Origin of the sequence: Pseudomonas sp. LTR0 (genome assembly GCF_036630035.1) — a bacterium.
GTDB lineage: Bacteria > Pseudomonadota > Gammaproteobacteria > Pseudomonadales > Pseudomonadaceae > Aquipseudomonas > Aquipseudomonas putida_Y.
Genome location: NZ_CP123734.1, coordinates 5,418,332 through 5,509,927, shown reverse-complemented (window position 1 = coordinate 5,509,927; position 91,596 = coordinate 5,418,332). Strand labels below are relative to the sequence as shown.

Here is a 91,596-nt window from a genome sequence, read left to right as displayed (position 1 = left end):
ACAAAACAGCCATTTATCGACCAAAACGGCGCTCCAGCTCTGTGAATAAGGTCTGTGGATAACCATGCCTGAGGTCTATGCACAACCCCAGGCGCAAGCCTGTTGATAACTCGCCTGTAGATAACATGCCTTTTCATCCACAGCTTTCACTCACGATGGGAACAGCCGCAGCACCGGTTCAGAACAAAGTTGTAAAACTCTGTACAGCACGTATTTCATGGCCTAAGGATGGTTATCCACAGAAGGTTATCCACCTAAGATTTATAAGTTCTTCAGAAAAGCTTTTTATATGTCTCTTCTTTTTTTTCATGTTGTCCCCGATGCGGGTGTCCGATCAAGCACCCCTTTGGCACGATCCAGGAGGCACCGTCCATCACAAGCTCTATATGGAATGACTGGTTGGAAATTGACCTATGGGCTTGCTTTCTCTAGAATCGCCGGTCTCTTAAAAAGGGGGCCATCCCGGCCCGTCGTCGACAAACCAGGTAACACGCCATGAAACGTACTTTCCAACCAAGCACCATCAAGCGCGCCCGCACCCACGGTTTCCGTGCCCGTATGGCTACCAAGAACGGCCGTGCTGTTCTGTCGCGTCGTCGTGCCAAAGGCCGTAAGCGTCTGGCCATTTGATTTTTCGGCACAGGTGGTGAGTCAGGACTTCAGTCGGGAAAAGCGACTGCTTACACCCCGGCATTTCAAAGCGGTCTTCGACTCCCCAACCGGCAAGGTTCCAGGGAAAAACCTGCTGATCCTTGCTCGCGAGAACGGCCTCGATCACCCACGCCTTGGCTTGGTAATCGGCAAGAAGAGTGTCAAGCTCGCCGTTCAACGCAACCGCCTCAAGCGCTTGATGCGCGATTCCTTTCGTCTGAACCAGCAATTGCTTGCCGGCCTGGACATCGTGATCGTCGCGCGCAAGGGATTGGGTGAGATAGAAAACCCGGAATTGCACCAACACTTTGGCAAGCTCTGGAAACGCCTGGCGCGCAGCCGGCCGACACCAGCAGTAACCGCCAATTCCGCAGGGGTAGACAGCCAAGATGCGTAAACTGGCACTCGTTCCGATCCAGTTTTACCGTTATGCCATTAGTCCTCTGATGGCCAATCACTGTCGGTTTTTCCCCAGTTGCTCCTGTTACGCGTATGAAGCCATCGAAAACCATGGCATCTGGCGTGGTGGGTGGCTGGCCGTTCGTCGCCTGGGGCGTTGTCATCCGTGGAATGACGGCGGTTTCGACCCCGTTCCACCCGCTCCTTCCTCCCGAACTTCTTCGATAGCCGAGTAATCATGGATATTAAACGCACGATCCTGATCGCCGCGCTGGCAGTCGTGTCCTACGTCATGGTCCTGAAGTGGAACGATGACTACGGCCAGGCTGCCCTGCCGACTCAGAATACTGCTGCCAGCACTGTTGCTCCGGGCTTGCCCGATGGCGTGCCGGCCGGTAACAACGGTGCCAGCGCCGATGTACCGAGCGCCAACGCCGAATCGAGCCCTGCCGAACTGGCACCGGTCGCACTCAGCAAGGACCTGATCCGAGTCAAGACCGACGTTCTGGAACTGGCTATCGATCCGGTCGGTGGTGACATCGTTCAGCTGAACCTGCCGAAGTACCCGCGCCGTCAAGACCACCCGAACATTCCATTCCAGTTGTTCGACAACGGTGGTGAGCGTGTTTACCTGGCACAAAGCGGTCTGACCGGCACCGACGGTCCGGATGCCCGCGCCAGCGGCCGTCCCCTGTATGCCGCCGAACAGAAAAGCTACCAGCTGGCCGACGGCCAGGAACAACTGGTGGTAGACCTGAAGTTCAGTGACAACGGCGTCAACTACATCAAGCGTTTCAGCTTCAAGCGTGGTGAGTACGACCTGAATGTCAGCTATCTGATCGACAACCAGAGCAGCCAGGCGTGGAGCGGCAACATGTTTGCCCAGCTCAAGCGTGATGCCAGCGGCGATCCGTCCTCCAGCACTGCCACCGGTACCGCTACCTACCTGGGTGCCGCCCTGTGGACAGCTTCCGAGCCTTACAAAAAGGTCTCGATGAAGGACATGGACAAAGGTAGTTTGAAAGAAAATGTGTCCGGCGGCTGGGTTGCCTGGCTGCAGCACTACTTCGTGACCGCCTGGATTCCAGCCAAGTCGGACAACAACGTTGTCCAGACCCGCAAGGATAGCCAGGGCAACTACATCATCGGTTACACCGGCCCGGTTATCAGCGTACCGGCTGGCGGCAAGGTCGAAACCAGCGCCATGCTGTACGCCGGTCCGAAGATCCAGTCCAAGCTGAAAGAGTTGTCCCCAGGCCTGGAATTGACCGTCGACTACGGCTTCCTGTGGTTTATCGCCCAGCCGATCTTCTGGCTGCTGCAACATATCCACAGCCTGCTGGGTAACTGGGGCTGGTCGATCATCGTGCTGACCATGTTGATCAAAGGCCTGTTCTTCCCGCTGTCGGCTGCCAGCTACCGCTCCATGGCGCGTATGCGTGCCGTTGCACCTAAGCTCGCCGCACTCAAGGAACGCTTCGGTGACGATCGCCAGAAGATGTCCCAGGCGATGATGGAGCTTTACAAGAAAGAGAAGATCAACCCACTGGGCGGCTGCCTGCCGATCCTGGTGCAGATGCCGGTATTCCTGGCCCTGTACTGGGTATTGCTGGAAAGCGTGGAAATGCGCCAGGCCCCATGGATCCTGTGGATTACCGACCTGTCGATCAAGGATCCGTTCTTCATCCTGCCGATCATCATGGGCGCCACCATGTTCATCCAGCAGCGCCTGAACCCTACACCGCCGGATCCGATGCAGGCCAAGGTGATGAAAATGATGCCGATCATCTTCACCTTCTTCTTCCTGTGGTTCCCTGCCGGTCTGGTGCTGTACTGGGTTGTGAACAACTGCCTGTCGATTTCGCAGCAGTGGTACATCACTCGCCGTATCGAAGCAGCTACCAAAAAAGCTGCTGCTTGACGGGCTAATACGCTAGCCTGTGAATAAAAAACGCCCCCTAGTGGGGCGTTTTTGCTATCTGTCGTTTTGTCGTAGAGGCTTTCGAGCATGAACATTGTGCGTGAAACCATCGCCGCCATCGCCACGGCTCAGGGCCGTGGTGGTGTGGGTATTGTCAGGTTGTCCGGTCCTCTGGCTGCCAAGGCCGGCCAATTGATCACCGGCCGCACCCTGACCCCGCGGCATGCCCATTACGGTCCGTTCCGCGACGATGAGGGGCTGGTGCTGGACGAAGGGATTGCGCTGTTCTTTCCCGGGCCTAATTCATTCACTGGCGAGGACGTGCTGGAACTGCAGGGGCACGGTGGCCCGGTGGTTCTGGACATGCTGCTGCAGCGCTGTGTACAAGTCGGCTGTCGTCTGGCCCGTCCGGGCGAATTCAGCGAGCGCGCCTTCCTCAACGACAAGCTCGACCTGGCTCAGGCCGAAGCCATCGCCGATCTGATCGAGGCCAGTTCCAGCCAGGCAGCGCGAAACGCCTTGCGCTCGCTGCAAGGGGAATTCTCCAAGCGTGTGCACAGCCTTACCGAGGCGTTGATTGCCCTGCGTATTTACGTCGAGGCGGCGATCGATTTTCCTGAGGAAGAGATCGACTTCCTTGCCGATGGCCACGTGCTGTCGATGCTTGATGCTGTGCGCAGCGAGTTATCCACTGTGCAGCGCGAGGCCGGGCAGGGCGCCTTGCTGCGCGACGGCATGACGGTAGTCATTGCCGGTCGGCCGAATGCCGGTAAATCAAGTTTGCTGAACCAGCTGGCCGGACGGGAAGCAGCCATCGTCACGGACATCGCCGGCACCACGCGGGATATCTTGCGCGAACATATCCACATCGACGGCATGCCGCTGCACGTTGTCGATACTGCCGGTTTGCGCGATACCGATGACCATGTGGAAAAGATCGGTGTGGAACGCGCCCTGAAGGCCATTGGCGAGGCAGACCGTGTTCTGCTGGTGGTCGACTCCACTGCGCCCGAGGCCAGCGACCCGTTCGCTTTGTGGCCCGAGTTTCTTGACCAGCGACCCGACCCGGCAAAGGTCACTCTGATACGCAACAAGGCTGACCTGAGTGGGGAGCAGGTGGCGCTGGAGCAGTGCGATGACGGCCACGTGACGATCACCCTAAGCGCCAAGGGCGACGACACAGGGCTGCAACTGCTACGCGACCATCTGAAGGGCTGTATGGGTTACGAACAGACTGCAGAGAGTGGCTTCAGCGCCCGCCGGCGCCATCTGGATGCCTTGCGCCAGGCTAGCGAGCACCTGGAACACGGCCATGCACAATTGACCTTGGCGGGTGCAGGAGAGCTTCTGGCTGAGGACTTGCGTCAGGCACAGCATGCGCTGGGGGAAATCACAGGAGCATTCAGCTCGGATGACCTGCTTGGGCGGATTTTCTCCAGCTTCTGCATCGGCAAGTAATCCACAGCCAGGCAAGGTCAAGCGCCGCTCCTTAGGGAGCGGCTTTTTTTTGCCTGAAATTCATTGCAGAAGATGAGTGCAGGCCGATGACCCAAGCACCTGTGGGAGCGGGTGGGCCCCCGAACAGGCCCTTGCAAGCACTGATTCTCTGCGAATGTACCGGCCTTTTCACGGGCTCGCTCGCTCCCACATTGACCATGGCTGGTCGCCTGCGCGATGAATTTTTCTTACCCAGCGTGAAAACTGTGCTCAGGAGCCCTGTGGAAAACTCGCCTTCAGCTCAGTTGATAAGCAGGCTTTTTTTCTGAGGAAAAACCCCCTTGTGGGTAAATAGCTATTTAATCCACAGGCTAAAAGACGTTATCCATAGCCCTCATGGCACTCCAGCCACAGGGTTTAATTTCTCTCTACATTACGGAAATCGTGGGGTTCAAGACCTTATCCACAGAAAAGGCTGTGCATAAGAATAAACATAAAAACAAAGCTTTTTAAATTCTTCATCTTTGATTTCTGTTGTCTGCCACTCATCCACAGACTGGTCAAAATTTGCTCAGACGGTTTCTTTACTGGGGGTGAAGTCCCTATACTTGTCCGCTTACCTTCTCTATTCGCAAAAACAGGCACGAGGTGCGTGGTGGATTTCCCTTCCCGTTTTGACGTGATCGTCATCGGCGGCGGCCATGCCGGTACCGAGGCTGCGCTTGCGTCTGCACGCATGGGTGTAAAAACCCTGCTGCTGACCCATAACGTGGAAACCCTCGGTCACATGAGCTGCAACCCCGCCATCGGCGGTATTGGCAAAAGCCATCTGGTCAAAGAGATCGATGCGCTCGGCGGCGCCATGGCGCTGGCCACCGACAAGAGCGGCATCCAGTTCCGCGTTCTGAACAACCGCAAGGGCCCGGCCGTACGTGCCACCCGTGCACAAGCCGACCGCGCCATCTACAAGGCAGTGGTGCGTGAAATCCTGGAAAACCAGCCAAACCTGTGGATATTCCAGCAGTCCTGCGACGACCTGATCGTCGAGCAGGACCAGGTCAAAGGCGTGGTGACCCAGATGGGCCTGCGTTTCTTTGCCGAATCGGTGGTACTGACTACCGGTACCTTCCTCGGCGGCCTTATCCACATTGGTCTGCAAAACCATTCCGGTGGTCGCGCCGGTGATCCACCTTCGATTGCCCTGGCCCACCGCATGCGTGAACTTCCGCTGCGCGTCGGCCGCCTGAAAACCGGTACCCCGCCACGCATCGACGGCCGCTCTGTGGATTTCTCGGTAATGACCGAACAGCCAGGCGATACGCCGATCCCGGTGATGTCGTTCATGGGCAATGCCGAAATGCACCCGCGTCAGGTGAGCTGCTGGATTACCCACACCAATGCGCGCACCCACGAGATCATTGCCTCAAACCTCGACCGTTCACCGATGTACTCGGGCGTGATCGAAGGTGTCGGTCCGCGCTACTGTCCTTCGATCGAAGACAAGATCCACCGCTTCGCCGACAAGGAAAGCCACCAGGTGTTCATCGAGCCGGAAGGCTTGAACACCCATGAGTTGTATCCCAACGGTATTTCCACTTCGTTGCCGTTCGACGTGCAACTGGAGCTGGTCCGTTCGATCCGCGGCATGGAAAACGCCCACATCGTGCGCCCAGGCTATGCCATCGAATACGACTACTTCGATCCCCGTGACCTCAAGTACAGCCTCGAGACCAAAGTCATCGGCGGCCTGTTCTTCGCCGGGCAGATCAACGGCACCACCGGTTACGAAGAAGCCGGTGCCCAAGGTCTGTTGGCCGGGACCAACGCTGCACTGCGTGCGCAAGGTCGCGACAGCTGGTGCCCGCGCCGCGATGAAGCGTACATCGGTGTGCTGGTCGACGACCTGATCACCTTGGGTACTCAGGAGCCGTACCGCATGTTCACTTCGCGCGCCGAGTACCGCCTGATCCTGCGCGAAGACAACGCCGACCTTCGCCTGACCGAAAAGGGCCGTGAACTGGGCCTGATCGATGACCAGCGCTGGGCCGCGTTCTGCGCCAAGCGCGACGGTATCGAGCGTGAGGAACAGCGCCTGAAATCGACCTGGGTTCGGCCGAATACCGAGCAAGGCCAGGCCATTGTGGATAAGTTCGGCACTCCGCTGAGCCACGAGTACAGCTTGCTCAACCTGCTGGCGCGCCCCGAAATCGACTACGCCGGCCTGATCGAAGCGACTGGCGGTGACGTAATCGATCCACAGGTTGCCGAGCAGGTCGAGATCCGCACCAAGTACGCCGGCTACATCGACCGCCAGCAGGATGAAATTGCCCGACTGCGCGCCAGCGAAGACACACGCCTGCCTGTGGATATCGACTACACGACGATTTCCGGCCTGTCCAAGGAGATACAGGGCAAGCTGAGCCAGACCCGTCCGGAGACGCTGGGTCAGGCTTCGCGTATCCCGGGTGTGACCCCGGCGGCGATTTCCCTGTTGTTGATTCACTTGAAAAAACGCGGCGCTGGCCGCGAATTGGAGCAAAGCGCTTGAGTTCCCTGGTCACCCCTCAACACGCTGAAGAGTTGTCCACAGGTGCGCGCCAGCTTGGTGTCGAGCTGACTGCCGAGCAGCACGAGAAGCTGCTTGGCTACCTGGCTCTGTTGATCAAATGGAACAAAGCCTACAACCTGACTGCTGTGCGCGACCCGGACGAGATGGTTTCGCGTCATTTGCTCGACAGCCTTAGCGTCATGTCTTTTATCCACAACGACCGTGAAAACTGGCTGGATGTTGGCAGCGGCGGTGGCATGCCCGGCATTCCGCTGGCTATCCTGCATCCACACAAGCGCGTCACCGTGCTGGACGCCAATGGCAAGAAAACCCGTTTCCTGACACAGGTGAAAATGGAACTCAGGCTGGACAACCTCACGGTTATCCACAGCCGGGTCGAGGCCTTCCAGCCGGCACAACCGTTCGACGGAATCATCTCCCGCGCCTTCAGCAGCATGGAGAACTTCACCAACTGGACCCGCCACTTGGGCGACACCGGGACGCAATGGCTTGCAATGAAGGGGCTGCATCCTGCCGATGAACTGGTAGCATTGCCCGCAGACTTCACAGTGGAAAGCGAACAGGCCCTGACCGTTCCGGGTTGCCAGGGCCAGCGCCATCTGCTGATACTGCGCCGCAAGGCATGACTGGGAACACTCGCAACAATGGCTAAGGTATTCGCAATCGCGAACCAGAAAGGTGGTGTGGGCAAGACAACCACCTGTATCAATCTCGCCGCCTCGCTGGCTGCGACCAAGCGTCGTGTCCTGCTGATCGACCTCGATCCGCAGGGCAACGCCACCATGGGCAGCGGTGTGGACAAGCACGAGCTCGAGCATTCGGTCTACGACCTGCTGATCGGGGAGTGCGACTTGGCCCAGGCTATGCACTACTCCGAGCACGGAGGCTTCCAGTTGCTGCCGGCCAACCGCGACCTGACCGCCGCTGAGGTGGTGCTGCTGGAAATGCAGGTCAAGGAGAGCCGTCTGCGCAACGCGCTGGCGCCTATCCGCGATAACTACGACTACATCCTCATCGACTGCCCACCATCGCTGTCGATGCTTACGCTCAATGCGCTGGTCGCTTCCGATGGCGTAATTATCCCCATGCAGTGCGAGTATTACGCACTGGAAGGTCTCAGCGACCTTGTGGATAACATCAAGCGCATCGCCGCCCGGTTGAACCCGGAGTTGAAGATCGAGGGCCTGCTGCGGACCATGTACGATCCGCGCCTGAGCCTGAACAACGATGTTTCGGCGCAGTTGAAGGAGCACTTTGGCCCTCAGCTTTACGACACGGTCATTCCGCGCAACATTCGCTTGGCCGAGGCTCCCAGCTTCGGCATGCCAGCCCTTGCTTACGACAAGCAATCGCGGGGCGCGCTGGCTTACCTGGCCCTGGCTGGGGAACTGGTACGCCGTCAACGCCGTCCATCACGCACTGCACAAACAACTTAAGGAATCCGTATGGCCGTCAAGAAACGGGGTCTCGGACGTGGGTTGGATGCACTGCTCAGTGGTCCTTCCGTCAGCGCGCTCGAAGAGCAGGCTGTGAAGATCGACCAGAAAGAACTGCAACACCTGCCGGTCGAGCTGGTCCAGCGTGGCAAGTATCAACCTCGCCGTGACATGGACCCGGAGGCGCTGGAAGAGCTTGCGCACTCGATTCGCAACCATGGTGTGATGCAACCGATCGTGGTACGCCCGATTGGCGACAACCGATACGAGATCATCGCCGGTGAGCGCCGTTGGCGCGCCACCCAGCAGGCCGGCCTGGACACGATCCCGGCCATGGTCCGCGAAGTGCCCGACGAAGCCGCCATCGCCATGGCATTGATCGAGAACATCCAGCGCGAAGACCTCAACCCACTGGAAGAGGCCATGGCCCTGCAGCGCCTGCAACAGGAGTTCGAGCTCACCCAGCAGCAGGTGGCTGACGCTGTGGGCAAGTCGCGGGTGACCGTGGCCAACCTGCTGCGCCTCATTACCTTGCCCGATGCGATCAAGACCATGCTCGCCCACGGTGACCTGGAGATGGGGCACGCCCGTGCATTGCTCGGCCTGGATGAAAATCGTCAGGAGGAGGGGGCGCGTCATGTTGTCGCACGTGGCCTCACCGTGCGCCAAACCGAGGCACTGGTCCGTCAGTGGCTCAGCGACAAGCCTGATCCGGTCGAACCGAGCAAACCTGATCCGGATATCGCACGGCTTGAACAGCGGCTCGCAGAGCGCCTGGGCTCGGCCGTACAGATTCGTCATGGCAACAAGGGCAAAGGCCAGTTGGTTATTCGCTACAACTCGCTTGACGAGTTGCAAGGCGTGCTCGCTCACATCCGCTGAAACAATTCCTGTTGTAGCGCGAAGTCGGAAATCACTACCGAAGAGTTGAATAGGGGTTAATCCACCCCTATACTCTGCGCGCATTTTGTCGGCACAAATTATGCCAAGTCATAGCTGACTTGTTGGTCGACTTCCGAGGAGCAGTTGTGATGGAAATACGCACGCCAAACCGCCTGCCTTTCCATCGCTGGGCGGTTTTTCCGGTACTGCTGGCTCAATTTGTCGTACTGCTGCTGGCAACCTTGGTGTTGTGGCAGTGGAAAGGGGCGGTCAGTGGATATTCAGGCCTTTGCGGAGGTTTGATTGCCTGGCTGCCCAATGTGTATTTCGCCTGGAAGGCTTTTCGCTTCAGCGGGGCTCGGGCGGCACAAGCTATCGTCAAGTCGTTTTACGCGGGCGAGGCAGGCAAGATGATTTTGACGGCAGTGCTTTTTGCACTGACCTTTGCAGGAGTGAAGCCACTGGCGCCGCTAGCAGTATTCGGCGTCTTCGTGTTGACCCTTTTGGTCAGCTGGTTCGCGCCCCTGCTGATGAATAAAAGACTTTCGAGACCTTAGGGCGTTTGAGGCAACCATGGCAGCAGAAACCGCTTCGGGCTATATCCAGCACCACTTGCAGAACCTGACCTACGGTCAACTACCAGACGGCAGCTGGGGCTTCGCCCATTCGGCTGCAGAAGCCAAGGCAATGGGCTTCTGGGCGTTCCACCTGGACACCCTGGGTTGGTCCGTCGCGCTGGGTCTGATCTTCCTGTTGATCTTCCGCATGGCGGCCAAGAAGGCGACTTCCGGCCAACCTGGCGGTCTGCAGAACTTCGTTGAAGTGATGGTCGACTTCGTCAACGGCAGCGTGAAGGACTCCTTCCACGGCCGTAGCCCGGTAATCGCACCGCTGGCGCTGACCATTTTCGTCTGGGTATTCCTGATGAACGCCGTCGACCTGGTACCGGTCGACTGGATTCCTCAGCTGGCCATCCTGATTTCCGGTGACCCGCACATTCCGTTCCGCGCCGTGTCGACCACCGACCCGAACGCGACCCTGGCAATGGCCTTCTGCGTCTTCGCCCTGATCATCTTCTACAGCATCAAGGTCAAGGGACTGGGCGGCTTCATCGGTGAGCTGACCCTGCACCCGTTTGGCAGCAAGAATATCTTCGTGCAGATCCTGCTGATTCCTGTCAACTTCCTGCTGGAATTCGTCACCCTGATCGCCAAGCCGATCTCGTTGGCACTGCGTCTGTTCGGCAACATGTATGCTGGCGAGCTGGTGTTCATCCTGATCGCTGTAATGTTCGGCTCCGGCCTGCTGTGGCTCAGCGGCCTGGGTGTGGTGCTGCAATGGGCGTGGGCTGTGTTCCACATCCTGATCATCACCCTGCAAGCTTTCATCTTCATGATGCTGACCATCGTCTACCTGTCGATGGCTCACGAAGATAACCATTAAGACCGCCTGGCGTGTCTGATAGCCTTCCCTGCCTGTACGGGGGGAGGGCTTAAAAAGTCCGCAAGGGCATGCTGTACCAAACGATTTGTTTTACCGCTTCAAACTAAAAACCTAACCAATACGACGTAAAAGTCGGGAGGAAAGATGGAAACTGTAGTTGGTCTGACCGCTATCGCTGTTGCTCTGCTGATCGGCCTGGGTGCTCTGGGTACCGCCATTGGTTTCGGCCTGCTGGGTGGCAAGTTCCTGGAAGGCGCTGCTCGTCAGCCAGAAATGGTTCCGATGCTGCAGGTCAAAATGTTCATCGTTGCCGGTCTGCTCGACGCCGTAACCATGATCGGTGTTGGTATCGCTCTGTTCTTCACCTTCGCGAATCCGTTCGTTGGTCAGATCGCCGGCTAATCACTCGTCACCACGAGTTGATGGCTGTATGAATTAAGACCGAGCGAGGTGTTGGCGTGAACATTAATGCAACCCTGATTGGCCAATCCGTTGCTTTCCTGATTTTTGTACTCTTCTGCATGAAGTATGTATGGCCTCCGGTCATCACTGCCCTGCAAGAGCGCCAAAAGAAGATTGCCGACGGCTTGGACGCTGCCAACCGCGCAGCTCGCGACCTGGAGCTGGCCCAAGAGAAAGCGGGTCAGCAACTGCGTGAAGCTAAAGCACAGGCAGCCGAAATCATCGAGCAAAGCAAGAAACGCGCTGCTCAGCTTGTCGACGAAGCCCGTGAACAGGCTCGCGTCGAAGCTGACCGTGTGAAGGCTCAGGCTCTGGCCGAGATCGAACAGGAACTGAACAGCGCTAAAGACGCCCTGCGTGCCCAAGTGGGTGCTCTGGCCGTTGGTGGTGCTGAAAAGATCCTTGGCGCCACAATCGATCAAAACGCGCATGCGGAGCTGGTTAACAAACTGGCCGCTGAAATTTAAGCGAGGGCGATCATGGCAGAACTGACCACGTTGGCCCGACCTTACGCTAAGGCTGCCTTTGAGCATGCCCAGGCCCATCAGCAACTGGCCAATTGGTCAGCCATGCTCGGCCTGGCTGCTGCGGTGTCGCAAGACGACACCATGCAGCGCCTGCTCAAGGCCCCGCGACTGACGAGCGCAGAAAAGGCCGCCACGTTCATTGACGTGTGCGGTGACAAGTTCAATGCACAGGCACAGAATTTCATTCATGTTGCCGCGGAAAACGACCGTCTCCTGCTTCTGCCGGAGATTGCCGCCCTGTTCGACCTGTACAAGGCCGAGCAAGAGAAATCCGTGGACGTGGAAGTCACCAGTGCCTTCGCGTTGAACCAAGAACAGCAAGACAAACTCGCCAAGGTTCTCAGTGCACGGTTAGGCCAGGAAGTGCGCCTGCACGCGTCGGAGGATGCCAGCCTGATTGGCGGCGTCGTCATCCGCGCCGGTGACCTGGTAATCGATGGCTCTGTTCGCGGCAAAATCGCGAAACTGGCCGAAGCATTGAAATCTTGAGTTTGAAGGGGCAGCAGAGCAATGCAGCAACTCAATCCTTCCGAAATTAGTGAAATCATCAAGGGCCGCATCGATAACCTCGATGTGAGCTCCCAAGCCCGTAACGAAGGTACCGTTGTTTCGGTATCCGACGGTATCGTGCGGATCCACGGTCTGGCCGACGTCATGTACGGCGAAATGATCGAGTTCCCTGGTGGCGTCTACGGCATGGCCCTGAACCTGGAGCAAGACTCCGTAGGTGCAGTGATCCTGGGTGCATATGACACCCTCGCCGAAGGCATGAGCGCCAAGTGCACCGGCCGCATCCTGGAAGTTCCGGTTGGTAAGGAACTGCTGGGTCGCGTCGTCGACGCACTGGGCAACCCTATCGATGGCAAAGGTCCTCTGGGCAACACCGAGACCGACGCAGTCGAGAAAGTTGCTCCAGGCGTGATCTGGCGTAAGTCGGTAGACCAGCCTGTACAGACTGGTTACAAATCCGTCGACGCCATGATCCCTGTCGGCCGTGGCCAGCGTGAGCTGATCATTGGCGACCGTCAGATCGGCAAGACCGCCATGGCCATCGACGCCATCATCAACCAGAAAGACTCCGGTATTTTCTGTGTTTATGTTGCTGTCGGTCAGAAGCGTTCCACCGTTGCCAACATCGTTCGCAAGCTGGAAGAAAACGGCGCCCTGGCCAACACCATCGTGGTTGTTGCCAGTGCTTCGGAATCCGCCGCACTGCAATTCCTGGCGCCATACGCCGGTTGCACCATGGGCGAGTTCTTCCGCGACCGCGGTGAAGACGCACTGATCGTTTACGATGACCTGTCCAAGCAGGCCGTTGCCTACCGTCAGATCTCCCTGCTGCTGCGCCGTCCACCAGGACGCGAAGCATACCCAGGCGACGTGTTCTATCTCCACTCCCGTCTGCTGGAGCGTGCATCGCGCGTTTCGGAAGAGTACGTCGAGAAGTTCACCAACGGTGCTGTCACTGGCAAAACCGGTTCCCTGACCGCTCTGCCGATCATCGAAACCCAGGCTGGCGACGTTTCTGCGTTCGTTCCGACCAACGTGATTTCCATCACCGACGGTCAGATCTTCCTGGAATCGGCCATGTTCAACTCGGGCATCCGCCCTGCAGTGAACGCCGGTGTTTCGGTATCCCGTGTAGGTGGTGCCGCTCAGACCAAGATCATCAAGAAGCTGTCCGGTGGTATTCGTACCGCTCTGGCTCAGTACCGTGAACTGGCTGCATTCGCCCAGTTCGCGTCCGATCTGGACGAAGCGACCCGCAAGCAGCTGGAGCATGGTCAGCGCGTTACCGAGCTGATGAAGCAGAAGCAGTACGCGCCGATGTCCATTGCGGACATGGCTCTGTCGCTGTACGCCGCTGAGCGTGGCTTCCTGACCGACGTAGAGGTCTCCAAGATCGGCAGCTTCGAGCAAGCACTGATCGCCTTCTTCAACCGTGATCACGCTGAACTGATGGCGAAGATCAACGTGAAGGGTGACTTCAACGACGAAATCGACGCAGGCCTGAAAGCCGGTATCGAGAAGTTCAAGGCCACCCAGACCTGGTAAGCCGCAGCGGGGGCTCAGGCCCCCGCTTGCTAACCTGATAGGTGATACATGGCAGGCGCAAAAGAGATTCGCAGTAAGATTGCGAGCATCAAAAGCACGCAAAAAATTACCAGCGCCATGGAGAAAGTGGCGGTCAGCAAGATGCGCAAGGCACAAATGCGCATGGCTGCTAGCCGTCCTTACGCGGAACGTATCCGCCAGGTGATCGGTCATCTGGCCAACGCCAACCCGGAATACCGCCACCCGTTCATGATCGAGCGCCCTGTAAAGCGCGCCGGTTATATCGTGGTGAGTAGTGACCGTGGTCTGTGCGGTGGCTTGAACACCAACCTGTTCAAGGCCCTGGTCAAGGACATGAGCGCAAACCGCGAACAGGGCGTGGAAATCGACCTGTGCGTGATCGGCAGCAAGGGTGCGACTTTCTTCCGCATCTTTGGCGGCAACGTCGTAGCAGCGATCAGCCATTTGGGCGAAGAGCCATCGATCAACGATCTGATCGGCTCCGTCAAAGTGATGCTGGACGCCTACCTGGACGGCCGTATCGATCGCCTCTCGGTGGTTTCGAACAAGTTCATCAATACCATGACCCAGAAGCCGACGGTCGAGCAATTGGTACCGTTGGTGGCAACCCCGGATCAGGATCTCAAGCATCACTGGGACTACCTGTACGAACCCGACGCAAAAGAGCTGCTGGACGGCTTGATGGTGCGTTACGTGGAGTCGCAGGTATACCAGGCGGTGGTCGAGAACAACGCTGCTGAACAAGCGGCCCGGATGATCGCCATGAAGAACGCCACAGACAACGCCGGTGATTTGATCAAAGAGCTTCAGTTGATCTACAACAAGGCGCGTCAGGCTGCGATCACCCAGGAGATCTCGGAAATCGTCGGCGGCGCTGCCGCGGTTTAACGGTTCACATATTCAGAGGATCCAGCTATGAGTAGCGGACGTATCGTTCAAATCATCGGCGCCGTCATCGACGTGGAATTCCCACGCGACGTCGTGCCGAGTGTATACAACGCGCTTAAAGTACAAGGCGCGGAAACCACCCTGGAAGTTCAGCAGCAGCTGGGCGACGGCGTGGTTCGTACCATTGCGATGGGCTCGACCGAAGGCCTGAAGCGCGGTCTGGATGTCGTCGACACCGGCGCTGCCATTTCCGTTCCAGTTGGTAAGGCCACCCTGGGCCGTATCATGGACGTACTGGGCAACCCGATCGACGAAGCCGGCCCGATCGGCGAAGAAGAGCGTCGCGGTATCCACCAGCCAGCGCCTTCGTTCGCTGACCAGGCAGGCGGCAACGACCTGCTGGAAACCGGCATCAAGGTTATCGACCTGGTTTGCCCGTTCGCCAAGGGTGGTAAGGTTGGTCTGTTCGGTGGTGCCGGTGTCGGCAAGACCGTAAACATGATGGAACTGATCCGTAACATCGCCATGGAACACAGCGGTTACTCCGTGTTCGCTGGTGTGGGTGAGCGTACTCGTGAGGGTAACGACTTCTACCACGAGATGAAGGACTCCAACGTTCTCGACAAGGTAGCGCTGGTCTACGGTCAGATGAACGAGCCACCAGGAAACCGTCTGCGTGTAGCGCTGACCGGCCTGACCATGGCTGAGAAGTTCCGTGACGAAGGTAACGACGTTCTGCTGTTCGTCGACAACATCTATCGTTACACCCTGGCCGGTACCGAAGTATCCGCACTGCTGGGCCGTATGCCTTCGGCAGTAGGTTACCAGCCGACCCTGGCTGAAGAGATGGGCGTTCTGCAAGAACGCATCACCTCCACCAAGGAAGGTTCGATCACCTCGGTACAGGCCGTATATGTACCTGCGGACGACTTGACCGACCCGTCGCCAGCGACCACCTTCGCCCACTTGGACGCCACCGTCGTTCTGTCTCGTGACATCGCCTCCCTGGGTATCTACCCAGCGGTTGACCCACTGGACTCGACTTCGCGCCAGCTGGACCCGAACGTGATCGGCAACGAGCACTACGAGACCGCTCGTGGCGTTCAGTATGTTCTGCAGCGCTACAAAGAGCTGAAGGACATCATTGCGATCCTGGGTATGGACGAACTGTCCGAAGCCGACAAGCAACTGGTAGCCCGCGCTCGTAAGATCCAGCGCTTCCTGTCGCAGCCGTTCTTCGTAGCAGAAGTCTTCACCGGTTCGCCAGGCAAGTACGTTTCCCTGAAAGACACCATCGCTGGCTTCAGCGGCATCCTCAAAGGTGACTACGACCACCTGCCAGAACAAGCGTTCTACATGGTCGGCAGCATCGACGAAGCGATCGAGAAAGCCAAGAAACTGTAATTCCTGCGCCCCGCAAGGGGCGCTATCAGGTTGAGGCAAGCAGATGGCTATGACAGTCCATTGCGATATCGTCAGCGCGGAAGGAGAGATCTTCTCCGGCCTGGTCGAGATGGTGGTTGCGCACGGTAACCTGGGTGATCTTGGTATCGCTCCAGGCCATGCGCCGCTGATCACCAATCTCAAGCCTGGTCCGATCACGCTGACCAAGCAGGGTGGCGCACAAGAGGTGTTCTACATCTCTGGTGGTTTCCTCGAGGTTCAGCCGAACATGGTCAAGGTGCTTGCCGATACCGTGCAACGTGCTACAGACCTGGATGAAGCTCAGGCTCAGGAGGCCCTCAAGGCCGCCGAGAACGCCCTGAATCTGAAAGGCGCGGACTTCGACTACAGTGCCGCCGCCGCACGTCTGGCCGAGGCCGCAGCTCAGCTGCGTACCGTCCAGCAAATGCGCAGAGGCAAGTAATCGGCCAAGGCTGATAACTGCTGTTGCGATTGAGTAAAAGGGTAGCCTCGGCTACCCTTTTTCTTTTTCTGTTTTCTCCCCACGGTCTTTCACTGACCGCCCAGGATTGGTAGCCAGTAATGTCACTCGATATCGTTATTCTCGCCGCCGGCCAAGGCACCCGCATGCGCTCGGCGCTGCCCAAAGTGTTGCACCCGGTAGCTGGCAATTCCATGCTCGGCCATGTTATCCACAGCGCGCGCCAACTTCAGCCGCAAGGTATTCATGTGGTCATTGGCCATGGTGCCGAACTGGTTCGCGAGCGCCTGGCCGCTGACGACCTGAATTTCGTGATGCAGGATAAACAGCTGGGTACCGGTCATGCTGTTGCGCAGGCACTGCCGGCGCTGACCGCTGACACTGTGCTGGTGTTATACGGCGACGTGCCGTTGATCGAAGTGGAGACCCTGCAGCGTCTGTTGGCGAAGGCCAACGATCAGCAACTGGGACTGCTTACCGTCACCCTCGATGATCCGACCGGCTATGGCCGGATCGTGCGTGACGTGCAGGGCAAGGTAACTGCCATCGTTGAGCACAAGGACGCCAACGACGCGCAAAAAGCGATCAAGGAAGGCAACACCGGAATTCTGGCACTGCCAGCCGCGCGCCTTGCCGACTGGATGGGCCGCCTGTCGAACAACAACGCTCAGGGCGAGTATTACCTGACCGATGTAATTGCCATGGCAGTGGCCGATGGCTTGGTGGTGGCAACTGAACAGCCGCACGACCCTATGGAAGTGCAGGGCGCCAACGACCGCCGCCAGCTGTCCGAGCTGGAGCGTCACTACCAGTTGCGTGAAGGCCGCCGTCTGATGGCTCAGGGGGTTACCCTGCGTGACCCGGCACGCTTCGATGTTCGTGGTGAAGTAAGCGTTGGTCGTGACGTGCTGATCGACATCAACGTGATTCTCGAAGGCAAGGTGGTCATCGAAGACGATGTGCAGATCGGCCCTAACTGCGTGATCAAGAACACGACCCTGCGCAAAGGCGCGGTGGTCAAGGCCAATAGCCACCTCGAAGGCGCCGTGATGGGAGAAGGCAGCGATGCAGGCCCGTTTGCTCGCCTGCGCCCGGGCAGCGTACTGGACGCCAAGGCCCATGTGGGTAACTTCGTTGAACTGAAAAACGCCCACCTGGGTGAAGGGGCCAAGGCTGGTCACCTGACCTACCTGGGTGATGCCGAAATCGGTGCGCGCACCAATATCGGCGCCGGCACCATCACCTGCAACTACGATGGCGCCAACAAGTTCAAGACCGTGATGGGTGAAGACGTGTTCATCGGTTCGAACAACTCGCTGGTGGCGCCTGTGGAAATCAAAGCCGGCGCGACCACCGCAGCCGGCTCGACCATCACCCAGGTTGTAGAAGCCGGTGACCTGGCTGTAGCTCGTGCACGCCAGCGCAACATTTCGGGCTGGAAGCGCCCTGAGAAGATCAAGAAGAGCTGAGTTATTCACAGCCGTTTCGATCGAAAGCCGACTTATGTGAATAAGTCGGCTTTTTTATTGGCGCTGCCGCGCATAAAGGACCGCGTCAAAGCAGAGGCAAACTATCCACAGGTCAACGACAGCTTGACGGATCGCTCGTCTTAGGTTTTGATTGCAACCATTAACTTTCGAATCGAAACTTAAACGCACATGTCGAAACGAAACACACCACAACGGCGACACAATATTCTGGCTTTGCTCAGCGAGCAGGGCGAGGTAAGTGTGGACGCGTTGGCCAAGCGTTTCGCCACCTCGGAAGTGACTATTCGCAAAGACCTTGCCGCCTTGGAAACCAACGGCTTGTTGTTACGCCGCTACGGTGGTGCGGTGCCGGTGCCGCAAGAGTTGCTCGGTGAACCGGCACAACCCGTCTCTTCTTATAAAAAGGCCATTGCGCGTGCCGCCGTAGGGCGAATCCGTGAACATGCGCGCATTATCATCGACAGCGGCAGTACCACGGCGGCAATGATCCCCGAGCTGGGGCGCCAGCCAGGCCTGGTGGTGATGACCAATTCGCTCAATGTGGCCCGTGCAATCTGCGACCTCGAACACGAGCCGGTGCTGCTGATGACCGGTGGCACCTGGGACCCGCATTCTGAATCGTTCCAGGGCCAGGTCGCGGAGCAGGTACTGCGCTCCTACGATTTCGACCAATTATTCATCGGTGCCGACGGCATCGACCTCGGCCGGGGTACCACTACCTTCAACGAACTGCTTGGGCTGAGCCGGGTCATGGCCGAAGTTGCCCGTGAAGTGATCGTGATGGTCGAGTCGGACAAGGTGGGGCGCAAGATCCCTAACCTCGAGCTGCCCTGGGGCAGCGTACACACCCTTATTACAGATGAACGCCTGCCAGCAGCAGCGCGCGAACAAATTCAAGCCCGCGGCATCAACCTGATCTGCGCCGCGATCAGCCAGGAGCAATAAAACATGTGTGGAATCGTTGGTGCTGTCGCCGAGCGTAATATCACAGCCATCCTGATCGAAGGCCTCAAGCGTCTTGAATACCGCGGTTACGACAGCGCCGGTTTGGCTGTACTCACCCAGACCGGTGAACTGCAGCGCCGCCGCCGCATCGGCAAGGTCAGCGAGCTGGAGGTTGCTGTTGCTGATGAGCCGTTGGCAGGCCAGTTGGGTATTGCCCACACCCGTTGGGCTACCCACGGCGCGCCGACTGAAGGCAACGCCCACCCGCACTTCTCGGGCAATGACGTGGCCGTGGTGCACAACGGCATCATCGAAAACCACGAAGAGCTGCGCGAAGAGCTGAAGGGGCTGGGCTATGTCTTCACTTCGCAGACCGATACCGAAGTCATCGTCCACCTGATCCACCACACCTTGAAGAGCATTCCAGACCTGACCGACGCCCTGAAGGCGGCGGTGAAGCGCCTGCATGGTGCTTACGGCCTGGCGCTGATCAGTGCCAAGCAGCCGGACCGCCTGGTCGCCGCACGCAGTGGCAGCCCGCTGGTAATCGGCCTGGGCCTTGGCGAGAACTTCCTGGCGTCCGACCAGCTGGCGCTGCGTCAGGTTACTGACCGCTTCATGTACCTGGAAGAAGGCGACATCGCTGAAATCCGCCGTGATCAGGTCTCTATCTGGGACCAGCAGGGCAACAAGGTCCAGCGCGAAACCGTGCAGTATCACGAAGGTGCCGAGGCTGCTGACAAGGGCGCTTACCGCCACTTCATGCTCAAGGAAATTCACGAGCAGCCAAGCGTTGTTCAGCGCACGCTTGAAGGCCGCCTGGGCAAGGACAACGTGCTGGTCCAGGCCTTTGGCCCGCAAGCTGCCGACCTGTTTGCCAAGGTGCGCAACGTGCAGATCGTTGCCTGTGGCACCAGCTACCACGCCGGTATGGTTGCGCGTTACTGGCTGGAAAGCCTGGCCGGCATCCCTTGCCAGGTAGAAGTGGCCAGCGAGTTCCGTTACCGCAAGGTGGTGGTGCAGCCGGATACTCTGTTCGTCTCCATCTCGCAGTCCGGCGAAACCGCCGATACCTTGGCCGCACTGCGCAACGCCAAGGAGTTGGGTTTCCTGGGCAGCCTGGCGATCTGCAACGTGGGTATCAGCTCGCTGGTACGCGAGTCGGACTTGACCCTGCTGACCTTGGCCGGCCCTGAAATTGGCGTGGCTTCGACCAAAGCGTTCACCACCCAGCTGGTTTCGCTGATGCTGCTGACCCTGGCCCTTGGTCAGGTGCGCGGTACGCTGGAAGCCGGTGTCGAAGCTGAGCTGGTTGAAGAGCTGCGTCGACTGCCAACCCGCCTGGGCGAAGCCCTGGCCATGGATGCCACTGTCGAGAAAATTGCCGAGCTGTTCGCCGACAAGCACCATACCCTGTTCCTCGGCCGCGGCGCGCAGTACCCGGTGGCGATGGAAGGTGCTCTCAAGCTTAAAGAAATCTCCTACATCCACGCCGAAGCTTACCCAGCAGGCGAGTTGAAGCACGGCCCGCTGGCTCTGGTGGACAACGACATGCCGGTGGTTACCGTTGCACCGAACAACGAACTGCTGGAGAAGCTGAAGTCCAACCTGCAGGAAGTGCGTGCCCGTGGTGGCGAGCTGGTAGTGTTCGCCGACGAGCACGCTGGCATGACCAATGGCGAAGGCACCCACGTGATCAAGGTGCCGCACATTGCCGATGCCCTGGCGCCAATCCTGTACACCATTCCGCTGCAATTGCTGTCTTATTACGTGGCCGTGCTCAAGGGGACCGACGTTGACCAGCCTCGTAATCTGGCCAAGTCGGTGACTGTCGAGTAATGGGTAGTCAGGTGTTGATCAACTTGGTTTCGTTGAATTAAAACAGTCGTCGAACAATTAAAACTGTCGCCGGTAGAGGGGAAGCGCTCGTTTCCCTTCATCGGACGGTTTCAACCGTCTCCCTCGCGTCCCGTCTCCCCCTTGGTCTGGCGTTCGCCTATGCCCCTTCCAATTCAGACTGATGAACCTTTTCTGTCATTACATGAGAAGGAATTTGCTGCTCTCCTGGGCTGATCCCAAGGCAGCAACCTTCGAAATCCTGGCCCCAAGCCATGTGATCAAGAGCTCCGAGTTCCGCATGCTCGCTGCTGAACTCGGGTGACCAGGGTGCTATGGCTTCATCGGCTTGTTCACTGTCACACAATGCACGCCGCGTTCAATGTCATTAAAAGTGATTGGGATATTGCCTATTCAGGGAACGAATATCTTTCTGCAAATGTGCAGTATAGTGAACCGGTTGCTTCGTTCTGCCCTGAATGCGTTAGGGAGGAAACCGCCACTCCAGTGAGCGGATGATAATAAAAATGAGTGGAACCCCTGCCTGTGAAAATCCAGCCTCTTCCGCCGCTCAACAGTCTTCATGCGTTTGAGTCTGCGGCACGCCACTTGAGCTTTACCCTTGCCGCCAAGGAATTGAATGTTACCCAGGGTGCAATTAGCCGTCAGGTTCGCCTTCTTGAGGACTACCTGGGCAAGGCACTATTCACCCGTACCACCCGTAGCATGTCCCTGACCCCCACCGGCGCGCAGTATTACGAAACGGTGCGTGAATGCATGCTTCACCTGGCCCGCGCCACCGGCGATATACGCCAGTGGCAAGGCAACCAACAAGTCACCGTTGCCACCAGTACCGCCATGGCGTCGCTGTGGTTACTGCCCAAGGTGTCGGAATTCCAGAGTGCCCATGAAAACATCGACCTGCGGATCATCGCCCACGATCATGTGAAGGATTACGCCAGGCTCGACAGCGACCTGGCGCTTTACTACTGCAACCCACCGCCCAAGGACATGGCTGTCACGCCGCTGTTCTCGGAAGAAATCTTCCTGGTGTGCAGCCCGGCCTATCTGGCCAGGCATCCGCAACTGAGCAGCATCGAAGGGTTGTCGTCGTGTACCTGGCTCTGGCTTGAAGACTCCCAGCGCGACTGGGTAGGTTGGCCCGAATGGTTCAAGCGCCTGGGATACGAGCCCATGACCCCCAAGCATCGCGTCAATATCAACAGCTACGGTATGCTGATCCAGTCGGCGATCAGTGGCCAGGGCGTGGCCCTGGCCTGGGGCAACCTGGTGGACGATGCGTTGAGCACCGGTGCGCTGGTCAAGCCCAACGATGTGGTACTCCAGACCGACGCCAAGTTCTGCCTGCTGGAGTCGTCCACCGAGCGTGGTCCTCGTGAAAGCGTGCGGCTGTTCCGGGACTGGTTGATGGCCCTGCCTTCGGTGCAGAAATAGCCTGCCCAAAACACAAGACCGACAGCTGATGGCTGTCGGTCTTGTGTCTTCCAGGGTGGCTTTAGGTTAGCTGGCTTTCTTCGCTGTCAGCCCCATATCAAGCCCCTCGCAGGCCAAGGGCCCAGCCACCGGCGTGATGCCTTGCGGGTGAATCCCAGGTATAGGAAGGCGCCCACCCGGCGGCGTATCAAGCAGGCCGTCAGCCATCTCCTGGCGCAAGCTGCGCATCAGGGTGTAACTAATCAGCAGGATGAACCCCGCAATCGGCAATCCCGCCGCAATGCTCGCCATCTGGATCGCCTTGAGCCCCCCCGCCATCAGCAGAGCCATGGCTATAGCACCTTCCAGGATGCACCAGAGCAGGCGGATACTCTGCGGCGGGTTGGCGCTGCCCATGGAGTTCAACGTACACAGCACCTGGGTGCCGGAGTCGGCCGAGGTGATGAAGTACGTCGCCAGCAGGATACAGACCAGCACGCTCAGCACCTTGCCCAACGTACCGGCGTCGATCTTGTGCAGCAGGGTGAACATGGCAGCGGTGGTTTCCTGCTTGGTCGCCAGCAATACCGTGCCACCTTCGAACTTGGCCTTGTCGCCCTGCAGCTCACCACTGGCAACCAGTTCTGCGTGCTGCTGACGATCGAGCTGCTCAGCCTTGAGCGCGGTACCACCGAACACCGACATCCAGATGATCGTCACCAGGGTGGGTACCAACAGCGCGCCGGCGATCAGTTCACGGATGCTGCGGCCTTTGGAAATTCGCGCAATGAACAGACCGACAAACGGGCCCCAGGTCATCCACCACGGCCAGTAGAACGCCGTCCACCAGTTCTGCCAGCCGCTGTCCTTCTGGGTATCGCTCCAAAAGCTCAGACCCACTACATGGCTGGCGTAGTCGCCGGTGCTCTCCAACATCAGGTTGATGATGTAGCGGGTTGGCCCCAGCAGCAGGATCAACACCACCAGCACCACCGACAACAGCATATTCCATTCCGAAAGGCGCTTCATGCCACGCGACACGCCGGCCATCACCGATACGGTAGTAACCAGGGTAATGAGCACGATCAGGGTGATCTGCACCCCCAGGCTGATGGGCAGGTCAAACACCTGGCTCAGCCCGGTGTTCATTTGCACCACGCCCAGGCCCAGCGACTGGGATACACCGAACGCGGTAATCACCACGGCAAGGATGTCCACCACATGTCCGATGGGCCCATAGATGCGCTCACCAATCAGCGGGTAAAGGATCGAGCGCATGCTCAGCGGCAAGCCCTTGCGATAGGCAAAGTAGGCAAGGCCCAGGCCAACGATGGTAAAAATAGCCCAGGGATGCAGGCCCCAGTGGAATAGGGTAATTCGCATAGCTGTGGTGGCGGCTTCGTCGGTGAGGCCGGTGGCGAACGGGTTGCCCGCGTAATGCCACATGGGTTCGGCAACCGACCAGAAGATCAGTCCGATGCCCATGCCGCCACTGAACAACATGGCGATCCAGGAGCCGAAGCTGAACTCGGGTTTGTCGTCGTCTCGCCCAAGCTTCATAGACCCAAACTTGCTGCACATCAGATAGATCAGTAGCCCCAGCACACCCGTGACGGAAATCAGGTAGAACCATTTGAAATTCTGCAGGATGAAGTCGGATGCACGTTGAAAAACCGCTGCTGCATGTTCGGCAAACAGGGCGCAAAACAGCACAAAGGCTACTACGGCCAGTAACGACCAGATCGTCACGGTGGGATTGAGGCCTTTGAGCAGGCCAGATTCGGCACGCATTGGTTATCCCCTATTGTTTTTGTTCAAGGGTTTGATGTCACGGTTTGGGTAGAGCCGCTGCCACAGGCAGGTGCCGGATCCCTGGCGGCGGTCTTCCCGCAGGCCCAAGGCGCGGTACGCTCTCTCGGGCCCTATCAAAATGGGAGAATTACCCGCTCTTCGACAAACCATTTCTAGTCATTAATTGATTACCAAAAGTCATTAATCTGAAAATTCCAGAGCCTGGCAGTTCATCAACGATTATCTACCACTACCGTCATCGACGAATAAATCATTAATGATAAAAACTGATAAATAGCGTTGAAATAAATCGTTTGTCGCGCCCTTCTTCTCTTGCTGAAACTGGCACCAGGCATCAAGGCATTGCCTGCCGTGCATCTAACAAGAGAAAACAAAAAATGACCGTATCGACTGACTCCCGCCTTATTCCCGTCCACGTCTTGGAAACCGTTCTGGCGCCTATCCATGAAGCTCATGGCCTGACCAACGAGTTCTACACCGACCAGCGCTATTTCGAACTCGAGCGCGACGAAGTGCTGGGGCGTAACTGGGCGTGTATAGGTTTTGCAAGCGACTTGCCGACCAACAGCTACGTCAAGCCGGTCGATTTCATGGGCCTGCCGCTGCTGATGATGCGCAACCGTGAAGGCCTGGTGCAGGTGTTTCACAACGTCTGCAGCCACCGCGGCGTGAAACTGGTTCAACAGGCGGGTGAAGTGCAGGGTGTGATCCGCTGCCCCTACCACTCCTGGACTTACGACCTGAACGGAGGTCTCAAAGGCACTCCGCACATTGGCGGGATCAACCAGCACAAAGACGAACGTTTCGCATGCGAGAAACACGGCCTGAAGGCGCTGCGCACCACGATCTGGATGGACATGGTGTTCATCAACCTGTCTGGCGAGGCACCGGCGCTTGAAGAGCAACTGCAGCCGTTGACCGAACGCTGGACTCAGTTCCTGGGCAATGACGGCATGAGTCTGCTGCGTCGTGAAGCGAACGGTGGTGCCATGAGCATCGAGGTCAACTGCAACTGGAAGCTAGCAGTCGAGAACTACTGTGAGGCCTATCACCTGCCGTGGGTGCACCCGAGCCTGAACAGCTACTCGCGCCTGGAAGACCACTACAACATCATGTTCGAGGAATTCGCTGGCCAAGGCAGCCACGCCTACAACCTCTCGGCCGTTGCCGGTACCCATTTGCCGATCTTCCCATCCTGGCCACAGGACCGCCTGCGCACTGCTGAGTACGTGGCGTTCTTCCCCAATGTGCTGCTGGGCATCCAGGCCGACCATGCGTTCGCCATGATGCTCGAGCCTGTGGCGCCGGGTAAAACCATCGAGCACCTGCGCCTGTTCTACGTGGGTGACGAAGCGCTCGACAGCCGTTACGACGCCTCGCGCAAAGCGGTAATGGAATCCTGGCGCGTAGTGTTCGCCGAAGACATCGCCTCGGTCGAAGGCATGCAGAAGGGCCGCTCCTCGCCTGGTTACAGCGGCGGTGCGTTCTCGCCGGAAATGGATCTGCCGACTCACTACTTCCACAAGTGGGCTGCCCGCCAATTGCTTGACTGTGCTCAACGCGCCTGAGGTGATCATCATGCATCCGATAGCTCCGCACTGGCTGAACTTCATCGACGGCCAGTGGACCGACAGTGAGCAGCACCTGAGCATCCACAACCCTGGCACCACGGACCTTGTGGCGACCATCGCCCAAGCCAGTGTGGCCGACGCCGAATGCGCCCTGCAGGCGGCTCGGCGCTGTGCTGACAGCAACGCTCTGAACCGTGTGCGTCCTGCGCAGCGGGTGACCTGGTTGCTTGAGGTTGCCGCGCAGATTCGTGCGATCACCGACGAAGGGGCGTGGGTGCTTTGCCAGGAAAACGGCAAGAGCCTGCGTGATGCCCGTGACGAATTCATCGAGGCCGCGCGCTACTTCGAATACTACGCCGGCATGGCCGACAAGATCGAAGGGAAGTCGATTCCGCTGGGCGACGGCTACATAGATTTCACCGTCTACGACCCCTTGGGCGTGTCGCTGCAGATCGTGCCGTGGAATTTCCCGGTATCCATCTGCGCCCGCTCCCTGGCCCCTGCCTTGGCGGCCGGCAACGCGGTAGTGATCAAGTCGCCGGAACTGTCGCCACTTGGCCTGTGCGTGCTGATGAAGGCCATCGAGCGTGCCGGCCTGCCACAGGGGGCCGTCAATCTGATCTGCGGCCGTGGTCGTGAAGTGGGTGCCTACCTGGCCGGCCATCGCGATGTCGACCAGATCGTCTTCACAGGTTCCGTCGGCACCGGCCAGAGCATTCTGCGCAGTGCCGCCGAACACGCGATTCCCAGCGTCATGGAGCTGGGCGGGAAGTCGGCGGCCCTAGTGTTCCCGGATGCCGATCGTGAGCAACTGATCAGCAGCGTTAAAAGCGGCATCTTCTTCAATGCCGGCCAGGTGTGCTCTGCCATGTCGCGCTTGCTGGTACATCGCTCTATCTACGACGAGGTTGTAGCTGACGTGGTAGCGATGGCCGAGGGGCTGACCGTGGGCCTGGGCCAGGACAACCCTGACCACACACCCGTGATTTCTGCTGCTCAGCTCGAAGGCATCGAGGCCTTGTGCCGACGTGCCCAGCAGCAAGGCGCGGTGGTCGCAACCGGCGGCGAGGCCATCAGCGGCCTGAGCGGGCATTACATGGCGCCAACCGTATTGCGCGATGTGACTGCGCAGATGGAGATAGCCCAGACTGAAGTCTTCGGCCCTGTGCTGGCAGTAATTCCCTTCGACAGCGAAGAGGAGGCCCTCGCCATTGCCAACGGCACCGTGTTCGGTCTGGTGGCCGGCGTATTCACCCAGGACCTCAATCGCGCCCTGCGCTGTGCCCGGCGACTGTGCACCGGCCAGGTGTTCGTCAACGAATGGTATGCCGGTGGCATCGAAACGCCGTTCGGCGGCGTCGGGCTCTCGGGCTTCGGACGGGAAAAAGGCCAGGAGGCGCTCTACAGCTACGTCAGGACCAAGAACCTGGCCGTGCGTATCAAGGGCGAGTGAGGAGGCAGCATAATGAAAACCTGGCTCTGCATCATCTGTGGTCTGATCTACGACGAAGCCAAAGGTTGGCCCGACGACGGCATTGCCCCCGGTACCCGCTGGGAGGACGTGCCCGAAGACTGGCTATGCCCTGAGTGCAAGGTCGGCAAAGCCGACTTTGAAATGATCGAACTCAGCACCCCGATCGCAGCAGTGGCTACCGCGCCGGTTATCCAGGCGCAACCACTGGTTGCCGCTCGTCCCGCCCAACCGGTGGTCATCATCGGTAGCGGCCATGCCGGCTACGGCCTGGCACAGGCCCTGCGCAAGGCCGCCCCGCAGTTGGAGATTCGCGTACTGACCCAGGAGTCGGGCCATCTTTATTCCAAGCCCGCGCTATCCATCGCCCTGGCTCAGGGGCGCACCGCCGCAGCCCTGGCCACCGAAACGCCGCTGGCGATCGAACAGAGGCTTGGCATTCGTATCTATACCGGCTGCAAAGTCGAACGCATCGATGCTCAGGCGCAGCGCTTGTACACCAGCCTCGGCGAAATGGACTACGGCCAACTGGTGCTAGCCAGTGGTGCTTCTCCCGTGCGGTTGCCTATCGAGGGCCGCGCCGAGGCACTGCTCAGTGTCAACAACCTGCAGGATTACCAGGCGTTCCGCCAACGCCTTGATGGCGTGCGCAGAGTGGCCATTCTGGGCGACGGTTTGATCGGCTGCGAGTTTGCCAACGACCTTGCGAGCAATGGCTATCAGGTTCGGGTAATCGGCCTGGGTGCCTGGCCCATGGAACGCCTGCTGCCCGAGGCGGCAGGCCAGCACTTGCAGCAAGCGCTATCGGGGTTGGGGGTGCAATGGAGCCTGCGCACCACCTTGCAGTGCATCGAGCCGGACGGCGAAGGCTACCGACTGACCCTTGCCGACGGTCAGGTCGTCGGTGCAGACCTGGTGCTCAGTGCAGTGGGCTTGCGCCCCAACCTTGAGCTGGCGCTGGAAGCCGGCCTGGACTGTGGCCGCGGGATCAAGGTCGACGCACAACTACAGACCTCACAACCGGGCATCTATGCCTTGGGCGATTGCGTCGAGATCAACGGCCAGTTGCTGCCTTACCTCGCGCCGATCAACGAAGGCATTCGTGCCCTCGCCAAGACCTTGCTGGGCCAACCGACCGCCGCCCACTACCCATTGGCGCCCGTGACGGTGAAAACCCCGGTCGTCCCTCTGTGCCTGCTGACACCTCCCGGTGGTTGCGAGGGCCAATGGCGCTGCGATGCGACCAGCGATGGATTGAGCGCTGCGTTTCATGACCACGCAGGTGCCCTGCGCGGGTTCGTGCTGCTCGGCCGTCAGGCACAAATGCAACGAAATACCTGGCTGCAAAACTGCCAGGACACCCAACAAAATGTGGCCTGAGGCTGAACCATGAACAGTATCGTCAATCTGCCTCATGATGACCGCAATTGCGGCTGGTATGCCGCGCTGCCTGAACAGGCGCCGAGCAAGCGCCTAAGTGGCGAACATAACGCCGATTATGTGGTGATAGGTGCTGGCTTTGCTGGGCTTGCCGCCGCACGGCGCCTGGCCGAGCACCTGCCGCAGTCGCGCATTGTTTTGGTAGATGCCCAGCGAATCGCCTACGGCGCCTCCGGGCGCAACTCGGGTTTCGTCATCGACCTGCCGCACAAATTCGCCCTCGAACATCCCGATCCTCAGCATAAACAACGGCTCTTGGGCCTAAACCGCTCAGCCATCGATCAACTGCAAACATTGATCGGCCGTCACGGCATCGAATGCCAGTGGTCCCATGCGGGAAAATACCAGGGCGCGGTGGGAGAACGTGGCCAGGGTTATCTGGATCACTTTGAAAAACTGATGGCCGACCTAGGTGAGCCCTATCGCGTGGTTGGGCGTGACGAACTAGCCGGTGTACTCGGTAGCCGCTACTACAGCCGCGCCATCTACACCCCCGGTTGCTACCTGATGCAGCCTGCTGCCCTGGTACGTGGCCTGGGTAATTCGCTTCCCGGCAACGTCGAAGTGCTTGAAGAGTCGCCAATCCGCACACTCCAGAAAGACCCCTGCGGCACGTGGCTGGTGCGGGGCGACAACGGGCTGATCCGGAGCCCGCAGGTATTGCTGGGCACGAGCATCTTCACCCAGGAGTTCGGCTACTTGCGCAACCGACTCCTGCCGGTGATGACCTTCGCCAGTTGGACGCGCCCACTGAGCGACGTCGAGATGGCGACGGTTGGTGCCCAGGCCGACTGGGGCCTCACCCCTGCCGACCACGCCGGTACCACCGTACGAATGACCCAGGACCGGCGCCTGATCATCCGCAATACCTACAAGCATGTCCCTCGCTACGGTCGCAGCGTAACCGATGCTACCCGCAACAAGATTCGCGATGACCATCGCAAGGCCTTCGAGGCGCGCTATCCGCAACTGGCCCAAGTGCCGTTTACCCATACCTGGGGTGGGGTCTATGCGATCTCACGAAACTTTACCAACTATTTCGGCCAACTCGATCAGGGTGTTTACGCCACCGCCTGCGACAACGGCGTGGGCGCGGCCTGGGGCACCATTTCCGGAACGCTCCTGGCAGACATGGCGGTGGGGGCGGACTCCCAGCAATTGAGTGACATCCGCGCAGTGACTGGCCTGCCCTCCCGTAACCCGCCTGAGCCGTTCTTGGGTATGGGGGTGCGGGCCCGGATCCGCTGGGCCGCGTTCAACAGTAGGAGCGAAGTATGACCCGCACACTCAGCGGAAAAGGCCCGGTGCGTCTGGTCGACCACCGGAACCTGGACTTTGTCCACCGGGGCGGGCCGCCTGGCGGCGCCTCGGTAGCGCGTGCTGTCAGTAATGAGGTGTCGCCCAACCTGGGTATCGGCTTTGCCCGCTGGGAAGGTGCTGAAGTGGCCTGGACGGTGCTCTATGACGAAGTGATTTTTGTCATTGAGGGCTGTTTTGAACTCCAGGCCAACGGCGAGGTGTACCGCGTGTCGCCAGGTCAGGTGCTGTGGATTCCCGAAGGCACGGAGCTGGTGTACGCAGGCCACGCGCTGTTCGGTTATGTGGTGTACCCGGGTGATTGGAAACAGCGCCACGGCCTTGCCTGACTACCGACCACCCTGGTCTGGGGAATCCAATTGTTCGCATTATCCAAACGTTTCGGCACGATTTATGTCGCTGCCTTGTTGATGCAGCTGGGTTCCAGCCTGCTGATGACCTACCTGGCCCTGCGCCTGAATGCTTCCGGTGTGGCGCAGGTATGGGGTGGTGCGCTTATGGCCGCCAACGCGCTGGGCATGGTGTTGGGAGCCCGCTCCGGTTATTGGCTGATTGGCCTGGTCGGCCATGCTCGGGCCTTTGTGGTGAGCGCCGGGGTGATTGTCACTGCGGTGCTCTCGCACCAGCTCAGTGATGGTTTACTGCTGTGGCTTGCCCTGCGATTTGTCGTTGGTGCGGCAATGATGGGCCAATTGATGGTCATCGAGAGCTGGCTCAATGACTGCGCACCGGTCAGCCGGCGAGGCGGCGCCATGTCGCTGTACATGGTGGCCAGCTATGTCGGCATGATGCTAGGGCAATTGATGCTCAGTCTGGGAGATGGGCTGCACACCTTGGCGTTGACGGGCGTGGCCATCGCTTTTGCCATTGGTTTGATCCCCGTGGCTCTGCACAACGGTACCCAGCCGAGCAACATCAACCAGGCCCGGATCAAACCCATGCTGTACCTGCGTCGACTTCCTCAATCGTTGTTCACGATTCTTGCCTCGGGATTGCTGAACGGTTGCCTGTATGGGCTGACGCCGATCTTTGCTGCGCAACTGGGCTTTAGTCCGGCGCAGGTCGGGCAGTTCATGGCTGTCAGCATTGCCGCCGGGCTTCTAGCACAACTACCGCTGGGTAAACTGTCGGATCATATTTCCCGCATCACCTTGATCCGCGCTACCGCTGCATTGCTGTGCATAGCCTATTTGCCGCTGGCCTTCGGGCTGGCATCAGGGCAGCTGTGGATCATGTTGGCCGGGGCTGCCATCGGCTTCTTGCAGTTCTGTTTGTATCCGCTGGGCGTTGCCCATGCCAATGACAACCTAGAGCCGGAACTGCGTGTATCGCTGGCCGGAGTGCTGCTGATGACCTTTGGTATCGGCGCGACCATCGGCCCGCTGGTTGCAGGGGCGATGATGGAGCATGCCGGTCCACAAGCACTGTATCTGTTCGGCATTGGTGTAACGGCTATGGTTGTTTGCTTTATAAGGAATAAATCCGGCGTTGATGTGTCATTGGCAAGGTTGTCATGAAACGTCGGAGCCCAGGGATATGTCCGCCTCACTCCATTTGATGTCCGAACCAGTCAATTGAGCCCTGTTTTCGCTCTCTATGGTTAAGCGGTGAAGTGCCCCTGGCACTGCACCCTACCCATAACAAGAGCAAAAGCAGGGACCATAATGACTATGACGACGTCTGGGAAAGCCAGCGATCAGTTGGCTCAGGGATTCAAGCCTCGACATGTGACCATGTTGTCGATTGCCGGTGTGATCGGCGCGGCTTTGTTCGTAGGGTCCGAACAAGCGATCGCTGCGGCAGGTCCGGCAGCAATCATTGCCTATGCGCTTGCTGGCGCTCTGATGGTGCTGGTAATGCGAATGCTTGGCGAGATGGCAGTGTCACCGCCGAAAACCATTCGATCATCGGCGGCCTGGGCGAAGCGGTGGCGGGACTGCTGCTGCGCAACGGGGTAACGCCGACATTCCGCCAGATCGCCTTGCCCGATGCCTTCCTCGATGCCGGCGCCTTGCCGACGCGGCATGACCGCTACGGTATCTCCACCGACGCAGTGAGCGCGCAGATCAAGGCTTGGCTGTGACTTGATACCTGAAGATAGAGCCGGCCGGAATTAAAGGCGGCTCTATCCCTGTATGCCCGCCAAGCGAATGCCGAAGGCAAGGGCATGGCCTGAGGCAGCGAATGAGACTCGTCAGATTTGCATGGCCATGCCATCCACATTCATCGCCGCCTGGCGCAGGGCCTCGGAGCGTGTCGGGTGCGGGTGGCAGGTGAGGGCGATATCTTCTGCCGAGGCCGAGAACTCCATAGCCACGCAGAACTCACCAATCATCTCGCTGACGCTTGGGCCCACCAGGTGCACACCCAGTACTTCATCGGTTTCGGCATCGGCGATGACCTTGGCGAATCCTTCGGTCTCGTGGTTGATCTTGGCACGGCTGTTGGCGGTGAAGGGGAACTTGCCAACCTTGTAGGCACGCCCTTCGGCCTTGAGCTGCTCTTCAGTCTTGCCCACGGTGGCCATCTCTGGGCGGGTATAGATCACGCCAGGGATGAGGTTGTAGTTGACCTCGTGGGGCTTGCCGGCGATGCGTTCGATACAGGCCACCGCTTCGTCTTCGGCCTTGTGCGCCAGCATCGGGCCGGAAGTGACGTCGCCAATCACCCAGACACCTGGTACTGAGGTGCGGTGGTGCTCATTGCCGAGCATGCCGCGCTTGTCGGCTTCCAGGCCTACGCTTTCCAGGTTCAGCCCTTTGGTATAAGGGCGGCGGCCGATAGCCACCAACACGTAATCGGCTTGCAGCGATTCTGCGGTACCCCCGGCGGCAGGCTCCAGCGTCAGGCTGACGCCATCTGCACCTGCGGTAGCCTGAGTCACTTTACTGCCCAGCTTGAACACCATGCCTTGCTTGGCTAGAGCCTTCTGCAGGGCCTTGGCGGTTTCCGTGTCAGTGCCTGGGCAAATGCGGTCCAGGTATTCGATGACGGTGACCTGGCTACCCAGGCGGCGCCAGACTGAACCCAGCTCAAGACCGATCACGCCAGCACCGATGACGACCAGGTGCTTGGGCACTTGCGGCAGCGACAGCGCGCCGGTCGAGTCAATGATGCGCTGGTTGTCGACGGTCACACCTGGCAGAGGGGTGGGCTCAGAGCCGGTGGCAATGACGATGTCCTTGGCCTGCAACGCTGTTTCGCTGCCGTCTTCGGCCTTGACCACGACCTTGCCGATGCCATCCAGGCGGCCCCAGCCTTTGATCCACTCGACCTTGTTCTTGCGAAACAGGTATTCGATGCCCTTGGTCAGGCCTGCCACGCTCTCATCCTTCTGTTTCATCATCTGGGCGAGGTTGAGGGTAGGCTTGACTTCGATACCGAGGTGGGCGAACTCGTCACCGCTGGCCGCTTCGTAAAGCTCCGAAGCATGCAGCAGTGCCTTGGATGGCATGCAGCCGACGTTCAGGCAGGTACCGCCCAAGGTCGAGCGGCCTTCCACGCAAGCAACGCTCAGGCCCAACTGGCCAGCACGGATGGCTGCGTTGTAGCCGCCAGGGCCACCGCCGATGATCACCACGTCATAGACTTTCATGGGTTCAACTCCAGGATGTAGAAGCGCGAGAGGGGCACAAGGTTAAGCTGAGATGCGGAAATTGTATACAATCTGCTGTGTGGATAAGATCAGTTGGTTCTAGACCATGGTCTTGCTTAGAGGAAACATCCTACAGATGAACTACTCTGATCCGATGACGTTCGAAATATTAGGCGTCGTGGCCAATTACGGACAGGAGGGGTGTTTCATGCTTGCTCAACTTCCACCTGCATTGCAGAGCTTGCATCTGCCGCTGAGGCTGAAGCTGTGGGACGGTAACCATTTTGATCTTGGGCCTAGTCCTCAGGTCACCATTCTGGTCAAGGAACCACAGCTGATCAGCCAGTTGACCCACCCAAGCATGGACCAGCTGGGCACTGCATTCGTCGAAGGCAAGCTGGAGCTTGAAGGCGATATCGGTGAGGCCATCCGCGTGTGCGACGAACTGAGTGAAGCGCTGCTGGCGGATGAGGATGAAACGCCACCGCAACGTTTGTCTCATGACAAGAGCACCGACGCCAAAGCGATCTCCTACCACTATGACGTGTCCAACGCCTTCTACCAGCTTTGGCTGGACCAGGACATGGCCTATTCTTGCGCCTACTTCCGTGAGCCGGACAATACGCTCGACCAGGCGCAGCAGGACAAGTTCGACCACCTGTGCCGCAAGCTTCGTCTGGATGCCGGTGACTACCTGCTCGATGTCGGCTGTGGTTGGGGTGGGTTGGCGCGGTTCGCTGCCCGTGAGTATGGCGCCAAGGTGTTCGGCATTACCCTGAGCAAGGAGCAATTGAAGTTAGGCCGCAAGCGAGTGCAAGCGGAAGGGCTTGCTGACAAGGTCGACCTGCAGATTCTCGACTACCGCGATCTGCCCCAGGATGGTCGCTTCGACAAGGTTGTCAGCGTGGGTATGTTCGAGCATGTCGGGCATGCCAACCTGGCGCTGTACTGCCAGAAGCTGTTCGGGGCGGTGAGGGAAGGGGGACTGGTGATGAACCACGGCATCACTGCCAAGCACGTCGATGGCCGACCGGTCGGGCGCGGGGCGGGTGAGTTCATCGATCGCTATGTATTCCCCCACGGCGAACTGCCGCACCTGTCGATGATCAGCGCCAGTATCTGTGAAGCTGGGCTGGAGGTAGTGGACGTAGAGAGCCTGCGCCTGCACTACGCTAAAACCTTGCACCACTGGAGCGAGAACCTGGAGAACCAGTTGCACAAGGCAGCAGCGCTGGTGCCTGAGAAGACTCTGCGGATCTGGCGTTTGTACTTGGCCGGGTGTGCCTACGCCTTTCAGAAGGGCTGGATCAACCTGCACCAGATATTGGCAGTGAAGCCATACGCCGACGGGCATCATGACCTGCCTTGGACGCGGGAAGACTTGTACCGCTGAAATCGTAAGCGTCACAGGCCTGATATGGCTTTGCAGGAGCGGCCTTTTTCGCGAAAAGGCCGCTTTCAACGGGTGTGCTCACCCTAAAGAATCGGCGATATCAGTCGCGCAATCCGCATCCCCAATTGCTGTAGTCGATGGGTGTCCTGGGTGTCTTCTGCAGTAATTTCCCGCGCTTGTTCGAAGTCCTCGTGGAGCATGTGCTCGACCTGGTCGGCGAAGCCGCGATCGACTGTCAGCAGGGTAATCTCGAAGTTCAGGCGGAACGAGCGGTTGTCCAGGTTGGCGCTTCCAATGGCGCTGATGTCGTCATCCACCAGTACCACCTTCTGATGCAGAAACCCGGGTTGGTAACGGAACATACGTACCCCCGCGCGAACTGCTTCGAAGGCAAACAGGCTGGAGGCAGCGTAGACGATGCGGTGGTCAGGCCGTGACGGGATCAGCACCCGCACATCGACTCCCCGTAGCACCGCCAGTCGCAAGGCGGCGAACACGGCCTCGTCAGGGATGAAGTAGGGGCTGGTGATCCACACCCTGCGGGTGGCCGAATGAATCGCTTCAAGGAAGAACAGCGAGCAGGTTTCTTGTGGGTCTGCCGGGCCGCTGGCCAAGGCCTGACACAGCACGCCGTTATCCGGGTACGTATCGGGCAGGATCAGCGGCGGTAGCTGGCGCGTGGCCCAGTACCAGTCCTCGGCAAAAGATTCTTGCAAGCAGGCCAGTACCGGCCCGCTGATCTGTACGTGGGTGTCACGCCAGGGGGAAAGCTGTGGATGTTCACCCAGGTACTCGTCTCCCACATTGTGACCGCCGATGAAGCCGAGCAAGCCATCCACCACCACAATCTTGCGATGGTTGCGGAAGTTCACTTGAAAGCGGTTGAACCAGCCGCGACGGGTGGCGAATGCATGGATCTGCACACCACCGTCGCGCAGCACCTGGCTGTAGCTGGCCGGCAGGGCGTGGCTACCGACACGGTCGTACAGCACGAACACCTGCACGCCTTCGGCGGCTTTGCGTAGCAAGAGTCGCTGCAGTGCCTTGCCGAGATTGTCGTCATGAATGATGAAGAACTGCACCAGTACCACATCGCGTGCTTTTTCGATGGCTGCGAAGATGGCATCAAAGGTGGCCTTGCCATTGATCAGCAGTTTCACCTGGTTATTTGCCAGGCATGGCATGCGACCCAGCTTGGGCATGGCGCGCAAGGCTGTGTAGCTTTCGGACTCGCGAGCGGTAAGGGCTTCTTCAACCCAGGGCCGCCAGTTGAGGTTGGCCATGGCCACGTGCATTTCCTGGTTGGCCTGACGCCGAGCCTTGATGTAGGCATAGAACGAGCGGGCACCGAAAATCAGATAGGGGATCAAGGTGAGGTAGGGGATGAAGAGCAAGGGCATCGCCCACGCAATGGCCCCCTGAGCTGTCCGCACCGTGAACAGCGCATGCAGTGCGGCGACCATACCCAGCAGGTGGATCAGGCCGAGTAGGTAACCAAAGAAGTAGGGGCTGTGGTAATCCATATGCATCCTGCTTGCCGAGTACACTTGAGGTAACAGAACACGTTCCCGGTCCGCCTGCAACCTGCAGGTGGATTTGGCGTCTAAGGCTCAGTCCGGCCCGTTTGACCGGCTTTTTTCCAGGAGCGTTCATCCATGAAGATTCGTCTGCCACTGTTGGCGTTGGCCCTAGGCATGAGCAGTCCGCTGGTGCAAGCCCAGATGCTGCAACCGGGTTTGTGGGAGCTGACCACCAGCAACATGCTGGTCGATGGCAAACCGCTACCCGACATGGAATTCATGCTCGGCCAGTTGAAAAACCTGCCGCCCGAGCAGCGCGCAATGATGGAAGGGGTGTTGGCCAAACAAGGGGTCAGTGTAGGTGGCAAGGGTGTGCGTTCGTGCCTGACACCAGAACAGGTGGCAACGAATGACATTCCTCTGCAAGACCCGCAATCGGGCTGCACGCAGAAGATTACCGACCGTACCGGTAACGTTTGGAAGTTTCAGTTCAGCTGCCCGAAGGCGCAGGGAAGTGGTAAGGCTACATTCCTCAGTGATCGGGAATTCACCACCCAGGTCAGTGGCACGTTCAACGCTTCGGGTGTGCAGCAGCAAGGCAGCATGAACACGCGTGCGGTGTGGTTAGGCAATGACTGCGGGGCGGTCAAACCGCGCAGCTGAAGTTCCATTACCAATGGCTGGTGGCAACCCCGTCGTGGGCATGCAGGCCTCTGCTGTCGTTCGAGCAGCCGAGCCTGGGTAGTTCCAGGAGTCGGTCGGGAAACGAATAGTTCCACGTGGAACATTTCATTTTCGGTCCTTGCCTCGATGTGGTTGCGGCTTAGCTTTTCGGCCTGACGGAGAGCTGATCAAGGCCGGCGTTTTCAGCAAGTGCTCGAAGCTGACGTGCAAATAGGCAGCAGAGGAAAAGCCTTCCAAACAAAAGAAGGCGTCAACGGCAACCCTCGATCAAGCTGCAATGCACCTTGAAGCGCTCCCCGCTGGAACTGGATACGCGGTTCAAGGTGGTCCAGCCTACGCGACGGCTGTAACCCACCCAGGTCTCACCATCACTGGCCAAGCCGGTAAAAAAAGTCAACGTGCCATAGCGGCTGTTGGTTTGTGCCCACAGTCGGCGGCTGGTGAAGTCGTAGCCGCGAAGGTAGAAGGTGGTGCCTTCGGTGCGCACGCTGTAGTAGTTGCCTTTGCCGTCCTGGCAGGCGAGTAGCGTCGCGCTTCGCGTACAGAGGGCCAATTTACTGCCTTGCGGCATGGCCAACAGCGAGGCGGGCATGGTGAGCAACAACAATGCCATGACGCGTGGCAGATTCATTTTTCATCCCCTGTGAGCACTCGTCCGTCGAGAACCACTTGGCGAAAGTGTATTGTTATCTTATAACATTATGCAATGCATCGTTTCGAATGCGTCTGCCTGAAGAGGTTCGCCATGTCCAATCGTCTCCCCGTCACCGTGCTGTCCGGCTTTCTCGGCGCCGGCAAGAGCACGCTGCTCAACCATGTGCTGCGCAACCGCGACAACCTTCGGGTCGCGGTTATCGTCAACGATATGAGTGAAATCAACATCGATGCCAGCGAGGTGCAGCGCAATGTCAGCCTCAACCGCGCTGAAGAGAAACTGGTCGAGATGAGCAACGGCTGCATTTGCTGCACGTTGCGCGAAGACCTGCTTGAGGAGGTTGCGCGGCTGGCCGAAGAAGGGCGTTTCGATTATTTGCTGATCGAGTCCACCGGTATCTCTGAGCCATTGCCAGTGGCCGAGACCTTCACTTTCCGCGACGAACAAGGCCGTAGCCTGTCTGATATGGCGCGGCTGGACACCATGGTCACCGTGGTCGATGGCTTGAACTTCCTGCGCGACTATCAGGCAGCAGACAGCCTGGCCAGCCGCGGTGAAACGTTGGGCGAAGAAGACGAGCGGTCGATCAGTGATTTGCTGATCGAGCAGGTCGAGTTCGCAGATGTGCTGCTGCTGAGCAAGATCGACCTGATCAGCCAACATGAGCGCGACGAACTCATCGCCATTTTGCGCAGCCTCAATGCCCGGGCGCAGATCGTACCCATGGTCATGGGCCAAGTGCCGCTGGCACGTATCCTCGACACCGGGCTGTTCGACTTCGATCAGGCGGCCCAAGCACCAGGCTGGTTGCAGGAGCTGCGCGGTGAGCATGTGCCAGAAACCGAAGAGTACGGTATCGCGGCCATGACCTGGCAGGCTCGACGGCCGCTTCATCCACAGCGCTTTTACGACTTTATCCACACGGACTGGAGCAACGGACGGCTGCTGCGTTCCAAAGGCTTTTTCTGGTTGGCCAGCAAATATCAGGAAGCTGGCAGCTGGTCGCAAGCGGGCGGCATGATGCGACAGGGTCTGGCTGGCCGCTGGTGGCGCTTCGTGCCACGCGAGCAGTGGCCACAGGATGTGGATAACACGACCGCGATCTTGAAACACTGGACCGCTGAGACTGGTGACTGCCGCCAGGAGTTGGTGTTTATCGGGCAGAATATCGACTTCGAAAAATTATCCACAGCCCTCGATGCATGCCTGTTGACGGATCAAGAAATGGACTTGGGCCACATGGGCTGGTTGCGCCTACCTGATCCATTTGGCCCATGGCATGAGGAGGCGGCAGCATGAACCTGGCGCACCGGCCTGTGGATATCTTTCAGGTGTTTGGCGAGACGCCCCAGGTGCTGGCCGGAGTGCTGCAGGATGGCGTGAATCTGGCCGTATGGCGGCGGCGCTTGCCTCCACAGTTGGAGGACTTTGCAGCATTGGTGATCAGCCTTGGCCAGCCCTTGGCTGATCAGCGGGTGATCGATGTGGACGAGGAGCAGAAGCCGGTATTGCCAGATCTGCTGCGTGAAGCGGCGGATTTGCATGGATATGAAGCTTTCGTTGCTGATGTGACCTGGTTGGTGGCGGCTTATACCTGTCTGGTTGGCGCCCGACGGATCGGTTTGCGCTTGCGCGTTCTGAACGCTCCGATGTGCCCGCGTTTCCATGTGGATAACGTGCCATTGCGCCTGCTCACCACTTACGTCGGCCCAGGTAGCGAGTGGTTGCAAGAGCAGGATAGCTGTCGTAGTGAGTTACACACAGCTCAGCCATCTGTGGATAACATCCAGCACCTGCAAGCCGGCGAGGTGGCGATACTTAAAGGCGAAAAATGGCGGGGTAATGAAGGGGCAGGCCTGGTTCATCGGTCGCCTTCGGCACAGCAGGGGCGTTTGCTGCTCAGCCTTGACTGGCTGGCCTGACAGCGCATAGTGAGGCATCACCGCCGCCTGAAGCCACGCCATGTTGCAGAACATTCCCACCCATGTAATTGCTGGCCCGCTGGGTGCTGGTAAGACCACTTTGATCCGTAACTTGCTGGCCCAGCGCCCTGCAAACGAGCGCTGGGCGGTATTGATCAACGAGTTCGGCCTGGTCGGCCTGGATGCAGCCTTGCTCAGCCGTGACGAAGACGGCATCGCCATCGGCGAGGTGGCGGGCGGATGCCTGTGCTGCGTCAACGGTATGCCGTTTCAGGTCGGCCTCGGCCGTTTACTGCGCAAATCCCGGCCTGACCGGCTGTTTATCGAACCTTCCGGCCTGGGCCATCCGTTGCAGCTGCAGGCTCAGTTGCAACAGGCGCCTTGGGTTGGAGTGCTGACAATTCAACCACTTCTGATGGTTGTGGATGCCCAAGCCATGGCTCGAAACGAGCCGCTTCCAGAGGCTCAACAGCAGGCTTTCAACGCCTCTGAAAGCGTGGTTTTTAATAAGTCAGAGGCTGTGGATGAAATACATAAGTTGTTGATAAGTAATAAATTTAAAGAAAAGAGGATCATGTGGACCGTGCAAGGGCAGCTGCCTTTGGCCGGCCTCCCGACGGTGCCTCCACAGATTGTTGACAGCCCGTTTTTGAAAAGCAGGATTGTCGACAATCCTGGAATCGCCCCAGCAGCACTGTGGGCTGACCCCAGTCAGCCGATTTGCCTTGTCCAGCAAGGGGAGGGCGGTTGGAGTATTGGCTGGCGGTGGCACCCTGGCCAACAGTTTTATCCACAGCGGCTCAAGGCTTTCTTATGTGCATGGCCATGGCGACGGGCGAAGGGCGTTATCCACAGCATGGAAGGCTGGTGGTCATTCAATGGGCTGAATGGGGATATGCCTGCTTGGCAGCCCAGCGACTGGCGCAGGGACAGCCGTATCGAGCTGATTTTCGATCAGCCGCAACCGCAACCCGCTTTGCAAGCCGGGTTGAATGAATGTCGCGTCAGTTGATCAGTTGCGCCAGCGGTTGTGCTCCTGGCGCCATTGCTGCATCTCTATGACGTTGTCGGCGCGTGGTGGGGTCTTGATTTCGAACGGGTAGGGCGCCAGTTCGATCTGCACACTGTGGGCGCCGAACTGGGTCGCGGTGCCGGGGTGACGTTGCTCACCCGTGACGGTGAACTCGAAGGCATAGACGCGTGCCAGGCGCTTTCGGCCATTGGCATCCCGGACAAAGGCGATGCGTTTGAGCGCTACGGCATCGTCAAGCAACTCCAGGTCGAGTTTGGCGCAATGCTGTTTGACCCGTTCCAGGGCCTTTTCACGCAACCCATGGTTGTGCCACAACCAAGCGCCTGCCGTGGCTACCAGCATCAGGACGAAGAGGTTCTCCAGGGTCAACATTTGCATATGCTCCAAACAGGTAGATCCAGCTTAACTGCGTTCCTGGCCTGTCGTACAGGTAGCAATCGAGTTCATACTGCGCTGCGCACAATCCTTGAAACAGCTTTGGAAACCTCCCGCATGAAACGTACCCCGCACCTGCTCGCCATTCAGTCCCACGTGGTGTTCGGCCACGCCGGCAACAGCGCCGCGGTATTCCCCATGCAGCGTATCGGGGTCAATGCCTGGCCACTCAATACCGTGCAGTTCTCCAATCACACACAGTATGGCCAGTGGGCGGGTGAAGTGCTTGCGCCAGCGCAAATTCCTGCGTTGGTGGAAGGCATTTCCAACATCGGTGAGCTGGGCCACTGCGATGCAGTGCTTTCCGGCTATTTGGGCAGCGCCGAACAAGGGCGAGCGATCCTGGCCGGCGTCGAGCGGATCAAGGCGGTAAACCCAAAAGCCTTGTACCTGTGCGACCCGGTCATGGGGCACCCGGAAAAAGGCTGCATCGTGCCGCCGGAAGTCAGTGAGTTCCTGCTTGACGAGGCGGCAGCCACGGCGGACATCCTGTGCCCCAACCAGCTGGAGCTGGACAGCTTCTGTGGGCGCCGCGCCCAGTCGCTGGAGGATTGCGTGAACATGGCGCGTAGCCTGCTGCAGCGTGGGCCGCAGGTTGTACTGGTCAAGCACCTGGCGTACCCCGGGCGGGCCGAAGAACAGTTCGAAATGTTGCTGGTGACCGCCGAGCACAGCTGGCACCTGCGCCGCCCGCTGCTGGCGTTCCCGCGTCAGCCGGTTGGGGTGGGTGACCTGACCTCAGGCCTGTTCCTGGCCCGCGTGCTGCTTGGCGACAGCTGGGTGCAGGCATTCGAGTTCACCGCTGCGGCAGTGCATGAAGTGCTGCTGGAAACCCAGGCCTGCGCCAGCTACGAATTGCAGCTGGTACGGGCCCAGGACCGCATTGCGCACCCACGGGTGCGCTTCGAGGCGCAGTTGCTGGCGCTTTAAATGGCGTCGGTTTTCAGGTCCTGGTAGCGCTTTTCCAGTTCCTGGCGGATCTGCCGGCGCTGCTGGCCCTGCAGGAAGCGGCGTTTTTCTTCGCTGCTGTACGGCTGGCGCGGCGGCACCGGCACCGGGCGGCGGTTGTCATCGACCGCGACCATGGTGAAGAAGCAGCTGTTGGAATGGCGCACCGAGCGCTCGCGAATGTTCTCGGTCACAACTTTGATGCCAACTTCCATCGAAGTGTTGCCGGTGTAGTTGACTGACGCCAGGAAGGTCACCAGTTCACCCACATGTACGGGTTCACGGAAGATCACCTGGTCGACCGACAGGGTCACCACATAGCTGCCGGCATAACGGCTGGCGCATGCATAAGCCACTTCGTCGAGGTACTTGAGCAGGGTGCCGCCATGTACGTTGCCAGAAAAGTTGGCCATGTCCGGGGTCATCAGGACGGTCATGCTCAGCTGGGCGTTTCCAGGTTCCATAGTGTGCTCACGGTGAGGTTGCGCTGAATCGGGCGAATGGAGGGCGTTATCTGCTGACACTTCTGTTCCCCTCTTTGAACTTGCCTTGCTGATACGGGACGTTGGCTGGCGCGCTGTCGTCACGCTGATCATGCCATCACGAGCGCTTTTCCAGCCGATCTGTTTCTGCATATTGCACCGACTTTTAGCGGCGGAGTGCGATGTTAACCTGAGTGCGCCCATGCAACATGGGCGTCGCTGCATTCAATACAGTATGTACTTGCTGCTCGCTCAGGGTTGCCTCGGCAGGAGCGGTCTGACCAGGCATCCATAAAAAGACGAGATAAGGAGTATCACGCCATGCATGCCATCAGCTTCATCCAGGACCTGGCAGTCATCATGCTGATCGCTGGCGTCGTCACCATTCTTTTTCACCGCCTGAAGCAGCCGGTGGTGCTGGGCTACATTGTCGCCGGCTTCATCATTGGCCCACATACTCCCCCATTCGGCCTTATTCATGACGAAGAAACCATCAAGATCCTCGCTGAACTGGGCGTGATATTCCTCATGTTCTGTCTGGGGCTCGAGTTCAGCCTGCGCAAGTTGTTCAAGGTTGGCGCCACGGCGTTCATCGCAGCGTTCCTGGAAATCGTCCTGATGATCTGGATCGGCTTCGAGATTGGCCGCTGGTTTGGCTGGAGCACCATGGATTCACTGTTCCTGGGCGCCATCCTGGCCATTTCCTCCACCACCATCATCGTCAAGGCGCTCAACGACTTGAAGATGAAGAACGAGCGCTTTGCCCAGCTGATTTTTGGCGTGTTGATCGTCGAGGACATTCTTGGCATCGGTATCATTGCCCTGCTGTCAGGTATCGCGGTCAGCGGCACGGTCAGCTCGGGTGAGGTGTTCTCCACTGTCGGCAAACTGTCGCTGTTCATGATCGTCGCCCTGGTCATCGGTATTTTGCTGGTGCCGCGGTTATTGGCCTACGTCGCCAGGTTCGAAAGCAACGAAATGTTGCTGATCACCGTTCTGGGCCTGTGTTTCGGCTTCTGCCTGCTGGTAGTGAAGCTGGAATACAGCATGGTGCTAGGCGCTTTCCTGATTGGCGCGATCATGGCCGAATCACGGCAGCTATTGAAAATTGAACGCTTGATCGAGCCTGTACGCGACCTTTTCAGCGCCATCTTCTTCGTCGCCATTGGTCTGATGATTGACCCTCAGGTGCTCCTCGACTATGCCTGGCCGATCGTGGTCATTACGTTGGCGGTGGTACTGGGCAAGATGCTGTCTTGTGGCATGGGGGCGTTCATTGCTGGCAATGATGGGCGCACGTCACTGCGTGTTGGCATGGGGCTTTCGCAGATCGGCGAGTTCTCCTTCATCATTGCCGCGCTGGGCATGACCCTGCAGGTGACCAGCGACTTCCTTTACCCGGTGGCGGTGGCAGTATCGGCAATCACTACGTTGCTGACACCCTACCTGATCCGCGCGGCTGACCCGTTGTCGCAGAAACTGGGCAATGTGGTGCCCGCCCGCCTCGCGCGCGTGCTGTCGTTGTATGGTGAGTGGTTGCGCAACATCCAGCCGCAGGGCGAGAGTGCCATGCTGGCGGCGATGATCCGGCGCATCCTGTTGCAGGTTGGGGTGAACCTGGCGCTGGTGATCGCCATCTTCTTCAGTGGCGGCTACTTTGCAGGGCGTATCGGCAATTGGCTCAGTGAGTGGGTCAGCGATGTAAGCCAGCAGAAGGCCATCATTTGGGGGGCTGCATTGCTGCTGTCACTGCCTTTCCTGATCGCCGCGTACCGCAAGCTAAAGGCACTCTCGATGCTACTGGCAGAGATGGGCGTGAAGCCGGAAATGGCCGGGCGACATACCCAGCGCGTGCGCCGTGTGATCGCCGAAGTGATCCCGCTGTTGTCGCTGCTGGTGATTTTCCTGCTGCTGTCGGCATTGTCCGCCAGCATTCTGCCCACCAGCGAATTGCTGCTGGTGATTGCCGTGGTGGCTGCGGTGGTGGTGGCGTTGTTGTGGCGCTGGTTCATCCGCGTGCACACGCGCATGCAGATCGCGTTGTTGGAGACGCTGGAGAACAGTCGCGAAAACTCGCACTGAGGGGTTGCGCCCGAGGCAAGATCTCCCGTTCGCCGAGAAGATGGGCTATAGCGATGTCGCCAGGCGTGGAAAGCCTGGCGATTTAACGACCTTGACGCGCTAAGACGTCATTTTTCCTGCCTCAGATCGCGAGCTTCTCTATAGGCTCTAGCGATCAGCTCTCCAGCCAAACATCTCGCGCCCAGTGCCACACCGATTCCCAGCTGTCTTCGCCGACAATTTCCTCTTCGGCATCCCACAGCACCACGGTGCCGTCTTCTTCGACGCAATAGTAATTGTCGCCGTCCTGGCACAGCGGAATCAGGTCACGCGGTACGCCGGCATCCCAGGCATTGGATGCCACATCTGGCAGGTAGGTGTGCGACTGCGGATCAGTGACGGTAACAGGCTCAAGGGAGCCGTAAACCACATCACTTACGGTCAGCAGAAACTCTTTGAACACGAATGGAATATTGATGAACAGCTGCTCTTCGATCTCTACCAGTTGGTCTTCGTCGGGAAGCTCCAAGGGCACCGGTACCGGCTCATTCGCTTCACGGAGTTGTTCGATCACTTCTTCCACGGTTCACTTCCTCTAACCTAGATGACAACGCTGCGCCTTATACCCTAGTAGCCCACTTTGGCAAAAGCAAAAACCCCGGGCAAGCCCGGGGTTCTCTGTTTAGCACGCAGCGATTAGCCGTTTTGACGGATACCGGCTACCAGCCAAGGCTGGTTCTCGCCTTGGGCGCGAACCATGTGCCAGCTTTCGCTGAACACTTCGCCCTGGTCGAAGCGCGAATTCTTCGACACGCCACGGAAGGTCAGGGTAGCGTCGGTGCGGTCGGCGCGATCATCGACACCGTCCAGCTGCACTTCCAGGTTATCGATGTAGGTAGACTGGAAGCCATCACCCAGTTCAGCACGCTCACGCTTGAGGAACTCGAGCATTTGCGGGGTAACGAACTCGCTGATCTTGTCCATTTCGTTGGCATCCCAGTGCTGCTGCAGCGACTGGAAATGGCTACGGGCTGCAGCCAGGAAGCTCTGCTCGTTGAACCAGGCCGGCGCGTTGATCACCGGGGCTGCTGCGGCAGCAGGTGCGGCCGAACCACCGAAAATCGACGGTTGCGCAGGCTGAGCGTGAGCCTCACGCTGCATCGGCGCATGGCCCGGCATGGCCATTTGTGGCTGCTGCTGGCGGCGGCGCGCGGCGATGAAGCGGAACACGAGGAAGGCGATGAGCGCCACGATCAGGAAGTCCATGATCTGGAAGCCTTCGAAACCGTCGCCCATGAACATGGAAGCCAGCAGGCCACCGGCGGCGAGGCCGGCCAGTGGGCCCAACCAGCGCGAAGCACCGCTTGCGGCAGCCGGTGCACGGCCAGGTGCGGTCGGCGCGGCTGCAGGCGTGGTTGGCGTAGCCTGGCGGGTCTGGTGGATAGGCGCGGAGCCCGAGCTCTTGCCGCCGCCGAAACGCTTGGCGCTGGCGTCCAGGCTCAGCGTCAGGCCGACGCAGAGCGCCAGTGCGATGCTAAGAAAACGTTGCATAAGTGGGATATCCCCTGTTGTGGATTGCACGCGCGTCATGGTGCACAGGTTCCCAGGCACATGACCAGCGACATAGTGTTTCGAGCTTTTGCCTGATGTTACAAAGTTGGCAGGCCCGACCCTTGTGGGCTTTAGACAGCCTCGAGCTTGGCATACCCCAGCATCAGCCATTTGCTACCTTCGGCAAAGTTCACCTGCACCCGCGCCTGAGCGCCAGAACCCTCGAAGTTGAGGATCACGCCTTCGCCGAATACTGCATGCTGCACACGCTGGCCAAGGTTGAACGCGGTCTGCGGAATGCTGGCATTGGCGAACAGGTTGCTGTTGGTGGCCGTCTTGGCCCCGCCGAACGGGCGGCTGACACTGTTGGACAGGCGTACTTCCTGAACCAGGCCGGCCGGAATTTCACGCACGAAACGCGACACCTTGTTATACGTCTCGCTGCCATAAAGGCGGCGTGTTTCGGCGTAGGTCATGACCAGCTGGCGCATGGCGCGGGTGATGCCTACATAGGCCAGGCGTCGTTCCTCTTCCAGGCGGCCGGGTTCTTCCAGGCTCATCTTGTGCGGGAACAAGCCTTCTTCCATGCCCACCAGGAACACATAGGGGAACTCAAGGCCTTTGGCGCTGTGCAGGGTCATCAGCTGGATGCTGTCTTCATGCTCGTCAGCCTGAGTATCGCCAGCTTCGAGTGAGGCGTGGCCAAGGAAGGCCGAGAGCGGGGACAGGTCGGCGTCTTCGTCGGTGGACTCGAAGTTGCGTGCGGCACTGACCAGTTCCTCAAGGTTTTCTACCCGTGCCTGGCCCTTTTCACCTTTTTCTTCCTGGTGATAGGTGATCAGGCCGGACTGTTCTATGGCGGTCTGGGTCATGGTATGCAGCGGCATGTCCACGACCTTGGCGGCCAGCCCCTCGATCAGCTCGATAAAGGCCCCCAGGGCACTGGCGGCGCGACCCTTCAGGGCCTTGGCAGCGAGCAGCTGGCACATGGCTTCCCACATGGACAGCTGGCTGTGGCGGGCGTGCTCGCGGATGGCTTCGACAGTTTTTTCGCCAATACCGCGCGGCGGCACGTTGATCACCCGCTCCAGAGCGGCATCGTTGCCACGCCCTTCGATCAGGCGCAGGTACGCCATGGCATTCTTGATTTCGGCGCGCTCGAAGAAGCGCTGGCCGCCATAGATGCGGTAGGGGATACGCTCACGCAGCAGGGCTTCTTCCAGCACTCGCGACTGGGCGTTGGAGCGGTACAGGATGGCGATCTCGTTGCGCGCATTGCCCTGCTTGACCAGGCTCTCGATGGTTTCCACTACATAGCGCGCTTCATCGTGCTCGTTGTAGGCCGCGTACAGGGTCAGTGGTTCGCCTTCGCCCATGTCGGTCCACAGTTCCTTGCCCAGGCGCCCGCTGTTATTGGCGATCAGCGCGTTGGCCGCCTTGAGGATGCCGCCGGTGGAGCGGTAGTTCTGCTCCAGGCGGATCATTTCGGCGTCGGGGAAGTCGGCGGTGTACTGGTGAATGTTTTCGATCTTGGCGCCGCGCCAGCCGTAGATCGACTGGTCGTCATCGCCTACCGCCATCAGGCTGTCGCCGCCGCGTGCCAGCAGGCGCAACCAGGCGTACTGCACGGCGTTGGTATCCTGGAACTCGTCCACCAGCACGTGGCGGAAGCGTCGCTGATAGTGCTCCAGCAGGCCCGGGTGGTCACGCCACAGGTCCAGGGCGCGAAGCAGCAGCTCGGAGAAATCGATGACCCCGGCGCGCTCGCAAGCCTGCTCGTAGGCGGTGTAGACCTCGCGCATGGTCGCCAGGAACAGGTCGCCCCCCGCCTGGATATGCTGCGGGCGCAGGCCTTCGTCTTTCTGCCCGTTGATGAACCACTGGGCCTGGCGTGCCGGCCACTTCTGCTCGTCCAGGCCCAACTCGCGCATCACCCGCTTGATCAGACGCTGCTGGTCGTCGCTGTCGAGGATCTGGAAATTCTGCACCAGCCGTGCTTCCTGCCAGTGGGCCCGCAACAGACGATGGGCCAGGCCGTGGAAGGTGCCGACCCACATGCCTGCCGGGTTGATGCCCAGCAGTTGTTCGATCCGCTGGCGCATTTCTGCTGCGGCCTTGTTGGTGAACGTCACCGACAGGATCGAGTGCGGCGATGCCTGCTCGACCTGGATCAGCCAGGCGATACGGTGTACCAGCACGCGGGTTTTACCGGAACCGGCACCGGCAAGCACCAGTTGACGCCCAAGCGTGGCCGCTACGGCCTGGCGTTGGGCATCGTTGAGGGAGTTCAGCAGGAGAGAGAGGTCGTCTGTGCGCATCGGGCCATTCTAGGGCGATGCCGGGTAAGGGGCAAATATCTACTGTATGAATATTCACCTGGCTGCATCCCGCTCATCGGTCCGGGGTCAGCTACGGCCTGCGCAAGCTGGCTGACGCATGGTCAGTCAATGGCCTTCAAGGCAAAGGACTTCGCCCCTTTGAACTTTATCTGCGCCTGTTTCAGATTGAAGGTAGCGTCAACGCGCAGGTAATTCAGCCATGCCAGTGCCTGCCATGCCTGGCGAGCAGGCTGTTGGCTTGCTCGGGCCCAGAACTGCCAGCCGGGTAGGGGCGGGGCGCCTGGAAGTGCTCTTCACAGCCCTTGATGATTGGATCTACCCAGGCCCAGGCTGCTTCCACTTCATCGCGGCGCATGAACAGTGTCGAATCACCTTCGAGCACATCCAGCAGCAAACGCTCGTAGGCTTCCCAGCGGCGAGTCTGGCTGAACACCTGGGCCAGATTAAGGTCCAGCTCCACGGGCTCCAGGCGCATGCCCTTGCCTGGGCTCTTGGTCATCATGCGCAGGCTGATGCGTTCGTCCGGTTGCAGCTGTATCAGTAGCTGGTTTACCTGGCCGCCACTGAACAGTTCGTGAGGCACTGGCTTGAACTGGATGACGATCTGCGAAGCGCGCCGCGCCATGCGTTTGCCGGTGCGCAGATAGAAGGGCACGCCCGCCCAGCGCCAGTTGTCGATGTGCGCCTCGATGGCCACGAAAGTCTCGGTATCGCTGTCGTTGTCGACATCCTTTTCAAAGTAGTAGGCCGGCACTTCCTGGCCGCCGATACGCCCGGCGCCATATTGGCCGCGTACTGTCTTGTCCTGCACATCCTGGCCAGTGATCGGCTTGAGGGCGCGCAGGATTTTCACCTTTTCGTCGCGTACCGCTTCGGCCTCGAACTGCGCAGGTGGCTCCATGGCCACCAGGCACAGCAGTTGCAGAAGGTGGTTCTGCAGCATGTCGCGAATAGCCCCGGCGCGATCGTAGTAGGCACCGCGGTTTTCTACGCCCAGCGTCTCGCAAACGCTGATCTGGACATGGTCGACCTGGTTGTTGCGCCACACCGGCTCCAGCAGGGCATTGGCAAAACGCAGGGCCATCAGGTTCTGCACGGTTTCCTTGCCCAGGTAGTGGTCGATGCGGAACACCTGGCTTTCTTCGAACACCGTGCCAATCGCTTCATTGATGGCAGTGGCGGATTCCAGCGAATGGCCGATCGGTTTTTCCAGCACGATGCGCGCTTCGGTGTCGGCCAGTCCGGCAATGCGCAGGTGGTTGGCAATCGGCACGAACAGGTTGGGAGCGGTGGCCAGGTAGAAGATGCGCGTCAGCCCACCGGGTTCGCCCAGGTAGCGTGCCAGGCGGCCGAAGTCGGCGCTTTGTGAAGCATCCATCGGGAAGTAGTCGACCCGTGCAGAAAACCGCTGCCACACCTCCTCGTCGAAGTCGCTGCGGGCAATCTGCGCGCGACAATGGCGTTCGGCAAGTTTCAGGTAGTCGAGGCGTGGCAGGTTGCGTCTGGCCAGTGCGATGACCCGCACGGCAGGGTTCAGACGGGCCTCGCGAAACAGGTGGTAGAGCGCCGGAAGCAATTTGTGCAGGGCCAGATCACCGGTGCCGCCGAAGACCAGAATGTCGCAAGGAATAGTCAAACCGCCACTCTCCACGTTCGTTTAACTGGGCGGGTTGGCGTCCATGTAGTATAACTACAAGAAAGCTACAACCCGGCAAGCCGATCATAACCGAGTCCAGCCTGTGAATCTGTTGCAACATATCGCCCAATCGCGCCACCTGCTGCGCAAATCGGAACTGAAAGTGGCCGACCACGTGCTGCTCGACCCGGCTGCCGTCATGCACAGCTCCATGGCCGACTTGGCGCACAGCGTGGGTATCAGTGAGCCGACCATCGTGCGTTTCTGCCGGGCCATTGGCTGCTCGGGTTTCCAGGACCTGAAGCTGAAGCTGGCACAAAGCCTGGCTGCAGGGGCCAGTTTCGGTCAGTTCGCCATCCACGAAGATGACTCGGTCGCCGACTACAGTCTGAAGATCTTCGACACCACCCTGCACACCCTGATGGAAGTGCGCGAGCACCTTGATCCGCAGGCGCTGCAACAAGCAGTGAGCGCCATGGCCCAGGCGCAGCGGGTAGAGTTCTATGGCTTTGGCGCGTCCGGTGCGGTTGCAGCCGATGCCCAGCACAAATTCTTCCGCCTGCTGCTCAGCGCGGCAGCGTATTCCGACCCGCACATGCAAGCGATGTCGGCGGTTACCCTGAAACCGGGTGATGTGGCGGTGTGTATTTCCCAGTCGGGCCGTTCCAAGGACCTGCTGATCACCGCCAACCTGGTGCGTGAGAGCGGCGCCAACCTGATTACCTTGTGCCCCAGCCAGACGCCGCTGGCCGAGCTGTCGACGGTCAACCTGGCGATCGACGTGCATGAAGACACCGAGATCTATACCCCTCTGACCTCGCGTATTGCCCACCTGGTGGTGATCGACGTGCTGGCCATGGGCGTTGCCATGGCGCGCGGGCCTAGCCTGGTCAACCACCTGAAGAGCGTGAAGCGCAGCTTGCGCAGCCTGCGTCTGTCGCCCAAGTCGATCAAGGCTACAGACGACTGAATTCAACCTGTACTGGCCTCTTCGCGGGCTTGCCCGCTTCCACAGGTACTGTGCACCTCTATAAATCGGTGCAATTCCTGTGGAAAGAGGCCGGTACAGGCCGTGAAAATTCACGATTCTGTCACCATTCCACCGCAAAACGGTAAACCATCAAGGCCAGTCTGAAACTCTCGCATCCTATCTGGGAGACAGGCAATGGCTCGTGACTTCGACGGTACGTACCAACCCAACGCCAAGGCTCGCAAGCAGCAGGAAAAGGATCAGCGCCGCATGGAATACCGCCGCGCGATCGAAAGCTATTGCGACCAACGTCAACTGCTCCGCGACCTGGCGGACTACCCTGAGCTGCAAGCACTCACGGTATGGCAGTCATCGGCGGCAACTTCCCCGAAAAACGTTCAACAAGCGCGCTGATCAATGCACGTTCGCCGCGGATGAATGCCAGGAACGCCAAGGCCACCGGCGACTGCCGCTTGGCCTTGGCCTGCACCACGCACCAGCTACGGTACAGCGGCAGTTCCTCGACCGGTAATTCCTTCAGCACACCGGTGGCCAGTTCCAGGTTGACTGCGTGACGGGTCAGCAGGGCGATCCCCAAGCCGGCGATCACGCATTCGCGCTGGGCATCGGCCGAGGCTACCTCAAGCGTCTGGGCGAAATGCACGCGCTTGTCCTTGAAGTACTCTTCGCACGCCTTGCGTGTTCCCGAACCCTGCTCGCGGACTAACAGGGTATGAGGCTCCAGGTCCTGCATGCGCAACTGCTCCAGCTTGCACAGCGGGTGGTTCGGCGGGGCAACCGCAACGATCGGGTTGTTGAGGAACGGCAGAAACTCCAGGCCCATGTCTTGCGGCACCATCGACATGATGATCAGGTCGTCGCGGTTATCGGAAAGGCGGCGGATGGCTTGGGCGCGGTTGACTACCGTCAGGGTCAGGTTGACCTCCGGGTGACGCTGCTTGAAGGCGGCGAACAGGTGTGGCACGAAGTACTTGGCACTGGACTCGATCGCCAGTTTCAACTGACCCTGCAATGAGCCCTGCATGTCCGACAGCTGCATGTCCAGGCTTTCCAGGCGCCCGAAGATATCGTGGCTGGCGCGCTGAAGGGCCTCGGCCGCCTCGGTCAGGTAGAGCTTCTTGCCCACGTACTCGAACAGTGGCTGGCCGATCAGCTCTTCAAGCTGGCGAATCTGTAGACTAACGGCGGGTTGCGTCAGCGCCATCTCCTCCGCAGCACGGCTGTACGAGCGCAAATCGCACACCTCATTGAAGATCTGGAGTTGACGCAATGTCATACGCATCAAGGACTTACGCATTTTAATCGGCTCTTCGGCAACACCCTGTTACCCAACTATAAGCTTTTACTAATACAGCCTCTAACAAATATTGATTTTTGTTTATCGACCTACAGCGCTAGGGTGAATACGCGACTGGCCAGCAACGTCTGGTCACGCGCCGACCGGTAGAACCGGCTCGACTGTTCCTACGGCTTTGGGAAGACTCCAGTGATAAAAAAAATCCTGATCGCCAACCGAGGTGAAATCGCAGTTCGGATCGTGCGTGCTTGCGCCGAGATGGGCATTCGCTCGGTAGCGATCTTTTCCGACGCCGACCGGCATGCCTTGCACGTCAAGCGCGCTGACGAAGCCCACAGCATCGGTGCCGAGCCGCTGGCCGGTTACCTGAACCCGCGCAAGCTGGTGAACCTGGCTGTGGAAACCGGCTGTGATGCCCTGCACCCGGGCTATGGTTTCCTTTCGGAAAACGCCGAACTGGCAGAGATTTGCGCCGAGCGCGGGATCAAGTTCATTGGCCCGGCCGCCGACGTGATCCGCCGTATGGGCGACAAGACCGAAGCGCGCCGCACCATGATTGCCGCCGGTGTGCCGGTAACCCCGGGCACCGAAGGCAACGTTGCCGATATTCATGAAGCCCTGAGCGAAGGTGACCGCATCGGTTATCCGGTGATGCTCAAGGCCACCTCCGGTGGTGGCGGCCGCGGTATTCGCCGCTGCAATAGCCGTGAAGAACTGGAACAGAACTTCCCGCGGGTAATTTCCGAGGCGACCAAGGCCTTTGGTTCGGCCGAAGTGTTCCTGGAGAAGTGCATCGTCAACCCAAAGCACATCGAGGCGCAAATTCTCGGTGACAGCTTCGGCAACGTAGTGCACCTGTTCGAGCGCGACTGCTCTATCCAGCGCCGTAACCAGAAGCTCATCGAAATTGCCCCGAGCCCACAGCTCACTCCCGAGCAGCGAGCCTACATCGGCGACCTGGCGGTGCGTGCGGCCAAAGCGGTGAATTACGAGAACGCCGGTACTGTGGAGTTCCTGCTCGCCGATGGCGAAGTGTACTTCATGGAAATGAACACCCGGGTGCAGGTGGAACACACCATTACCGAGGAAATCACCGGGATCGACATCGTTCGCGAGCAGATCCGCATTGCCTCGGGGCTGCCACTGTCGGTCAAGCAGGAAGATATTCAGCACCGTGGCTACGCTTTGCAGTTCCGTATCAATGCTGAAGACCCGAAAAACAACTTCCTGCCCAGCTTCGGCAAGATCACCCGTTACTATGCCCCCGGCGGCCCAGGCGTGCGTACCGACACGGCGATCTACACCGGCTATACCATTCCGCCGTTCTACGACTCCATGTGCCTGAAGCTGGTGGTGTGGGCGTTGACCTGGGAAGAAGCCATGGACCGCGGCCTGCGGGCCCTGGACGACATGCGCGTGCAAGGGGTGAAGACCACCGCCGCGTACTACCAGGAAATCCTGCGCAATCCGGAATTCCGTAGCGGCCAGTTCAATACCAGCTTCGTCGAAAGCCACCCTGAATTGACCAACTACTCGATCAAGCGCAAACCCGAAGAGCTGGCCCTGGCCATCGCTGCCGCCATCGCCGCCCACGCAGGCCTGTGAGGAACCCCATAATGTCCAAGAAAATTCACGTAACCGACACGATCCTGCGCGACGCTCACCAGTCCCTGCTGGCCACCCGCATGCGTACCGAAGACATGCTGCCGATCTGCGACAAGCTCGACAAGGTTGGCTACTGGTCGCTGGAAGTCTGGGGTGGTGCCACCTTCGACGCCTGCGTGCGCTTCCTCAAGGAAGACCCGTGGGAGCGCCTGCGCAAGCTGCGTGCAGCGCTGCCCAACACCCGCCTGCAAATGCTGCTTCGCGGTCAGAACCTGTTGGGCTACCGCCACTACAGCGACGACGTGGTCAAGGCCTTCGTCGCCAAGGCTGCGGTTAACGGCATTGATGTGTTCCGCATTTTCGACGCCATGAACGACGTGCGTAACCTGCGCGTGGCCATCGAAGCGGTCAAGGCCGCCGGCAAGCACGCCCAGGGCACCATCGCTTACACCACCAGCCCGGTACACACCATCGAAGCCTTCGTGAAGCAGGCCAAGCAGATGGAAGCCATGGGTTGCGACTCGGTGGCGATCAAGGACATGGCTGGCCTGCTGACCCCGTTCGCCACTGGCGAGTTGGTCAAGGCGCTGAAGGCTGAACAGTCGCTGCCGGTGTTCATCCACTCCCACGATACCGCCGGTCTGGCTGCCATGTGCCAGCTCAAGGCCGTGGAAAATGGCGCCGACCACATCGACACCGCCATCTCCAGCTTCGCTTGGGGCACCAGCCACCCGGGTACCGAGTCGATGGTTGCTGCACTCAAGGGCAGCGAATTCGACACCGGCCTGGACCTGGAGCTTCTGCAGGAAATCGGGTTGTACTTCTATGGCGTGCGCAAGAAGTATCACCAGTTCGAAAGCGAGTTCACAACGGTGGACACCCGCGTGCAGGTCAACCAGGTACCGGGCGGCATGATTTCCAACCTGGCCAACCAGCTCAAGGAGCAGGGCGCCCTTAACCGCATGAACGAAGTGCTGGCCGAGATCCCGCGTGTTCGTGAAGACCTCGGCTTCCCGCCGCTGGTCACCCCGACCTCGCAGATCGTCGGCACCCAGGCCTTCTTCAACGTGCTGGCGGGTGAGCGCTACAAGACCATCACCAATGAGGTGAAGCTGTACCTGCAAGGTGGTTATGGCAAGGCCCCGGGTGTGGTCAACGAACAACTGCGTCGCCAGGCTATCGGCAGCGAAGAAGTGATCGATGTGCGCCCGGCTGACCTGCTGAAGCCGGAAATGGCCAAGTTGCGTAGCGACATCGGTGCCCTGGCCCGTTGCGAAGAGGACGTGCTGACCTTCGCCATGTTCCCGGACATTGGCCGCAAGTTCCTCGAAGAACGCGAAGCTGGCACGCTGACGCCTGAAGTTCTGCTGCCGATTCCGGAAGCCGGTGCCGTGGCTGCCCCAGGTGGTGAAGGCGTGCCGACCGAGTTCGTCATCGACGTTCACGGCGAAACCTACCGCGTCGACATCACCGGTGTGGGCGTTAAGGCCGAAGGCAAGCGTCACTTCTACCTGTCGATCGACGGCATGCCGGAAGAAGTGGTATTCGAGCCGCTCAACGAGTTCGTCAGCGGTGGCGGTAGCAAGCGCAAACAAGCTACTGACCCTGGCCACGTAAGCACCACCATGCCAGGGAACATCGTTGATGTGCTGGTCAAGGAAGGTGACATGGTCAAGGCCGGCCAGGCGGTCTTGATCACCGAAGCCATGAAGATGGAAACCGAAGTGCAGGCAGCCATCGCCGGCAAGATCGTGGCCATCCATGTGGCCAAGGGTGATCGCGTGACGCCGGGTGAGATCCTGATCGAGATCGAAGGCTGATTTAAGCCCTCATCTACAAGTGGTTAACCTCTGGGGAGCGGATGCTCCCCTTTTTTTGTGCCGGATTCACTAGCCTCTTCGCGGGTAGTCCACCTCATGACGCGCATCCCCCGCAGGAGCGGGTTCATCCGCGAAAAGGCCAGCTGATTCAGCACACCGTTCAACCTTTGCGGCACACCTCAAGGCTATCCACCTGGCCACCCGGCTGCTGGTTCTCCTCGCTCAGCCATCGCTCAAACCCGGCAGCTACCGCCGGCCATTCATCATCGGTAATCGAGTACCAAGCCGTATCGCGGTTATGGTCCTTGACCACCAGGTGCTTGCGGAACACCCCTTCGTAGACGAAGCCGAATCGTTCTGCCGCGCGTTTGGAGCGGGCATTGGCGTTATTGCACTTCCACTCCAGTCGTCGATTACCCAGCTCGAAGCCCAGCTTGCCCAGCAGATACACCGCCTCGGTACCCTTGGGCGTGCGCTGCATGGCGGCGCCGAAGGCGATGTGCCCGATCTCTATTCGGCCGTGGTCAGGCACGATCGACATCAGGCTGAGAATGCCTTGGGCCTGGCCACTGGCGCGGTCGATGACGGTATAGAAAAGCGGGTCGCGGCCAGCAGCATTGCCTTCCAGCCAGCGGTCAAAGGCGGCACGTTCGGCGAACGGGCCGTAGGGCAAGTAGTCCCACAGCACCGGATCGGAGGCCGGCCCCTGCAGCACCTCCCAGAGGTCTTCGCCATGGCGCTCTGCATCGAGCTTCTCCAGGCGGATGAAGCGGCCTTCAATTGGTTCGGCCTTGGGGGTGGCGGCGGGTTTCCAGTTCAATGCGTCTGTCATGTTCGACCTACAAGCCTTTGCGGAATTGGATGAAACCCGAGCGCTCTGCAACCTGCTGGTACAGGCTGATGGCAGTGGCGTTGGTTTCGTGGGTCAGCCAGTGCACCTTGATGCAGTTGTCGGCCTTGGCAGTGGTGTAGACGTACTCGATCAGCTGTCGACCAATGCCCAGGCCACGTTGCGTGCTGTCCACATACAGGTCCTGCAGGTAGCAGGAATTCTCGATGCTCCAGTTGGAACGATGGTAGATGAAGTTGACCATCCCCACCGCCTTGCCGTCGACCCAGGCCAGTGCCGAATGGGTTGGCTCGTTGGGGTCGAGCAAGCGTTGCCAGGTGCTCAGGCTGATGGCATCGGCCAGTTTGGTCTCGTAGAAGTGCAAGTAGGCCTGCCACAGGGTGTGCCAGGCGGCGTGATCCTGGGCAGTGACAGGGCGCAGAGTAACGCTGGTCATGGGGCTATTCCTTCAGGCTTGGCGCATGTGCGCCGCGAGTTGTTTGTCCAGTTGATCGGGGCTGGCGGTCAGGCCCTCGCGCACGCCAGCGACGTCTTGCCCGGAGCGGTTCTGGCTGAGCTTGCGTGCACCTTGAAGGCGCGCAATGGGCAGGCGGATGCCGACGATGGCACGCAGCATGCCCTCGATGTAGTCGGCAGGTGCATCGGTGACTTTCCATGGTTCGCTGCGACCCTGTTCGTGGCGGTCGGTCAGGCGGCTTACGATAGCCAGTAGCGGCTCGGCCTCATGGATGACTTCGGCCGGGCCATAAGCGTGCACCGCCAGGTAGTTCCAGGTCGGCACCACCTTGGGGTTATCGGCCTTGCTTGGGTAATAGCTGGGGCTGACATAAGCATCGGCGCCGGGGAATACCAGCAGCGCTTCTGCGCCTTGCTGCAGGTCTTGCCATTGGCGGTTGGCCCGGGCCAGGTGAGCATACACAGTGCCGTAAACGCCCTCGGCGGTATCGACCAGCACCGGCAGGTGTGTGGCCAGAAGGCCCTGCTCGCCTTGGCTGATCAGAACGGCCAGGCGGGTGTCTAGCATGTGCTGGTGCAGGCGGGTGAGGTCGTGTTCCTGGTGGGGCTTACTGGTGTACATGGCGGGATCCTTGTCGAATGGCTCCATCCTAGGCAGGCTATTGGTTCTATGTAAGAGCCATTTATGCCTGTTTTGATAGGTCCAATACCATGAGTGAGTCCCCCCTCATACTGCCTTTCGACCCTGCCGGGATCGCCCTTGATCGCCGCCGCGGGCTTAGCCAGCAGCTGTATCAGGCGTTGCGAGCACGGGTACTGGATGGGCGTCTGAGCAGTGGTACGCGGCTGCCGGCCACGCGCGACCTGGCTGCCATGTTGGCGCTTTCACGCAACAGCGTGGTGCGCGCCTATGATCAGCTGTATGCCGAGGGCTTCATCGAAAGTCGGGTCGGCGATGGCACTTACGTTAGCCTACTGCCCAAACTGTCCACAGAAGTATCCACAGGGTTATCCCTATGCTTATCAACAGGTTTATCCACATTTCCTGAAGAAAATACTGAGGATTTATCCAGCGAGAGACTTTTCCGTGAGCCTCTGCAGCGCCTGAAAAGCAACCATTTACCACCTCCCAGAAGTGGCGCGCCGCGTGCATTTCGAGTCGGCATTCCGGCATTCGACCTGTTCCCGTTTGACGTATGGGCCAAGCTACAGGCGGGTTTCTGGCGCAACCCGTCCCCTGCGCAACTGGGCTATGGTGACCCGGCAGGTGAACCGGCTTTGCGCGATCTGATTGCGGCCTACTTACGCCGCTCGCGGGGGCTGAACTGCACAGCTGAACAAATTGTGATCACAAGCGGTGCGCAGCAGGCCATCAGCCTTTGTGCACAGTTGCTGCTGCAATCGGGCGACGGTGTGGCTGTGGAAAACCCAGGCTATCGGGCGGCCGCGCATGCCTTCACGCTCGCGGGGGGGCGGGTGGTTGGCGTACCTGTGGATGAAGACGGGCTGGACTGCGACCGGCTCGAACAGTTGACGGATTGTCGGCTGACCTATGTCACGCCTGCGCACCAATACCCGACCGGGGTGACCATGAGCCTTGCACGTCGCCTGGCATTGCTGGCCTGGGCTGAACGCAGTGGCGGCTGGATCATCGAGGACGACTACGACGGCGAGTATCGCTACAGCGGTGCCCCGCTGGCCCCGCTGGCGGCGCTCGACCGGCACGGGCGGGTGCTGTATGTCGGTACTTTCGGCAAGATAGCCTTCCCGGCGTTGCGTCTGGGCTACCTGGTGCTACCACCAAGTCTGGTGCAGGCGTTCAGCCAGGGCAAAGCGTTGGCGGTACGGCATTCGGAGGTCAGCAGCCAGTGCGTGATGGCCGAGTTCATGGCGCGAGGGCATTTTCAGCGGCATATCCGCCGCATGCGCAAGGCGGCGTTGAAGCGGCGCGATGTGCTCATGGCCGGTTGGCCTGTGGATATTCCGGGGTTGGGCGCAATGCTGGAAGTGGCGGCTGGGCTGCATGTGAAGGTCGATGTGGATAACTTTGCTCGGGAACAGGAGCTGGTGGCCAAGGCCGAGGCGGTGGGGGTGGAGGTGACGCCACTGAGCAATTTCTGGTTGGCGGACAGCGAGGCGCCTGTGGATAAACGGGCAGGCCTGGTGTTGGGCTTTGCTGCGGTGCCGGAGGGCGAGATAGCCGAGGCCTTGATGAAACTACGCAAAGTCTGGAGAAAATGAAGGGGGCTGCAAAGCAGCCCCCGGTTCAATATCAGGTACCGGACTTTATCCGCGTCCAGGCGCGGGTCCTGGCCCGTTCGGCATTTCGTGTCAAAGGCTTGAGGGTATACAGCTTGGCCCTCGCCTCTGCTGTCGGATACAGGTTGGGGTTGTTGCGAATCGTCGGATTCACCTTGTCGGTCGCATCCTTGTTCGGGTTCGGATACCCGACGAAGTCGCTGATCGGCGCAATGACCTCTGGCCGCAGCAGGTAGTTGATGAAGGTATGCGCATCCTCCGGGTTGGCTGCGCCCTTTGGAATCGCCAGCATGTCGAACCAGATTGGCGCGCCTTCCTTGGGCAGGCGCATGTCCACCACCACGCCGTTGTTCGCCTCGCGGGCGCGGTTGGCAGCCTGCGAGAAGCTGCCGCTGTAGCCCACCGCCACGCAGATGTCGCCATTGGCGATATCTGCCATGTACTTCGAGGAGTGGAAGTACGTGATATGCGGACGAATCTTCAGCATCAGCGCCTCGGCCTTCTTGTAGTCGGCCGGTTTGTCGCTGTTCGGCGGCAAGCCCAGGTACTGCAGGGCCACCGGTAGAATCTCCGACGGCGAGTCGAGCAGGGCCACGCCGCACTGCTTGAGCTTGGCGATGTTCTCTTCCTTGAAAATCAGGTCCCAGCTGTCCACCGGCGCGTTGTCGCCGAGTGCAGCCTTGACCTTGGCCGGGTTGAAGCCGATCAGCACGGTGCCGTACATATACGGCACGGCAAACTTGTTGCCCGGGTCATTGGCTTCGATCAGCTTCATCAGCGCCGGGTCCAGGTGTTTCCAATTCGGCAGCTTGCTGCGATCCAGCGGTTGGAACACCCCGGCTTCGATCTGTTTGGCGAGGAACACGTTGGACGGCACTACCACGTCATAACCGGAGTTACCGGTTAGCAGCTTGGCCTCCAGCGCCTCGTTGGTGTCGAAGATGTCGTACACCAGCTTGACGCCACTGTCCTTCTGGAACGCAGTCAAGGTCTGCGGGGTGATGTAATCGAACCAGTTGTATACACGCAGGGTACGCTGCTCGGCTTGCGCATGCAGGGCGCCCGTGGACAGGGTGGCAGCGATGAGCGGGGCGAGCAGACGTTTGAGTCGGACCATTATCGGGCTCCTGGCTGGGCGCGCTGGAAGCCTTCCAGCACATTGACCGCGTTGATGCCGATTTCTTCCACAGCGTAGCCGCCTTCCATCACGAACAGGGTCGGCTTGCCGAGTTGGCCGATGCGCTTGCCCATTTCCAGATAGTCCGGGCTGTCCAGCTTGAATTGCGAGATGGGGTCGTCCTTGAAGGTGTCCACACCCAGGGAGATGACCAGCACGTCGGCGTCATAGCTGGCGATGCGCTTGCAGGCATCTTCCAGGGCTGCGCTCCAGGCGGCCCAGTCGCTACCGGCCGGCAAGGGGTAGTTGATGTTGTAGCCCTCGCCTGCGCCTTCGCCGGTTTCATCGGCATAGCCTAGGAAGAACGGGAATTCGTCCTGCGGGTCGCCGTGGATCGAAGCGAAGAACACGTCGTCGCGGCTGTAGAAGATGTCTTGGGTGCCGTTGCCGTGGTGGTAGTCGACGTCAAGGATGGCGACCTTGCTTCGGCCTTGGTCGAGGAAGGCCTGGGCGGCGATGGCGGCGTTATTCAGGTAGCAGTAGCCGCCCATCACTTCACCGGCAGCGTGGTGTCCTGGCGGACGGCACAGGGCGAACGCCGCATGGGCGCCTTGCTCAATCGCTGCCTGTGCGGTCAGGGCAACTTGCGCAGCACTATAGGCCGCCTGCCAGGTACCCGCGGTGATGGGGGCGCCGGCATCGAAGCTGTAGTAACCCAGTTCGCCATGCAGGCCGGTCGGTTTGACCTGGCGCAGTGTGCGGGCCGGCCAGGTGAAGGGCAGCAGGTCACCCTCGTGGCCCAGTGCAGCCCAGCGGGCCCAGGCGCCTTCGAAGAAATTCAGGTAGTCGGCGCTGTGGATGCGCAGCAACGGCGCACGGCCGAAATCGGTGGGGCCCTGGATATCGCCGAGGTCGCGTTTTTTCACCTGGTCGAGCACATGGTCGGCGCGCGAAGGCATTTCGAAACAGGGCATCAGCTTGCCATCGATCAGCTCGCAGCGGCCGTGGTGCAGGCGGTGGTCATCGGAATAGATCGTCAGCATTGTTGTTCTCCGGTGGGGACTGGCGTGGGTCCATTGTTACGGGCTGATCAGCAGGGGAGAACGACGCAAACGGCCAAAAGGGGATCGATGTGGCCAAGGTCTATGGCCAGATGGGCGGTGACCTATCCCAGCCCCGTCGCGGGTAAGGCAGCGGCGGCAACGGTGAACGGCCTTTGGGCATTGGCCGGCAGGTCCGGCCCTTTCGCGGGTGAACCCGCTCCTACAATGGCCACCAAGGCGTCAGGGGTTGTGACGCCCCTGTAGGCGCGGGTTTACCCGCGAAGAGGCCAGAACAGGTCAACCACGAAAATGGCTGGGCGCCACGCCACTCCAGCGCTGGAAGGCATGCCGAAAACTGGCCGTCTCACTGAACCCCAAAGTCTCCGCAATCCGGTAGATCGGCATCTGTTCATCGGCCAGCAACTGCTTGGCCCGCTCGAACCTCAGTTCGTCCAGCAGTTGTTGATAACTGCAGCCCAGCGCCTGCAAATGCCGACGCAGGGTGCGCGACGAGCAGTTCATCTGCCGCGCAAGCCCTTCCAGCCCAGGGGCTGCGTCCAGTTGCTGCGCCAGCAGCTGGCGAATCCGTCCCAGCCATGCCTGGCGACCGGTGAATTCAAGGTTCAGGCGCCGGCAGCGCTCGCTCATGGCTTTGTGAGTAATCGGGTCGGCCAGCGGCAGCGGCATATCTAGCCATCGCCGTTCGAAGGCAAAGGCATTGTCCTCGGCGGCGAAACCGATCGGGCATGGAAACGCTCCGGCATAGAGCGCGTGGTAACCAGGGCGAGGGTGTTCAAAGCGTGCGCCAAGCAGCGGCAACGGACGGCCAAGCAGGTCGTCGCAGATGACTTTCAGCGACACCAGGCAGAACTCGGCGTTGAAAGCGCTCAGCGCCGGGCTGTCCTGGTAATCGCTGGCGCTGAACCAGACACGTTGGCCGTCGTCGAGCAAGCGCAGCTTGAAGACTGTTCCCAGCAGTGCCGGATATTGCAGCGCCAGGCGTAAGGCGTCACCCAAAGTGGCACTGGAGAGCAGCGCGTAACCGAGCATGCCGTAGCACGACACATGCATGCGCTGGCCCAGCTCCAGGCCAATGTCCTCGCGTCGGGCCACCGCATTGGCGCAAACCTGCAACTCCTGCTGTGTGGTGATGCGCGCATCGGCATGCCCCAGGTCTGCCGGGCCAATGCCGCTGCCGGCCAGCAGCGCTGAAGCCTCGCAACCGTCTGCCTGGAAGACGTTGAGAATCAGCGAAACTGCGTTGAGGGTGGTCAGGTGGCTGTGCAGCATGCTGGGTAATCCCGTGGGGCTGGGACGCATTATGGAGCAAGTTGTGTGCCGATATCCGGGGCTGCAGGTAAACCACATACTCTGCAGGCGCGGTCTGGTGTCGCGAAGGCCCGCAAAAGCGGCCCCCAAAACCTTCAGGCAAAAAAAAGGCCCGAAGCAAGCGCTCGGGCCTTGGAAAGGTTGAGAGGTGTCTAGTCCCTCGACCTGGTGAGACTGTTTACAGCGGCCTGATTACGCCTTCAGCGGAACCAGACGTGGAGCGATCATGTTTTCCGGACGCAGGATGTCGTCGAGCATCGCGTCGTCCAGCAGCTTCTCTTCGCGCACCAGTTCCAGTACGCCGCGGCCACTTTCCAGGGCAACGCGGGCGATACGGGTGGCGTTTTCGTAGCCGATGTACGGGTTCAGTGCGGTAACCAGGCCGATCGAGTGCTCGACCAGTTCGCGGCAGCGCTGTTCGTTGGCGGTGATGCCGACGATGCAGTGCTCGCGCAGCATGTCCATGGCGCGTTGCAGCAGGCGGATCGAGTCGAAGATCTTGTAGGCGATCAGCGGCTCCATCACGTTCAGCTGCAGTTGGCCACCTTCGGCGGCGACGGTCAGGGCCAGGTCGTTGCCCATGATGGCGAAGGCCACCTGGTTTACAGCCTCTGGAATAACCGGGTTGACCTTGCCTGGCATGATCGAGCTGCCTGGCTGACGCGCCGGCAGGTTGATCTCGTTGATGCCGGTACGCGGGCCGCTGGACAGCAGGCGCAGGTCGTTGCAGATCTTCGACAGCTTGACCGCTGTGCGCTTGAGCATGCCGGAGAACAGCACGAAAGCGCCCATGTCGGAGGTGGCTTCGATCAGGTCGGCAGCCGGTACCAGCGGATGGCCGCTGATGGTAGCCAGGCGCTGTACGGCCAAGGCCTGGTAGCCAGGGTCGGCGTTGATGCCAGTACCGATGGCGGTACCACCCAGGTTGATTTCGGTCAGCAGTTCCGGAGCCAGCGAGCGCAGGCGCTGCAGGTCTTCGTTCATGGTGGTGGCGAAGGCGCGGAATTCCTGGCCCAGGGTCATTGGTACGGCGTCCTGCAGCTGGGTACGGCCCATCTTCAGTACGTGGTCGAATTCTTTACCCTTGGCAGCAAAGGCCTGGATCAGGCTATCAAGGCTGGCCAGCAGCGCGTCGTGACCCAGCAACAGGCCCAGGCGGATTGCGGTCGGGTAGGCGTCGTTGGTCGACTGCGCCATGTTCACGTCGTTGTTCGGGTGCAGGTACTGGTACTCACCCTTCTGGTGGCCCATGGCCTCCAGCGCAACGTTGGCAATGACTTCGTTGGCGTTCATGTTGGTAGAAGTACCAGCGCCGCCTTGGATCATGTCAACTACGAACTGGTCGTGGTAATCGCCTTTGATCAGGCGGGCGCAGGCTGCAGAAATGGCAGCGTGCTTGGCATCGCTCAGGTGACCCAGCTCACGGTTGGCGTCGGCAGCGGCCTGCTTGACCATGGCCAGGGCCACGACCAGCTTCGGGTAGTGCGACAGCGGAACACCGGAGAGGTGGAAGTTGTTGGCAGCGCGCAGGGTCTGGATGCCGTAGTAGGCATCTGCAGGAACTTCAAGGGTACCCAACAAGTCTTTTTCGACGCGGAACGATGCAGCAGAGGACATGATGTATATCATCTCGATTTTGACCCGGCACCTGCCGGAATGGCGCCAATCCTAGGCCTGAAGGTGTTTTTGCGGCCAATGCTATTGCACGCTAACCTATGCACAAACGGCATAGTGTTTCATGTGACGCCAATTGATATTCGAGCGTGTTCCATTTTGGTGCACGCCGGGAGATGTGCTTTGTGAACCTTGAAAGCAAATGGCTGGAAGACTTCAGCGCTCTGGCCGCTACCCGCAGTTTTTCCCAGGCGGCAGAGCGGCGTTTCGTTACCCAACCGGCCTTCAGCCGGCGCATTCGCAGCCTTGAGGCGGCGTTGGGCCTGCAATTGGTTAACCGCTCTCGCACACCCATCGAGCTGACCGAGGCCGGGCAGCTATTTCTCGTCACAGCGCGTACCGTTGTCGACCAGTTGAGCGAAATTCTCCGTCATTTGCATCATCTTGAAGGCGGGCAGGGCGAAGTGGTGCAAGTCGCTGCGGCGCACTCCTTGGCGTCGGGCTTCTTCCCCCGTTGGGTGGCCCAGTTGCGCAACGACGGTTTGAACATCGCCACCCGCCTGGTTGCGACCAACGTCGGAGATGCCGTACATGCACTGCGCGAAGGCGGCTGCGACCTGATGCTGGCGTTCTACGACCCGGACGCGGCCTTGCAGATGGATGCCGAGATCTTCCCATCGCTGCACATGGGCAACACTGAAATGCTGCCGGTGTGCGCCGTGGGTGCCGATGGCAAGCCGTTGTTCGACCTGGAAGGCGAGGGCAGCGTGCCATTGTTGGCCTATACCGCCGGCGCATTCCTTGGCCGCTCGGTCAACTTACTGCTGCGCCAGCGCAACCTGCGGTATACCACCGTCTATGAAACCGCCATGGCCGACAGCCTCAAGAGCATGGCCCTGGAAGGGATGGGCATCGCCTGGGTGCCGCGCCTGTCCATGCGTGGCGAGCTCGAACGCGGTGAGCTGGCGATCTGCGGCGGTAGCCAATGGCATGTGCCGCTGGAAATCCGCCTGTACCGCTGCGCGCTGGTGCGTAAGGCTAACGTCCGCTTGCTATGGCGCAAGCTGGAGTCGTCTGCAGCACAAGGTGAAGCGTCACTTTGAATTCTCCTTCAGGTAATCAGTGATATTTGCACGATTCCTGTCGCTGTAGCGGTAGCAGTTGGACCGTGCCGGTACACGGGGGTGCGTGTACGTTTCACACACCCAACCATTGAACTTCAGTTCGGCGTCTTCATGGGTGGCGCCTAGAAGATGGCCAATTTCATGAGCTGCAGCACCGTATGCGGCCACAGAGGCAATGGCTGTTTTCTGCTTTAAATAGGCCAAGCCGGCGTTGTAGTTCAGGCCGCTGTGATCGTAGCTGTTGCGGGTGAGCAGGAGATGTTTATCCATGAGGGAGTAGAGTCGGTGTCGCTTTTGTGCATACACCTGCCGGCTGAAAGCATCCAGGAGCTTTTCGGACGGCATTCCTGCATAAGCAATATCGGTTATGTGTTTTATATTGCGTTGAAATATCACTTCGACGGGATGTTGGCTGAAACTGCGCATTTCGTTCAGCCAATGCTGGAAGAAGTCTTCGTTCAATTGCCCGTCGTGCATATCGGCCAGGTCGTCGTGCACATAGACGGTGACGGTGAGCGCTTGGGCTGCCGAAGCACTAGGCAATTGCACGCTGAGTGCCAGACCAAACGAAAGTGCGAAGAAGCATGGAGTTTTCATGTAGACGTACCAAAGTGCTCGAGGAAGGGCTGCGAGCGTGCAGCACTCGTCGACCCCGAGGCAGCAGGAAAAAGTTGTCCCACGAGACAGCTTGCCCTTTGATCCGGCATGTGCTTGTAGGGGTGGGCGGCCAGCCTTTAAATACGTTACAATCCCGCGCCTTCGGCCGACTGGTCGATTCAGAATCCGTATGACAAGCCACGCCGGCCCACCTGCGTGGCTTGTTGCTTTTAGCGCGCCAGAAGGCGCTTGCAGGAGAGGCTCGACGATGAGTGCACTGGTTGGCGTGATCATGGGCTCCAAGTCCGATTGGTCCACCCTTAGCCACACCGCCGATATGCTGGAAAAACTCGGCATTCCCTACGAAGTGAAGGTGGTTTCCGCCCACCGCACCCCGGATCTGCTGTTCCAGTATGCCGAGGAGGCTGAGGGCCGTGGCATCGAGGTGATCATCGCCGGTGCCGGTGGCGCAGCCCACCTGCCAGGCATGTGCGCCGCCAAGACCCACCTGCCGGTGCTGGGCGTGCCGGTTCAGTCGTCGATGCTGTCGGGCGTCGATTCGCTGCTGTCGATCGTGCAGATGCCTGCCGGTGTGCCGGTTGCCACCCTGGCCATCGGCCGTGCCGGTGCAGTCAACGCTGCCCTGTTGTCGGCCAGCATTCTGGGCGCCAAGTACCCGCAGTACCACGCGGCGTTGAAGCAGTTCCGCACGGAACAGACCGACACCGTGCTGGACAACCCAGACCCGCGCCAGGCTTGAGGCTCAACCCATGAAGATCGGTGTAATCGGTGGCGGCCAGCTGGGCCGCATGCTGGCCTTGGCGGGTACCCCGCTGGGCATGAACTTCGCCTTCCTCGACCCGGCACCGGACGCCTGCGCTGCGCCCCTGGGCGAGCACCTGCGTGCCGACTACGGCGACCAGGACCACCTGCGTCAGCTGGCCGACGAAGTCGACCTGGTCACCTTCGAGTTCGAAAGCGTCCCGGCCGAGACCGTCGCCTTCCTTTCGCAGTTCGTGCCGGTGTACCCCAGCGCCGAATCGCTGCGCATCGCCCGTGACCGCCTGTTCGAAAAGAGCATGTTCCGCGACCTGGGCATCCCCACTCCGGCCTTCGCCGACATCCTCTCGCAGGCAGATCTGGACGCCGCAGTGGCCAGCATCGGCCTGCCGGCCGTACTGAAAACCCGCACCCTGGGTTACGACGGCAAGGGCCAGAAGGTGCTGCGCACGCCAGAAGACGTGGTGGGTACCTTCGCCGAGCTGGGCAGCGTGCCATGCCTGCTGGAAGGCTTCGTGCCGTTCACTGGCGAAGTATCGCTGGTGGCCGTGCGTGGCCGCGATGGCGAAACCCGCTTCTACCCGCTGGTGCACAACACCCACGAGAGCGGCATCCTGCGCCTGTCGGTGGCCAGTCAGGCACACCCGCTGCAGGCGCTGGCCGAAGATTACGTCGGCCGCGTGTTGCAGAAGCTGGATTACGTTGGCGTGATGGCCTTCGAGTTCTTCGAAGTTGATGGTGGCTTGAAGGCCAACGAAATAGCCCCGCGTGTGCACAACTCCGGGCACTGGACCATCGAAGGTGCCGAGTGCAGCCAGTTCGAGAACCATCTGCGTGCCGTTGCCGGCCTGCCACTGGGCTCGACCGCCAAGGTGGGCGAGAGCGCGATGCTCAACTTCATCGGTGAAGTGCCGGCCGTGGACAAGGTTCTCGCCATCGGGGACTGCCACCTGCACCACTACGGCAAAGCCTTCAAGGTTGGCCGCAAAGTTGGACACGCCACCCTGCGCTGCGCTGACATGGCCACCCTCGAGCGCAAGATTGCCGAAGTAGAGGCGCTGATCAGCAACTGATCGGGCATCGAATCGAACTTCTGCAAGCGGCACGCCCTCTGAATATGGCAGCAAGCCGAAGCCCGTCTAGGCTTTGGCTTGTTCCAACTTCACTGCAGAGGGATTGCCATGGGTATCATTGGAACCATCTTCATCGGCCTCATCGTCGGCCTGCTGGCCCGCTTCATCAAGCCGGGCGATGACAGCATGGGCTGGATTATGACCATCCTGCTGGGTATTGCCGGCTCCTTGTTGGCTACCTATGGCGGCCAGGCGCTGGGTATATACCAGGCTGGGCAGGCGGCGGGCTTCTTTGGTGCGCTGGTCGGTGCCGTGGTCCTGCTGGTGATCTACGGATTCATCAAGAAACGCTGATTACTGGTTAGAATGCTCGGCAATTCATTCGAGTTGCCGAGCATTTTCATGCGTGCCTTTTTCCTTGTCCCCTTGCTGTTGGCCAGTACGCTGGCCCATGCCGAACTGCCCGAAACCGACTGGCTGGAGCTGATGCCCAGGTCGGACCAGAAGGCGCTGGAACAAATGCCTGAAATCGACCACAACTCACCGGAAGCCATGGGCACTTTTACCGCCAAGGGTGGCCTCAAGCAGAGCAAGGGCCTGCCTGCGGTGATGTATTCGACCAAGACCGTTGCGGCCATGAATGGCAAGGACATCCGCCTAGGTGGCTACCCTGTGCCGCTGGAGAGTGACGCCAAGGGCAACAGCACGTTGTTCTTCCTGGTGCCGTACCCGGGTGCGTGCATCCATGTGCCGCCACCGCCGCCCAACCAGTTGGTACTGGTGCGCTACCCGAAAGGCCTGAAGATCGATGACATCTACACCCCGCTGTGGGTCAGCGGCAAGCTGAAGGTGGAAAAGGTCAGCAATGACCTGGCCGACGCGGCCTATGCGCTGGATGCGGGGAAGGTGAGGGTGGTAGAAGACGCAGACCTTTGATAATTGGCCCGGCCTCTTCGCGGGCTTGCCCGCTCCCACAGGTTCTCCACAAGCCTCGAAAATTGTGGGTTACCTGTGGGAGCGGGCAAGCCCGCGAAGAGGCCGGCAACAAAAGTGCTGGGCTCAGATATTTTCACAACCGATCTGGACGCTCAGCGAATGACTCGCCCCAGGCTTCAACTCCACCAGGTCATCCCACACATTGGCTGTCTCGATGCACAACATCCGCTGCCATCCATCGTCAGCCATGTCCGCCAGCTCCTTGGCCCGCTCGGTCCACGGGTTCCAGATCACCGCTGAGCGCGAGCTGCTGCTGGTCAAGGTAATCCGCCGACTCCAATGCGTGTCGACGATGCTGAGGGTCTGCGGGGTGTTCAGGTAGATCCGGTCCGTCTCCCCGGCAAACGTCAGTGCCCCCAGCTGCTGGCGCTGTTCCCAGCCCGCCAGGGTCTCGATATAACCCAGCCCGTCGACACCCTCGACCCGCGCCTGGCGCACATCGCTGACCGCGAAGTAGCTATGCAGGGCCTGGCTGATGGTCACGGGGGTATTGCCCATGTTGCGGCTGGTCAGGCTCAGTTTTAGCTCTGTGCCCATCTCCACCACCAGTTTCAGCTCGACATCATGAGGCCAACCCGGCAGGTCGCCCTGCGCTTCAGGCAGTTCGAACTCGATCCGCAGGGTTTCGCCCACTTCCTCGATACCCAGCAATTGCCAGTCACGCGTGCGCGCAAGCCCGTGGGCAGGCGCCGGTGTTCCCTGGTACATGGCCTGGACGGCCTGAGGGTTGCGCTGCAGGTTGCCAAACCATGGCCAGCACACTGGTACCCCGGCGCGTACCGACTTGCCCTGGCGGAAGATGGCCTGGTCGCTCAGCCACAGCAGCGGCGGTTCGCCTACCTGCTGGTAGCTGAGGACCTGTGCGCCCTGCTGGGCGATCAGGAGTTCGGCGCGGTCACTGCTGATACGCCAACAGTTGAGTTCGCCATGTTGCTCGGTTACGACCTGAAAGGTAGCCATTGCGTTCGTCCCATTGATTGCCAGTGGGCCTTGGACCCGGGCACATGCAATGAGTTTACCGCCAGCGAGGCTCAGCGACGAGGCACGGAGCGGGTACGGCCACTGCCGTCGATGGCGACGAAGACGAATACCGCTTCGGTGACCTTGCGCCATTCGCTGGACAGCGGGTCGTCGCTCCACACTTCGACCATCATCTGGATCGAGCTGCGGCCGATTTCCAGGGTCTGGGTATAGAAAGACAGCTGTGCGCCTACCGCGACGGGTACCAGGAAGGCCATGCGGTCGATGGCTACGGTGGCTACGCGGCCGCCGGCGACACGGCTGGCCATGGCCGTGCCTGCCAGGTCCATTTGGGCAACCAGCCAACCGCCAAAAATATCGCCAAACCCGTTGGTTTCTCGCGGCAATGCGGTGATTTGCAAGGCCAGGTCGCCTTGCGGGATTGGATCTTCTTGTTCGAGCTCAATCATGCGATGGGGCCTCTGACCCGTGACGCTTTTCGTTGGTGTGGCGCAAAGGCCGGGTAAACGATTCAGCTTGAAACATACTACGCCGATTTCGTTTCACTGGGCGGCCGTAGGGAAACTCTGCGAAACCGCCTGACAATAGTGACCGGCGTTTTCGCACAACATCCCACGTTAGGAGCAACCTAATCCTACGATCTGCCAGTATATAGGGCATAACGGCCAGCGACGACCGCGCATTCATGAATATCTGCGTGGATTTTGTATCGCTTTCGGCGTAGCTCGGCAATTTGCTATCTTCGCCTGTCTCCAATCCAGAAGCCGCGCGCCAAGCGGCCTGCATGCCCTACAAAGAGAACAACGAGCGATGACCTCCGTGCCCAGCAGTATCGAGCAGCCCTCGCGGCCGCTGACCCGCAGCGACTACAAGACCCTCTCACTGTCCGCCTTGGGCGGTGCGCTGGAGTTCTACGATTTCATCATTTTCGTGTTCTTCGCCACGGTGGTGGGCAAGTTGTTCTTCCCGGCCGACATGCCCGAGTGGCTGCGGCTGATGCAAACGTTCGGCATCTTCGCCGCCGGTTACCTGGCGCGGCCGCTGGGCGGCATCATCATGGCCCATTTCGGTGACTTGCTTGGTCGCAAGAAGATGTTCACCTTGAGCATATTCATGATGGCCCTGCCGACCCTGATCATGGGGTTGCTGCCGACGTATGCGCAGATCGGCATGTGGGCACCGATCCTGCTGTTGTTGATGCGCGTCATCCAGGGCGCGGCAATCGGCGGCGAAGTACCGGGCGCATGGGTGTTCGTCTCCGAGCACGTGCCGGCTCGCAACACCGGCTATGCCTGCGGCACCCTGACCGCTGGCCTGACTGCCGGCATCCTGCTGGGCTCGCTGGTAGCGACCCTGATCAACAGCGTGTACAGCGCGGAAGAAGTGGCTGACTACGCCTGGCGTATTCCGTTCCTGCTTGGCGGTGTGTTCGGCCTGTTCTCGGTGTACCTGCGCCGTTGGCTGCACGAAACCCCGGTGTTCGCCGAAATGCAGCAACGCAAGGCACTGGCCGAGGAGCTGCCGCTGCGCGCTGTGCTGCGCGACCACCGTGGCCCGATCATCCTGTCGATGTTGCTGACCTGGATGCTTTCAGCCGGCATCGTGGTGGTCATCCTGATGACCCCGGCGCTGCTGCAGAGCTTCTACCACATCAGCCCGACCGACTCGCTCAAGGCCAACAGCCTGGCCATCGTGTTGCTCAGCTTCGGCTGTATTGGTGCCGGCGGCCTGGCCGACCGCTTTGGTGCGGGCCGCGTGTTCGTGATCGGCAGCCTGCTGCTGCTGGCCAGCTCCTGGACCTTCTACCACAGCCTGCCGACCCGGCCCGAGTTGCTGTTCCCGCTGTATGCCGTCACCGGTCTGTGCGTGGGCGTGATTGGCGCAGTGCCTTATGTCATGGTCAAGGCGTTCCCGGCGGTGGTGCGTTTCAGCGGGTTGTCGTTCTCGTACAACGTGGCCTACGCCATCTTTGGCGGGCTGACGCCGATGGTGGTGACCGCATTGCTGAAGGTGAGCCCGATGGCGCCTGCCTACTACGTGGCAGGCCTTTGCGCCGTCGGTCTGGCCGTGGGCCTGTACCTGCTCGCCAACAAGCGCTGATCTGCGCTACGGCTACTGGCCTCTTCGCGGCTAAAGCCGATCCTACAGGGGGTTGCACAGGCCTAAAGGCCGACACCGAACCTGTGGGGGGGCTTTAGCCGCGAAGAGGCCGGGCCTGTTTTCAGTGATGGCCTTTCATCCAATTGTCACAATGAAGTCATATCGTATTCATGCGGCCTGCCGATACTTGGGCCCGTTCCATCCAACACCCCAATATTCCTGCTAGGAGCAAGGCATGAAACTGAAGCGTTTGATGGCGGCCCTTACCTTTGCCGCCGCTGGCGTTGCAACCGCCAACGCGGTAGCCGCTGTCGATCCTGCGATCCCGACCTACACCAAGACCACCGGTGTTTCGGGCAACCTCTCCAGCGTCGGTTCCGACACCCTCGCGAACCTCATGACTCTGTGGGCCGAGGCCTACAAGAAGGAATATCCGAACGTAAACATCCAGATCCAGGCTGCCGGCTCCTCTACCGCGCCACCCGCGCTGACCGAAGGCACCGCCAACCTCGGCCCGATGAGCCGCAAGATGAAGGATGTCGAGCTGCAAGCCTTCGAGCAGAAGTACGGCTACAAGCCGACCGCCATCCCGGTCGCCGTCGACGCCCTGGCCGTGTTCGTGCACAAGGACAACCCAATCAAGGGCCTGACCATGGCTCAGGTTGACGCCATCTTCTCCTCCACTCGCCTGTGCGGTGGCAAGGCCGAGATCAAGACCTGGGGCGACGTCGGTGTGACCGGCGACCTGGCCAACAAGCCAATTCAGTTGTTCGGCCGCAACTCGGTATCGGGCACCTACGGCTACTTCAAGGAAGAAGCGCTGTGCAAAGGCGACTTCAAGCCTAACGTCAACGAACAGCCTGGCTCGGCTTCGGTCGTTCAGTCGATCAGCTCCTCGCTGAACGGCATCGGCTACTCGGGCATCGGTTACAAGACCGCCAGCGTCAGGACCGTAGCCCTGGCCAAGAAAGACGGCGGTGAATTTATTGAAGACAATGAAGCCAACGCCCTGAACGGCACCTACCCGCTGTCGCGCTTCCTTTACGTTTATGTCAACAAGGCGCCGAACAAGCCTCTGGCCCCGCTGGAAGCCGAGTTCGTCAAGCTGGTGCTGTCGCAAGCGGGCCAGCAGGTAGTGGTGAAGGATGGTTACATCCCGCTGCCAGCCAAAGTCGTCGACAAGACCCTGGCTGACCTGGGCCTGTCGCACGCCGGTAACGTTGCAAAGAAGTAAGTAATTAAGAAGAGGCCGGTGCCACAGCCCGGCCTCTTCCACGAATTTCCAGTCCGAAGCCAGGTTCCCTGTGCGGCGGGCTTTCGCGCGTCACCACTTTGTAATGTTTTTGTCACACGGGACCGCTAGGGTGTGCGCATGAATGATCTGGCCAATTCCAACATGACCCAAAACTCCCAGCCCGTGCGCATTGATTTCAATACGCCCGAGTTGCAACGCAAGCGTCGCATGCGCGCGCTCAAGGACCGCCTGACCCGCTGGTATGTACTGGTAGGCGGGCTTGCCGTATTGGCGGCAATCACGTTGATCTTCTTCTACCTGGCCTATGTGGTGTTGCCACTGTTCCAGGGTGCCGAGCTGACCAGCAAGAAAGCCCTGGAGCCGACATGGCTGCAGCAGGATGCCGGTAAGCCACTGATGATCGCGCTTGAAGAGCAGAATCAGGTGGGGATGCGTGTTTCGGACAAGGGCCAGGCATTGTTCTTCGATACCAAGACCGGTAACGAACTCAAGCGTGTCGATCTGGCAGTGCCGGCGGACACCCAGGTTACTTCCATCAGTACTGACCAGCCGGGCAGCGCGCTGGTGGTTCTGGGCTTGTCCAATGGTCAGGCCCTGGTGTTCCACCACACCTACAAGATCACCTACCCGGACAACAAGAAAACCATCACCCCTGGCATCGACTATCCGTACGGCGAGCAATCGTTCGTGCTCGACGAGCAGGGGCGTGCGCTGGACCACGTCAGCGTCAACGTCAATGGTGACACTCTGCTGCTGGCCGGCTCTACCGGTGCTCAGCTGCAGGTGGTCGAGCTGACCCGCACGGAAAACATGATGACCGAAGAGGTCACCACCGAGCAGAACCGCATCGAACTGCCGCAAATGACCGAAACGGTGAAGAATATCTTCATCGACCCACGCCAGCACTGGCTGTACGTGATCAACGGTCGCGCCACGGCCGATGTGTTCAGCCTGCGCGACAAGAGCCTCAATGGCCGTTATAAGCTGTCTGAAAGCGCCGACACCGAAATTACCGCCACCGCCCAGCTGGTTGGTGGCATTTCGCTGATCATCGGTGACTCCAAGGGCGGGCTGGCCCAATGGTTCATGGCCCGTGACCCGGATGGAGAATCGCGCTTCAAGCAGATCCGTACCTTCCAGATGGGCAAGGCACCGATCGTGCAGATCGACGCCGAAGAGCGCCGCAAAGGCTTCATCGCCTTGGACGCCGAAGGCAAACTGGGCGTGTTCCACAGCACTGCACACCGAACCCTGCTGGTTGAGCAGGCTGCCGAAGGCCCTGGCACCCTGGCCCTGTCGCCACGCGCCAACCGAATCATTATCGAAGAAGGCGGCAAGTTGTTGCCGTTGAGCCTGCGCAACCCGCACCCGGAGGTTTCGTTCAGCGCGCTGTGGGGCAAGGTGTGGTACGAGAACTATGACGAGCCGAAATACGTCTGGCAATCGACCGCTTCGAACACTGACTTCGAGCCCAAACTGAGCCTGTCGCCGCTGACCTTCGGTACCTTGAAGGCCGCGTTCTACGCCATGATCCTGGCCGCCCCGCTGGCCATTGCTGCAGCCATCTATACCGCCTACTTCATGGCCCCGCGCATGCGCCGAAAGGTCAAGCCGGTGATCGAGCTGATGGAAGCGATGCCGACGGTGATCCTTGGCTTCTTCGCCGGCCTGTTTTTGGCCCCGTACCTGGAAGGCCACTTGCCCGGTGTGTTCAGCCTGTTCCTGCTGATGCCGATCGGTATCCTGCTGGCCGGCTTTGTCTGGAGCCGGCTGCCGGAGTCGATCCGCCTGCGCGTGCCGGATGGTTGGGAAGCGGCGATCCTGATTCCGGTCATCCTGTTTACCGGCTGGTTCGCCCTGACCATGAGCCCGCACCTGGAAAGCTGGTTCTTCGGCGGTGACATGCGCCTGTGGATCACCAACGACTTAGGTATCACCTACGACCAGCGCAACGCCCTGGTGGTCGGTATTGCCATGGGCTTCGCGGTCATTCCGAACATCTACTCGATTGCTGAAGACGCCGTGTTCAGTGTGCCGCGCAGTCTGACCCTGGGCTCGCTGGCCTTGGGCGCGACGCCTTGGCAGACCCTGACCCGTGTGGTGATCCTCACCGCCAGTCCGGGCATCTTCTCAGCGCTGATGATCGGCTTGGGCCGTGCAGTCGGCGAGACCATGATCGTGCTGATGGCCACCGGCAACACACCGGTGATGGAGATGAACCTGTTCGAGGGCATGCGCACCCTGGCCGCCAACGTGGCCGTGGAAATGCCGGAGTCGGAAGTCGGTGGCAGCCACTATCGCGTGCTGTTCCTCGCTGCTTTGGTGCTGCTGATGTTCACCTTCGTCATGAACACCTTGGCCGAGCTGATTCGCCAGCGTCTGCGCAAGAAATACTCGTCGCTTTGATAGAAAGGTAGCGATCCGTGAAAAAGGATTCCCTCAAAGGCTGGTTCAAGAGCGGCGCCCCAGGCGTCTGGATGAGCGGCGGCGCGGTGGCCATGGCCGTGATCATGACCGTCGGCCTGCTGGCGGTGATCGCCGTGCGCGGCCTGGGCCACTTCTGGCCGGCCGATCTTGTCCAGGCCACCTACAAGGTGCCGGGCCAGGCCGATCACGTCGTCATTGGCGAAGTGGTGCAGAAGGAGGAAGTACCCCGGGCTCGTCTGAAGGGGGCTGGCCTGCCGGTGCCTGACCAAGGCCCGGAGTTCATGACCCGGGAGCTTATCAAGGTGGGTAACCGCGACCTCAATGGTAGCGACTTCACCTGGGTGGTCGGCGACTGGCTGGTCGATGAACAGCACCCGGCCGATCTGATGGCCCTGGAGCGCCGCGAGTGGGGCAATTTTTACGGCTACCTGGTCAGCGTCAAGGAAGAAGGCCGCGTAGTCGCCGAGGGGCCTGCCGCCTGGAACGAACTGCAGGCCCGTCTCAAGCGCGCCAACCAACTCAACAACGAGCTGCAAAGCCTCGAGAAGAAGGACATCGGTGCCATCAACCATGGCCTCGAGCGCCTGCGCTTGCAGGCGCGCAAGCTGGAGCTGGACGGCAAGCTGGACGCCGCTGCACAGGCCGATATGGACGCCGACCGTGCCGAACTGAATAGCCGCTACAAGGCCATTGAAGACCGCCTGACCGGCCTGCACCAGGCCTTTGCCCGTGACAGCCTGGTGGCCCGCGATGCCAACGGCCGAGAAGTGGAGATCAACCTGAGCAAAGTGGTGCATGCCATCCGGCCGAACGCGATGTCGGGCTTCACCAAGCTGGGTAGCTACTTCACCAAAGTGTGGGAGTTCCTCAGCGAAGACCCGCGTGAAGCCAACACTGAAGGCGGTATCTTCCCGGCCATATTCGGTACCGTGATGATGACCCTGATCATGGCCGTGATCGTCACCCCGTTCGGCGTGCTGGCTGCTGTGTACCTGCGTGAGTACGCCAGGCAGGGCCCGGTCACCCGGCTTATCCGCATTGCGGTGAACAACCTGGCCGGTGTTCCTGCGATCGTCTACGGTGTGTTCGGTCTGGGTTTCTTTGTCTACGTACTGGGTGGCTCGATCGACCGCCTGTTCTTCCCGGAAGCCCTGCCGGCGCCGACGCTGGGTACTCCGGGCCTGCTGTGGGCATCGCTGACCCTGGCATTGCTGGCGGTGCCGGTGGTTATCGTGGCCACCGAAGAAGGCCTGGCGCGTATCCCGCGCACCGTGCGTGAAGGCTCGCTGGCGCTGGGCGCAACCAAGGCCGAGACCCTGTGGAAAATCGTCCTGCCCATGGCCAGCCCGGCCATGATGACCGGCATGATCCTCGCCGTGGCCCGTGCCGCCGGCGAAGTGGCGCCGCTGATGCTGGTGGGTGTGGTAAAGCTGGCGCCGTCGCTGCCCGTGGATGGTAACTACCCGTACCTGCACCTGGACCAGAAGATCATGCACCTGGGCTTCCACATCTATGACGTCGGCTTCCAGAGCCCGAACGTCGAAGCCGCGCGGCCGCTGGTATATGCCACTGCGTTGCTGCTGGTGCTGGTGATCGCGACTCTCAACCTCTCTGCCGTGTGGATCCGCAACCACCTGCGCGAGAAGTACAAGGCGCTGGACAGCTGACCCTGATTGCAAGCGCGCCGCCCGTAAGCCGGGCGGCCCTTTGAAACGAATTGATAGCGTATGGAGTTGACCATGCAGCAAGATTCCCACACCCATGGCATCGACATGTCTGCCTTGGGCCGCAACAAGCAGAGCCTGCGCCTGGCTGAAGAAACCGTGGCCATCGAAGTGCCGGGCCTGAGCCTGTTCTATGGCGACAAGCAAGCGCTGTTCGACGTACAGATGAACATCCCAAAGCAGCGTGTGACCGCCTTCATCGGCCCGTCCGGCTGCGGCAAGTCGACCCTGCTGCGTACCTTCAACCGGATGAACGACCTGGTTGACGGTTGCCGTGTGGAAGGAGCCATCAACCTGTATGGCAACAACATCTACCGCAAGGGCGAAGACGTTGCCGAACTGCGCCGGCGCGTGGGCATGGTGTTCCAGAAGCCGAACCCGTTCCCCAAGACCATCTACGAGAACGTGGTCTACGGCCTGCGCATCCAGGGCATCAACAAGAAGCGCGTGCTTGATGAAGCAGTCGAGTGGGCATTGAAGGGCGCGGCCTTGTGGGACGAAGTCAAGGACCGCCTGCACGAGTCGGCGCTGGGCCTGTCCGGTGGCCAGCAGCAGCGCCTTGTCATCGCCCGCACCATTGCCGTGGAACCAGAGGTGCTGCTGCTTGACGAACCGTGCTCGGCGCTGGACCCGATCTCGACCTTGAAGGTCGAAGAACTGATCTACGAATTGAAATCCAAGTACACCATCGTCATCGTGACCCACAACATGCAGCAGGCGGCGCGTGTTTCGGACTACACCGCGTTCATGTACATGGGCAAGCTGGTCGAATTCGGGGATACCGATACCCTGTTCACCAACCCGGCGAAGAAGCAGACCGAAGACTACATCACCGGTCGCTACGGCTAAGCGCCGCTCGCGAAACAGGCACCTCGGTGTCTGGCACCGGCGTTGCCGGTGTTCGCGGGTGAACCCGCTCCTACAGGGCCGCGCTACCAAAGGACAAAAAGATGATCAACAAAGATAGCCTTACCCATCACATTTCCCAGCAGTTCAACGCCGAGCTCGAAGAGGTGCGTAGCCACCTGCTGGCCATGGGCGGGCTGGTGGAAAAGCAGGTCAACGACGCGGTTACCGCGCTGATCGAAGCCGACTCAGGTCTGGCCCAGCAGGTGCGCGAGGTCGATGAGCAGATCAACCAGATGGAGCGCAACATCGACGAGGAGTGCTTGCGCATCCTCGCTCGCCGACAGCCGGCGGCCTCCGACCTGCGCCTGATCATCAGCATTTCCAAGTCGGTGATCGACCTGGAACGCATCGGTGACGAGTCGACCAAGATCGCCCGCCGCGCCATCCAGCTGTGCGAAGAAGGCGAGTCGCCGCGAGGTTATGTCGAGGTGCGCCACATTGGCGACCAGGTGCGCAACATGGTCCGTGATGCGCTGGACGCCTTTGCCCGCTTCGACGCCGACCTGGCGCTGTCGGTGGCCCAGTACGACAAGACCATCGACCGCGAGTACAAGACCGCGCTGCGTGAGCTGGTGACCTACATGATGGAAGACCCGCGCTCTATCTCGCGGGTGCTGAGCGTGATCTGGGTGCTGCGCTCGCTGGAGCGTATTGGCGACCATGCGCGCAACATCTCCGAACTGGTGATCTACCTGGTGCGCGGCACCGATGTGCGCCACATGGGGCTCAAGCGCATGACGGCAGAGGTGCAGGGCACTGCAGTCGCCAACGGTGAAAAGGCTAATGTTCCGGGCGAATCTGACGATAAGTAAGGTTGCTCCCGAGCATCGACGCCCGGCCTTGGCCGGGCGTTTTCGTTTGCGGTCGAGAGCCGGCAGGCACCCGCGAACGATGTGAAGAAGTCCCGGCGTGACCAGGTTGTAGCAAGTGGCCATCATTGGCAGTAGGCTAGACGGGATTCATAAGGAGTATCGATGAGTAAAGTGAATGTGCTGGTCGTGGATGACGCCCCGTTTATCCGTGACCTGGTCCGCAAGTGTCTGCGCAATGCCTTCCCGGGTATGGCCATCGAAGACGCGGTCAACGGTCGCAAGGCCATGGTCATGCTCGGTAAGGAAGCGTTCGACCTGGTCCTGTGCGACTGGGAGATGCCGGAAATGTCTGGCTTGGAACTGCTGACCTGGTGCCGTCAGCAGCCTGCACTGAAGAACCTGCAGTTCATCATGGTGACCAGCCGTGGCGACAAGGAAAACGTCATTCAGGCGATCCAGGCGGGCGTTTCCGATTTTGTAGGCAAGCCGTTCACCAACGAGCAACTGCTGACCAAGGTAAAGAAAGCCCTGACCAAGATCGGCAAGCTCGACAGCCTGATGGCCATCGGCCCGGCGCGAGCCAACTCGGCGTTTGCCAACGATTCGTTGAACGCGCTGACCGCAGGGAAGCCGGAAGCGGTCAAGGTTGCGGCGCCAGCGCCAGCGTCGGCCAAGCCTTTGGTCGCGGCTCCCGCACCGGCTGCCCCCGCGCCAAGCGGCCGTGGCCAGGGCCAGTTGCGCCTGGCCAGCGGCACGCAGCCATGCGTGATCAAGGCGTTGAGCCTGAAAGAGGCACTGCTGGTGGTACGCCGCAGCGAAGCGCTGCCACAGGTGCTGGAAGGTGCGGTGCTGGACTTGGAGCAGGGCGAAAGTGCCGAAGTCGCTCGCCTGAACGGCTACCTGCATGCTGTCGCGGCGTTGGAGCCAAAACCTGACAGTGACTGGTTACAGTTGACGTTCAAGTTTGTCGACCAGGATGCCCAGAAGCTCGACTACCTTTCTCGGTTGATCGCCCGCGGCACTGCGCAGAAGCACTTCACCCCTGGTGCCTGACCCGGCCCCGCGCCATGCTTTTGGCAGGCGCAGCACAAGGCTGCTCCTGCCAAAAGCCTGCCTCGCCCCATCCGACCAACTGCAATACAGACCGTAAAACCCGCTGCTAGGCTTCGACAGATCATAACTGTCAAAAAGCCACTATCATGCCCGCCCGCCTGCTGCTGTTCTGTGCATTACTCATGGCCTCAGCGTCGAGCCAGGGCGTGACGCTCTACAAGATCACCGACGATTCCGGTGTCATCTCCTATTCTGACCGGCCTGGCCCCGGCGCCAAGCCCTTGGTGCTGCGCGAGCCCATGGTCGAAACGCTCGAAGGCCAAGTGCGGCTGAATGCGAAAACCTTCGACGGTGGTGTGAGCTTTTCCGCACGTAACGAGCTGCACGTGCCGGTAGAGGTAGAGTTGCGGCTGGACAACCTGGTCAACGCACAAGGCGGCGATGCCCCGCGTATTGTGCGTCGGCTGCTGCCGCCGCGCAGCACGCAGATGCTCAGTGTGCTCAGGGGGCGGCCCGGGCTGCTGCTGAACTACCGTTCGACCCTGCTGCAGGCCATGGGTGACCCGGGTAAGCGGCCCCAGGGCTTCCGCTATGCGTTCCCGTGGATTGGCGGGCCGTTCCGCGTCACTCAGGGCCCCAATGGCCGCGTCAGTCATTTTGGACCCAAAGGGCGCTACGCCATGGATGTCGCCATGCCCGAAGGCACCACCATCATCGCCGCGCGGGAAGGGGTGGTGGTGAAGACGGAGAACAGCCAGAGCGGGCGCGGCCCAAACCCCTCGGGCAACTTTGTCAGGATTTTGCACCCGGATGGCACCATGGGCGTATACCTTCACCTGATGCGCGGTTCGGTGGTGGTGGCGGAGGGGCAAAGGGTACGGCAGGGCCAGATGCTGGCCAAGTCGGGCAATACCGGCAACAGCACTGGGCCGCACCTGCATTTTGTGGTGCAGCGCAATGTGGGGTTGGCGCTGGAATCGATACCTTACCGCTTCGCCAGGCCGATCAGCGGGATGCCGGATTTCACTGCCGGCAACCCCTGACCGATTGGACCATCAATCCAGCTTCAGCACCTTGGCCAGTACGATCTTGGGCCCTTTCATCTTCTTGATGATGATGCGCAGCCCTTCGACCTCCAGCACTTCCTCTTCTTCAGGGACGCGCTTGAGCGTCTCGTAGATCAGCCCGGCCAGAGTTTCCGCCTCGATGTGGTCAAGGTCGATACCCAGCAGGCGCTCGACCTTGAACAGCGGGGTGTCCCCGCGCACCAGCAGCTTGCCCGGCTGGTAGGCGAGAATGCCTCGCTCGGTCTTGCGGTGCTCGTCCTGGATGTCGCCCACCAGCACTTCCAGCACGTCTTCCATGGTCAGGTAGCCGATCACCTTGCCATCGGCCTCTTCTACCAGTACGAAGTGCGCCCCGCCCTTACGGAACTGCTCCAGCAACTGGGCCAAGGGCATGTGCCGCGACACGCGTTCGAGTGGCCGGGCAAGGTCCTCCAGGTCGATGGTCTCTGGCAAGTGCTCCAGCTCAGCCAGCTCCAGCAGCAGGTCCTTGATGTGCAGCAGGCCGGTGAATTCTTCGCGCTCGGCGTCGTATACCGGGTAGCGGCTGAACTTGTGGCGGCGCACCAGAGCCAGGATCTGCTTCAGAGGCGCATGGGCGTCGATGCTGATCATGTCCTCACGCGAGTTGGCCCAGTCGACCACTTCCAGCTCGCCCATTTCCACGGCCGAGGCCAGCACGCGCATGCCTTGGTCGCTTGGGTCCTGACCGCGGCTGGAGTGCAGGATCAGCTTGAGCTCTTCGCGGCTGTAGTGGTGTTCGTGGTGCGGGCCAGGCTCGCCCTGGCCGGCAATGCGCAGAATGGTGTTGGCACTGGCATTGAGCAGGTAGATGGCCGGGTACATTGCCCAGTAGAACAGGTAGAGCGGTACCGCAGTCCACAGCGACAGCAGCTCTGGCTTGCGGATGGCCCAGGACTTGGGTGCCAGCTCGCCGACCACGATGTGCAGGTACGAGATGACGAAGAAGGCGACGAAGAACGAGATCCCCTTGACCAGCTCGGCGCTGTCCACGCCGAAATAGGCCAGCAATGGCTCCAGCAGGTGGGCGAAGGCGGGCTCACCCACCCAGCCCAGGCCCAGCGAGGCAAGGGTGATACCCAACTGGCAGGCTGACAGGTAGGCGTCGAGCTGGTTGTGAACCTTGCGCAGGATGTTGCCGCGCCAGCCGTGCTTTTCGGCGATGGCCTCCACGCGTGTGGCGCGCAGCTTGACCATGGCGAACTCCGCAGCAACGAAGAAGCCGTTGAGCAGCACCAGCAGGAAGGCAAAGATGATCATGCCGAAATCGGCGAATAACGAGGTGAGGCTGATACCAGAGGAAGGGTCCATGATGGAGTTTTTACGGGGTCCGTCTTTGAGATAGAGAGAAAAAAAGTGCCAGCTTTTGCTGGCACGGGGAATCCAATGTAGCGGCTGGGGCCGCAAAAGCAAAGGGCAGCGGATTTATTGCGGTCCCTGCGGGAGCGGGCGGGCCCGCGAAGGGCTGCGCATCAGCGCCAATCTCAAGCCTTTTCGTTGGCCAATTGTGCTGGCGCAAAGTGACAGGTAAAGGTGCTGCCATGCCCCGGTACACTGCTGATTTCCAGCTTGCCGCGGTGGCGCATCAGCACATGCTTGACGATTGCGAGCCCCAACCCGGTCCCGCCGGTATTCGATGCACGGCTGGAGTCTACCCGGTAGAAACGCTCGGTCAGGCGTGGCAAGTGCTTGGCATCGATGCCCACCCCCGAGTCCTGCACCGACAGATGAGCGCCCTGGGCATCGACCCACCAGCGGATGCGGATGTTGCCTTCGTCCTGGGTGTACTTGACTGCATTGAACACCAGATTGGAAAAGGCACTGCGCAGTTCCGACTCGCTGCCCTTCAGCTTCACGCCGGGCGCAGCTTCCAGGCTGATGTGCTGGTTGCGCGGCCCGGACAGGGCCTGGGCGTCGTTCTTGATGGCGGCGAGCAGGGCATCGACTGCCACCGGCTGGTTGTCCGATGGGTAATCGGTGGCTTCCAGTTTGGCCAGTAGCAATAAATCGTTGAGCAGGGTTTGCATGCGCGAGCCTTGCTGGCTCATCTGCTGCAGGGCGCGGCTCCACCGCGGGTTCACGTCTTCGACGTTGTCCAGCAGGGTTTCCAGGTAGCCGGTGATTACCGTCAGTGGTGTGCGCAGCTCGTGGGACACGTTGGCGACGAAGTCCTTGCGCATCTGTTCCAGCTGGTGGATGCGGGTGACATCGCGCACCAGCATCAGGTGTTCATTGTTGCCGTAGCGGGTGATGTGCAACTGCACGCGCATGCGGTCATTGATCGGCGAAGGGATTTCCAGCGGTTCGAGGTAGTTTTCCGCCTCGAAGTACTCTTTGAAGAGCGGGTGGCGCACCAGATTGGTCACCTGCTGGCCACCGTCCTGTGGTGTCTTGAAGCCCAGCAGGGTCTCGGCGGCGCGGTTCCACCATTCCAGGTTGCCGTCGCTGTCGAGCATGATTACCGCGTCACGCAGTGCGGCGGTGGACTCCTGCACCCGGTCGATCACTGCCTGTAGGCGGCCCCGCACGCGCTGGTCGCGGCGTTGCAGGTGGTAGATGCTATCGAATACCTCGCCCCACAGGCCGTAGCCATCGGGCGGTGCTTCGTCGGGTTGGTGATTGCGCAGCCAGTCGTGCAAGCGCAGCAGTTGCTTGAGGGTCCAGCCCAGATAGAGCGCCAGGCCAATGGCCAGGCTCCAGCCGTAGTAGCCGCTTACCAGCCCGCCGATCAGGCAGATGGTAATCAGCAACAGCAGATGGCGAATCAGGGTTGCGTGCCAGTTCTGGTTCAATTGACGGTCCTTGTACAACGACGTGCAGCTTGGCGCTCTGGAACTCGATCAGCTCTTGGTCGAGAAGCGGTAGCCAGTGCCCCGGACGGTTTGTACCAGATTCTCGTAAGCCTCACCCAGTGCCTTGCGCAAGCGACGGATGTGCACGTCGACGGTACGTTCCTCGACATAGACGTTGCCGCCCCACACCTGGTCCAGCAGTTGGCCTCGGGTATAGGCGCGTTCCTGGTGGGTCATGAAAAACTGCAGCAGGCGGTATTCGGTAGGGCCCATCTCGGCCGGCTTGCCGTCGATGGTCACGCGGTGGCTGATCGGATCGAGCAGCAGGCCACCGACCTCGATCGGCGCTTCGCTGTCGCTCGGGCCAGTGCGGCGCAGCACGGCTTTCAGTCGCGCGACCAGTTCACGCGGCGAGAACGGTTTGGTGATGTAGTCGTCGGCGCCCACTTCCAGGCCCTGGATCTTGTTGTCCTCTTCACCCTTGGCGGTGAGCATGATGATCGGGATATCACCGGTCAACTCGTCGCGCTTCAGGCGGCGGGCCAGCTCGATGCCGGAGGTGCCCGGCAGCATCCAGTCGAGCAGTATCAGGTCCGGTTTGCGGTCGACGATGATCGCGTGTGCCTGTTGGGAGTTTTCCGCTTCCAGGCAGTCATAGCCGGCCATTTCCAGGGCAACGGCGATCATCTCGCGAATGGGCGCTTCGTCGTCGACGATCAGAATGTTCCTGCCTACCATGCTCAAAACCTCTCCTGGATTCGGTGTCTTGGCCCGCATTAGATAACGGAATTATTGCAGCTGTGTGACAGGGTGTTGGCCGTTCTGGCGACATTCCATGACTGAACTAGGCTACAGAGGGCCGCTTTAATGGCAACCCGAACCCATTTCCCCCCGAAACAATGGTGAATCCAATGACACGACATACGCTGAGCTGGATGGCCCTTTTCACTGCGTTGGCGCTCCCGGGGGTGGCGTTGGCCCACCATGCCATGGAGAAGGATGGCAAGTGGGTCGATCATGCCGGCATGACCCTGTACACCTTTGACAAGGATGCGGGCGGCAAGTCGATGTGCAATGGCGAGTGCGCCAAGAACTGGCCACCTTTGATGGTCAAGAAAGAAGACGAAGCACCTAAGGATAAATGGACCCATGTAACGCGTGACGACGGTTCGATGCAGTGGGCTTACGACGGCAAGCCACTGTATACCTTCATCAAGGACAAGAAGGCCGGTGACATGACCGGTGACGGCATGAAAGACGTCTGGCACGTTGCCAAGCCTTGAGACAGCCGGGGCCGCTGTGCGGCCCATCGCGACACAAGGCCGCTCCCACATGGTTCGACGTACGCTGATCAATGTGTGCGGCCTTGTGTCGCGATGGGCTGCGCAGCAGCCCCAAACTACTCAGCGCAACGCGTAATCCAGCACCACCCCGATAAACACCAGCATCCCCGCCCAGTGGTTGTGCAGAAACGCCTTGAAGCACGATTCCCGGTCCAGCTTGCGTGTTGACCAGTATTCCCAGGCAAAGCACGCCGCCGCACCCAGCAACCCAAGGTGGAACCAGCCACCCAGGTCGAAGCGGCTACCGGCCAGCAACAGGCAGCCCAGCGACAGCAACTGCAGGGTCAGGATGATGCTGCGATCAGCGTCGCCGAACAGGATCGCAGTGGATTTCACACCAATTTTCAGGTCGTCATCGCGGTCGACCATGGCGTAATAGGTGTCATAACCCACCGTCCACAGCAGGTTGGCGATATACAGCAGCCAGGCGCCGGCCGGCAATTCACCGCCAGCGGCTGTGAAAGCCATGGGAATGCCCCACGAATACGCCGCCCCCAGCACCACCTGCGGGTAGTAGGTGTAGCGCTTCATGAACGGGTAGCAGAACGCCAAGGCCACCGCCCCGAACGACAGCCAGACGGTGCGGCTGTTGGTGCACAGCACCAGCAGGAAACTCACCCCGACCAGAATCGCGAACAGTGTCAGCGCCTCGCGTGGCCGCACCCGGCCACTGGCCAGGGGGCGGTCGGCGGTCCGCTTGACATGGCCGTCAACCTTGCGGTCGGCAAAGTCGTTGATGCAGCAGCCGGCCGCGCGCATCAGCACCACACCAAGGCCGAAAATGAGCACATTGGCCAGGGTTGGTGACCCGTTGCCGGCAATCCACACTGCCGACAGGGTCGGCCACAACAGCAGGTAGATGCCTATCGGTCGGTCCATGCGGCTGAGCTGGACGAAGTCCCAGGCCCGTGGGTGCAGGCGGTTGAGCGACTTGAGCAGTTGCAGGTACATCAGCGGTTTTCCTCCTTGGCCGCTTGCCACAATGCCGGCAGGAACACTTCTGCCACCAGTAGGTCCAGGCCGTTGCGCTCGAAGCGCGAGCGGCGGCCCCAAAGCGCCGCATGTGCTGCTTCGGACGGCAGCCAGGCCTGTGGGTAACTGCACACTTCAAGTGGATGACGGATGAACGCCTGGTCGCAGAACAGCAACTCGCCCAGCGAGCGGCTGCCCAAGCTTTCCAGGTCCAGACCACCACGTTCCAGGGCGCTGCGGCTGGCCACGCTGCGGGCGAATACCCAAGGTTGGCCATGGCCGCGCAGGTACACTTCGCGCACCCAGCCTTCGGAACCGGCAGCGATGCCCAGCGCTTGGCATTCGTCATCGCGCAGCGGCTGCCAGCCCTCGAACAGCGGGGTGACGGAAAAGTGATCAATGGACAGACGGGTCAGGCGGCGGGTCAGCGAGCCCTCGTCGAACAGCCAGTCTAGGGTGGGCTGGTCGATGTCGGTCGCCAGTTGTGAATACGGCAGCCACGCGACAGCGGCTGCTTGCGGGGATTCGTACGACACGTCGGTATGCTTTGTTACTGCCAGAGAGGCGGCGAGCTTAGCATGATTGCCCCAACTGCTTGCATACTGCCGGCAGGGCCGCTACAAAGCCCCCACGCATTGCGTGCTGGCCCCGTTCGCGGGCAAGACCGCCAGGCCCTTCGCGGTCGCTGCAGCAGCGGGCTTGCCCGCGAAGTGGCCATCAGCAGCACAAGCCCCAGCCTGAACCGAGGAAATAGACCTGATGAAAAAGTGGCAATGTATTGTCTGTGGCCTGATCTACGACGAAGCCGAGGGCTGGCCCGACGACGGCATCGCCCCCGGCACCCGTTGGGAGGATGTGCCTGAAGACTGGCTGTGCCCCGACTGTGGCGTCGGCAAAAGCGACTTTGAAATGATCTCCATCGGTTAATCGAGGAAAGCACGACATGACGTCCCCTGTGGTAATCATCGGTACCGGCCTTGCGGGCTACAACCTGGCCCGTGAATTTCGCAAGCTCGATGCGCAGACGCCGCTGTTGCTGATCACCGCCGACGATGGTCGTTCCTACTCCAAGCCGATGCTTTCCATGGGCTTTGCCAAGCAGAAGGACGCCGACGGCCTGTGCATGGCTGAGCCGGGCGCTATGGCCGAGCAACTTAATGCCGAGATCCGCACCCATACCCGCATCAGCGGCATCGACCCGGGGCACAAGCGGCTGTGGATCGGCGAAGAGGCCGTGGAGTACCGCGACCTGGTGCTGGCCTGGGGGGCGCAGACCGTGCAGGTGCCGATCGAGGGTGATGGCGGCCATCTGGTGTTCCCGATCAACGACCTGGAAGACTACGCGCGCTTCCGTGCGGCCGCCGCTGGCAAGCAGCGTGTGCTGATCCTCGGTGCCGGTCTGATCGGCTGCGAATTTGCAAACGACATGAGCCTGGGCGGCTTCGAGGTCGACGTTGTGGCTCCGTGCGAACAGGTCATGCCGACCCTGCTGCACCCGGCCGCTGCGGCGGCAGTGCAGGGTGGGCTGGAGAGCCTGGGTGTGCGCTTCCACTTGGGGCCGGTGCTGACCCGCCTGCAGCAGGTGACCCAAGGCCTGGAGGCACACCTGTCGGATGGCCGCGTGATCGTCTGCGACTTGGTGGTTTCGGCCATCGGCCTTCGCCCACGTACCGACCTGGCTGCCGCGGCCGGCCTGCAGACCAATCGTGGCGTAAGCGTAGACCGCGAGCTACGTACCTCACACGCCAACATCTTCGCCCTTGGCGACTGTGCCGAAGTCGATGGCATCAACCTGCTGTATGTGATGCCGCTGATGAGCTGTGCCCGGGCGCTGGCGCAAACCCTGGCGGGCAAGCCGACGGCCGTTTCCTACGGGCCGATGCCGATCACCGTGAAAACCCCGGCCTGTCCGCTGGTTGTCTCGCCGGCGCCACAGGGCTGCGAAGGCATCTGGCAGGTAGAGGGGCAGGGCAGTGACCTCAAGGTGCTCTGCCTAGATGCCGACGGCAAGCTGCTGGGCTACGCCCTCACCGGAGCGGCGGTGATGGAGAAGCTGGCGCTGAATCGTCAGTTGCCAGCGGTTATGGCGTAAATAGCGCGCGTTCTGTCGGATTTATCCTGTTGTTGCCTGCACAATGGCCGCCCAGATACTGGCGCGGCCCCTGAGCTCGTGCCATTCTCACTCCCGTCTGCCGCAGATTAGAGCCTGCGGTGCCTTGAGCGCTGCTCCCAGAGGCAGCACGGCATAACAACAAGAATTCCGTCAAAGAGGCTTCACTATGCGCAAACCAGAACTCGCCGCCGTCATCGCCGACAAGGCTGACCTGACCAAGGAAAAGGCCAATCAGGTTTTGAACGCGATTCTCGACAGCATCACCGGTGCCCTGGACAAGGACACCGTGACCCTGGTCGGTTTCGGCACCTTCGAAAAACGTCATCGCGGTGCGCGTACCGGCAAGAACCCGCAGACTGGGGAGCCGGTCAAGATCAAAGCCAGCAACACCGTGGCCTTCAAGCCAGGCAAGAACCTGCGCGATGAAGTTAACGAAGCCAAACCTGCCAAGAAGGGCAAGTAATCGCTCCCTGGCAACCCAGTTTCAGCCAAGCGGGCGCCCCGGGGCGCCCGTTGTGCTTTCTGCAGGCAAGATGCTTCTAACTTGCATAAATAGTTCTGGAAAAGGATAGACTGCGCGCCTTAGTCACTTTTCGTTCGAGGCGCGTTGATGAAGTTCCGCTTTCTTCTCTGGGCCATGGGGCTGTTGATGGCCAGGGCCAGCCGTAATAACCCCGCTTTCCAGCAGCAGCTCAAAGGCAAGAACCTGGTATTCCAGATGCAAACCCTGGACGGCAAGGTCGCCCGGCACTTCATCGTCGAGAACGAGCGCATCAGCAGCAAGGGCGGCGCGCACCCCCAGCCGGCGTTCGCCATTGCCTTCAAGGACGCTGCCTACGGCTTCGCCACCATGCAGGCGGGTAACAAGCAGCTGGCGTTCATGCAAGGGATTCAGGACAAGCACATCCAGATCAAGGGCAACCCGGCGTTGGTGATGTGGTTTCAGGGGTTGATGAAATACCTGAAACCGAAGAAGAAAGGTTGAAACCCGACGGGGATGCTGTGGGAGCGGGCGTGCCCGCGAAACAAGCGACGCGGTGCATGGCACCGGCTTCGCCGGTGTTCGCGGGCAAGCCCGCTCCCACAGGGATTGCGCCAGCTTTTAGAAGTTGAGCAAGACAGTTGCTCCCACAGGGTATGCGTTAATGCTTAATGCGGTGCGTGGAACTGCGAAGCCAGCTCACGCAACAGGTTCTCGGCTTCGAGCACCTTGTTCACCACATCCTCAGCCTTGTCCCGGGTAATGCCCAGGCGTTCCAGCAGCTCGTCAGGAATCTCTTCCTGCGGCCCTGAGCCTATGCCTCGCGAGCGCAGCAGACGGGTGGCCAGGCACACCAGGTTGGGGAACGCGAAATATTCGCCTTCGTAGGCCGGGTCGTGCTGAAAGCGCAAGGCAGTCGACAGCTCTTCCGGCATGTCCCACAGCTTCATCAGCCAGGTACCGATCTGTTCGCGGCTGATGCCCAGCAGGTGTTGTTCCACGTAGGTGTGGTTCAGATGCGGGTTGACCTCAAGGTGGCGGCAAATCAGCGAGAAGTGCGGTGGGAACACATGCGCCAGCAGCAGATAGCCGAAGTTGTGCAGTAGCCCGGCCAGGTAGGTCAGCCCGGCCTCGGGGCGTTCTGCGCGAGGCATGGCGCGGGTCAGGCCTTCGATGATCGCGGCGGTGTAGATCGACTGTTGCCAGTAGGGCGTGGCCTGCTGTGGGTGGTCTTTTGGCAGGCTCAAGGTCTTGCCCAGCGCCAGGCCCAGGGCCAGGTTGATCACCAGGTCGAAACCCAGCACACGCACGATGGCGTCTTCCACCGAGCGAATCTTGCCCGGCGAACCATAGTAGGGCGATGCGGCCCAGCTCACCACCTGTGCCGCCAGCGCCGGGTCGGTTTCGACCACGCCGGTGATATCGTCGATGCTGGCGTTGGGATCTACCCGCAGCTTGATGATCTTCTGCGCGGTGTCGGCGAGCGGAGGAATTTCGATGGTTTCTTCCAGGCGCTTCTGAATGCGTCGGGCGGTGAAGGCCTGGACGGCATTGGTGATTTCCCGGGTGTCGTCATCGGGGCGGTCGAGGTTGGGGCTGATCGCTTCGACTTGCTGGCCGAAGCTGCTGGCGCTGGCCTTGGCCAGCATGCGCTTGAAGTGTGCGCGTTCGATTTCCAGCAACAGGCCGGCTTCGCCGGACTGGATAAAGACAGTTTCGGTGTCGAGCAGGGCCTTTTCGTACTGACATGGCGAACTGGTCAGCGCCGGGATGCCCGGCAGCGCCTTGAGGTGGTGCTTGTCGAGCATCTGCTTCAGTCGCGGTACCGACACGGCGGTCAGCTTGCGCCCGGTCAGCTCGGCCAGGCGGTTGAGGTCCAGCAGGTGGCTCTGCGGGAACAGCACCATGAGGGCGCCGACCTCGTCGTCGAGAAGGACAGCCTGCACCCGCGAAGCCGCAGGCAGGTGCGGGTGTTCGACCACCTGACGGAAGGGCACGCCAAGTTTGTCGAGCAGCAGCCTGATGACGGAGGGGGCGTGTGGGGTTGCGGTGTCCAGGGCAACTTCAGTCATGGTCCGTATCCACTGATTCTTTTAAACGCGAAGTATAACCAGCCTGCGAGCAAATCTGGATCCATTCTGGGACTGGCGTCACACTTGGCCATATTGTTGGCCATGGCGCAGCCAGCGGTCCAGCAGCGGGCTGACGTGTTCCGGCCAGCGTGATACCAGGGCCTGAGCCGCGTCGCGCACGGCCGGCAGCAGGTCCGCGTCGCGCATCAGGTCGGCGACCTTGAACTGCAGCAGACCGGTCTGGCGGGTGCCGAGCATCTCGCCCGGGCCACGCAGTTCAAGGTCTTTTTCGGCAATGATGAAGCCGTCGTTGGTCTCGCGCATGATCCCCAAGCGCTCGCGGCCTATCTGCGACAGCGGCGGGTGGTACAGCAGCACGC

The 91,596-nt window shown here is 60.1% G+C and carries 86 protein-coding genes and 3 pseudogenes (1 of these 89 running past the window's edge); 61 read left to right on the top strand and 28 right to left on the bottom strand.

From position 1 onward, the window contains the following. Positions 1-495: 495 nt before the first annotated feature. From rpmH to QCL51_RS25065, 22 genes are all read left to right on the top strand, one after another. Entirely contained in the window at positions 496-630 is a 135-nt protein-coding gene (gene rpmH / locus QCL51_RS25170; protein ID WP_003253163.1) for a 50S ribosomal protein L34, read from the top strand. 13 nt (positions 631-643) lie between these two features. Further along, positions 644-1,048 (top strand): ribonuclease P protein component, encoded by a 405-nt coding sequence (gene rnpA / locus QCL51_RS25165; RefSeq protein ID WP_003253166.1) that lies wholly within the window; start codon positions 644-646, stop codon positions 1,046-1,048. Next, on the top strand, positions 1,041-1,286 hold the full coding sequence (yidD, locus tag QCL51_RS25160) for a membrane protein insertion efficiency factor YidD (protein WP_003253169.1): 246 nt from the start codon (positions 1,041-1,043) through the stop codon (positions 1,284-1,286). The genes rnpA and yidD overlap by 8 nt, the downstream gene beginning before the upstream one ends. Positions 1,287-1,288: 2 nt before the next feature. Next, a complete protein-coding gene (gene yidC / locus QCL51_RS25155) occupies positions 1,289-2,971 on the top strand; it encodes a membrane protein insertase YidC (RefSeq protein WP_021785314.1) in 1,683 nt (560 codons plus the stop codon). Between the two features lie 87 nt (positions 2,972-3,058). Continuing rightward, positions 3,059-4,429 carry a tRNA uridine-5-carboxymethylaminomethyl(34) synthesis GTPase MnmE gene (gene mnmE, locus QCL51_RS25150; protein ID WP_021785313.1) on the top strand — a complete coding sequence of 457 codons (1,371 nt, stop codon included), beginning with the start codon at positions 3,059-3,061 and terminating at the stop codon, positions 4,427-4,429. A 634-nt stretch (positions 4,430-5,063) separates the two neighbouring features. Continuing rightward, positions 5,064-6,956 carry a tRNA uridine-5-carboxymethylaminomethyl(34) synthesis enzyme MnmG gene (mnmG, locus tag QCL51_RS25145; protein WP_031322773.1) on the top strand — a complete coding sequence of 631 codons (1,893 nt, stop codon included), beginning with the start codon at positions 5,064-5,066 and terminating at the stop codon, positions 6,954-6,956. Then, on the top strand, positions 6,953-7,603 hold the full coding sequence (gene rsmG, locus QCL51_RS25140; protein WP_021785311.1) for a 16S rRNA (guanine(527)-N(7))-methyltransferase RsmG: 651 nt from the start codon (positions 6,953-6,955) through the stop codon (positions 7,601-7,603). Before mnmG ends, rsmG begins: the two co-directional genes overlap by 4 nt. A gap of 18 nt (positions 7,604-7,621) precedes the next feature. Further along, complete coding sequence (locus QCL51_RS25135; protein WP_003253182.1) at positions 7,622-8,413, top strand: ParA family protein; 792 nt, start codon at positions 7,622-7,624, stop codon at positions 8,411-8,413. 9 nt (positions 8,414-8,422) lie between these two features. After that, the gene (locus QCL51_RS25130; protein ID WP_003253185.1) at positions 8,423-9,295 is read left to right on the top strand and encodes a ParB/RepB/Spo0J family partition protein; all 873 of its coding nucleotides are present in this window, start codon (positions 8,423-8,425) and stop codon (positions 9,293-9,295) included. 149 nt (positions 9,296-9,444) lie between these two features. Continuing rightward, the gene (locus tag QCL51_RS25125) at positions 9,445-9,852 is read left to right on the top strand and encodes a F0F1 ATP synthase subunit I (RefSeq protein ID WP_008092225.1); all 408 of its coding nucleotides are present in this window, start codon (positions 9,445-9,447) and stop codon (positions 9,850-9,852) included. A 16-nt stretch (positions 9,853-9,868) separates the two neighbouring features. After that, on the top strand, positions 9,869-10,738 hold the full coding sequence (gene atpB, locus QCL51_RS25120) for a F0F1 ATP synthase subunit A (RefSeq protein WP_003253188.1): 870 nt from the start codon (positions 9,869-9,871) through the stop codon (positions 10,736-10,738). Positions 10,739-10,882: 144 nt separating this feature from the next. Beyond that, on the top strand, positions 10,883-11,140 hold the full coding sequence (atpE, locus tag QCL51_RS25115) for a F0F1 ATP synthase subunit C (RefSeq protein WP_003097235.1): 258 nt from the start codon (positions 10,883-10,885) through the stop codon (positions 11,138-11,140). A 56-nt stretch (positions 11,141-11,196) separates the two neighbouring features. Continuing rightward, on the top strand, positions 11,197-11,667 hold the full coding sequence (locus QCL51_RS25110; RefSeq protein ID WP_010955888.1) for a F0F1 ATP synthase subunit B: 471 nt from the start codon (positions 11,197-11,199) through the stop codon (positions 11,665-11,667). Between the two features lie 12 nt (positions 11,668-11,679). Continuing rightward, positions 11,680-12,216: a F0F1 ATP synthase subunit delta gene (locus tag QCL51_RS25105; RefSeq protein WP_003253191.1), complete on the top strand. Its 537-nt coding sequence runs from the start codon at positions 11,680-11,682 to the stop codon at positions 12,214-12,216. Positions 12,217-12,237: 21 nt separating this feature from the next. Beyond that, a complete protein-coding gene (gene atpA, locus QCL51_RS25100; RefSeq protein ID WP_021785310.1) occupies positions 12,238-13,782 on the top strand; it encodes a F0F1 ATP synthase subunit alpha in 1,545 nt (514 codons plus the stop codon). A gap of 48 nt (positions 13,783-13,830) precedes the next feature. Continuing rightward, positions 13,831-14,691, top strand: a complete 861-nt coding sequence (gene atpG / locus QCL51_RS25095) for a F0F1 ATP synthase subunit gamma (protein ID WP_003253195.1) — start codon at positions 13,831-13,833, stop codon at positions 14,689-14,691. 27 nt (positions 14,692-14,718) lie between these two features. Continuing rightward, complete coding sequence (gene atpD, locus QCL51_RS25090) at positions 14,719-16,095, top strand: F0F1 ATP synthase subunit beta (RefSeq protein ID WP_003253197.1); 1,377 nt, start codon at positions 14,719-14,721, stop codon at positions 16,093-16,095. A 43-nt stretch (positions 16,096-16,138) separates the two neighbouring features. Continuing rightward, on the top strand, positions 16,139-16,558 hold the full coding sequence (locus QCL51_RS25085) for a F0F1 ATP synthase subunit epsilon (protein WP_021785309.1): 420 nt from the start codon (positions 16,139-16,141) through the stop codon (positions 16,556-16,558). Between the two features lie 119 nt (positions 16,559-16,677). Continuing rightward, positions 16,678-18,045 carry a bifunctional UDP-N-acetylglucosamine diphosphorylase/glucosamine-1-phosphate N-acetyltransferase GlmU gene (gene glmU / locus QCL51_RS25080; RefSeq protein WP_103469539.1) on the top strand — a complete coding sequence of 456 codons (1,368 nt, stop codon included), beginning with the start codon at positions 16,678-16,680 and terminating at the stop codon, positions 18,043-18,045. 189 nt (positions 18,046-18,234) lie between these two features. Then, positions 18,235-19,011 (top strand): DeoR family transcriptional regulator, encoded by a 777-nt coding sequence (locus QCL51_RS25075; protein WP_003253204.1) that lies wholly within the window; start codon positions 18,235-18,237, stop codon positions 19,009-19,011. 3 nt (positions 19,012-19,014) lie between these two features. Next, positions 19,015-20,850: a glutamine--fructose-6-phosphate transaminase (isomerizing) gene (gene glmS, locus QCL51_RS25070; protein WP_103443620.1), complete on the top strand. Its 1,836-nt coding sequence runs from the start codon at positions 19,015-19,017 to the stop codon at positions 20,848-20,850. A 543-nt stretch (positions 20,851-21,393) separates the two neighbouring features. Continuing rightward, complete coding sequence (locus QCL51_RS25065; protein ID WP_010955855.1) at positions 21,394-22,302, top strand: LysR substrate-binding domain-containing protein; 909 nt, start codon at positions 21,394-21,396, stop codon at positions 22,300-22,302. A 66-nt stretch (positions 22,303-22,368) separates the two neighbouring features. Here the strand turns inward: QCL51_RS25065 and QCL51_RS25060 are convergent, their stop codons facing one another. After that, the gene (locus QCL51_RS25060) at positions 22,369-24,072 is read right to left on the bottom strand and encodes a BCCT family transporter (RefSeq protein ID WP_003253226.1); all 1,704 of its coding nucleotides are present in this window, start codon (positions 24,070-24,072) and stop codon (positions 22,369-22,371) included. A gap of 398 nt (positions 24,073-24,470) precedes the next feature. Between QCL51_RS25060 and QCL51_RS25055 the strand changes: the two genes are divergently transcribed. From QCL51_RS25055 to QCL51_RS25015, 9 genes and pseudogenes are all read left to right on the top strand, one after another. Continuing rightward, the gene (locus QCL51_RS25055) at positions 24,471-25,661 is read left to right on the top strand and encodes an aromatic ring-hydroxylating dioxygenase subunit alpha (protein ID WP_003253228.1); all 1,191 of its coding nucleotides are present in this window, start codon (positions 24,471-24,473) and stop codon (positions 25,659-25,661) included. 10 nt (positions 25,662-25,671) lie between these two features. Beyond that, positions 25,672-27,117, top strand: coding sequence for an aldehyde dehydrogenase family protein (locus QCL51_RS25050; RefSeq protein WP_031322770.1), 1,446 nt, complete (start codon positions 25,672-25,674; stop codon positions 27,115-27,117). A gap of 12 nt (positions 27,118-27,129) precedes the next feature. After that, positions 27,130-27,291 (top strand): annotated as a pseudogene (locus QCL51_RS25045) (rubredoxin); the annotation flags it as partial. Continuing rightward, positions 27,280-28,515 (top strand): FAD-dependent oxidoreductase, encoded by a 1,236-nt coding sequence (locus QCL51_RS25040; RefSeq protein WP_230849516.1) that lies wholly within the window; start codon positions 27,280-27,282, stop codon positions 28,513-28,515. The pseudogene QCL51_RS25045 and the gene QCL51_RS25040, both read left to right, overlap by 12 nt. Positions 28,516-28,524: 9 nt before the next feature. Then, on the top strand, positions 28,525-29,853 hold the full coding sequence (locus QCL51_RS25035; RefSeq protein WP_003253234.1) for an FAD-dependent oxidoreductase: 1,329 nt from the start codon (positions 28,525-28,527) through the stop codon (positions 29,851-29,853). After that, positions 29,850-30,221, top strand: coding sequence for an ethanolamine utilization protein EutQ (locus tag QCL51_RS25030; protein WP_003253236.1), 372 nt, complete (start codon positions 29,850-29,852; stop codon positions 30,219-30,221). The genes QCL51_RS25035 and QCL51_RS25030 overlap by 4 nt, the downstream gene beginning before the upstream one ends. 30 nt (positions 30,222-30,251) lie before the next feature. Continuing rightward, the gene (locus QCL51_RS25025; protein WP_021785304.1) at positions 30,252-31,409 is read left to right on the top strand and encodes an MFS transporter; all 1,158 of its coding nucleotides are present in this window, start codon (positions 30,252-30,254) and stop codon (positions 31,407-31,409) included. Positions 31,410-31,556: 147 nt separating this feature from the next. After that, positions 31,557-31,814: pseudogene (locus QCL51_RS25020) on the top strand (GABA permease); the annotation flags it as partial. Further along, positions 31,775-31,975 (top strand): annotated as a pseudogene (locus tag QCL51_RS25015) (transketolase family protein); the annotation flags it as partial. The pseudogenes QCL51_RS25020 and QCL51_RS25015, both read left to right, overlap by 40 nt. 111 nt (positions 31,976-32,086) lie before the next feature. Here the strand turns inward: QCL51_RS25015 and lpdA are convergent. Continuing rightward, entirely contained in the window at positions 32,087-33,487 is a 1,401-nt protein-coding gene (gene lpdA, locus QCL51_RS25010) for a dihydrolipoyl dehydrogenase (protein WP_274102390.1), read from the bottom strand. A 208-nt stretch (positions 33,488-33,695) separates the two neighbouring features. On the opposite strand from lpdA, the gene cfaB reads away from it, so the two are divergent. After that, a complete protein-coding gene (cfaB, locus tag QCL51_RS25005) occupies positions 33,696-34,880 on the top strand; it encodes a C17 cyclopropane fatty acid synthase CfaB (protein WP_021785301.1) in 1,185 nt (394 codons plus the stop codon). A gap of 83 nt (positions 34,881-34,963) precedes the next feature. Here cfaB and cls read toward each other — a convergent pair whose 3' ends face one another. Then, complete coding sequence (gene cls / locus QCL51_RS25000; RefSeq protein WP_021785300.1) at positions 34,964-36,403, bottom strand: cardiolipin synthase; 1,440 nt, start codon at positions 36,401-36,403, stop codon at positions 34,964-34,966. A 132-nt stretch (positions 36,404-36,535) separates the two neighbouring features. On the opposite strand from cls, the gene QCL51_RS24995 reads away from it, so the two are divergent. Then, the gene (locus tag QCL51_RS24995; RefSeq protein ID WP_103469559.1) at positions 36,536-37,063 is read left to right on the top strand and encodes a DUF3617 domain-containing protein; all 528 of its coding nucleotides are present in this window, start codon (positions 36,536-36,538) and stop codon (positions 37,061-37,063) included. A gap of 271 nt (positions 37,064-37,334) precedes the next feature. Here the strand turns inward: QCL51_RS24995 and QCL51_RS24990 are convergent, their stop codons facing one another. Beyond that, positions 37,335-37,715 (bottom strand): glutamine synthetase, encoded by a 381-nt coding sequence (locus QCL51_RS24990; RefSeq protein ID WP_103469560.1) that lies wholly within the window; start codon positions 37,713-37,715, stop codon positions 37,335-37,337. A 114-nt stretch (positions 37,716-37,829) separates the two neighbouring features. On the opposite strand from QCL51_RS24990, the gene zigA reads away from it, so the two are divergent. The 3 genes from zigA to QCL51_RS24975 are packed head-to-tail and all read left to right on the top strand — an operon-like array spanning position 37,830 to position 40,673. Beyond that, entirely contained in the window at positions 37,830-39,038 is a 1,209-nt protein-coding gene (gene zigA / locus QCL51_RS24985) for a zinc metallochaperone GTPase ZigA (protein WP_028697460.1), read from the top strand. After that, positions 39,035-39,661, top strand: coding sequence for a DUF1826 domain-containing protein (locus tag QCL51_RS24980; protein WP_275966565.1), 627 nt, complete (start codon positions 39,035-39,037; stop codon positions 39,659-39,661). The genes zigA and QCL51_RS24980 overlap by 4 nt, the downstream gene beginning before the upstream one ends. Positions 39,662-39,701: 40 nt before the next feature. Further along, on the top strand, positions 39,702-40,673 hold the full coding sequence (locus QCL51_RS24975; protein ID WP_330508761.1) for a CobW family GTP-binding protein: 972 nt from the start codon (positions 39,702-39,704) through the stop codon (positions 40,671-40,673). On the opposite strand, the gene QCL51_RS24970 is transcribed toward QCL51_RS24975, so the two are convergent. Then, positions 40,674-41,066 (bottom strand): DUF3301 domain-containing protein, encoded by a 393-nt coding sequence (locus QCL51_RS24970; protein WP_003253259.1) that lies wholly within the window; start codon positions 41,064-41,066, stop codon positions 40,674-40,676. A gap of 120 nt (positions 41,067-41,186) precedes the next feature. Between QCL51_RS24970 and pdxY the strand changes: the two genes are divergently transcribed. Then, positions 41,187-42,059, top strand: a complete 873-nt coding sequence (gene pdxY / locus QCL51_RS24965) for a pyridoxal kinase PdxY (protein WP_003253261.1) — start codon at positions 41,187-41,189, stop codon at positions 42,057-42,059. Here the strand turns inward: pdxY and QCL51_RS24960 are convergent. Then, positions 42,056-42,541, bottom strand: a complete 486-nt coding sequence (locus QCL51_RS24960; protein WP_021785294.1) for an acyl-CoA thioesterase — start codon at positions 42,539-42,541, stop codon at positions 42,056-42,058. The genes pdxY and QCL51_RS24960 overlap by 4 nt on opposite strands. Before the next feature lie 339 nt (positions 42,542-42,880). Between QCL51_RS24960 and QCL51_RS24955 the strand changes: the two genes are divergently transcribed. Then, positions 42,881-44,641: a cation:proton antiporter gene (locus tag QCL51_RS24955; protein WP_021785293.1), complete on the top strand. Its 1,761-nt coding sequence runs from the start codon at positions 42,881-42,883 to the stop codon at positions 44,639-44,641. Between the two features lie 154 nt (positions 44,642-44,795). Here QCL51_RS24955 and QCL51_RS24950 read toward each other — a convergent pair whose 3' ends face one another. The 4 genes from QCL51_RS24950 to zwf form a co-directional block, all read right to left on the bottom strand. Next, positions 44,796-45,203, bottom strand: a complete 408-nt coding sequence (locus QCL51_RS24950) for an SMI1/KNR4 family protein (RefSeq protein ID WP_003253266.1) — start codon at positions 45,201-45,203, stop codon at positions 44,796-44,798. A gap of 113 nt (positions 45,204-45,316) precedes the next feature. Then, complete coding sequence (locus tag QCL51_RS24945; RefSeq protein ID WP_021785292.1) at positions 45,317-46,171, bottom strand: TIM44-like domain-containing protein; 855 nt, start codon at positions 46,169-46,171, stop codon at positions 45,317-45,319. Positions 46,172-46,302: 131 nt separating this feature from the next. Further along, positions 46,303-48,489: a DNA helicase II gene (gene uvrD / locus QCL51_RS24940; RefSeq protein ID WP_021785291.1), complete on the bottom strand. Its 2,187-nt coding sequence runs from the start codon at positions 48,487-48,489 to the stop codon at positions 46,303-46,305. Positions 48,490-48,703: 214 nt separating this feature from the next. After that, positions 48,704-50,146, bottom strand: a complete 1,443-nt coding sequence (zwf, locus tag QCL51_RS24935) for a glucose-6-phosphate dehydrogenase (RefSeq protein WP_021785290.1) — start codon at positions 50,144-50,146, stop codon at positions 48,704-48,706. 103 nt (positions 50,147-50,249) lie between these two features. On the opposite strand from zwf, the gene hexR reads away from it, so the two are divergent. Then, entirely contained in the window at positions 50,250-51,116 is an 867-nt protein-coding gene (gene hexR / locus QCL51_RS24930) for a transcriptional regulator HexR (RefSeq protein WP_003253273.1), read from the top strand. A gap of 195 nt (positions 51,117-51,311) precedes the next feature. Continuing rightward, entirely contained in the window at positions 51,312-51,530 is a 219-nt protein-coding gene (locus tag QCL51_RS24925) for a hypothetical protein (RefSeq protein WP_061405728.1), read from the top strand. Here the strand turns inward: QCL51_RS24925 and QCL51_RS24920 are convergent. Next, on the bottom strand, positions 51,472-52,434 hold the full coding sequence (locus tag QCL51_RS24920) for a LysR family transcriptional regulator (RefSeq protein WP_021785289.1): 963 nt from the start codon (positions 52,432-52,434) through the stop codon (positions 51,472-51,474). The two genes, QCL51_RS24925 and QCL51_RS24920, sit on opposite strands and share 59 nt — an antisense overlap. A 189-nt stretch (positions 52,435-52,623) precedes the next feature. On the opposite strand from QCL51_RS24920, the gene QCL51_RS24915 reads away from it, so the two are divergent. Further along, on the top strand, positions 52,624-54,039 hold the full coding sequence (locus QCL51_RS24915; protein ID WP_003253279.1) for an acetyl-CoA carboxylase biotin carboxylase subunit: 1,416 nt from the start codon (positions 52,624-52,626) through the stop codon (positions 54,037-54,039). Positions 54,040-54,050: 11 nt separating this feature from the next. Beyond that, entirely contained in the window at positions 54,051-55,859 is a 1,809-nt protein-coding gene (gene oadA / locus QCL51_RS24910) for a sodium-extruding oxaloacetate decarboxylase subunit alpha (RefSeq protein WP_021785288.1), read from the top strand. A 160-nt stretch (positions 55,860-56,019) separates the two neighbouring features. Here the strand turns inward: oadA and QCL51_RS24905 are convergent, their stop codons facing one another. Genes QCL51_RS24905 through QCL51_RS24895 form a run of 3 tightly spaced genes read right to left on the bottom strand, consistent with a single transcriptional unit; the run spans position 56,020 to position 57,787 of the window. Further along, a complete protein-coding gene (locus QCL51_RS24905) occupies positions 56,020-56,691 on the bottom strand; it encodes a GNAT family protein (protein WP_103469561.1) in 672 nt (223 codons plus the stop codon). A gap of 7 nt (positions 56,692-56,698) precedes the next feature. Then, positions 56,699-57,145 carry a GNAT family N-acetyltransferase gene (locus tag QCL51_RS24900; RefSeq protein WP_021785286.1) on the bottom strand — a complete coding sequence of 149 codons (447 nt, stop codon included), beginning with the start codon at positions 57,143-57,145 and terminating at the stop codon, positions 56,699-56,701. A gap of 12 nt (positions 57,146-57,157) precedes the next feature. Continuing rightward, a complete protein-coding gene (locus tag QCL51_RS24895) occupies positions 57,158-57,787 on the bottom strand; it encodes an FMN-binding negative transcriptional regulator (protein ID WP_021785285.1) in 630 nt (209 codons plus the stop codon). Between the two features lie 89 nt (positions 57,788-57,876). On the opposite strand from QCL51_RS24895, the gene QCL51_RS24890 reads away from it, so the two are divergent. Beyond that, a complete protein-coding gene (locus QCL51_RS24890; RefSeq protein ID WP_021785284.1) occupies positions 57,877-59,406 on the top strand; it encodes a PLP-dependent aminotransferase family protein in 1,530 nt (509 codons plus the stop codon). Positions 59,407-59,437: 31 nt separating this feature from the next. Here QCL51_RS24890 and QCL51_RS24885 read toward each other — a convergent pair whose 3' ends face one another. The 4 genes from QCL51_RS24885 to aspA all read right to left on the bottom strand — a co-directional run bounded on the left by QCL51_RS24885 (position 59,438) and on the right by aspA (position 64,530). Beyond that, positions 59,438-60,541: a polyamine ABC transporter substrate-binding protein gene (locus tag QCL51_RS24885; RefSeq protein WP_338444445.1), complete on the bottom strand. Its 1,104-nt coding sequence runs from the start codon at positions 60,539-60,541 to the stop codon at positions 59,438-59,440. Beyond that, the gene (locus QCL51_RS24880; protein ID WP_103469563.1) at positions 60,541-61,584 is read right to left on the bottom strand and encodes a histone deacetylase family protein; all 1,044 of its coding nucleotides are present in this window, start codon (positions 61,582-61,584) and stop codon (positions 60,541-60,543) included. Before QCL51_RS24880 ends, QCL51_RS24885 begins: the two co-directional genes overlap by 1 nt. A gap of 297 nt (positions 61,585-61,881) precedes the next feature. Beyond that, positions 61,882-62,874, bottom strand: a complete 993-nt coding sequence (locus tag QCL51_RS24875) for an AraC family transcriptional regulator (protein ID WP_021785281.1) — start codon at positions 62,872-62,874, stop codon at positions 61,882-61,884. Between the two features lie 231 nt (positions 62,875-63,105). Continuing rightward, complete coding sequence (aspA, locus tag QCL51_RS24870) at positions 63,106-64,530, bottom strand: aspartate ammonia-lyase (protein WP_028697462.1); 1,425 nt, start codon at positions 64,528-64,530, stop codon at positions 63,106-63,108. A gap of 182 nt (positions 64,531-64,712) precedes the next feature. On the opposite strand from aspA, the gene QCL51_RS24865 reads away from it, so the two are divergent. Next, positions 64,713-65,630: a LysR substrate-binding domain-containing protein gene (locus QCL51_RS24865; RefSeq protein WP_162149607.1), complete on the top strand. Its 918-nt coding sequence runs from the start codon at positions 64,713-64,715 to the stop codon at positions 65,628-65,630. Here QCL51_RS24865 and QCL51_RS24860 read toward each other — a convergent pair. Next, positions 65,622-66,248, bottom strand: a complete 627-nt coding sequence (locus QCL51_RS24860) for a zinc-dependent metalloprotease family protein (RefSeq protein ID WP_021785278.1) — start codon at positions 66,246-66,248, stop codon at positions 65,622-65,624. The genes QCL51_RS24865 and QCL51_RS24860 overlap by 9 nt on opposite strands. A 268-nt stretch (positions 66,249-66,516) precedes the next feature. On the opposite strand from QCL51_RS24860, the gene purE reads away from it, so the two are divergent. The 4 genes from purE (at position 66,517) to QCL51_RS24840 (ending at position 69,037) form a co-directional block, all read left to right on the top strand. Then, positions 66,517-67,008: a 5-(carboxyamino)imidazole ribonucleotide mutase gene (gene purE, locus QCL51_RS24855; RefSeq protein WP_003253304.1), complete on the top strand. Its 492-nt coding sequence runs from the start codon at positions 66,517-66,519 to the stop codon at positions 67,006-67,008. 10 nt (positions 67,009-67,018) lie between these two features. After that, on the top strand, positions 67,019-68,101 hold the full coding sequence (locus QCL51_RS24850; protein ID WP_021785277.1) for a 5-(carboxyamino)imidazole ribonucleotide synthase: 1,083 nt from the start codon (positions 67,019-67,021) through the stop codon (positions 68,099-68,101). A gap of 108 nt (positions 68,102-68,209) precedes the next feature. Further along, positions 68,210-68,455, top strand: a complete 246-nt coding sequence (locus QCL51_RS24845) for a GlsB/YeaQ/YmgE family stress response membrane protein (protein WP_010955824.1) — start codon at positions 68,210-68,212, stop codon at positions 68,453-68,455. A 12-nt stretch (positions 68,456-68,467) separates the two neighbouring features. After that, complete coding sequence (locus QCL51_RS24840; RefSeq protein ID WP_019437621.1) at positions 68,468-69,037, top strand: DUF3299 domain-containing protein; 570 nt, start codon at positions 68,468-68,470, stop codon at positions 69,035-69,037. A 123-nt stretch (positions 69,038-69,160) separates the two neighbouring features. On the opposite strand, the gene QCL51_RS24835 is transcribed toward QCL51_RS24840, so the two are convergent. Continuing rightward, positions 69,161-70,057, bottom strand: coding sequence for a D-hexose-6-phosphate mutarotase (locus QCL51_RS24835; RefSeq protein ID WP_330508759.1), 897 nt, complete (start codon positions 70,055-70,057; stop codon positions 69,161-69,163). A 71-nt stretch (positions 70,058-70,128) separates the two neighbouring features. Continuing rightward, positions 70,129-70,527 (bottom strand): acyl-CoA thioesterase, encoded by a 399-nt coding sequence (locus tag QCL51_RS24830; RefSeq protein ID WP_003253317.1) that lies wholly within the window; start codon positions 70,525-70,527, stop codon positions 70,129-70,131. 361 nt (positions 70,528-70,888) lie between these two features. Here QCL51_RS24830 and QCL51_RS24825 point away from each other — a divergent pair, with 361 nt between their 5' ends. The 8 genes from QCL51_RS24825 (at position 70,889) to QCL51_RS24790 (ending at position 81,401) form a co-directional block, all read left to right on the top strand. Next, positions 70,889-72,178: an MFS transporter gene (locus tag QCL51_RS24825; protein WP_103443637.1), complete on the top strand. Its 1,290-nt coding sequence runs from the start codon at positions 70,889-70,891 to the stop codon at positions 72,176-72,178. Between the two features lie 235 nt (positions 72,179-72,413). After that, the gene (locus QCL51_RS24820) at positions 72,414-73,412 is read left to right on the top strand and encodes a phosphate ABC transporter substrate-binding protein PstS (protein ID WP_021785273.1); all 999 of its coding nucleotides are present in this window, start codon (positions 72,414-72,416) and stop codon (positions 73,410-73,412) included. A gap of 138 nt (positions 73,413-73,550) precedes the next feature. Beyond that, positions 73,551-75,839, top strand: coding sequence for an ABC transporter permease subunit (locus QCL51_RS24815; protein ID WP_021785272.1), 2,289 nt, complete (start codon positions 73,551-73,553; stop codon positions 75,837-75,839). Between the two features lie 71 nt (positions 75,840-75,910). Continuing rightward, complete coding sequence (gene pstA / locus QCL51_RS24810) at positions 75,911-77,527, top strand: phosphate ABC transporter permease PstA (protein WP_172402835.1); 1,617 nt, start codon at positions 75,911-75,913, stop codon at positions 77,525-77,527. 72 nt (positions 77,528-77,599) lie between these two features. Then, positions 77,600-78,433: a phosphate ABC transporter ATP-binding protein PstB gene (pstB, locus tag QCL51_RS24805; protein ID WP_021785270.1), complete on the top strand. Its 834-nt coding sequence runs from the start codon at positions 77,600-77,602 to the stop codon at positions 78,431-78,433. A gap of 101 nt (positions 78,434-78,534) precedes the next feature. After that, positions 78,535-79,305, top strand: a complete 771-nt coding sequence (gene phoU, locus QCL51_RS24800; RefSeq protein WP_021785269.1) for a phosphate signaling complex protein PhoU — start codon at positions 78,535-78,537, stop codon at positions 79,303-79,305. A gap of 162 nt (positions 79,306-79,467) precedes the next feature. Further along, positions 79,468-80,358 (top strand): response regulator, encoded by an 891-nt coding sequence (locus QCL51_RS24795; protein WP_021785268.1) that lies wholly within the window; start codon positions 79,468-79,470, stop codon positions 80,356-80,358. 146 nt (positions 80,359-80,504) lie between these two features. After that, on the top strand, positions 80,505-81,401 hold the full coding sequence (locus QCL51_RS24790) for a peptidoglycan DD-metalloendopeptidase family protein (protein ID WP_021785267.1): 897 nt from the start codon (positions 80,505-80,507) through the stop codon (positions 81,399-81,401). A gap of 12 nt (positions 81,402-81,413) precedes the next feature. On the opposite strand, the gene QCL51_RS24785 is transcribed toward QCL51_RS24790, so the two are convergent. From QCL51_RS24785 to phoB, 3 genes are all read right to left on the bottom strand, one after another. Beyond that, entirely contained in the window at positions 81,414-82,754 is a 1,341-nt protein-coding gene (locus QCL51_RS24785; RefSeq protein ID WP_021785266.1) for a hemolysin family protein, read from the bottom strand. 173 nt (positions 82,755-82,927) lie between these two features. Further along, positions 82,928-84,235 (bottom strand): phosphate regulon sensor histidine kinase PhoR, encoded by a 1,308-nt coding sequence (gene phoR, locus QCL51_RS24780; RefSeq protein ID WP_021785265.1) that lies wholly within the window; start codon positions 84,233-84,235, stop codon positions 82,928-82,930. Positions 84,236-84,283: 48 nt separating this feature from the next. After that, positions 84,284-84,973 (bottom strand): phosphate regulon transcriptional regulator PhoB, encoded by a 690-nt coding sequence (gene phoB, locus QCL51_RS24775; protein WP_003253341.1) that lies wholly within the window; start codon positions 84,971-84,973, stop codon positions 84,284-84,286. Positions 84,974-85,146: 173 nt separating this feature from the next. Here phoB and QCL51_RS24770 point away from each other — a divergent pair, with 173 nt between their 5' ends. Next, positions 85,147-85,518, top strand: coding sequence for a hypothetical protein (locus QCL51_RS24770; RefSeq protein WP_028697463.1), 372 nt, complete (start codon positions 85,147-85,149; stop codon positions 85,516-85,518). Positions 85,519-85,638: 120 nt separating this feature from the next. On the opposite strand, the gene ubiA is transcribed toward QCL51_RS24770, so the two are convergent. Next, complete coding sequence (gene ubiA, locus QCL51_RS24765; protein ID WP_004575206.1) at positions 85,639-86,529, bottom strand: 4-hydroxybenzoate octaprenyltransferase; 891 nt, start codon at positions 86,527-86,529, stop codon at positions 85,639-85,641. Beyond that, positions 86,529-87,086, bottom strand: coding sequence for a chorismate lyase (locus QCL51_RS24760; protein WP_021785263.1), 558 nt, complete (start codon positions 87,084-87,086; stop codon positions 86,529-86,531). Before QCL51_RS24760 ends, ubiA begins: the two co-directional genes overlap by 1 nt. Positions 87,087-87,309: 223 nt before the next feature. Here QCL51_RS24760 and QCL51_RS24755 point away from each other — a divergent pair, with 223 nt between their 5' ends. The 4 genes from QCL51_RS24755 (at position 87,310) to QCL51_RS24740 (ending at position 89,648) form a co-directional block, all read left to right on the top strand. After that, complete coding sequence (locus tag QCL51_RS24755; protein WP_003253349.1) at positions 87,310-87,477, top strand: rubredoxin; 168 nt, start codon at positions 87,310-87,312, stop codon at positions 87,475-87,477. Between the two features lie 16 nt (positions 87,478-87,493). Continuing rightward, complete coding sequence (locus QCL51_RS24750; protein ID WP_021785262.1) at positions 87,494-88,642, top strand: FAD-dependent oxidoreductase; 1,149 nt, start codon at positions 87,494-87,496, stop codon at positions 88,640-88,642. Between the two features lie 187 nt (positions 88,643-88,829). After that, entirely contained in the window at positions 88,830-89,126 is a 297-nt protein-coding gene (locus QCL51_RS24745) for an HU family DNA-binding protein (protein WP_021785261.1), read from the top strand. Positions 89,127-89,273: 147 nt separating this feature from the next. Beyond that, complete coding sequence (locus QCL51_RS24740; protein WP_021785260.1) at positions 89,274-89,648, top strand: SCP2 sterol-binding domain-containing protein; 375 nt, start codon at positions 89,274-89,276, stop codon at positions 89,646-89,648. A 164-nt stretch (positions 89,649-89,812) separates the two neighbouring features. On the opposite strand, the gene QCL51_RS24735 is transcribed toward QCL51_RS24740, so the two are convergent. Both QCL51_RS24735 and recG read right to left on the bottom strand, forming a co-directional pair. Continuing rightward, positions 89,813-91,216 (bottom strand): aminoacyl-tRNA deacylase and HDOD domain-containing protein, encoded by a 1,404-nt coding sequence (locus QCL51_RS24735; protein WP_101195984.1) that lies wholly within the window; start codon positions 91,214-91,216, stop codon positions 89,813-89,815. A 78-nt stretch (positions 91,217-91,294) separates the two neighbouring features. Beyond that, positions 91,295-91,596, bottom strand: the final stretch of a protein-coding gene (gene recG, locus QCL51_RS24730; RefSeq protein WP_028697464.1) for an ATP-dependent DNA helicase RecG. 1,777 nt of this gene lie beyond the right edge of the window; 302 of the gene's 2,079 nt are visible here — the last part of the coding sequence; its start codon lies beyond the right edge, outside the window; it ends in the stop codon at positions 91,295-91,297.

Coding starts and splice junctions, on each gene's coding strand:
- rpmH (WP_003253163.1), top strand. CDS start 496: ATGAAACGTACTTTCCAACCAAGCACCATCAAGCGCGCCCGCACCCAC.
- yidD (WP_003253169.1), top strand. CDS start 1,041: ATGCGTAAACTGGCACTCGTTCCGATCCAGTTTTACCGTTATGCCATT.
- yidC (WP_021785314.1), top strand. CDS start 1,289: ATGGATATTAAACGCACGATCCTGATCGCCGCGCTGGCAGTCGTGTCC.
- mnmE (WP_021785313.1), top strand. CDS start 3,059: ATGAACATTGTGCGTGAAACCATCGCCGCCATCGCCACGGCTCAGGGC.
- QCL51_RS25135 (WP_003253182.1), top strand. CDS start 7,622: ATGGCTAAGGTATTCGCAATCGCGAACCAGAAAGGTGGTGTGGGCAAG.
- QCL51_RS25130 (WP_003253185.1), top strand. CDS start 8,423: ATGGCCGTCAAGAAACGGGGTCTCGGACGTGGGTTGGATGCACTGCTC.
- QCL51_RS25125 (WP_008092225.1), top strand. CDS start 9,445: ATGGAAATACGCACGCCAAACCGCCTGCCTTTCCATCGCTGGGCGGTT.
- atpB (WP_003253188.1), top strand. CDS start 9,869: ATGGCAGCAGAAACCGCTTCGGGCTATATCCAGCACCACTTGCAGAAC.
- atpE (WP_003097235.1), top strand. CDS start 10,883: ATGGAAACTGTAGTTGGTCTGACCGCTATCGCTGTTGCTCTGCTGATC.
- QCL51_RS25105 (WP_003253191.1), top strand. CDS start 11,680: ATGGCAGAACTGACCACGTTGGCCCGACCTTACGCTAAGGCTGCCTTT.
- atpA (WP_021785310.1), top strand. CDS start 12,238: ATGCAGCAACTCAATCCTTCCGAAATTAGTGAAATCATCAAGGGCCGC.
- atpG (WP_003253195.1), top strand. CDS start 13,831: ATGGCAGGCGCAAAAGAGATTCGCAGTAAGATTGCGAGCATCAAAAGC.
- atpD (WP_003253197.1), top strand. CDS start 14,719: ATGAGTAGCGGACGTATCGTTCAAATCATCGGCGCCGTCATCGACGTG.
- QCL51_RS25085 (WP_021785309.1), top strand. CDS start 16,139: ATGGCTATGACAGTCCATTGCGATATCGTCAGCGCGGAAGGAGAGATC.
- glmU (WP_103469539.1), top strand. CDS start 16,678: ATGTCACTCGATATCGTTATTCTCGCCGCCGGCCAAGGCACCCGCATG.
- QCL51_RS25075 (WP_003253204.1), top strand. CDS start 18,235: ATGTCGAAACGAAACACACCACAACGGCGACACAATATTCTGGCTTTG.
- glmS (WP_103443620.1), top strand. CDS start 19,015: ATGTGTGGAATCGTTGGTGCTGTCGCCGAGCGTAATATCACAGCCATC.
- QCL51_RS25060 (WP_003253226.1), bottom strand. CDS start 24,072: ATGCGTGCCGAATCTGGCCTGCTCAAAGGCCTCAATCCCACCGTGACG.
- QCL51_RS25055 (WP_003253228.1), top strand. CDS start 24,471: ATGACCGTATCGACTGACTCCCGCCTTATTCCCGTCCACGTCTTGGAA.
- QCL51_RS25050 (WP_031322770.1), top strand. CDS start 25,672: ATGCATCCGATAGCTCCGCACTGGCTGAACTTCATCGACGGCCAGTGG.
- QCL51_RS25040 (WP_230849516.1), top strand. CDS start 27,280: ATGATCGAACTCAGCACCCCGATCGCAGCAGTGGCTACCGCGCCGGTT.
- QCL51_RS25035 (WP_003253234.1), top strand. CDS start 28,525: ATGAACAGTATCGTCAATCTGCCTCATGATGACCGCAATTGCGGCTGG.
- QCL51_RS25030 (WP_003253236.1), top strand. CDS start 29,850: ATGACCCGCACACTCAGCGGAAAAGGCCCGGTGCGTCTGGTCGACCAC.
- lpdA (WP_274102390.1), bottom strand. CDS start 33,487: ATGAAAGTCTATGACGTGGTGATCATCGGCGGTGGCCCTGGCGGCTAC.
- cfaB (WP_021785301.1), top strand. CDS start 33,696: ATGCTTGCTCAACTTCCACCTGCATTGCAGAGCTTGCATCTGCCGCTG.
- cls (WP_021785300.1), bottom strand. CDS start 36,403: ATGGATTACCACAGCCCCTACTTCTTTGGTTACCTACTCGGCCTGATC.
- QCL51_RS24995 (WP_103469559.1), top strand. CDS start 36,536: ATGAAGATTCGTCTGCCACTGTTGGCGTTGGCCCTAGGCATGAGCAGT.
- QCL51_RS24990 (WP_103469560.1), bottom strand. CDS start 37,715: ATGAATCTGCCACGCGTCATGGCATTGTTGTTGCTCACCATGCCCGCC.
- zigA (WP_028697460.1), top strand. CDS start 37,830: ATGTCCAATCGTCTCCCCGTCACCGTGCTGTCCGGCTTTCTCGGCGCC.
- QCL51_RS24980 (WP_275966565.1), top strand. CDS start 39,035: ATGAACCTGGCGCACCGGCCTGTGGATATCTTTCAGGTGTTTGGCGAG.
- QCL51_RS24975 (WP_330508761.1), top strand. CDS start 39,702: ATGTTGCAGAACATTCCCACCCATGTAATTGCTGGCCCGCTGGGTGCT.
- QCL51_RS24970 (WP_003253259.1), bottom strand. CDS start 41,066: ATGTTGACCCTGGAGAACCTCTTCGTCCTGATGCTGGTAGCCACGGCA.
- pdxY (WP_003253261.1), top strand. CDS start 41,187: ATGAAACGTACCCCGCACCTGCTCGCCATTCAGTCCCACGTGGTGTTC.
- QCL51_RS24960 (WP_021785294.1), bottom strand. CDS start 42,541: ATGGAACCTGGAAACGCCCAGCTGAGCATGACCGTCCTGATGACCCCG.
- QCL51_RS24955 (WP_021785293.1), top strand. CDS start 42,881: ATGCATGCCATCAGCTTCATCCAGGACCTGGCAGTCATCATGCTGATC.
- QCL51_RS24945 (WP_021785292.1), bottom strand. CDS start 46,171: ATGCAACGTTTTCTTAGCATCGCACTGGCGCTCTGCGTCGGCCTGACG.
- uvrD (WP_021785291.1), bottom strand. CDS start 48,489: ATGCGCACAGACGACCTCTCTCTCCTGCTGAACTCCCTCAACGATGCC.
- QCL51_RS24925 (WP_061405728.1), top strand. CDS start 51,312: ATGGCTCGTGACTTCGACGGTACGTACCAACCCAACGCCAAGGCTCGC.
- QCL51_RS24920 (WP_021785289.1), bottom strand. CDS start 52,434: ATGCGTAAGTCCTTGATGCGTATGACATTGCGTCAACTCCAGATCTTC.
- oadA (WP_021785288.1), top strand. CDS start 54,051: ATGTCCAAGAAAATTCACGTAACCGACACGATCCTGCGCGACGCTCAC.
- QCL51_RS24905 (WP_103469561.1), bottom strand. CDS start 56,691: ATGACAGACGCATTGAACTGGAAACCCGCCGCCACCCCCAAGGCCGAA.
- QCL51_RS24900 (WP_021785286.1), bottom strand. CDS start 57,145: ATGACCAGCGTTACTCTGCGCCCTGTCACTGCCCAGGATCACGCCGCC.
- QCL51_RS24895 (WP_021785285.1), bottom strand. CDS start 57,787: ATGTACACCAGTAAGCCCCACCAGGAACACGACCTCACCCGCCTGCAC.
- QCL51_RS24890 (WP_021785284.1), top strand. CDS start 57,877: ATGAGTGAGTCCCCCCTCATACTGCCTTTCGACCCTGCCGGGATCGCC.
- QCL51_RS24885 (WP_338444445.1), bottom strand. CDS start 60,541: ATGGTCCGACTCAAACGTCTGCTCGCCCCGCTCATCGCTGCCACCCTG.
- QCL51_RS24880 (WP_103469563.1), bottom strand. CDS start 61,584: ATGCTGACGATCTATTCCGATGACCACCGCCTGCACCACGGCCGCTGC.
- QCL51_RS24875 (WP_021785281.1), bottom strand. CDS start 62,874: ATGCTGCACAGCCACCTGACCACCCTCAACGCAGTTTCGCTGATTCTC.
- aspA (WP_028697462.1), bottom strand. CDS start 64,530: ATGTCCTCTGCTGCATCGTTCCGCGTCGAAAAAGACTTGTTGGGTACC.
- QCL51_RS24860 (WP_021785278.1), bottom strand. CDS start 66,248: ATGAAAACTCCATGCTTCTTCGCACTTTCGTTTGGTCTGGCACTCAGC.
- purE (WP_003253304.1), top strand. CDS start 66,517: ATGAGTGCACTGGTTGGCGTGATCATGGGCTCCAAGTCCGATTGGTCC.
- QCL51_RS24850 (WP_021785277.1), top strand. CDS start 67,019: ATGAAGATCGGTGTAATCGGTGGCGGCCAGCTGGGCCGCATGCTGGCC.
- QCL51_RS24845 (WP_010955824.1), top strand. CDS start 68,210: ATGGGTATCATTGGAACCATCTTCATCGGCCTCATCGTCGGCCTGCTG.
- QCL51_RS24840 (WP_019437621.1), top strand. CDS start 68,468: ATGCTCGGCAATTCATTCGAGTTGCCGAGCATTTTCATGCGTGCCTTT.
- QCL51_RS24835 (WP_330508759.1), bottom strand. CDS start 70,057: ATGGCTACCTTTCAGGTCGTAACCGAGCAACATGGCGAACTCAACTGT.
- QCL51_RS24830 (WP_003253317.1), bottom strand. CDS start 70,527: ATGATTGAGCTCGAACAAGAAGATCCAATCCCGCAAGGCGACCTGGCC.
- QCL51_RS24825 (WP_103443637.1), top strand. CDS start 70,889: ATGACCTCCGTGCCCAGCAGTATCGAGCAGCCCTCGCGGCCGCTGACC.
- QCL51_RS24820 (WP_021785273.1), top strand. CDS start 72,414: ATGAAACTGAAGCGTTTGATGGCGGCCCTTACCTTTGCCGCCGCTGGC.
- QCL51_RS24815 (WP_021785272.1), top strand. CDS start 73,551: ATGAATGATCTGGCCAATTCCAACATGACCCAAAACTCCCAGCCCGTG.
- pstA (WP_172402835.1), top strand. CDS start 75,911: ATGAGCGGCGGCGCGGTGGCCATGGCCGTGATCATGACCGTCGGCCTG.
- pstB (WP_021785270.1), top strand. CDS start 77,600: ATGCAGCAAGATTCCCACACCCATGGCATCGACATGTCTGCCTTGGGC.
- phoU (WP_021785269.1), top strand. CDS start 78,535: ATGATCAACAAAGATAGCCTTACCCATCACATTTCCCAGCAGTTCAAC.
- QCL51_RS24795 (WP_021785268.1), top strand. CDS start 79,468: ATGAGTAAAGTGAATGTGCTGGTCGTGGATGACGCCCCGTTTATCCGT.
- QCL51_RS24790 (WP_021785267.1), top strand. CDS start 80,505: ATGCCCGCCCGCCTGCTGCTGTTCTGTGCATTACTCATGGCCTCAGCG.
- QCL51_RS24785 (WP_021785266.1), bottom strand. CDS start 82,754: ATGGACCCTTCCTCTGGTATCAGCCTCACCTCGTTATTCGCCGATTTC.
- phoB (WP_003253341.1), bottom strand. CDS start 84,973: ATGGTAGGCAGGAACATTCTGATCGTCGACGACGAAGCGCCCATTCGC.
- QCL51_RS24770 (WP_028697463.1), top strand. CDS start 85,147: ATGACACGACATACGCTGAGCTGGATGGCCCTTTTCACTGCGTTGGCG.
- ubiA (WP_004575206.1), bottom strand. CDS start 86,529: ATGTACCTGCAACTGCTCAAGTCGCTCAACCGCCTGCACCCACGGGCC.
- QCL51_RS24755 (WP_003253349.1), top strand. CDS start 87,310: ATGAAAAAGTGGCAATGTATTGTCTGTGGCCTGATCTACGACGAAGCC.
- QCL51_RS24750 (WP_021785262.1), top strand. CDS start 87,494: ATGACGTCCCCTGTGGTAATCATCGGTACCGGCCTTGCGGGCTACAAC.
- QCL51_RS24745 (WP_021785261.1), top strand. CDS start 88,830: ATGCGCAAACCAGAACTCGCCGCCGTCATCGCCGACAAGGCTGACCTG.
- QCL51_RS24740 (WP_021785260.1), top strand. CDS start 89,274: ATGAAGTTCCGCTTTCTTCTCTGGGCCATGGGGCTGTTGATGGCCAGG.
- QCL51_RS24735 (WP_101195984.1), bottom strand. CDS start 91,216: ATGACTGAAGTTGCCCTGGACACCGCAACCCCACACGCCCCCTCCGTC.